This is a genomic window from Pseudomonas capeferrum (assembly GCF_000731675.1).
GTDB classification, from domain to species: Bacteria; Pseudomonadota; Gammaproteobacteria; order Pseudomonadales; family Pseudomonadaceae; genus Aquipseudomonas; species Aquipseudomonas capeferrum.
Genome location: NZ_JMIT01000001.1, coordinates 1 through 115343, shown reverse-complemented (window position 1 = coordinate 115343; position 115343 = coordinate 1). Strand labels below are relative to the sequence as shown.

Below are 115343 nucleotides of genomic sequence, written 5' to 3'. Positions count from 1 at the left end.
GGCCGTGGTTTTCCACTGGACGCCGAGCGACATGGACGTGCTCGGCGTGAAGGACCTGATGGACTGGCGCGAGCGGGCGCGGTTGAGGAGTAGCAACAATGGCCAATGACCTGCGCCTAGAAGTGGTGTTGAGCGCGATCAACAAAGCCACCGCACCGCTGCGCCAGATCAGTCAGGGCAGCCAAGAGACCGCCAAAGCCCTCAAGGCTGCCCGGGACAGCCTCAAGGAACTGAACGCCCAGCAGAAGGATGTGAGTGCTTGGCGTTCCCAGCTCACCGAAGCCCGCAAGACCGCCGATGCCCTGAACGCGACCCAGAGCCGCGTCCAGGAGCTGGCCGGCGCGCTGCGTGACCAGGAGCGTGCAGTCCAGCCGCTCCAGGCCAGCTATGACAAGCTCCAGGGCGAAACCTCTGCCCTGAACGATCACCACAAATCCCTCACCGCGCAGCTGAAGCAAACCCGCGAGCAGGCACGAGCGGCCAACCAAGTATGGCAAGAAAACCGCAAGCGCATCAGGGACCTGGGCGAGCAGATCGGCAGGACGAACCAGCCCACAGAGCAACTGCGCAACGAATATGCGGCCCTTGTTACACAGCAGCAGGCTCAACTGACACTGGTGCGTCAGCTCAGTGGTAGCCAGAAGGAACTACAGCAGCAACACCGTGCCAGCGCGGCCGAGGCCCGTGAGCATCGGGAGCGCCTGTCGGCGCTTGGCAACCAACTGCAGGAAGCACGTGCACCGATGCAGGGGCTCAACCAGGAGTTCCGCACCGCCCTGCGCGAGGCGCGGGCCCTGAAATCCCAGCATGCCTCACAAGAGCAGGCACTCCAGGCTCTGCGCGCCAAGCTGTCAGCCGCTGGGATCAGTACCCGCGACCTGGCAAGCCATGAGCGCAAGCTGCGCGACCAGATCAGCGCCACCAACGAAGCCATCAGCGCCCAGGCCAAGCGCATGGACCAGCTGGCGGCCAAGCAGGCGAAGTTGGCCAAGGCCCGCAGCGATTTGGAAAAAGCACAGCGCTTGGGGGCGAGCATGGCCGGTACCGGCGCGGCCGGCCTGGCCACCGGTTATGCCGCAGCACAGCCGGTGAAAGCCGCGATTCAAGCCTTTGCACCCAACGAGGATTCGGCCACACAGCTGAAGGTCTCGATGATGGGCAACAACGGCCAGGTCGCCGAAGACTTCCAGAAGATCACCGACCTGGCCACGCGTCTGGGCGATCGTCTGCCTGGCACCACCGCCGACTTCCAGAACATGATGACCATGTTGCGCCGGCAAGGCCTGAGCGCGCAGAGCATCCTGGGCGGCACCGGCGAAGCGGCCGCCTACCTGGGCGTGCAGTTGAAGATGCCGGTGGAAGAATCGGCTGAGTTCGCGGCGAAGATGCAGGACGCTACACGCACATCTGAAAAAGACATGATGGCGTTGATGGACACCATTCAGCGCGGCTTCTATGCCGGCGTTGACCCAGGCAACATGCTGCAGGGCTTCAGCAAAATCGCGCCGGTGATGGACGTCATCAAGAAAACCGGCATCGAAGCGGCGAAAGAGCTTGGGCCATTGCTGATCATGATGGACCAGGCCGGCATGGAGGGCGGCGCTGCCGGTAACGCCTACCGCAAGATCTTCCAGGCAGGCCTGGACAAGGGCGGTGTCGAGGATGTCAACGACTCCACAGCGTTGAAAAGCCGAGGAATCAAGCTCAACTTTACCAACGACGATGGTAACTTCGCGGGTCTGGAGAACCTCTACAAGCAGATCGAGAAGCTCAAGGTACTCAACGACGAAGATCGTACTGCAACGATCAAGTCGCTGTTCGGCGACGACGCCGAGACCATGGCCGTCCTCAACACCATGATGAACAAGGGCCTGGCCGGATATCAGGAGGTGCAGCAAAAGCTCCAGGACCAGGCCGATTTGCGGACTCGCGTCAACGAGCAACTGGGAACGCTGAGCAACGTCATGGAGGCGGCCGAGGGCAGCTTCACCAATGCCATGGCCGATTTTGGCGCGGCAGTCGCCCCGGAACTCAAGGGGCTGATCCCTACCCTGGGTGAAATGGCAGCCAGCGTCGGCGCCTGGGCCCGGGAGAACCCTGGGCTGGCTGGTGGTCTGGTGAAGATTGTTGCGGCCGTCGCGGTGCTCGCCGCCGGCTTCGGGGCCTTGGCAATCACCATGGCCAGTCTGCTCGGCCCCTTCGCCATGGTGCGCTATGGCATGACGCTGTTCAGCGTGAAGGGCGCCAGTGTGTTGCCGGTGGTCGGGAAGCTGGCCAGTGTGCTCAGCGGTGGACTGTTGACGGCAATTCGGGCTGTCAGCATCGCCTTGTGGGGCTTGGCCATGAACCCTGTAGCGCTGGCCATTGCGGCTGTCGTCGCGGTGCTGGCCGGCGGTGCGTACCTGCTCTATCAAAATTGGGACCAGGTCAAAGCGTATTTCGCCAACTCCTGGACCGAAATTCGCGCGGGCTTCAGTGCTGGCATCGGCGGCATTCTCACCGTTCTGGCCAACTTCAGCCCGATCGGACTGATCTACCAGGCCTTTGCGGGAGTGTTGAACTACCTGGGCATCGAACTGCCGGCCCGCTTCACAGAGTTTGGCAGCATGATCGTCAACGGCCTGGTTAATGGCCTGCTGGCAGGCCTGGGACAGATCAAGAGCGCCATTGGTAATCTCGGCGATTCTGCAATTGGCTGGTTCAAGGAAAAGCTCGGCATCCACAGCCCGTCACGGGTATTTGCCGAGCTGGGTGGCTTCACCACGGAGGGACTGGCTGTCGGCGTCAATGCCGGCGCGAAAGCTCCGCTCGATGCCGTCGCTCGCATGGGGCAAGACCTGACTAAAGCCGGTCAGTTCGACCTGCAGGCCAATGCGCCAGAAGTCGGGGCGAGTAAGGACCTGGTTACGAGCGCAAGCAGCTTAGGCGCGCAGTTGGCCCAGGCCGGGGCGCTGGACAAAAACTTTGCGACACCAGGCATTGATCAGGCGATTCCCGCGAACATTGCCGAGCTGAATAGCCAGTTGGCCAAGGTCGGGCGCCTGGACATCCAAGAAGCGGTGCCACCGGCCGGATCGGGCCAGCAGCGCCCTGCCGAAGTGCTCAGCCTGAGCAAAAAATTGGCCAAGGTTGCACCGCAGGAGGTCCTGGCAGCGGCTCCACAAGTCGACGCCGGCCGACCGGCTGCTGAGGTCATCAGCTTGAGCAAGCAGTTGGCCAACATCGCAGCGCCTGACGTCCAGCCATTGGTGCCACAAGTCGACGCCGGCCGGCCGGCTGCCGAGGTCATCAGCCTGAGCAAGCAGCTGGCCAACATCGCAGCGCCTGACGTCCAGGCATTGGTGCCAAAGGCCGACGCCAGCCGACCAGCTGCCGAAGTCGTCAGCCTGAGCAAGCAGTTGGCCAACATCGCATCGCCTGACATCCGGGCATTGGTGCCACAGATCGACGCCAACCGACCAACTGCCGAGGTCATCAGCCTGGGCAAGCATTTGGCTAACTTGCGCCAACGGGATCTGCAGGCAGTTGCTCCCCAGCTTGGTGCCGGCCAGTCCCTAGCGGCGAACGCAGCCCCAGGTATCACCCTGGACAGCCGGCCTCCTATTGCAGGCGCTGCGCCCAGCATCAGCGACAGCCACGACGTCATCACAATCAACATTCACCCGACACCGGGTATGGACCCACAAGCCATTGCCCGGGCCGTCAGCGCTGAGCTGGACCGCCGTAACCGCGAGAAATCCGCCCGCCAGCGCAGCCGCCTCTCTGACCAGGAGTAACCCGACATGATGCTCGCCCTGGGCATGTTCGTTTTCAGTCTGCACACCTTGGCCTATCAGGAAATGCAGCGACAAACCGATTGGCGTCACGCCGCGAACAACCGTGTCGGAGCGCAGCCAGCACTGCAGTTCCTCGGCCGCGGCGAAGACGCCATTACGCTTCCAGGACTGCTGCTTCCCGAACTGGCGGGTACAACCGTCAGCCTGGATGCCCTGCGCCAGATGGCCGATACGGGCAAGGCCTGGCCGCTGGTTGAAGGTACGGGCCGATTGCTCGGGCTGTGGGTTATCGAAAGTCTGAGCGATAACAGAACAGTTTTCTTCCAGGACGGCGCTGCCCGGCGCATCGATTTCACCATCAAGCTCAAGCGCATCGATGACGGTCGCAGCGACTTGCTCGGCTCCGGTGTAAGCAGCGGCCTGAACATCCTGCGGGGGTTGCTGTGATCGATGCGGCCCTCTCGAAAGTTACCGGCTACCTACGCGATGCCATCGACGGCTTGCAACGCGACGCTGCCTATCCGATACCGGCATTTCGCATCACCGTGGACGGCAACGATATCGCCATGCGGATCGCCTCCCGTCTTATGAGCCTGCATCTGACGGACAACCGGGGGCTTGAAGCGGATCAGCTGAGCATCACGCTGAGCGATCACGACGGGTTGCTCACGATACCGCCCCGGGGCGCAGTGATACGCCTGTGGCTCGGCTGGAGCGACACCGGCCTTATCGACAAGGGGAGCTACATTGTCGATGAAACAGAGCACAGTGGCGCGCCGGATATCCTGAGCATTCGCGCCCGATCGGCGGATCTGCGCAAGGGCCTCAAGACCAAGCGCGAGCGCAGCTGGAGCACCACAACGCTCGGCAAGGTCTTACGCGATGTTGCCTTAGGCAACGGACTTACCGCGAAAATAGCCGGCACATTGGACGGCCAAACGATCCACCAGCTGGACCAGGCCAACGAGTCCGACGCCAACCTGCTAACCCGCCTCGGCGAGGACTTCGATGCCGTGGCCACTGTGAAAGCTGGTTGCCTGGTGTGCATGCCGGCAGGCGGCGGCAAGACAGTCAGCGGCCTGGGCCTGCCACACATCACCCTCACCCGCCGTGACGGCGATCAGCACCGCTTCCTCCAGGCTGATCGCGACAGCTACGACGGTGTACGCGCCTACTTCTACGACGTCAACAGTACGAAAAAGCAGGAAGCCATTGCCGGGGGAGGCGAAAACCTCAAGGACCTTCGACACACTTATAGCGACCGTCAGTCTGCATTGCGGGCCGCCAGGGCCGAGCTGAACCGCCTGCAGCGGGGTAGCGCAACGCTCAGCTATACGCTGGCCAAAGGCCTGCCAAATCTGATCCCCGAACTGACGTACACGCTCCAGGGGGTAAAGGCCGAAATCGACGAAATCATCTGGTACGGCGGCAACGTGCAACACAGCCTGACGGACAGTTCCGGTTACACAGTCAGCCTGGAGCTGGAAAGCAAGTTGCCGGAGGACAGCGTTGATGGCCTTCTCGAGGACGGGGTGAGAGGCAAAATCGAATACACCGGCATCATCGCGTTCTACCGAGACACGGCCACCGGGCAAGAGAAGTCGGTCACGGCCGGCGACCAGACCAGACCGAGACGACTGCGGCATGTGTACGTGAGCGAGAAAAATGCTCGTCGGGCCGCTAATCGTGAATGGCAACGCCTCAGGGAGCCTTGATCAAGACTCTTGAGCGAGTTTATCAATTACTAAGCAACTCATTGAAAGAGACAGGTTAGTGTGAGTTTTCGCCCAGTACCTGCCCCACACCAAATCATCGTCATTATTCATTCCAATATAGGTCCTAACCACTCCATGAAGACTCACAAGTTCATTCACAAGAGTGATTATCGCCGTAGCAGCGTCCTCATGTTTCGGTACAATCAACACAACCCTCGCATTTGAACGCAGCCGAACCGCTTGGAATTCATGATAACCAACCCCATAAAACATTGAGACATGTTGAAGATGCTCAAAGAAAACATCTACATCAAAGCTATCTCCTTTTATTTGCCCCATGAGCACTGCCACAGAATGTTCAAGTGAAGCAAACGTTTCGTAGTCGGGTTCTCCATACCACGCCTCTGCCTTAAAGCCGCTTGCCGGAAACATCTTTACATATAAGCTGCTAGGAAAAATATATGGCTTGACATATCGCTCATCGGAAGCACTTCTCGTGACATGGGCAACCACAAGCTTTTCAAAACTCTCTCTATGCTTCAGATAATTACCAAATCTATTGTTTTTTACAGCCTCGTCATACTGTTTCGAAGCAACTTCAATCTGCATAGCAGCTTCGTTAGAGCGGTGGATTGCGGCCACTAAAGCTGCCAAGGGAAGCGAAGCACCCGCGATAGTTAGAGCAAACTTAAAGTGCTCAAAAAAATTCCGAATACACGTAGAACTTAAACACAGACCACCAAGCTCTGTATTAATTGCAATCAGAACCCCGAGACCCAAGCCCAACAACAACGGGAACGCTATTGAAAATTGGAAAAGCCTTGAGCGCGCCAACGTTTTATGCTTCTTCGAATCCATTTTATTACTTACTCCTCCAGTCCAAAACCCGACATCTAGCCGCGTCGTACAAAATTATCGAACTGCCAGTAAAGCATCGAGAAAACGAACTATGTCTTCTCGTCCTTGATCGTCTAGTTGCCTGAACATTCTAATAACCACTTGCTCAAGCTTGTTGAGCTCGGTCGCTTCATGCGCCTTCGACTGATTGCTTTGCACCTCGTTCTTCATCGACATGTTTCACTCCATTTCACACGTGCGGGCGCCCGGTACCAACCTCGATACCTACCAAAGCACCCGGTGACGGGAGATTTCGGCACGCTCCGGCGTGCCAGGAGCCGACCTATCGATTGAATGCGGCGAGCAGCCGCTCAACAGCAGCTCGATCTTCCGTATCGAGCGAACGGATTTGCCGCAGGATTTCCGCCTCACCAGCTGCGAGTGACGTCTCTGGGGAAGGGAGTCGCTGCCCAGTGATTACGTAAAGGATGTCGACTCCCTGGTGCGCAGCCGCTGCCAAATAGTTTGCATCCGGGCTCCGCTCGCCTTTCTCGTAGTTGTATTGAGTATTTTTTGATGCACCCGCCAGAGCAGCAAACTCGGTCTGATTTAGACCCAAGCGCTCCCGTTCTTCTTTAAGGCGTTCGCCAATTCCCACAAACGTCTCCATAGACGATTGACTTTCCCTCGTTTGAGGGAAATAATCATCACGCCATCACACGAAATCACACGAAACGAGACTATGCCGAACACCTACCCCACCGAGCAAGCATGCCGGGAAGCGCGCGCTCGCCTCGCGCAACAAGGAATTTCAGCGAAAGAGTGGGCTGAGAAGCATGACCTCAACCCCTCCACCGTGTACGCGGTCCTGAACGGCCAGAAAAAGTGCCTCCGGGGTGAAGCGCACCGTGCAGCAGTACTGCTCGGCATAAAACCCGGTCCTGAAAATTAAGCCCCCTGGCTCAAGGAGGAAACCAGAACATGAAGCGACCAGTTCTAGAAACCCTTCGCCAGGTAGTGAGCGCAGTGGTATGCGCCTACCCCGGCGGTCGTGAATGCGCGGCCCCCCGTCTCGGTTACGAACTCAAGCAGTTCGACAACCGCGTCTATGAGAACGCCGGTAGCCGCCCACTGACTTACGACCAGATCCACCTTCTGGAAACCGACGCCGGTACCACGCACCTGCCCGAGTTCATCGCCAAGATGTACGGGGGCATGTTCGTGCCGCTTATCCAGCCCGAAGACCTGGACAACGTCGAGCTCTACCAGCGCTCAGTGCGGGCTGCTGCCAAGCGTGGGGTAGTCGACCAGATCATAGCCAAGTCCCTGGAAGACGGCGTCATCGAGGAAGACGAAGCCAAATTCATCATGGATGCGCACCACCAGTACCTCTCCGCTCGCACGGCCGAGGTGACAGCGACCATCCAGCTGCATACGAAAGGGGATTCGAATTGAGCACCTATAAGCTCGTTTGCCCCCACTGCTCCAGCCGCATGCGCATCCGCACTAGCGAAGGCAAACACATCTTCCTGCGGATCGCTTACCTGCAATGCGCAAATGAGGGTTGCGGCTGGTCCGTACGGGCGCAGTTCGAAATGACCCACGAAATGAGCCCGAGCGGCATGCCAAACCCCACGGTTCGCCTTCCTGTCGCCCCGGTGGCCATGCGCCGCCAAGCAATGCAAACCGCTGCTGCTGACGATCAACCCGACCTGCTGGACCAGTTGGACATGGAGGAAGCCACCGCATGAACGCCATCGCCCTGACCACCAACCCTGAAACCGATTACCGCGCTGCCATGCAGCAGGCCGCCGTGGCCTTCCTGTTCCGCCGGGAGGGCCTACACCTTGCCGGCGACCACCAGGTGCTGGAGAACTGCAGCCGCTTCCTGGCGCAGTCGCTGGAAGTGCCTGCACACCTGGTACAACGCATCGCTGAGCTGGCCGTCGCTGAGTTCGAGAGCAAGACCACTGGGCGCTTGAAGCTCCTGGGCGTATGCCCGACCAGCGGGATTTTCAGGGCACAGCTGATCCTGCTGGACACAACGACCCAGCAGCGGCACCTGGTGCCGGCGCGCTACCTGCCCAGACGTATGCAGCAGACCTGCAACACCTCGAAGTAACCCGAACAACCCCCTTCCCGATGCCGCGTTCTGCGTGGGTAAGGGGAAACTGCATTCAACTGGTGGCCGACATGAGCAAAATCACCATCCAACTGGAGCTAGATGAGCAGCAGGCGCAACGCTACCTGCAATGGCTCAACTCTCAGTTTGACACCACCATGGCCGAAGTCTGGCACTCGGACCGCTACCGCAACGTTCCGGCCGGTAAGCGCGGCTCCAAGGTGCTGAACGACATCCCTTACCTGGTCGGCATTGGCCGGACCTGCCGTGAGCTTCGCAAGCAGCTGGCCGGCAACGGGGAGCGCGCGTAGTGAACCGCAAGCCCATGGAACACGGCCTGCGCGCCGAAGTACTTCGGCGTCTGCAGGATCAGTACGGCCTCAAGCCTATGGCCGGTACTCAGTACCTGCGCAAGGGGACCTGCCCCAACTGCGGCAAAAAAGAGCTGTACTCGCGCCAGGACGAGCCCTGGTTCATCAAGTGCGGTCGAGAGAGCAAATGTGGTGAGCAATGGCACATCAAAGAGTTGTTCGACGATCTGTTCGATGATTACAGCAAGCGCTACCCGGCCACCCAGGAATCTCCTCGAGCATCGGCAAACGCCTATTTGCAGAACGCCCGCGGCTTTGACCTGGACCTCGTCAAAGGCTGGTACACCCAGGAAAACTACTGGGATCGCAATCTCGGGATTGGCAGCGCCACAGTTCGTTTCAACCTGGAGCACGGCGGCTATTGGGAGCGCCTGATCGACCAGCCGCACCGGTTTGGCAAGAAAAAAGCACGTTTTGCGCCCGGCCAATCACCCAAAGGCTACTGGTGGTACCCGCCAACGGTTGATCTGCTGGAAGTGGACGAGTTGTGGATCGTCGAGGGTATTTTCGATGCCATCGGCCTGCTGCATCACGACATAGACGCCGTATCGGCCATGAGTTCGGGCGCATTCCCGTTCGAATCGCTCAAGGCGCTGGCCGAGCTGCGTCGCGGCCATGGCAAGAAACTCCCGCGCCTGGTATGGGCCTTGGACAATGAACCAGCCGCCCATCGCTTCACACGCAAGCATGCAGCACTGGCCCGCGAGCTGGGATTCACCTGCGAAGCAGCCCAGATCCCACAGAATGGCCGAAAGGTGGACTGGAACGACCTGCACCAGCGCTGGAACTTCATCGACGCTGACAAGCGCCAGGAGCGGATTGATCGAGACCTGCGCGAGGCGCGTTATCACGGCAGCTTGTTGCTGGCAGACAGCGCGGCCGAGAAAGGCGTGCTGATGTACGACTGGCGCGAGCGCCAGGAATTTCACTTCTCCTACGAGAACCGCCTCTACTGGTTCAAGATGGATGTGGAGAAGTTCAACAAGGCGCTCCAGCAGCTGGACGAGTCCGAGCGGCAGGAAGACTTGGTCCTGACTGATCGCCAGCGCCGCGACAAGGCGCTTCGCCAGTGCGGCGCGGTGATCGAGATCGCCAACTGCTACCCGCAAGCGTTGTACTTCCAGCGCAACGAGGTGACGGACGAGTCCTGGTACTACTTCCGCGTCGATTTCCCGCACGACGAGCCGAGCGTGCTGAACACCTTCACCGGTGGGCAGGTCACCACTCCCAGCGAATTCAAGAAGCGCCTGGTCGGGATGGCAGCCGGCGCCTACTTCACCGGCAGCGCCTCCCAGCTCGATCGGATCATGCAGCAGCAGCTGTTTGCCCTGAAAACCGTCAAGACCATCGACTATGTCGGCTACAGCAAAGAGTACGGCTGCTATGTGTTCGGCGACCTGGCCGTGCGCGGTGGTGTGCTCGAGCAGGCAAATGCCGAGGACTACTTCGAATTCAAAGGCCTACGCCTCAAGTCGCTGCAGAAGTCGATCAAGCTCGAAATCAACCGGGACATCTCAGCCTACCGCCCCGAGTGGTTCAAGTGGCTGTGGACCTGCTTCAACACCCAGGGCGTGATCGCCCTCGCTTTCTGGTTTGGGTCGTTGTTCGCCGAGCAGATCCGCGCCGAGTTCCAGTCGTTCCCGTTTCTGGAGGTGACCGGCGAGGCCGGCGCCGGTAAGTCCACCCTGCTGATGTTCCTGTGGAAGCTCATGGGGCGCCAAGATGAGGAAGGCGACGACCCTATCAAGATGACCAAGGCGGGCCTGCGTCGCTGGCTGAGCCAAACCTCGGGCATGCCCGTGGTAATGCTCGAGGCCGACCGCAGTGACGCCGAGACAGGCGCAGCCAAGTCCTTTGACTTTGACCAGTTCAAGCCGTTGTTCAACGGCCGCGGCCTGGGCCTGACCGGTGTGAAGAACGGTGGCAACGACACCAACGCCCCGCCCTTCCGCGCAACGCTGGTATTTAGCCAGAACGCCTCAGTCGTTGCGTCTGAGGCCATCCTCACTCGTATCGTCAAGCTGCACTTCGTGCGCCCGGAGGTCACCAGCGACAGCCGTGCGGCCGCTGACAACCTGAACCACCTGCAAGCCAGCGAAGTGAGCCACTTCCTGCTGATGGCAGCCAAGGCTGAGCAGAAGGTCATGGAAACTTTCCGTGCCCAGGTAAAGGTGCATGAGCAGGCACTGCGCGAAAAGCGCGAGATCCGCATCGAGCGGATCATCAAGAACCACGCCCAGATGATGGCCCTGGTAGACGCGCTGCGATCGGTCGTGCCGATGACTGACAGCCAGCACGAAGGCACCCTTCGCGAGCTGCGCGCCATGGCTGTTGGCCGCCAGCTGGCCGTTAACTCTGACCCGAAGGAAGTGGCCGAATTCTGGGAAGTGTTCGACTACCTGGAGTCGCTCAGCGACGAGCCAGTGGTAGACCACAGCAAGAACGCGGAACTGATCGCAGTTCACCTCAACGAGTTCTGCGAACGGGCCGCCGAGCACAAACAGAAGCTCGCCGACGCAACCACCCTGCGCAATTTACTGCGCAACAGCAAATCGCGCCCGTTTGTCGACGCCAACCGCGCAGTCGATAGCGCTGTGCGTGCGGCGTTCAACAGCCGCACCACCAGCGCGAACACACGACCAACCACCGTCAAGTGCTGGACCTTCAAGGCCGGCTGAACATGTCTGGCGCTGCAACGCCAGGCACAACCCCAAGGAGAAACGACATGCAAAAAGCCCAAACCCTCGACCGCAATGTCCTTTTCGATGCCCTGGTGCAGTACCAGGAAGAGCGTCCAGCCATCCGCGAGGCTGGTACCCATGCACTCGCCCGCTTGGTTCCAGTAGCTGTGCGGGATACAGGCCAAAGCCGGGTGATCGGCCGTTTCCTGCTCGGCCTGTACGACGCCACGACCTCCCCCTTCATCCTCACCGACCTACGCAGCATCGATGTCGGCTTGTTCGAAGATTGCCTCGCCGTCCTCCGACTGGACAACACCCCCGAGAAAGAGATCCACGAATACCTGCCGAAGGGCCAAATGATCTTCAACCAATTGCGCGAGTACTGGGGATGAAGTGGCAGGCGAAGCGCAACCAGGACGGCAAGGTCATCCCGCGTTGCTGGGTAAGCGACAGCGGGTACACCGTGGCCGAGTGCCGGCTGCCGCACTCGCGGTACCCGGTGACCCGTCCTGGAGCCTCACTGCCATTCGCCATGGCCGTGAAGAGGTTACCCAGATAATCACGACAGACATGCAGGCCAGCTGCAACTGGTCGGCAGACCTCAAGTAATCAGGAGGCGCCGAGGAGCTGCAACCCCCCGGCGCCGACCAACCCCAAGGAGAAACGACATGCAAGTAGAAACCCCCGAAGTCGGCGCGCAAAAGCCTAACACAGTACGTTACGACACCCTTGTAATCCGTGGAGCCTCTGGCCAGACAGTCCCGCGCGAAGTAGACGGCGGCGAGGTAGTTGCCTGGAGCTTGGGCCACGGCCTAGCGGCCATGGATGCATTGGAAGAGTTCGTGGATGATCTGGCAGACGGCAGCTATCACGGTCTGGCACAGGGAGCCGCCAATGCGCTCAATCTCATGCGCCGACGCCGGGCGACCGGCTGGGATGCCGACGTAATTGCAGAGGAACCGCCCGAGGACTGGAAAAAGGCCGTTTCCCGCGCCGAGGCTACAGCTCGGGAGGTGTTCGGCGAGAACGACGATAACGCCATGCAAGCCATCGATTACATGACTGGTTTGCTGCTGGCTTTCGAACCGCGTTGCAACTCTGGGCAAGGAGACGCTGAATGACCCTCTCTCGCCCACGCTTGGCCAGTCACTCTCTGGACCTTCCTAACCATTGTGACATCTGCAACAAAGCACGCTCGACCAGGACGCATCAGCGCTGCAGCAAGATCCGCCAAGAGCGCAAGTCGGTGGAGTGGGAAACCTACATGGCCAACGTTGAAGCCAAGCGCACCCAGAAGGCACGCCGGCATTGTTAGCAGTTTCGTGTCCAGATAACCGATCTGATGGATAGCTGGCCCAGAAACTACTGAACAATCTCCTAGGTCCAGAAGCGGGCCATCCCTGAAGGCGGCCCATAAACTGGGCCGTCTCTTCGTTTTCGAGTAATAAAATGGCAGCTGGAGTCGAAGTTCGCGGCAACCATGTCCGCGTGTATTTCCGTTACCAGGGCGAGCTGTGCCGGGAAACAATCCCCGGCGACGCCTCACCCGCAAACCTTGCCAACGCCGAGCGTCTTGTAGGATTAATCAATTATGAAATTGAGGCCGGCACGTTCAACTATGCCCGACACTTCCCCGACTCGCCTCGAGTCAAGACCAACACCCTCGGCCATTACATCGACCTGTGGCTAGAGATAAAGGGCAACCAGATGGCAGCGAGCGGCTTCGCCATGTACCGCAGCCGCACCGAGAAGCACATTCGCCCACGCTGGGGCGACCAGCAGGCAGATCGCATCGATCACCTGGACATTCAACACTGGGTGCAAAGCGTGCTGATGCCCAAGCTGCACAACAAGACCGTACGCGAGATCGTCAGCCACCTGCGGCAGATCTTCCAGCTGTACCGCACCCGAAACCGCTTCGCGTTCGACCCAACCGACGGCATCACTATCTCGCTGCCCGACGCTGACGACCCAGACCCGTTCACCCGGGAAGAAATCACTGCGATCCTTGGACAGCAGACTGAGCGGCATCAGGAAATCAACCTGACGGAGTTCATGATCTGGACTGGCCCGCGCGTCAGCGAAGCAATTGCCCTAGCCTGGGAAGACGTCGACCTGGTGGCGGGTACCGTGGAGATTCGTCGCGCGCGGGTGGCCGGTCAGTACAAGGTGACCAAGACCAGACGATCTACCCGCAAGGTCAAACTGCTCGCTCCCGCCCTCCGCGCCCTCAAGGCGCAGGCCAGGTACACGCAGGACCTGCCACCGGAATTGATCGAGGTTGTCGATCGCGACAACCGGACTATGCGAGAGCAGCGCGTGCGGTTCGTCTTCCACAACACTGCCACGGGTGAGCCATACCGCTCCTCTGATGTGCTGCGGCATGGCTGGTGGATCTTGCACCTGGAGAGGGCCGGCGTCCGTCAGCGTGGGCCGAACACCTGCAGACACACGTTCGCCAGCCAGCTGCTGAGCAGCGGCATAGCCACGCCAGAGTGGATTGCAGACCAGATGGGGCACACATCGACGGCGATGATTTTCAAGCACTACGCAAAGTGGATCAGCGAGGACGGGCCGGATGTGGTGGGGTTGTTAAACCAGGCACTCAGGTTGACCTGAACGCAAAAAAAAGGGGCCGCAAGGGCCCCTTTCTTTTGCTGTCATTCCCAAAGTGTTCCCAAAACGCTCCCATTTGCGGGTTAAGCGGTGGCGAACATCAATGAAATCAAGCACTTGTATGGCGGAAGCGTAGAGATTCGAACTCTAGGATAGTTGCCCATCGACGGTTTTCAAGACCGTTGCCTTAAACCACTCGGCCACGCTTCCAGCTCGTTTTGCGGCCGCCATAATACCGTAATGAAACACGCTGTCAAACTCTCTATGTCGCCGGTTGCAGGAGCTCTGATAGACTCCTAGCATCTGAACGTCTGAAACCACAGGTTTACCAAGGAGTGTCGCCATGCGCGAACAGGATTACGCCGTACACCACGGCCAGCAGGTCGAGCAGCAGGAGATCAGCAAGGTCCTGCGCAACACGTACAGCCTGCTGGCACTCACCCTCGCCTTCAGCGGTGTCATGGCCTTCGTTGCCCAGCAGATGCGCGTCGGCTACCCGAATATTTTCGTGGTGCTGATCGGCTTCTACGGGCTGTTCTTCCTCACCAACAAACTGCGTGATTCGGCCTGGGGCATCGTGTCCACCTTTGCCCTCACCGGCTTCATGGGCTTCATCCTCGGCCCTATCCTCAACCGCTACCTGGGTATGGCCGGTGGCGCTGAAGTGGTCAGCTCGGCCTTCGCCATGACCGCGCTGGTGTTCGGTGGTCTGTCGGCCTACGTGCTAATCACCCGCAAGGACATGAGTTTCCTCAGCGGCTTCATCACCGCAGGCTTCTTCGTGCTGCTGGGTGCAGTGGTTGCCAGCTTCTTCTTCCAGATCAGCGGCCTGCAACTGGCGATCAGCGCTGGCTTCGTGCTGTTCTCGTCGGTCTGCATCCTGTTCCAGACCAGCGCGATCATCCATGGCGGTGAGCGTAACTACATCATGGCGACCATCAGCCTGTATGTATCGATCTACAACCTGTTCGTCAGCCTGCTGCAGCTGTTCGGCATCATGGGCCGCGACGACTGATTGCGATTGGTCGAATGCAGTTAAAGGAAAGCCCGCTTCGGCGGGCTTTTTCATGAGCAGAGATTGACCTAAAAGTCAGCTTATTGGGTGAATAGCCACCGATCATGCTGCCATCGTGCTTGCCACTACCCCTGACGCGCCTCAGCCCGTAGAATGCGCTCCTTTTTTCTCCCAGGGCGCCTTTGTGCAATGAGCTCACACGAACACAGCCCAGGCGCATCGGCGCCTGCCAATGAACTGGTGCTTGGCCTTGAGGACAAGCCGCGGCTGCTGATCGGCCTGCTGGCGGCGTTGCAGCATCTGCTTGCGATCATCGTACCAATCGTCACGCCGGGCCTGCTGATCTGCCAGGCGCTTGGCGTTTCGGCACGTGACACCAACCTGATCGTGTCGATGTCGCTGGTGATCTCCGGTATCGCCACCTTCGTCCAGTGCAAGCGCTTCGGGCCGTTCGGTGCGGGGCTGCTGATTGTCCAAGGCACCAGCTTCAACTTCGTCGGGCCGCTGATTGCCGGTGGCGCGTTGATGGTCAAGCAAGGCACGCCGGTTGAAGGCGTGATGGCAGCCATCTTCGGCGTGGTGATTGCGGGCTCCTTCGTGGAAATGGGCGTGTCGCGCATCCTGCCGTTCGTCAAACGTCTGATCACCCCGCTGGTGACCGGCATCGTCGTGCTGATGATCGGCCTGACCCTGATCAAGGTCGGCCTGATCAGCATGGGCGGCGGCTTTGGCGCGATGGCCAATGGCACTTTCGCCAATGGCGAGAACCTGCTGCTGTCGGGTGTGGTGCTGGCGATCATCGTCATCCTCAACCGCATCCCGGTGGTCTGGATGCGCAGCTGCGCCATCGTCATCGCCCTGGCGGTCGGTTATGCACTGGCCGGCTATCTGGGCCGCCTGGACTTCACCGGCATGCACGAGGCCGCGCTATTCCAGGTGCCAACACCTTTGCACTTTGGCCTCAGCTTCTCGTGGGCGCTGTTCATTCCGATGCTGGTGATCTACCTGGTGACGTCGCTGGAAGCCATCGGTGACGTCACGGCTACCAGCAAGGTCTCGCGCCAGCCAGTCGAAGGCCCGGTGTGGATGCAACGGATCAAGGGCGGGGTGCTGGTCAACGGCGCCAACTCGCTGCTGGCTGGCCTGTTCAACACCTTCCCCAGCTCGATCTTTGCCCAGAACAATGGCGTTATCCAGCTGACCGGCATCGCCAGCCGCCACATCGGCATCTGGATCGCTGTCATGCTGGTGCTGCTGGGCTTGTTCCCATCGGTTGCCGGGGTGATCCAGGCGGTACCGGAGCCGGTGCTCGGTGGCGCAGCCATGGTCATGTTCGGCGCGGTAGCGGCCTCGGGCATCAACATTCTGGCCAGCACTCAGCTGGACCGTCGCGCCCTGCTGATCATCGCGGTATCGCTGGCGCTGGGCCTGGGTGTGGCTCAGGTGCCAGAGTTTCTGGCCCACATGCCAGCGGCGATCCGCAATGTGCTGGAGTCCGGCGTCGCTACCGGCGGTATCTGCGCCTTGGTACTGAACTGGTTCCTGCCAGAGAGTAAAGAGCGCGCCTGATCACTCGGCGCCTCAGTTGAAAAGCCCACCCCTTTGCGCAAGGCCACAAGGCCCTTGCATGAGCGGGGATGGGCTTTTTTGCTTTATCATGGCGGCATTCCCTTGCATGAGTTGTCCATGAAATTCGCTATCGCGGTATTTTCCCCGGCCCATGCGCCCTCCTCGCGCCGCGCGCTGCGCTTTGCCGAGGCGGTGCTGGCCGGCGGGCATGAGATTGCCCGGCTGTTCTTCTACCAGGACGGGGTACACAGTGCCTCGGCCAATGTGGTTACCCCTCAGGATGAGCTGGATGTCGCCGCCCAATGGCGCACCTTCATCGACAGCCACCAACTGGACGCTGTGGTGTGCATTGCCGCCGCCCTGCGCCGTGGCGTGCTCGACGAAGCCGAGGCCAGCCGCTATCAACGCCCGGCCGCGAACCTGCCCAAGCCCTGGGAGCTGTCGGGGCTCGGCCAACTGCACGAGGCGGCGCAGAGTGCCGATCGCCTGATCTGCTTCGGAGGCGATTGAAATGGCCAAGTCCTTGTTGATCATCAGCCGCCAGGCCCCCTGGAACGGCCCATCGGCCCGCGAAGCGCTGGACATCGCATTGGCCGGGGGCGCGTTCGACCTGCCGCTGGGCATGCTGTTCCTCGATGACGGTGTGTTCCAGCTTGCCCCAGGCCAGCAGCCCACCGCCCTGCAACAGAAAAACCTTGGCGCCAACCTGCAGGCCTTGCCGATGTTCGGCGTAGAAGCACTGTTCGCCTGCAGCCACAGCTTGCGCCAGCGCGGCCTGGCAGCCGACACCCTGGAACTGCCCGTACAAGTGCTGGACGACGCGGCCCTGGCTGCATTGATCGCCCGTTTCGACCAGGTGGTAACGCTCTGATGACGACCCTGCATGTAATTGCCCATTCGCCCTTTGGCGACAACCGGCTGGCCAGCTGCCTGCGCCTGCTAGGTGCCGACGATGCACTGCTGCTGTGTGGCGATGCGGTCTATGCACTGCACGCCGGCAGCGAACCACAGCGCCTGTTGCAGGGCGCAAACCTCAGCCAGCGCCTGTTCGCCCTCGACGAAGACCTACAAGCCCGCGCAGTTGCCAACCACCTGGCCACGCCCGTGGACTACGCCGCATTCGTCCAGCTGTCACTGCATTACGACAAGGTCAACAGCTGGTTATGAGTACCCTCAATGTTGGTGATCAGCCGATTGCCTTGGACAAAGACGGTTTTCTGGTCGACCTGCAAGACTGGTCACCGGCCGTTGCCAATGCCCTCGCCGCACGCGAAGGCATCCCGTTGACCGAGGACCACTGGGCAATCCTCGAACTGCTGCGCCAGTTCTACCAGGAATTCCAGCTCTCCCCGGCCACACGCCCACTGATCAAGTACACCGCCCTCAAGCTGGGGCCCGAAAAGGGCAACAGCGCGCACCTGAACCGCCTGTTCAACGGCACTCCCGCCAAACTTGCCGCCAAGCTGGCGGGCCTGCCCAAGCCGACCAACTGCATATGATCGAACCACGCCCGCTCACCCTGCAAACCCCCGCCGAACACCCGTTCGCCGAATTCGTGCGCATACTTGGCAAAGGCAAGCGCGGCGCGCGCGGCCTGACCCGCGAGGAAGCCCATGCAGCAATGACCTTGCTGTTGGAGGACAAGGTCGAAGACGCTCAACTGGGTGCCTTCCTGATGCTGCTACGCCACAAGGAAGAAAGCGCCGAGGAACTGGCCGGCTTCACCGAGGCCCTGCGCGCGCACCTGCAGGCCCCGCACATCGCCGTGGACCTGGACTGGCCCACCTATGCCGGCAAGAAACGTCACCTGCCCTGGTACCTGCTGGCCGCCAAGTGCCTGGCCAACAACGGCGTGCGTATCCTGATGCATGGTGGCGGTGCCCATACCGCCGGGCGCATGTACACCGAACAACTGCTTGCACTGCTGCATATCCCACTGTGCCGTGACTGGTCGGCAGTCGGTACCGCGCTCGACCAGCAGCGCCTGGCGTTCTTCCCGCTGCAGGACTGGGCGCCGCAGTTGCAACGCATGATTGATCTGCGCAACACCCTGGGCCTGCGGTCGCCGATTCATTCGCTGGCACGGGTACTCAACCCGCTGGGCGCACGCTGCGGCCTGCAGAGCATCTTCCACCCGGGCTACCAGGCGGTGCACCGCGAAGCCAGCCGCCTGCTCGGCGACCACGCCGTGGTGATCAAGGGCGACGGCGGCGAAATCGAAGTCAACCCCGACGTCATCAGCCACCTCTACGGCACCACCGCTGGCGAGGCCTGGGATGAAGAGTGGCCAGCCCTGAGCGAACGGCGTCACGTCAAACCGCCTAGCCTGCAACCGCAGCAGCTGCTTGCCGTGTGGCAAGGTGATGCCGAGGACAGTTACGGCGAAATGGCGGTGGTCGCCACCATGGCTTTGGCCCTGCGCGGCCTTGGCCAGCATCGTGAAGACGCCTTCGCCACCGCGCGCCGTTACTGGAGCGAACGCAACACATCGATTTAATCGATCAAAGACCCCGAGTCTTTGCGCTATTTGTTCGAACGATATTCCCTAGACTGGGCTCCAACGACAAACAACTTTGTTCCAAGGAGCTCAGCATGGGCCTTTTGATCGACGGCCGCTGGCACGACCAGTGGTATGAAACAGGCAAAGACGGTGCCTTTAAACGCGAAAACGCCCAGCGCCGCAACTCCCTGCCCGCGCCTGAAGCCGGCCGCTATCACCTGTACGTCTCGCTGGCTTGCCCATGGGCCCACCGCACCCTGATCGTGCGTGCGCTCAAGGGCCTGGAGCCGCTTATCGATGTGTCGGTGGTGAGCTGGCTGATGCAAGAAAACGGCTGGACCTTCGACCAGCAGCAGGGCTCCAGCGGCGATCACCTCGACGGCCTCGAGTTCCTGCACCAACGCTATACCCAGGATGACCCGCATTACACTGGGCGTGTCACCGTGCCGGTGCTCTGGGACAAGAAAGAGAAGCGCATCGTCAACAACGAATCGTCCGAGATCATCCGCATCTTCAACAGTGCTTTCGACGAGTTGACCGGCAATCGCCTGGACCTGTACCCAGAGCCGTTGCGCCCAACGATCGACGCACTGAACGAGCGGATCTACCCAGCGGTGAACAATGGCGTATACCGCGCAGGTTTCGCCACGACGCAGGACGCGTACGAAGCGGCATTCGACGAGGTGTTCAATGAGCTGGCTCATCTGGAAGCGCTGCTGAGCCGCCAGCGGTACCTGGCTGGTGAGTACCTGACCGAGGCCGATGTGCGCCTGTTCACCACACTGGTGCGCTTCGACGCGGTGTATCACGGGCACTTCAAGTGCAACCTGCGGCGCCTGGCCGATTACCCGAACCTGTCAAACTGGTTGCGCGAGCTGTACCAGTGGCCAGGGGTGGCGCAGACGGTGGATATGGAGCACATCCAGAAGCACTATTACATGAGCCACAAGACCATCAACCCGAATGGGATCGTGCCCAAGGGGCCGCTGCAGGAGTTTGGCCTGGCGCATGATCGGGAGCGTTTGGCGGGGCATGGGATATGGCTTAATAGCTGATAACGCCGGGGCCGCAAAGCGGCCCCGTTCGATTTCAGCTTTGTTGCGACCCTTCAAACCAAGCCAGCTTCTCACGCAACTGCACCACTTCCCCGACAATCACCAGGGTCGGCGCATGCACTTCATGCCGGGCGACCAGGCCCGGCAAATCCGCCAGGGTACCGGTGAACACCCGCTGATTACGCGTCGTCCCCTGCTGCACCAGCGCCGCAGGTGTGCTGGCCGCACGCCCATGACGAATCAGCTCGGCGCAAATGGTCGGCAAGCCCACCAGCCCCATGTAGAACACCAGGGTCTGGTTCGGCGCCACCAGGTCATTCCAAGGCAGGTTACTGGTCCCGTCCTTCAGGTGCCCGGTCACGAAGCGCACCGACTGCGCATAATCGCGATGGGTCAGCGGGATGCCGCCGTAGGCAGAGCAACCACTGGCCGCAGTAATACCCGGTACCACCTGGAACGGGATGCCCTGCTCGGCCAGTTCCTCGATCTCCTCGCCACCCCGCCCAAAGATGAACGGATCGCCACCCTTGAGCCGCAGCACACGCTTGCCCTGCTTGGCCAGGTCGACCAGTAGACGGTTGATCTGGTCCTGCGGCACGGCATGCTCGGCGCGGCGCTTGCCCACGTAGATACGCTCGGCATCACGCCGGCACATCTCGATGATGGCCGGGGCCACCAGGCGGTCGTACAGCACTACATCGGCCTGCTGCATCAGGCGCAAGGCACGGAAGGTCAGCAAGTCCGGATCGCCCGGCCCCGCGCCTACCAGATACACCTCACCGCCCTGCTGCACCGGCGCACCCTCGACCATCGCCTGCAACAAGCGCTCGGCCTCGGCGCCCTGCCCGGCCAGCTGGCGCTCGGCAACCGGGCCCTGGAATACGTTTTCCCAGAAACCGCGACGCTGGTTGACGTCCGGGTACAGGCGTTTGACCTGGTGCCGGAAACGCGCGGCCAACCCGGCCAGTTCGCCGTACGCCGAAGGGATCCACGCCTCCAGCTTGGCGCGGATCAAGCGCGCCAAGACCGGCGCATCACCGCCACTGGAGACAGCCACCACCAACGGCGAGCGGTCGACGATGGCCGGGAAGATCACCGTGCACAGGGCCGGCGCATCCACCACATTGACCGGCAGGTTGAGCGACTGGGCATCGGCCGACACCTGGGCGTTGAGCCCAGGGTCGTCGGTGGCCGCGATCACCAGCCGGCAACCGACCAGGTCGGACGCCTGATAACCGCGCACCAGCACCTCACCGCCACCTTCCCGGGCCAATGCAGCCAATTGGCCATCAACCTCGGGCGCCACCACGCGCAGCGCGGCGCCGGCATCAGCCAGCAGGCGCGCCTTGCGCAAGGCAATTTCACCGCCACCGACAACCAGTACCCGGCCGCCCTGCAGCTTGTGGAACAGTGGCAGGTAATCCATTTAGCGGATGACCTCGACGCCACCCATATACGGCTTGAGCACCTCAGGCACACGGATCGAACCGTCGGCCTGCTGATAGTTCTCAAGGACCGCCACCAGGGTGCGGCCTACCGCCAGGCCAGAGCCGTTGAGGGTGTGCACCAGCTCTGGCTTGCCGGTTTCCGGGTTGCGCCAGCGGGCTTGCATGCGACGGGCCTGGAAGTCACCGCAGTTGGAGCAGGAGCTGATCTCGCGGTACTTGTCCTGGCTTGGCACCCACACTTCCAGGTCGTAGGTCTTCACCGCACCAAAGCCCATGTCGCCGGTGCACAGCGCCAGTACGCGGTACGGCAGCTCCAGCAGTTGCAGCACACGCTCGGCGTTGCCTGTCAGGCCTTCCAGGGCTTCCATCGACTTGGACGGCTCGACCACTTGCACCATCTCGACCTTGTCGAACTGATGCTGGCGGATCATGCCGCGAGTATCACGGCCCGAAGCGCCGGCTTCACTGCGGAAGCACGGGGTGTGGGCGACCAGCTTGAGCGGCAGCTGCTTGGCATCGAGGATTTCACCCGCGACCAGGTTGGTCAGCGAAACCTCGGCCGTCGGGATCAGGTAGAAGTCGGCTTCGCCTTCACGGGTGATCTTGAACAGGTCTTCCTCGAACTTGGGCAGCTGGCCGGTACCCTGCAGGGCCGGTGCCTGTACCAGGTACGGGGTGTAGTGTTCTTCGTAGCCGTGCTCGCCGGTGTGCAGGTTGATCATGAACTGCGCCAGGGCGCGGTGCAGGCGGGCGATCGGGCCACGCAGCACGGCAAAGCGTGCGCCAGACAGCTTGGCAGCGGCTTCGAAGTCCAGGCCACCGCTGACCTCGCCCAGGGCGACGTGGTCCTTGATCTCGAAGTCGAACGCTGTCGGCGTACCCCAACGGCGCACTTCGACGTTGTCGTCTTCGCTGGCGCCGACCGGCACGCTGGCGTCCGGCAGGTTGGGGATGGTCAGCAGGATGGCGTCCAGTTCAGCCTGGATGCCGTCCAGTTCGACCTTGCCGGCTGCCAGCTCATTGGCCATGCGCTCGACATCGGCCATCAGCGGCGCGATGTCCTCGCCTTTGGCCTTGGCCTGGCCGATGGACTTGGAGCGGGCGTTACGCTCGGCCTGCAGCTGCTCGGTGCGGGTCTGCACCGCCTTGCGGCGTTCTTCCAGTGATTCGATGCGCGCGACATCCAGGCTGAAGCCACGGGAGGCCAGGCGATCCGCCACTTCCTGAAGTTGGCCGCGTAACAGTTTGGAATCGAGCATATCGTTCTCTCGTTATATGTAAGTGTTGGTTCAGAATCGGGTCAGGGACAGGCCGGCCCAGGTCGCGAGCAGCCCGCCCACCACGCTGATACCGGTATAGCCCAAAGCCAGGGGCATCTGCCCGCTTTCCATGAGGCGTACGGTATCGAGCGAAAAAGAGGAAAACGTCGTCAAGCCGCCAAGAAAGCCGACCATCAGGCCGGCGCGCAGCTCGGCCGGCACCATCGGCTTGTGCAAGAACAGGCCGTAGAGCAGGCCGATCAGCAGGCAGCCGATCAGGTTGACCGCCAGCGTACCGAGATAGAAGTGCCGTGGCCAGTGGGCAACCACCCAGTTCGCGGTGGCAAAGCGCAGCAACGTGCCGGCGACACCGCCCGCACTGACGGCGGCGATCAGTGCAATCACGGTTTTCTCCGTTGCCGGGGGCTGCTGCGATCCAGCTCGGCCAGGTGCCGAAGTTTCTCGCCGATCTTCAGCTCCAGGCCACGGGGGACGGGCTGATAGTACTGGCGGGGTTCAAGCTGGTCGGGGAAGTAATCTTCACCCGCCGCGTAGGCATCGGGCTCGTCATGGGCGTAGCGGTACTCATCGCCATAGCCCAGTTGCTTCATCAATTTGGTCGGGGCGTTGCGCAGGTGCAGCGGCACCTCCAGCGAGCCGTGCTCGGCGGCCTCGCGCAGGGCGGTCTTGAAGCCCATGTACACCGCGTTGCTCTTCGGCGCGCAGGCGATATAGGTGATGGCCTGGGCGACTGCCAGCTCCCCCTCGGGACTGCCCAGGCGCTCTTGCACGTCCCAGGCCGACAGGCACAGGCTCAAGGCACGAGGGTCGGCGTTGCCGATGTCTTCGCTGGCCATGCGCACCACGCGGCGGGCGATGTACAGCGGGTCGCAGCCACCATCGAGCATGCGCGCGAACCAGTACAAGGCCGCATCGGGGTTGGAGCCGCGCACCGACTTGTGCAGCGCCGAGATCTGGTCATAGAACGCCTCGCCCCCTTTATCGAAACGGCGGCGGCTGTCGCCGAGCAGGCTTTGCAGCAGCTCGACAGCAATTTCGCTGCCATCTTCAGCCAGGTCCGAGGCATTTTCGAGAAAATTGAGCATGCGTCGGCCATCGCCGTCGGCGGCAGCCATGAGCATCTTGAAGGCCTCGTCGCCAACCCGCAGGTTGTGCTGGCCCAGGCCGCGCTCCTCGCTGAGGGCCCGGTCGACCAACTTGCGCAGGGCCGGCTCGTCTAGGCTCTTGAGCACATACACCCGCGCCCGCGAGAGCAAGGCATTGTTCAGCTCAAAGGAGGGGTTTTCAGTGGTGGCGCCGATGAAGATCAGCGTGCCATCTTCCACATAGGGCAGAAAAGCGTCCTGCTGGGACTTGTTGAAGCGGTGCACTTCGTCGACGAACAGGATGGTCCGACGGCCATACTGGGCCGCCTGCTGCTTGGCCACCTCGACCGCCTGGCGAATTTCCTTGACCCCCGCCAGCACCGCCGAGACGGTTTCGAAGTGGGCATCACAGAACTGCGCCAGCAACCGCGCCAGGGTGGTCTTGCCGACCCCGGGCGGGCCCCAGAAGATCATCGAGTGCAAAGCCCCCTGCTCCAGCGCCTCGCGCAGCGGCTTGCCGCGCGCCAGCAGGTGCTCCTGGCCGACGTACTCGTCCAGGTTGGACGGGCGCAGGCGAGCAGCCAGGGGCTGGGCGACGGGTTCGCTTCGAAACAGGTCCATCACGGGCTCCGCTTACTCCTGGATGATGTCCGCGCCTTTCGGGACATCGAACTTGAACTTGCTGTCCGGCACCGCCTGGTTGGCCTTCACCCCGGTGAACAGGATGTTGGTGCGCTGGCCGACGCTGTCGATCAGTTGCATGTCATTGATCAGGCCCTTGCGGAACGAAACACGCAGCGAGTCGAACAGGGTGTCCTTGGTTTTCGGCTTCAAGGTGAAGTCCATCACTTCGCCCTGCTCCTTGGAGTCGATATCGAAGCTCTGGCTGATCTTCGACACGTCACCGGACAGCAACAACGCCGGGGTCTGGTTCAGGCGCACATCAAGCTTCTTGATGGTGGCCTGTTCCAGGTCCGGGTCCCACAGGGTGACCATCTTGCCATCGGACACCACTACCTGCTCCTGCGGGGCATCGGTATGCCAGTAGAACAGGCCCGGGCGCTTCACGGTCATCTGCCCGGCAGTTTCCTGCAGGCTGGTGCCATCGGCACCCAACGTCAGTTGAGAGAACTTGGCATCGATGGTTTGCGACTTTTCCAGCAACTGGGTCAGGCGCTTTACGTCCAGCTCGCCGGCGTGGGCCGACACAGAGCCCATGGCCAGGGCAGAAACCAACAGCATGCGAATCGCGCGCATGGAAATCCTCGTAGGGCAGTCTATGAACCAGGCGCCCTCGAGGCGCCCGGCAATGTGTTCATCAATCGCGCGGGCCGCCTGGGGCAATCACTTCCCGCGAGCCGTTGCTGTTCATGGGGGTGACCACACCGGCCATCTCCATCGCCTCGATCATGCGTGCGGCGCGGTTGTAGCCGATCTTCAGCTTGCGCTGCACCGCCGAAATGGAGGCTCGACGGCTTTCTAGCACGAATTGCACCGCCTCATCATACAGCGCATCGCTTTCCGAATCGTCGCCGTCACCGCCACCACCACCGCCTTCGAAGCCGCTGCCAGCCTCTTCGACGCCGTTGAGGATGTCGTCGTTGTAGTCCGGCGCGCCACGTAGCTTCCAGGCCTCCACCGTGCGGTGCACTTCGTCGTCGGAAACGAACGCGCCATGCACGCGAATCGGCAGGCTGGTGCCCGGTGGCATGTACAGCATGTCACCGTGGCCAAGCAACTGCTCGGCACCGCCTTGGTCGATGATGGTGCGCGAGTCGATCTTGCTCGACACCTGGAACGCCATGCGGGTCGGGATGTTGGCCTTGATCAGGCCAGTGATCACGTCAACCGACGGACGCTGGGTGGCGAGGATCAGGTGAATACCGGCAGCCCGCGCCTTCTGGGCGATACGCGCGATCAGCTCTTCGACCTTCTTGCCGACGATCATCATCATGTCGGCAAACTCGTCCACCACTACCACGATGGTCGGCAGGGTCTTCAGTGCTGGCGGCTCGTCGTCCATGCTCTCGCGGCGGTACAGCGGGTCGTGAATGACCTCGCCGGCTTCCTGGGCATCCTTGATCTTGCGGTTGAAGCCGGCCAGGTTACGCACACCCATGGCGGCCATCAGTTTGTAACGCCGCTCCATCTCGGCAACGCTCCAGCGCAGCGCGTTGGCGGCATCCTTCATGTCGGTGACCACCGGGCACAGCAGGTGCGGGATGCCTTCGTAGATCGACAGTTCGAGCATCTTCGGGTCGATCATGATCAGCCGCGCATCTTCGGGCCCGGACTTGAACAGGATCGACAGGATCATCGCGTTCACACCCACCGACTTACCGGAGCCAGTGGTACCGGCGACCAGCAGGTGCGGCATCTTGGCCAGGTCGGTGATGACCGGCTTGCCGCCGATGTCGTGGCCCAGGGCCAGCGCGACCGGTGATTTGGATTCGTCGAACAGCGGCGACGACAGCACTTCGGAGAAGCGCACCATCTGCCGGTTTTCGTTGGGGATCTCGATACCCACAGTGGTTTTGCCCGGGATCACCTCGACCACCCGTACGCTGGTCACTGCCAGTGAGCGCGCCAGGTCTTTGGCCAGGTTGGCGATACGGCTGACCTTTACCCCGGCCGCTGGCTGGATCTCGTAACGGGTAATGACCGGGCCTGGGTGGATGGAGTCCACCGAGACTTCCACGCCGAATTCCTTGAGCTTGATTTCCAGCAGCTGGCCGACGCCGGCCAGGGATTCTGGCGAATACTCGATCTTCTTCTGCTCGGCCGGGTCGAGGATGGAAATGGACGGCAACGTGCCTTCCACGGCGCTGTCGACGAACAGCGGCGCCTGCTTCTCCTTCATCACCCGCTTGCTCGGTTCCGGCGCCTTGGCCGGCGCGGGCGGGACGATTACCGGGGCCGCAGGTTGCTCGCGGGGCACAACGGCCTCACGCGCCACCACGGGTTCACGCGGCGCAGCAGGCGGCGCGGCTACAGGCCGGGCGGGCACATCGTCACGCTCGACGCTGCGCTCGCGCAGCTGTGGCTTGGCCGGGTCGCGCTTCTGGGCCACCATGGGCGCCACGCCGAAGTCAGGTTCATCGACCTCGCGCAACTGCGCCTCCAGGCGCTTGCGCTCGTTGCGGGCTTCCCACCAGCGGTTGGCGGCGCCTTGCACCAGTTCGAACAGGTCAAGGGTGATCTTGCCGGTAAGGTCCATCACCTTGAACCAGGACAGGTCGGTGAACACCGTCAGGCCAAACAGGAACAAGGCAATGAACATCAGCGTGCTGCCCTGCACGTTCAGCAGGTTGCGCGCCAGCTCGCCCAGGCTTTCGCCCAGGGCGCCCCCGGCAGAGAACGGTATGCTCGCCGGCGGGTGGAAATGGATATGCGCCAGGGCCGCGCCCGACAGCACCAGGAACACCAGCCCGATGAGCCGCCAGGAGAACAGCCAGCCGCTCCATTCCCAGGCCTGGTGGCGTTCGCGGAAGATCTGCAAGGTCTTGATCGCCAGCAGCAGCGGGAAGATGTAGGCGAAATAGCCCAGCACCATGAACAGGATGTCGGCGAAGTAGGCCCCTGCTCGCCCGGCGGCGTTCTGCACCTGGTCGACGTTGCTGGTGTGGCTGAAGCCAGGGTCGGACGTGTCGTAGGTCAGCAGCGCCATCCACAGGTACAGGCACATGGCGCCGACGGCGATCAACGCACCTTCCTTCAGGCGATAGTGCAGCTGCTGCCGCCACAGGGGCACTGGCAAGGGAGCTGGAGTTGCGGTGGATTTCTTCAAAACGCGTCTATTCCTGCGCGTGCTGCGCGTCCAATAGTGATCGGCCAATGCATGGCCAATGAACCACTACTTTTAACATTACTGCCCGTCAGCCGCCATGACGGCGCGCCGCACATGGGCTTGAGGGGGCTACTTTCACTTAGCTGCAATTTGAGCATGCATTTTCTTTTGTGACAAAGGCTTATGCTGTGTTTTTGCACAGGTATGACAGCAAATGTCCCGGATGGTGCCTGTGGCCTCATGAATGTGCAGGAAATTACCTAAACGGTTGCCCGTACCTTGGCGAATGAACGACAGCGATTGACCCTGCTTTTCAGCCGCGCCATGCTGGCCGCTCCCCTCCCCCACCGCACAATAGACCATGCTCACCTGGCTGACCCGCGACTCGCTGACCTTCCCGCCCCTGGAAAAGGCCCTGCATGAACCCAACGGCCTGCTCGCCGCCGGCGGCGACCTGAGCCCCGAACGCCTGGTGCAGGCCTACCGCCATGGCTGCTTCCCTTGGTACCAGGAGGGCCAGCCGATCCTCTGGTGGTCACCCAACCCCCGCACGGTGCTGTTGCCAGATGAGCTGCACGTCTCGCGCTCGCTGGCCAAGTTCATCCGCCAGGGCCACTACCAGGTCACCTTCGACACCGACTTCGCCGCCGTGATCGCCGCCTGCGCCGCACCCCGCGACTATGCCGACGGCACCTGGATCACCGACACCATGCGCGCCGCCTACTGCGAGCTGCACCGTCGCGGCCATGCCCATTCAGTGGAAGTGCGCCAGGACGGTGAGCTGGTCGGCGGCCTGTACGGCCTGGCCATGGGCCGCCTGTTCTTCGGCGAGTCGATGTTCAGCCGTACCGACAATGCCTCCAAGGTCGGCTTCGTCACGCTGGTCACGCACCTGCGCCAGGCCGGTTTTGTCCTGATCGACTGCCAGATGCCGACCAACCACCTGCACAGCCTTGGCGCCCGCGCCATCAGCCGCGCCGAGTTCGCCGGGTACCTCGCGCGCTACCTCGACCAGCCCAACAGCGCCACCTGGGTTCCCTAGGCGAGTTCCCAGAGCTGGCTTACACTTAAAGGCAAAGTCTCACCGAAGGGGTTGATCATGACAGAGTTGGCGCGGTTGAAGTTCTATGCCACTCAGCCCCACTCCTGCAGCTACCTGCCCGAGGAGCAGGCCACCACGCTGTTTCTCGACCCCAGCCAGCCGATGGACGTGAACGTCTATGCCGACCTGTCTGAAATGGGTTTTCGGCGCAGCGGCGACCACCTTTACCGCCCCCACTGCCAAAACTGCAATGCCTGCGTGCCGGCGCGCATTCCGACGGCGCGCTTCATCCCCAACCGCCAGCAGCGCCGCATCCTCAAGCGCAACGCCGACCTGACCGTGACCGCGGCACGCCCGGCATTCAAGGAAGAGTACTTCGACCTGTACCGGCGCTACATCGAGACCCGTCACGCCGACGGCGACATGTACCCGCCCAGCCGCGACCAGTTCTCCACCTTCCTGGTGCGCGACCTGCCGTTCTGCTGGTTCTACGAGTTCCGCCTGGCAGGGCGCCTGCTGGCGGTGGCGGTGTGCGACCTGCTGCCTAACGGCCTGTCGGCGGTGTACACCTTCTACGAGCCCGATGAAGAGCGCCGCAGCCTGGGCCGTTTCGCCATCCTCTGGCAGATCACCGAAGCCCTGCGCCAGAATCTTGAGGCGGTTTACCTCGGTTACTGGATCAAGAACTGCAAGAAGATGAACTACAAGACGCAGTATCGCCCCATCGAGCTGCTGATCAACCAGCGCTGGGTCACCCTCAACTGAAAGCATTGGCTTGAAACACTATTTTCCGGCATAATCCACGCCACTTTTTTGCCCGGTGCGGTTATGCGTCGGGCCAACACTGGACACCGAGGGCTCAACTGCATGTCGAAAGAAGACAGCTTCGAAATGGAAGGTACTGTCGTCGACACCCTGCCCAACACCATGTTCCGCGTGGAGTTGGAAAACGGGCACGTCGTAACCGCGCACATCTCCGGAAAGATGCGCAAGAACTACATTCGTATTCTCACTGGCGACAAGGTCCGCGTCGAACTGACACCTTACGACCTGAGCAAAGGCCGCATCACTTACCGTGCGCGCTAAGCCCAAGCCATGAAAAAGCCCGGCCATGTGCCGGGCTTTTTTTTGGGTTGAAGAACTGGGAGGGCTTTGCCCTCCTTTCGCGACGCAAGGCCGCTCCTACAGGATCGCGGAAACCTGTAGGTACGGCGAGAAAGGGCCGCATAGCGGCCCCACTGTCACGCCACCTCAGCCGTGGTCTCGAAGTCGAACACCAGTTCGCCATCGCGCAGGTCGACGTGCACCACGCCACCATGCTCGGCCAGCTCGCCAAACAGGATCTCCTCGGCCAGTGGCCGTTTGATCTTGTCCTGGATCAGCCGCGCCATTGGCCGCGCGCCCATCTGCACATCGTAGCCCGAGGCCGCCAGCCAGCCGCGGGCGTCATCACTGACTTCCAGCAGCACACGCTTGTCTTCCAGCTGGGCCTGCAGCTCGATGAGGAACTTGTCGACGATGCTCTTGATCGTCTCGTGGCTCAGGCGGCCAAACTGGATGATGGTGTCCAGACGGTTGCGGAACTCCGGCGTGAAGCTCTTGCGGATGACCTCCATGGCATCGGACGCATGGTCCTGATGGGTAAACCCGATCGATGCCCGCGCCGCGGTTTCAGCCCCGGCGTTGGTGGTCATGATCAGGATCACGTTACGGAAGTCCGCCTTGCGCCCGTTGTTGTCGGTCAGCGTACCGTGGTCCATCACTTGCAGCAGCAGGTTGAAGACTTCCGGGTGCGCCTTCTCGATTTCGTCCAGCAGCAGGACGCAATGCGGCTGCTTGGTGATTGCCTCGGTCAACAGGCCACCCTGGTCGAACCCGACATAACCGGGCGGAGCACCGATCAGGCGCGAAACGGTATGCCGCTCCATGTACTCGGACATGTCGAAGCGCACCAGCTCCACGCCCAGCGCCTTGGCCAGCTGCCGCGCCGCTTCGGTCTTGCCGACACCGGTAGGCCCGGCGAACAGGAACGAGCCGACCGGCTTGTCGGGCGCCTTGAGCCCGGCACGGGACAGCTTGATCGCGGTCGACAGCGAGTCGATGGCAGGGTCCTGCCCGAACACGGTCAGCTTCAGGTCACGCTCCAGGTTACGCAACAGTTCCTTGTCGGAGCTGCTGACATGCTTCGGCGGAATCCGTGCAATCTTGGCGACGATGTCTTCAACTTGCGGCACGTCGATGCGTTTGACCCGGTTCGCCTCTGGCTGCAGGCGCTGGTAGGCACCCGCCTCGTCGATCACGTCGATGGCCTTGTCCGGCATGTGCCGGTCATTGATGTAGCGCGAGGCCAGCTCGGCGGCGGCGCGCAGGGCTTCGTCGCTGTACTCGATGTTGTGATGGCTCTCGAACCGGCCCTTGAGCCCGCGCAGGATGCCAACGGTGTCTTCCACCGAAGGCTCGCTGACATCGACCTTCTGGAAGCGTCGCGCCAGGGCACGGTCCTTCTCGAAGATGCCGCGAAACTCTTGGAAGGTAGTCGAGCCAATGCAGCGAATGTCGCCAGACGACAGCAGCGGCTTGAGCAGGTTGGATGCATCCATGACCCCACCAGACGCCGCACCGGCACCGATGATGGTGTGGATCTCATCGATGAACAGGATCGCCTGCGGGCGTTTGCGCAGTTCGCCGAGCAGCGCCTTGAAACGCTTCTCGAAGTCGCCACGGTACTTGGTGCCGGCCAGCAGCGCACCCAGGTCGAGGGAGTACACCACGCTCTGGGCCAGCAGGTCAGGCACCTGACCGTCGACGATACGCTTGGCCAGGCCTTCGGCAATGGCAGTTTTGCCCACCCCGGCCTCACCCACCAGCAGCGGGTTGTTCTTGCGCCGACGCGCCAGAATCTGCGCGACGCGCTCGACCTCCTGCTCGCGCCCGACCAGCGGGTCGATGCGCCCGGCGCGGGCCAGCTCGTTCAGGTTGCTGGCGTAAGCATCCAGCGGGTTGCTCGACGATGACGTTTCGCCACCGTCCTCGTCCTGCATTTCCTGGTCGCCTTCAGTGTTCGGGCCATGGCCCGGCACCTTGGAAATGCCATGGGCGATGTAGTTGACCACATCGATCCGGGCCACGCTCTGCTGCTTGAGCAGGAACACGGCCTGGCTTTCCTGTTCGCTGAAGATCGCCACCAGCACGTTGGCGCCGGTCACTTCGCGCTTGCCGGAGCTTTGCACATGGAACACGGCACGCTGCAGCACACGCTGGAAGCCCAGGGTTGGCTGGGTCTCGCGGTCTTCATCGTTGACCGGAATCAGGGGCGTGGTGGAATCGATGAACTCTTGCAGGTCGTGCTTGAGTTTGTCGAGATTGGCGCCACAGGCGCGCAGAACGGTCGCGGCAGCCTCGTTGTCAAGGAGTGCCAGCAGCAGATGTTCGACGGTCATGAATTCATGACGTTTCGAACGAGCCTCCTTGAAGGCCAGATTGAGGGTGACTTCGAGCTCGCGGTTTAACATAGCTTCACCTCATACCCAAGTGGTCGGCGATTAACCGTCCTTCTCGATTTCACAGAGTAGCGGATGCTGGCTTTCCCTGGCGTATTGGTTGACCTGCATGGCCTTTGTTTCGGCGATGTCACGGGTAAACAATCCGCACACTGCCCGCCCCTCGGTATGGACGGTCAGCATGATCTTGGTCGCCAGCTCGCGGTTCAGACTGAAGAACGTCTCGAGCACTTCGACGACGAAATCCATCGGTGTGTAGTCATCGTTGAACAAAACCACCTTGTACATCGGTGGCGCCTGCAGGATCGGCTTGGCTTCCTGGACAGCAAGACCTGAGCCGTCGTCCTCATTCGATTGCGGGCGATCCTGATTGAATGTTAGTCGAATCTCACTAGGTGCATGCATGGAAAGAATTTCATCATGATCGACAGGTTAAAGTTGTCGGTTGAGCGCAAAGTTCGCCTACGGCGCACGCGCCGCCTGACCTTGACTATCGGCAAAACGGTGTTACAACCAATAAGAACCCACCGTGGTCGATAAAGATCCGCGCAGTCAACCAGATTTTTCGCATGGTTCGTATGCGGATGAAGTGGATGATACTCCAGTGATGGAGTCCTTTGCAGAGGGACATAGGGATGGCAAGCGGTAAAGTCAAGTGGTTCAACAATGCCAAGGGCTACGGATTCATCAACGAGGATGGTAAATCCGATGACCTGTTCGCTCATTACTCGGCCATCCAGATGGACGGATACAAGACGCTCAAGGCTGGCCAGGCCGTGGAATTCGAAATCATCCAGGGCCCCAAAGGCCTGCACGCGGTCAAGATAATGGACGCCGTTACCGCTGCGGCTGCCAAGGCCCAAAGCCAGACCGCGAGCGAAACCGCCAGAGCCTGAACCCTGCTCCGTGTCGGTATACGAAAAAACCGGTCGCCTCTTTAGCCAGGCGACCGGTTTTCTCTTGCCTCACATATGCTTGATCATCTCATCGCCAAAGCCTGAACTGCCCACCAGCTTCGCCCCTTCCATCAGGCGCTCGAAGTCGTAGGTCACGGTCTTGGCGGCAATCGCGCCGTTGGTGCCCTTGATGATCAGGTCAGCCGCCTCGGTCCAGCCCATGTGGCGCAGCATCATCTCTGCCGACAGAATCACCGAGCCCGGGTTGACCTTGTCCTGCCCGGCATACTTGGGCGCGGTGCCGTGGGTAGCTTCGAACATGGCCACGGTGTCGGACAGGTTGGCGCCCGGCGCGATGCCGATACCGCCCACTTCCGCCGCCAAGGCGTCAGACAGGTAGTCACCGTTGAGGTTGAGGGTGGCGATCACATCGTACTCGGCCGGGCGCAGCAGGATCTGCTGGAGCATGGCGTCGGCGATGGCATCCTTGACGATGACCTCGCGACCGGTCTTGGGGTTGTTGAACTTCATCCAGGGGCCGCCGTCGAGCAGCTCGGCGCCAAACTCATCACGGGCCACCTCGTAACCCCAGTCCTTGAAGGCGCCTTCGGTGAACTTCATGATGTTGCCCTTGTGCACCAGCGTGAGCGATTCGCGGTCGTTGTCCACCACGTATTGCAACGCCTTGCGCACCAGGCGTTTGGTGCCCTCCCTGGAGACGGGCTTGACGCCGATGCCGCAGTCCTGGTCGAAGCGGATCTTGGTGACGCCCATTTCCTCCTTGAGGAACTTGATCACCTTGTTCGCCTCGGGCGAGCCGGCCTTCCATTCGATGCCCGCATAAATGTCTTCGGAGTTCTCACGGAAGATCACCATATCGACATCGCCAGGCTTCTTCACCGGGCTCGGCACGCCCTGGAACCACACCACCGGGCGCAGGCACACGTACAGGTCAAGCTGCTGGCGCAAGGCAACGTTGAGTGAGCGGATGCCACCGCCGACCGGTGTGGTCAGCGGGCCCTTGATCGACACCACGTACTCACGCACCGCATCGAGGGTTTCCTGCGGCAGCCAGGTGTCCTGGTCATAGACCTGCGTGGCCTTCTCGCCCGCGTACACCTCCATCCAGGCAATCTTGCGCTTGCCGCCGTAGGCTTTCTGTACGGCAGCATCCACCACTTTGATCATCACCGGGGAGACATCGACGCCGATCCCGTCGCCTTCGATATAGGGAATGATGGGGTTGTCGGGCACATTGAGCGAATGGTCTGCATTGACGGTGATCTTGGTGCCGTCGGTCGGAACCTTGATTTTCTGGTATCCCATGCTTGCACTACTCCGCTTTCGGGTGTGATTGGACATCGTGCGATCCACTGAGCCTAAACCACATCTGCTGACCTGCAAGCGCTGCGACAACGCGCCACATTGCCCCTACGTCTTTGGTCTTATAAATGGCGCCGATGTCACTTCGCCTTGCTGAATAGCCCGATTGGTTTGATATACTGCGCCGCGACCGTAGGGTCATCGGGGCGAACCCTTGGAAAATGCGGCTCGCCCTTGGCCAAGAACGGCCACGAAGCCTGGGCTGTTACCGCAGTTCAGCACTTGACGCTCGACTGATGCATCCACCATCACCGCTCGCAGCCTCTCGACTTTCCGCTCATGGCGTCGCCAGGGCGAAGCGCCTACCCTGCGCACCTCGAGACTCGAGTACGCTCAGCACATAGAGAGTTAAACCGCATGCCCACCCGTTCCAAGATCATCTATACCTTCACCGACGAAGCCCCTGCCCTCGCCACCTACTCGCTGCTGCCGATTGTCGAAGCGTTCACCGCCTCGGCCGACATCGCCGTCGAAACTCGCGACATTTCCCTGGCTGGCCGTATCCTCGCGGCTTTCCCGGAGCAACTGGGCGCCGAGAAGCAAGTAGGCGATCACTTGGCGGAACTGGGCCAACTGGCTACCACGCCTGAAGCCAACATCATCAAGCTGCCAAACATCAGCGCCTCGGTACCGCAGCTCAAGGCCGCGATCAAGGAACTGCAAGGCAAAGGCTTCAACATCCCCGACTACGCCGACGAGCCGTCCACCGAGGCCGAGAAAGAATCCCGCGCCCGCTACGACCGCATCAAGGGCAGCGCCGTCAACCCAGTGCTGCGCGAAGGCAACTCCGACCGCCGCGCCCCGCTGTCGGTCAAGAATTACGCACGCAAGCACCCGCACAAGATGGGCGCCTGGGCTGCCGACTCGCAGTCGCACGTTGCCCACATGACCCAAGGCGACTTCTACGGCAGCGAAAAGGCCGCGCTGATCGAGGCTGACGACAGCCTGCGCATCGAGCTGGTCGGCAAAGACGGCACCACCACCGTTCTGAAAGCCAAGACTGCGGTCAAAGCTGCCGAGATCGTCGACTGCGCCACCATGAGCCGCAAGGCCCTGCAAGCCTTCATCGCCGAGCAGATCGCCGATGCCAAGGCCTCTGGCGTGCTGCTGTCGGTGCACCTGAAAGCCACCATGATGAAGGTCTCCGACCCGATCATGTTCGGCGTCATCGTCGAAGCGTTCTACAACGACGTGCTGGCCAAGCACGCCGCCGCACTGGCTGAAGTGGGCTTCAACGCCAACAACGGCATCGGCGACCTGTACGCCCGCATCAAGGACCTGCCAGCTGACAAGCAGGCCGAGATCGAAGCCGACATCCAGGCCCTGTACGCCGTTCGCCCGGCCCTGGCCATGGTCAACTCCGACAAAGGCATCACCAACCTGCACGTGCCGAGCGACGTCATCGTCGACGCCTCGATGCCGGCCATGATCCGTGACTCGGGCAAGATGTGGAACACCGCTGGTGAGCTGCAGGACGCCAAGGCGATCATCCCGGACCGCTGCTACGCCGGCATCTATCAGGCCACCATCGAAGACTGCAAGGCCAACGGCGCCTTCGACCCGACCACCATGGGCAGCGTACCGAACGTCGGCCTGATGGCGCAGAAAGCCGAAGAGTACGGCTCCCACGACAAGACCTTCCAGATCCAGGCCGATGGCGTGGTGCGTGTGGTCGATGGCAAAGGCCAGGTCGTGCTGCAGCAGAACGTCGAAGCGGGTGACATCTTCCGCATGTGCCAGACCAAGGACGCGCCGATCCAGGACTGGGTCAAGCTGGCCGTCAACCGTGCCCGCCTGAGCAACACCCCGGCGGTGTTCTGGCTGGACCCGGCGCGCGCCCACGACGGCGTGATGATCGAGAAGGTGCAGCAGTACCTGAAGGATCACGACACCACCGGCCTGGACATCCGTATCCTGGCACCGGTCGACGCCATCAAGTTCTCCCTGGCCCGCATCCGCGAAGGCAAGGACACCATCTCGGTGACCGGCAACGTGCTGCGCGACTACCTGACCGACCTGTTCCCGATCATGGAGCTGGGCACCAGCGCCAAGATGCTGTCGATCGTGCCGCTGATGAACGGCGGCGGTCTGTTCGAAACCGGCGCTGGCGGTTCGGCACCCAAGCACGTGCAGCAGTTGGTCGAAGAGAACTTCCTGCGTTGGGACTCGCTGGGTGAGTTCCTGGCCCTGGCCGCTTCCCTGGAGCACCTGGGCAACACCTACGACAACCCGCGTGCCAAGGTCCTGGCCAACACCCTGGACCAAGCCACCGGCAAGTTCCTCGACACCAACAAGTCGCCTTCGCGCAAAGTCGGTGGTATCGACAACCGCGGCAGCCACTTCTACCTGACCCTGTACTGGGCCGAAGCCCTGGCCGCCCAGACTGACGACGCCGCCCTGCAGGCGCGCTTCGCCCCGCTGGCTAAAACCCTGGCCGAGAACGAAGCGACCATCGTCGCCGAGCTCAACGCCGTTCAGGGCAAGCCGGCCGACATCGGTGGCTACTACGCCACGGATGCCGAGCTGACCGCCAAGGTAATGCGCCCAAGCCAGACCTTCAACAGCGCCATTGCCGCTCTGTAAGGTTCGCTTGATGTAACACCGCAAACCCCGGCCACGCACCGGGGTTTGTGCTTTTTAGCCGCAAGCTGCAAGCCACAAGTCAAAGCAGCCCGCGTACTGCTTCGACTTGTGGCTTGCAGCTTGAAACTTGCTACTTAGGGAGAGAATCGACCGTGTCTTGGCAACCCCATATCACCGTCGCCACCGTCGTCGAGCATGAGGGCAAATTCCTCTTCGTCGAAGAGTTCAAAGCTGGCCAGCATGTCTTCAACCAGCCCGCTGGCCACCTGGAACCCAACGAAACCCTGCCCCAGGCCGCCCTGCGCGAAACCCTCGAAGAAACCGCCTGGGAAGTCGAACTGACCGGCGTGGTCGGCATCTACCTGTACACCGCACCCAGCAATGGCGTGACCTACCAGCGCATCTGCTTCGCCGCACGCCCGGTGCGCCATCACGCCGACCTGGGGCTGGACAGCGACATCGTCCGCGCCGTCTGGCTGACCCGCGACGAGCTGCTCGCCGACCCTAGCCGCTGGCGCAGCGAGCTGGTGGCGCGCTGCCTCGACGATTACCTGGCCGGCCCGCTGCACAGCCTCGCCCTGCTGCGCGACTGACGCGCGGCCTCGGGTTTGATAGAATCGGCGTTTTTCCCCTCTGATACACATCGGTAGCCATGACCAGCCCAGCACTCAAAGACCCCGCCAAGACCCGCGTCATCGTCGGCATGTCCGGCGGCGTGGACTCTTCCGTCTCCGCCCTTCTGCTCATGGAGCAGGGCTACCAGGTGGAAGGGCTGTTCATGAAAAACTGGGAAGAGGACGACGGCACCGAATACTGCACCGCCCGCGAAGACCTGGCCGACGCCCAGGCCGTGTGCGACCGCATCGGCATCAAGCTGCACACCGCCAACTTCGCCGCCGAGTACTGGGACCACGTGTTCGAGCACTTCCTCGAAGAATACAAGGCCGGCCGCACGCCCAACCCCGACATCCTCTGCAACCGCGAAATCAAGTTCAAGGCGTTTCTCGACTACGCCCTGTCGCTGGGTGCCGACCTGATCGCCACCGGCCACTACGTGCGCCGCCGCGACACCGGTGAGCTCACCGAGCTGCTCAAGGGCCTGGACCCGAACAAGGACCAGAGCTACTTCCTGCATGCCGTCGGCGGCAAGGAAATCGCCCGCACCCTGTTCCCGGTCGGCGAACTGGAAAAACCCGAAGTCCGCGCCATTGCCGAAAAGCACGGCCTGGCCACGGCCAAGAAAAAGGACTCCACCGGTATCTGCTTCATTGGCGAGCGCCGCTTCAGCGACTTCCTCAAGCAGTACCTGCCGGCCCAGCCAGGTGAAATCCAGACCACCGACGGCGAAGTCATCGGCCGCCATCATGGCCTGATGTACCACACCATCGGCCAGCGCCAGGGCCTGGGTATCGGCGGCCTCAAGGATGCCGGTGACGAGCCGTGGTACGTGCTCGACAAAGACCTCTCGCGCAACGTGCTGGTGGTCGGCCAGGGCAATGAGCACCCGTGGCTGTTCTCCCGCGCCTTGCTGGCCTCGGACATCTACTGGGTCAACCCAATCGACCTGTCCAGCCCACGCCGCCTGACTGCCAAGGTGCGTTACCGCCAGGGCGACCAGGGTTGTACCCTTGAGCGCAGCGAAAACGGCTACCGCGCGGTGTTCGACGAGCCGCAGCGGGCCGTGACGCCCGGCCAGTCGGTGGTGTTCTACGACGGCGAGGTATGCCTGGGTGGCGGCGTGATCGAGACCGCCGAGCCCTGGAGCCCGCGCGCATGAGCAACCTGCAGGAGCAATTGATTGCCCTGGGCGGTGTGTTCCAGGCCGCCGTGCTGGTCGACCGCATCGCCCGCACCGGCCAGGCCAGCGAGGCCAACATCGGCTGCATGCTGGGTAGCCTGCTGGTACGCGACCCCAAGGACACCCTGGAGGTGTTCGGCGGTGACGACCTCAACCTGCGCGACGGTTACCGCGCCCTGGTCGGCGCGCTCGAGCGCGACCCCAGCAGCCTGCAGCGCGAGCCACTGCGCTATGCCCTGTCGATGCTGGGCCTGGAACGCCAGCTGGCCAAGCGCGGCGACCTGCTCGACACCATCGGCAACCGCCTGCCGCAGATCCAGTCGCAGGCCGACCATTTCGGCCTGGTTCATGAAAACGTCATCGCTTCCAGTGGAGCCTTGTACCAGGACACCCTGAGCACTTTGCGCCAGCGTATTCAGGTACACGGCGACATGCGCTTCCTGCAGCAGCCCAGCAACGCCTCGAAGATCCGCGCCCTGCTGCTGGCCGGCATCCGCGCCGCGCGCCTGTGGCGCCAACTGGGCGGCCATCGCTGGCAGTTGGTGTTCAGCCGCCGCAAGCTGCTCAACGAACTGTACGACATGATGCGCACGTCGTCCTGAAGAAAAACGCCGGACCTGTAGGAGCGGCCTTGCGTCGCGAAAGGGCTGCCCAGCAGCCCCAGAATCGCCGCCCCAGCATAGATTGCCGGGGCCGCTGCGCAGCCCTTTCGCGACGCAAGGCCGCTCCTACAGGCATTTTTCATGTATGATATGCGCCCTTCCAAAAGCCTGACTGTCCGAGAACACCCCATGCAGCTTTCCTCGCTCACTGCGGTTTCCCCTGTAGACGGCCGTTATGCCGGCAAAACCCAGGCCTTGCGCCCCATTTTCAGCGAATACGGCCTGATCCGTTTCCGCGCCCTGGTCGAAGTACGCTGGTTGCAGCGCCTGGCCGCCCACCCGCAAATCGGCGAAGTGCCGGCGTTCTCCGCCGAAGCCAACGCCGTGCTGGACACCCTGGCCACCGATTTCAAACTTGAGCACGCCGAACGCGTCAAGGAAATCGAGCGCACCACCAACCACGACGTCAAGGCCATCGAGTACCTGCTCAAGGAGCAGGCTGCCCAGCTGCCTGAGCTGGCCAAGGTCAGCGAGTTCATCCACTTCGCCTGCACCAGCGAGGACATCAACAACCTGTCCCACGCCCTGATGCTGCGCGCCGGCCGTGACGAAGTGCTGCTGCCGCTGATGCGCCAGATCGCCGACGCCATCCGCGCCCAGGCCCACGCCCTGGCCGACGTGCCGATGCTGTCGCGCACCCACGGCCAACCGGCTTCGCCGACCACCCTGGGTAAAGAGCTGGCCAACGTCGTGTACCGCCTGGAGCGCCAGATCGCCCAGGTGGCCGCCGTGCCGCTGCTGGGCAAGATCAACGGCGCCGTAGGCAACTACAACGCCCACCTGTCGGCCTATTCGCAGATCGACTGGGAAGCCAACGCCCGCGCCTTCATCGAAGACGAGCTGGGCCTGCAGTTCAACCCGTACACCACCCAGATCGAGCCACACGACTACATTGCCGAGCTGTTCGATGCGATCGCCCGCTTCAACACCATCCTCATCGACTTCGACCGCGATGTGTGGGGCTACATCTCCCTGGGCTACTTCAAGCAGAAGACCGTCGCGGGCGAAATCGGCTCGTCGACCATGCCGCACAAGGTCAACCCGATCGACTTCGAAAACTCCGAAGGCAACCTGGGTATCGCCAACGCGCTGTTCCAGCACCTGGCCAGCAAGCTGCCGATCTCGCGCTGGCAGCGTGACCTGACCGACTCCACCGTGCTGCGCAACCTGGGCGTGGGCTTCGCACACAGCGTCATCGCCTACGAAGCCAGCCTCAAGGGCATCGGCAAGCTGGAAGTCAACACTGCACGCATCGCCGCCGACCTGGACGCCTGCTGGGAAGTGCTGGCCGAGCCGATCCAGACGGTCATGCGCCGCTTCAACATCGAGAACCCCTACGAGAAGCTCAAAGAGCTGACCCGTGGCAAGGGCATCACCCCTGAAGCGCTGCTGACCTTCATCGACGGCCTGGACATGCCAGCCGACGCCAAGGCCGAGCTCAAGCTGCTGACCCCTGCTACCTACATCGGTAACGCGGCAGCACAGGCCAAACGCATCTAAGCTGACCGTCGCGTTCAACGCCCGGCTTAGCCGGGCGTTTTTATTCCCGGACGAAAATTACCTTTTTTCAATAGGTTGAACATGAATCCTGATACTCCACTGCAGCTGCTGGGCGGCATCTCTGCCCGCGAATTCATGCGCGACTACTGGCAGAAGAAGCCCCTGCTGGTACGCCAGGCCTTCCCCGACTTCATCAGCCCGATCGAACCCGACGAACTGGCCGGCCTGGCGCTGGAAGAAGAAGTCGAATCGCGCCTGGTGCTCGAACACGGCGAACGCCCTTGGGAACTGCGTCGCGGCCCGTTCGAGGAAGATGTCTTCGCCACCCTGCCCGAGCGTGACTGGACCTTGCTGGTACAGGCCGTGGACCAGTTCGTCCCGGAAGTAGCCGAACTGCTGCAAGAGTTCCGCTTCCTGCCCAGCTGGCGCATCGACGATGTGATGGTCAGCTTCGCTGCCCCCGGTGGCAGCGTCGGCCCGCACTTCGACAACTACGACGTGTTCCTGCTGCAAGGCCACGGCAAGCGCAACTGGAAGATCGGCCAGATGTGCAACAGCGACAGCCCGCTGATCGAGCACGCCGACCTGCGCATCCTGGCCGACTTCGAACAGAGCGGTGAGTGGACCCTGGAGCCCGGCGACATGCTCTACCTGCCGCCGCGCCTGGCCCACTACGGCGTAGCCGAGGACGACTGCCTGACCTACTCGGTCGGTTTCCGTGCCCCGAGCGCCGCCGAAGTGCTGACCCACTTCACCGACTTCCTCGGCCAGTTCCTGCCGGACGAAGAGCGCTACAGCGACGCCGACGCGCAGCCGGTCAGCGACCCGCACCAGATCCAGCACGATGCCCTCGACCGCCTCAAGGGCCTGCTCGACAAGCACATGGGTGACAAGGACCTGCTGCTGACCTGGTTCGGCCAGTTCATGACCGAGCCGCGCTACCCGGAGCAGGTGGTGGGTGAAGAGCTGAACGAGAAAGAGCTGATCGAAGCCCTTGAGGATGGCGCCATCCTGATCCGTAACCCAAGTGCGCGCATGGCCTGGTCAGAGCTCAATGACGACCTGATGCTGTTCGCCAGCGGCCGTAGCTGCCCACTGCCCGCCAAGCTGCGTGAGCTGCTGAAGCTGGTCTGTGCGGCGGACGCGTTACACATCGAAAACCTTGCAGAGTGGTTGGAGGATGAAGATGGCCTTATGCTGGTACAGCAGCTGATCAAACAAGGAAGCCTGGGATTCGCCAATGAATAAGATTCGTGTGCGCCTCGCCGACTGGCATAAGGACAACGCCGACATACGGCGTATCCGTGAAGCGGTGTTCATTGCCGAACAGCACGTACCGCCAGAGCTCGAGTGGGACTCGGACGATCCGACTGCGGTGCACTTCCTGGCCCTGGAGGGTGACTACCCGATCGGTACCGCCCGCCTGCTGCCCGACGGCACTATCGGCCGAGTATCGGTACTCAAGGACTGGCGCGGGCTGAAGGTGGGCGATGCACTGATGAATGCGGTCATCATCGAAGCCCAGCAGCGCGACCTGAAGCAGCAGACACTCAGTGCCCAGGTGCACGCCACGCCGTTCTACGAGCGCCTGGGCTTTCGCGTCGTCAGCGAAGAGTTCCTTGAAGCCGGCATCCCGCATGTGGACATGGTGCGCGACTCTCGCGAAATCGCCTGATCCCTAAGCGTTTGCCTGCACTGCCCCGCGAAAGGGGCAGCGCAGGCAAAACATGTCGACCGACAAAACCTGTACATCCATCCAGATAAAACTTGCCTCTGCGCCCCTGCTTGCGCATCCTAGTGCCCATCACCCCCGATGAAGCGTTTGCGGCCATGCGCCTGTTCCTCTGCGAAAAACCCTCCCAGGCAAAAGACATCGCCAAAGTACTCGGCGCCACTCGCAAGGCCGACGACTGCTGGCAAGGCACCGATGTCTGCGTGACCTGGTGCATTGGCCACCTGCTCGAAACCGCCCCGCCCGACAGTTACGACGAACGCTACAAGCGCTGGAACCTCGCCGACCTGCCGATCATTCCCGAAAAATGGAAGATGCTGGTCAAACCCAAGACCGCCAGCCAGTTCAAGGCCGTCAAGCGCCTGCTCGGCGAAGCGCGCGAACTGGTGATCGCCACCGACGCCGACCGCGAAGGCGAGATGATCGCCCGCGAACTGGTCGAGCACTGCCGTTACCGCGGGCCGATCCAGCGTTTGTGGCTGTCGGCACTCGACGATGCCTCCATCCGCAAGGCCCTGGCGCGCCTGCTGCCCGGCCAGGAGACGTTCAGCCTTTACCACTCGGCGCTGGGCCGCTCCCGTGCCGACTGGCTGATCGGCATGAACATGAGCCGGCTGTTTACCTTGCTCGGCCGCCAGTCCGGCTACCAAGGGGTGTTGCCGGTAGGCCGGGTGCAGACGCCGACCCTGCGCCTGGTGGTGGACCGCGATCGCAGCATCGCCGACTTCGTGCCAGTGCCGTTCTGGGCCATCGACGTGCAACTCGAACATGCCGGCCAAGGCTTCAATGCCCAATGGCGGGCCCCGGAGGACGCCTGTGACGACCAGGGCCGGTGCCTCAACCCGGCCTTGGCGCAACAGGCTGCCGCCGATATGAGTAACGCGGGCACGGCCCGAGCGGTCAAGGTGGCGACAGAACGCGTGCGCGAAGCTGCCCCCCTGCCCTTCGACCTGGGCACCCTGCAGGAGCTGTGCTCGAAAAAGTTTGGCCTCGGCGCCCAGGAAACCCTCGACATCGCCCAGGCCCTGTACGAAACCCACAAGCTGATCACCTACCCGCGCAGCGACTGCGGCTACCTGCCACTGAGCCAGCACGCCGAGGCGCCCGCCATTCTCGCAGCGTTGCAGCGCGCCGATAGCAGCCTTGCGCCGCTGCAGCCTTACCTTGAGCCACAGCGCCGCTCCCGTGCCTGGAACGATGCCAAGGTCAGTGCCCACCACGGCATCATTCCCACAGCAGCGGCCAGCGACCCCGCGCGCCTGCCCGCCAAGTACAAAGCGGTCTACACCTTGATACGTGCCCGTTACCTGGCGCAGTTTCTGCCCAACCACGAGTACGACCGCACCCAGGCCGATTTCGACTGTGCGGGCCATGCCCTGCGCGCCGTGGGCAAGCAGATCGTCGAGCCTGGCTGGCGGCGTGCCTTGCCCGAGGCATTGACCCCGGCCAAAGGCCGCGAGGCAGCGCCAGCCCAGGTCCTGCCAGCCTTGCGCGAAGGCCAGGACTGCAACGTGCAAGGCCTGCAGCTGAAGGACATGTGGACCCAGCCACCCAAGCCCTTCACCGAAGGCGACCTGATCAAGGCGATGAAGAACGTCGCCAAACTGGTAGATGACCCTCGGCTGAAACAGAAGCTCAAGGAAACCACCGGCATCGGCACTGAAGCGACCCGGGCCAGCATCATCCAGGGCCTGCTCGACCGCGGCTACCTGGTCAAGCACGGCAAGGCCTTGGCCGCGACGCCTGCGGCCTTCAGCCTGATCGACGCCGTGCCACGCGCTATCGCCGACCCCGGCACCACGGCAATCTGGGAGCAGGCCCTGGACATGGTGCAGAGCGGTGAAATGAGCCTGGAAGAGTTCGTCGCCCGGCAGTCGGCCTGGATGGGCAAGCTGGTCGAGCGCTGCAGCGGCATGCGCATGACCATCACAGGGCCGGCAGCCGGCGCCGCGCCGCCCTGGAAAAAGAAGCGCCGGGGCGGCGGGAAAGGCAAAACCACCGCAAGCAAGGCGGCCGCAGGCAAGCCAAGGCAACCGAGGAAAAAGGCGGCAACCTGACCCCTGGCAATGCCAAAACCACAAAACCCGACAAACAAACTGGCGCCGTGAAATTTACCTGCTAAATTTTCATGAAAATAATGATAAAAATTTTCATGAGGCCCCGGCATGTTCAAGCAATCCGCGCAACACATTGCCACCTACTACGCCCAGACCTACCCCACCCCTATTCCTCTACGCCCTACTCTGCAAGGCCCACACGACACTGAGGTGCTGATTGTCGGCGCCGGGTTCAGCGGCCTGCACACCGCCCTGCGCCTGGCCATGGCCGGCAAGCGAGTGACGCTGCTGGAAGCCAGCCGTGTGGCCTGGGCTGCGTCCGGGCGCAACGGTGGCCAGGCGTTGCTGGGCTGGTCATGCGACATGCCGCCGTTGGAAAAAGCCCTCGGCATCGAACGCACTAGGCGCTTGTGGGACAGCATGTGCTGGGCCGCCGATGAAATGCGTGAACTGCCGCAACGCCATGGTTTCGATGTCGACTATCGGCTTGGCAGCTTGTGGACCGCCGTGTTGCCACGGCGGGTGAAGATGCTTGAGGATGCCCTGCATGACGCCCAGGCCAAGTGGGGCTATGACGCCCTGCGCCTGATTGGGCGCGATGAGCTGCCCCAGTGGATCGACAGCCCGCGCTACCAGGCTGCGCTGTATGACGCCAAAGGTGCACACCTCAACCCGCTCAAGCTGGCCCAGGGCCTGGCCAGCACTATCGAGGCAGCCGGCGGGCACATCTTCGAGCAAAGCCAGGTGCTCGACTACCAGAAGACCGGCAACGGGTATGTCACCCGCACCGGCCATGGCGAGGTGCACAGCCAGGTCCTGGTGCTGGCCTGCAACGCCTACATCGACCGCCTCGACCCGGCACTGTCGCGCCGTTTGCTGCCCGTTGGCTCCTACCAGGTAACGACCGCGCCACTGGAAGCCGACTTCGCCAAATCATTACTGCCGCGCAACAGCTGCGTGATCGACAACCAGTTCGTGCCCGACTATTTCCGCCTTACCCCCGACAACCGCCTGCTGTTCGGCGGCGGCTGCACCTACCTGGGCGGCATCCCCAAGGACGTGGCCGGCGCCACCCGCCCCTACCTTGAACGGGTGTTCCCGCAATTGGCTGGGGTGGCCATCGACTTTGCCTGGGGCGGCCACATCGACTGCAGCATCCAGCGCACGCCCGACATCGGCCGTGACGGCCAGCGCTATTGGTTGCAGGGTTTCTCCGGTCATGGCGTGCTGCCTACCCTGGCTGGGGCGCGGGCGGTCAGCGATGCGATCCTCGGCAACGACGACCTGCTGACGCTGTACCAAGGCATCGACAACGGTCGCTTCCCTGGCGGCGACTTGATAGCCGCACCGCTGGAGGCCGCGGCCAAAGCCTGGTACAGGTTGCGCGACCATGTCTGATGAAGTTCAAACACTGGCGGTGCTGATCCGCGACCTGCGCAAGCACCGCGGGCTGACGCTTGACGAGCTGGCCGGCAAGGTCAAGCGCTCACTGGGCTTTCTCTCGCAGGTCGAGCGCGGCCTGTCGCGCCCGACCGTGGCCGACCTGACGGCCATCAGCGAAGCCCTGCACGTGCCGACCACCTATTTCTACCAGGCCGGCCAGCCGCGCCCGCTGGACTGGGTCACCCGGCCCGGTGAACGGCGCACGATCTACTACGCCGAGGGCATCAGCGACGTGCTGGTATCGCCCACCCTCAATGGCGGCTTCTCCATGCTCGAAAGCCACCTGGCGCCTGGCGCCAGCAGTGGCGAGGGGCACCTGAACGACAGTTCCGAGCAAGGCGGCTTCGTCCTCGAAGGCGAGCTGACGCTTTGGCGCGAAGGCCACGCCGAGGCGGTGACGCTGCGGCGCAACGACAGCTTTCAGCTCCCCCCGCACAACCAGTTCCGCTACGCCAACCTGACCGACCAGACGACCCGGGTCCTCTGGGTCTTCCGATGAGAGCACAGCATGACCATCACCACAGGTTTTCCCGATCTGCTCAGTGAAGTACGCGCGTTCCGTGCCCGCTACCCCGACGTACGCCACGTCGACCTGCTGAGCCTGGATATCCCCGGGCATTTCTACGGCAAGCGCTACCCCATCGACATGCTGGAAAAGGTCGCCGCCGGCAGCCCGCTGAAACTGCCACAGAACTGCGTGCTGCTGGGGGTACAGGGCGGGTTGTTCCCGATTGGCGACTATTGCTTCAACGATGGAGACCCGGATGCGCTGCGGCGCCTGATCCCCGGCACCCTCAAGCCGGTCACCTGGGAGCGCGAGCCGCTGGGCCAGATGCTGATCAGCTCCGATGGCACCGCAGCGCCCATCGAGTTCGAGCCACGAGAAGTGCTCGCCCGCGTGTTGCAGCGCCTGGCCCGGCGCGGCATTCGCCCGGTCGTGGCGTTCGAACTGGAGTTCTACCTGTTTGAGCGGGCACTCAAGGAAGGCCTGCCACAGTTTCCGCGCGACCCGTTCAGCGATGACCCGGACGATCAGCCCAACATGCACATCGAGCGGCTATCGCGCTTCAGCGATGTGCTGCGCGACATGGTCGAAACGGCCAACGCGCAGGGCGTCGACGCCAACGTCATCACGGCGGAATTGGGGCCGGGCCAGTTCGAGATCAACTTCGGCCACTGCGACGACGGCCTGCGCGCCGCCGACTGGGCAGCCCTGTTCTGCCGCAGCACCCGTGGCGTGGCGCTCAAGCATGGCCTGCGCGCCTCGTTCATGAGCAAACCCTACCTGCAAGCCCCGGGCAGCGGCATGCATGTGCATGTAAGCCTGTATGACAACGACGGCAACAACCTGCTGGCCGCCGACGGGCAGCGCCCGCTGCGCCAGGCGGTGGCAGGTTGCCTGGCGACCCTGCCGCACTGCATGCCGATCTTTGCCGCCAACCACAATGCATTTCGCCGCTATGGCGCCATGGTCAACGCTGCCAGCCGTGCGAGCTGGGGCTTCGAGGACCGCGATGCGTGCATCCGCATTCCCGAGTCCGATGCGCGCAATTTACGCATCGAGCATCGTCTGGCGGGTGCCGACGCCAACCCGTACCTGGTGCTGGCGGCGATCCTGTGTGGCATGGAGCATGGGCTGGATGCGGCGCGGGAGCCGATTGCGCCGCTGAACGAAGACCGTGGCAGCGGTATCGACTTTCCGAAGGACATGCTCAGCGCCGTAGCCGCGATGCGCAATCACCCGGCGGTGAATGAGGGGCTGGGCGAAGAGTTCGTGATGGTGTATTGCGAGAACAAGCGTCAGGACCATTTGGCGTTCATGCAGGAGGTCAGTGCCAGAGAATATCGATGGTTCCTGTAATGACTTGATTGTCAGTGCTGGCCCTTTCGCGGGGCCAGCCCGCTCCCACAGGTCTCCCACAAGGTTGGAGATTGTAGTGGGAGCGGGCTTGCCCCGCGAAAGGGCCGGTACTGACAAGACCAGAATCTCTCCTATTCTCAATAGCTCACTTGGCAATCCCCCTGCACAGAGGAGCCGCGACCATGAGCTACGTAACCACGAAGGATGGCGTTCAGATCTTCTACAAGGACTGGGGCCCGCGCGATGCGCCGGTCATCCACTTCCACCACGGCTGGCCGCTGAGTGCCGACGACTGGGACGCCCAGCTGCTGTTTTTCCTGGCCGAGGGCTTTCGCGTGGTCGCCCACGACCGCCGCGGCCATGGGCGCTCCAGCCAGGTGTGGGACGGCCATGACATGGACCACTACGCCGACGACGTGGCGGCCGTTGTCGAACACCTGGGCATCCAGGGCGCGGTGCATGTAGGCCACTCGACCGGCGGCGGCGAAGTGGTGCGCTACATGGCGCGCTACCCCGGCGACAAGGTCGCCAAGGCGGTACTGATTGCCGCCGTGCCACCGCTGATGGTGCAAACACCTGCCAACCCGGGCGGCCTGCCCAAGTCGGTGTTCGACGGCTTCCAGGCCCAGGTGGCAGATAACCGGGCGCAGTTCTACCGCGACGTGCCGACAGGGCCCTTTTATGGCTACAACCGGCCTGGCGTCGAACCTGCTGAAGGCATCATCGGCAACTGGTGGCGCCAGGGCATGATCGGCAGCGCCAAGGCGCACTACGACGGCATCGTTGCGTTCTCGCAGACTGACTTCACCGAAGACCTGAAGGGCATCAACCAACCGGTTCTGGTGATGCATGGCGACGATGACCAGATCGTGCCCTACGAGAATTCCGGCCCGTTGTCAGTTAAGTTGCTGCCTAACGGCACGCTGAAGACTTACAAAGGCTTCCCGCACGGCATGCCCACCACCCATGCCGATGTGATCAATGCCGATTTGCTGGCATTCATCCGCAACTGAAGCGGTGCCAGTGCGGGCCCCTATGGCAGCGGGTTTACCCGCGAAACGGCCCGCACTGGCAACACCCACTCGTCAGGATTACCATGTCCCACTTCTAGCGCGGCCGTTTGCCGCACCCTTGCCTCCCTGCCTGCCAGATACCAATGCCCTTCGAACTCACCGTAGAACCCCTCACACTGCTGATCCTGGCCCTGGTCGCCTTCGTCGCCGGTTTCATCGACGCCATCGCCGGCGGTGGTGGCCTGCTCACCACCCCGGCATTGCTGACGGCCGGCATGCCACCGCACCTGGTGCTGGGCACCAACAAGCTCAGCTCCACGTTTGGCTCGGCCACCGCCGGTTTCACCTACTACAAGCGCAAACTGTTCCACCCTGCGCAGTGGCGCCCGGCACTGTTCGCCACCTTGGTCGGCGCCTCGCTGGGCGCAGTGATCGCCCACTACCTGCCCGCCGAATGGCTGAACAAGATGCTGCCGGTGGTGGTCTTCGCCTGCGGGGTCTACCTGCTGTTCGGCGGCACGCCAAAGGCACCGCTGGATGCCAATGCGCCGATCAAGAAGAAATGGCAAGTGCCGCAAGGCTTCACCCTGGGCTTCTACGATGGCGTGGCCGGCCCCGGCACCGGCGCGTTCTGGACCGTGAGCACCCTGCTGCTGTACCCCATCGACCTGGTGCGCGCCAGCGGCGTGGCACGCAGCATGAACTTCGTCAGCAACATCGCGGCGCTGACGGTGTTCATCATTTCCGGGCAGGTGGACTACATCGTCGGCCTGGCCATGGGCCTGTCGGTGATGGTCGGCGCCTTCTTCGGCGCACGCACGGCGATCAGCGGCGGCAGCAAGTTCATCCGCCCGGTGTTCATCACCGTGGTGCTGGCCTTGACCGTGCGCCTAGCGTGGCAGCACTGGTTCGGGCAGGCCTAGACGCCGAGCCACATACAGGTCGATCAGGTAGCGGGCGATGGAACGCCCGGCCGGCAGCGGCGGCAGGTCGTGCACGCTGAACCACTGGGCGTCCTCGATCTCGTCCGGTTGCATCACAATCTCCCCGCCCGCGTACTCGGCATGGAAGCCCAGCATCATCGAATGGGGGAACGGCCAGCACTGGCTGCCAACGTACTGGATGTTCTGCACCTCGACCGCCACCTCTTCACGCACCTCGCGTACCAGGCAGTCCTCGGCCGACTCGCCTGGCTCGGCAAAGCCCGCCAGGGTGCTGTAGACACCGGTGACAAAACGCGGCGAGCGCGCCAGCAGAATCTCGTCACCGCGGGTGACCAGCACGATCATGCTCGGCGAAATGCGTGGGTAGCTGCGCAGGTCGCACGGCTGGCAATACATTGCCCGCTCCCAACGGATTTGCGTCATCGCCTGGCCGCAACTGCCGCAGAACCGGTGTTCGCGGGCCCAGGTGCCGATCTGCGCGGCGTAGCCCAGCACCTTGTACAGGGCGAAGTCGCCTTCGAGCATGAACGCACGCAACCCACGCCAGGCACACCCCGGCACGTCGGTGGCGGTGCGCAGTTCGAGCAGGAACACCGGCTGGCCATCGAAGTGACCGATACCATGCTCGCACAGTACGTCCAGGTCCTGGCGCTTGAGCCACTCGCGGGGGAACAGCGCGCCGTTGTCGTCCACCAGGAACCCTTCCGGGCTGCGGGCGACGGCCCAGCCCCCGGTGATCTGCGGGTCGAGTACTGCGGTAGTCCAGCGTGCTGACATGTTGGGGGTTCCTTGCTGAGCGCCCCCCGAGCTGTCAGTCGGCGAACGTCGGTTTCTGTTTGCTCATGTGCGCCGCCACTGCCACGCGCAGGTCTTCGGACTGCAGCATCGCGGCGTTCCAGGTGGCGATGTACTCCAGGCCATCGTCAATGCGATGGTCACGCATGTAGCTGAGCATTTCCTTGGTGCCGGCCACGGCGATCGGCGATTTTGCGGCAATCTCGCGGGCAATGGCAAAGACCCCGTCGAGCAGCGCGGCCTGATCATCATAGACGCGGTTGACCAGGCCGATGCGCAGCGCCTCATCGGCCTCGACGTTGCGCCCGGTGAATGCCAGCTCACGCATCATGCCGTCGCCGATGATACGTGGCAAACGTTGCAGCGTGCCGACATCGGCGGCCATGCCCATGTCGATTTCCTTGATCGAGAACTGCGCATCCTGGCTGCAGTAGCGCATGTCGCACGCCGAGATGAGGTCGATGGCGCCCCCAATGCAGTAGCCCTGCACCGCCGCCAGCACCGGCTTGCGGCATTTGTCCACGGCGTTGAACGAGCCCTGCAGGCGCAGGATGGTACTGCGCAGGAAGCGCGCATTACGGCCGACGTCCTTGCCCATCTGGCCAGCGAGCGAGGCCAGCATCATCAAGTCGATGCCGGCGGAAAAATGCTTGCCCGCACCGCTGATGACCACGGCACGCACGGCATAGGTGTCGTCGACCCACTGGAAGATGTCGATGATCTCTTCCCAGAAGGCCGCGTTCATGGCGTTGACCTTTTCCGGGCGGTTGATCTGAACGTGGGCAATGTTGTCGGTCAGTTCGACCTTGAACGCGCTGTACTCGGTCACGTGCGGCACTCCTGCGGTTGAAGGGTTCATAGCGCAGGATGGTAACCCAGCCGCGAGGCCGCACTTGTGCCAAAAACGGGACTGCACACCTTGCCTAAGGCGGCCCGATCCGGCACCGTGCGGCATTGCCGAATTATAAGGATACATATTCATGTCACGCTCCGTGGCCGGCGCGCTCGCGCACAATTTCCTGGGCCAGTCACCGCTCTGGTACAAGGCCGTCATCGGCCTGTTCCTGGTGCTCAACCCATTGCTGTTGCTGACTGCAGGCCCGGTCACGGCGGGCTGGGTGCTGGTGATCGAATTCATCTTCACCCTGGGCATGGCGCTCAAGTGCTACCCGCTGATGCCTGGCGGATTGTTGCTGGTTGAAGCACTGCTGCTGGAGATGACCACGCCTCAGGCGCTGTACGAAGAACTGCAGCACAACTTTCCGGTGATCCTGCTGCTGATGTTCATGGTTGCCGGTATTCACTTCATGAAGGAACTGCTGCTGTTCCTGTTCTCGCGGATCCTGCTTGGCGTGCGCTCGAAAGCGCTGCTGTCGGTCCTGTTCTGCGTGCTGTCGGCGTTTCTCTCGGCCTTTCTCGATGCCCTGACGGTTACGGCGGTGATCATCAGCGCTGCGGTAGGCTTCTACGCGGTCTTTCACCGTGTCGCCTCCGGCGCCAACCCGCGCGAAGACAGCGCGCTCGACAGCGACCAGCAGATCCCCCAACTGCACCGTGAAGACCTCGACCAGTTCCGCGCCTTCCTGCGCAGCCTGCTGATGCACGGTGCGGTCGGTACCGCGTTGGGCGGCGTGTGCACGCTGGTGGGCGAACCGCAGAACCTGTTGATCGGCCATGAGATGGGTTGGCACTTCGCCGACTTCTTTTTCAAGGTCGCGCCCGTGTCGTTGCCGGTGCTCGGCGCCGGGCTGCTGACCTGTGTGCTGCTGGAAAAACTGCGCCTGTTCGGCTACGGCACGCTGATGCCCGAGCGTGTGCGCCAGGTACTGGCCGCCTACGCCGCCGAAGACGATGCCGCGCGCACCGCGGCACAGCGAGCCGCGCTGTGGGTGCAAGGCAGCGCCGCGCTGATCCTGATCATCTGCCTGGGCCTGCACATTGCCGAGGTTGGCCTGGTGGGCCTGCTGGTGATCGTGCTGATCACCGCGTTTACCGGCATTACCGATGAGCACCGCCTAGGCCGTGCCTTCCAGGACGCCATGCCGTTCACCGCGCTGCTGGTGGTGTTTTTCGCCGTGGTCGCGGTGATCCATCAACAGCAGCTGTTCAGCCCGCTGATCGCCTGGGTACTGGCGCTACCCGCCGAACAACAACCCGGCATGCTGTACCTGGCCAACGGTTTGCTGTCGGCGATCAGCGACAACGTGTTTGTCGCTACCATCTACATTACCGAGGTCAAGCAGGCGTTTCTCAATGGTGGCATGAGCCGCGAGCATTTCGAGACGCTGGCGGTGGCGATCAACACCGGTACCAACCTGCCGAGCGTGGCGACCCCTAATGGGCAGGCGGCGTTCCTGTTTCTGCTGACCTCGGCGGTTGCGCCGCTGATCCGGCTGTCGTATGGCCGAATGGTGTGGATGGCCTTGCCTTATACCGTGGTCATGGGTGGGCTGGGGTGGTGGGCGGTGACCTACTGGTTGTGAGGGCCTGGCTTGGGTTTTGCTGCGTCTGTGAGATCGAGCGCTGCCCGCGCGGCGCTCGATCTCAGACGCTGCAATCCTAAAGACAAACATCCCACACCCAACCCGATACAACTTTTCCCCCTACCCAGCATCGAATCACAGTAAGTCCCCATCCGCTTCAAGGAGGTTCGCCATGGCGATGCGCTCGGCACTGTTGCTTTCCTGCATGACCCTTGCCCTGATCGGTTGCGCCGGGTCCAACGACGAACACAAGACGCCCCCCACCACGCAGCAGGTCGACCTGCAACGCTACCAAGGCACCTGGTACGAGCTGGCACGCCTGCCGATGTTCTTCCAGCGCAACTGCGTGCAATCCGAAGCGCACTACGGCCTGCGCGAGGACGGCCGCATCGACGTCAACAACCGCTGCAAGGAAAAGGACGGCCAATGGAATGAAGCCAAGGGCATCGCCGAAGCCCAGCAGCCAGGCAAGACCGACAAGCTCTGGGTGCAGTTCGACAACTGGTTCAGCCGCCTGGCACCGGGCCTGACCAAGGGTGACTACTGGGTGCTTTACCACGACAAGGACTACCGCGTAGCCCTGGTCGGGCACCCTAACCGCGAGTACCTGTGGCTGCTTTCGCGCACACCGGCGGTCACCGACCAGGAGCGCGAACAGCTGCTGTCGATAGCCCGCAAGCAAGGCTATGACACCAGCAAGCTGATCTGGCGCCAGGAGGGCTAGACCGCCGCACGGCTGCTCGTCGACGACGCGGGGCAATCAAGCTAAGGTGTGCGCCCCGCATCCCCTCGAAGGAACGAGCCGTTGATCACCTGCCACGTCAAATACACCGTCGACCCTTACCAGCTGCCAGCGTTCGAGGCCTATTCGCGCCTGTGGATGGGCCTGGTTACGCGCATGGGCGGCAAGCACCACGGCTACTTCCTGCCTGCCGAAGGCGCCAACAATGTTGCCTACTGCCTGTTCAGTTTTCCCAGCCTGGCGGCCTACGAGCAATACCGCAAACAGGCGGAGACCGACCCCGAATGCATCGCCGCGGTGGCCCTGGCCACTGAGCAACGGTTTATCCTCAGCTATGAGCGCAGCTTCCTCAAGCCACTGCTCGAGCCGCGCATTCGCTCACTTGCCCTGTGCGTGTTCCATCACCAGGGCAAGATCCTGGTCAACGTCTTCGATGACCCTGTGACGCAACGGACACTGTGCCGACCGCTCGGTGGCGGTATCGAGTTTGGTGAACGGGGCAGTGCAGCCATCGCCCGGGAAATCGAAGAAGAACTGGGGCAGTCGATCAGCGATGTACGCTTGCTTGGTACGCTGGAGAGCCTGTTCACCTATGCCGGTGCACCGGGGCATGAGATTGTGCAGGTTTTCGATGCCCGCTTCGATGACGCCAGCTTGTACCAGCAGCCGTGGCTGGAAGGCCGCGAATCCAACGGCAACCCTTTTCGCGCCAAGTGGTGCGACAGCGCCGACTTCGACAGTATCGGCCCGCTTGTCCCCGAAGGGTTGCAAGCCATGCTGCGCGACCTGTCGCTGCTCGGTTGAACTGAAGGAGGCAGATCATGGACCTGCTGTTTCTAGGCACCAGTGCCGGTGTGCCGACCAAGGCCCGCAACGTCAGTGCCACCGCCGTGATCGAAGCCAGCGGCAGCCAGTGGTACCTGGTCGATTGCGGCGAAGGCACGCAACACCGGCTACTGCACACGCCGTTATCGATACGCGACCTACGCGGCATTTTCATCACCCACGTTCATGGCGACCATTGCTTCGGCCTGCCGGGCTTGCTGGCCAGTGCCGGAATGAGCGGGCGTACCCAGCCGCTGGACCTGATCCTGCCCGCTGCGCTGCATGATTGGGTGAGGCTGAGCCTGGCTGCCAGCGACAGCTACCTGCCTTTCGAAGTGCGCCTGCTGGCAGTAGAGAGCCTGGCTGACTGGCGTAGCGAGACGCTGCAGGTCAGTACCGTGCAGTTGTCGCATCGGGTGCCGAGCGTTGGCTTCGTGTTTACCGAGCTCAACCCTGGGCCGCGCCTGGACGTGCAACGCCTGGATGCCGAGGGCATCCCTCGCGGGCCGTTGTGGGGTGACCTGGCCAAGGGGCTGCTGGTGGAACATGAGGGGCGAACCCTGCACGGGCATGATTACCTGCGCGCGTCGCGAGCGGCACGGCGAGTGATTGTGTGCGGTGACAACGACAGGCCCGAACTGCTGGCGGAGGTCGCCAAGGGCGTGGATGTCCTGGTGCATGAGGCGACCTTCACCCAGGCGATCGTCGAACGCACGGGGGCTACATTCGGCCATAGCACGGCGGCGCAAGTGGCACGGTTTGCCGAGGCCGCGGGTGTACGTAACCTGGTGCTGACGCATTTCAGTGCGCGGTATCAGAGTGATTCGCGGCGTAGTCCATCCATTGATGATGTTCGGGTCGAGGCGCTGGCCCATTACCACGGGCATTTGACCTTGGCGCGGGACCTGCAGCGGTATCACATTGGGCGCGATGGGTGTCTGGTGGCGGTTGGGTAGATTTGGGGTTGGGCTGACAGGTGCATGCCGTTGGGGGTGTGGCGCCCATGAGATCGGGCGCCGCCCGCGCGGCGCTCGATCTCATGGGCGCTGAAACCTCAAACCAAGGGCCTAGCGGCTTTAAGCCGCCAACCGCCCACTGGCAATCGCCTCCGAAGCCGCCAGCATCGCCCGCAACAACACCGCACACCCCGCCGCCAGATCCTCCGGCGTGGCATTCTCGATTTCGTTATGGCTGATGCCATTCTCGCACGGTACAAAAATCATCCCCGCCGGCCCCAGCTCAGCCAAAAAGATCGCGTCATGCCCGGCGCCGCTGACAATATCCATGTGCGCCAGCCCCAGTGTATCTGCCGAATCCCGCACCGCATCGACACACGCCTTGTCGAAGTACAACGCCGGGAAATCCGCCGTGGGGGTCAGCTCATGCGCCAGGCCATGCTTGGCGCAAGTGCTTTCGATCACCCCACGCACCTCGGCGATCATCGCATCCAGCTGCTCACCTTCAAGGTGGCGAAAATCCAGGGTCATGCGCACCTCACCCGGAATCACGTTGCGCGATCCAGGGTAGGCCTGCAAGCAACCCACCGTGCCACAGGCATGCGGCTGATGGCCAAGGGCGGTGCGGTTGACCGCCTCGACCACCGCCGCCGCCCCCACCAGGGCATCCTTGCGCAGGTGCATGGGCGTCGGGCCTGCGTGGGCCTCTACACCGCGCAAGGTCAGGTCGAACCACTTCTGGCCCAAGGCCCCAAGCACGACGCCGATGGTCTTGGCCTGGTCTTCAAGAATCGGCCCCTGCTCGATATGCGCTTCGAAATAAGCCCCCACCGGGTGGCCTAGCACGGCGCGCTGGCCCGCGTAGCCGATGGCGTTGAGCGCCTCGCCAACACTGACGCCCTGGGCATCGCGCTTGGCCAAGGTGTCTTCCAGGGTGAACTTCCCGGCAAACACCCCCGAGCCCATCATGCAAGGCGCAAAGCGCGAACCTTCCTCGTTGGTCCACACCACCACTTCCAGCGGTGCTTCGGTTTCCACGCCCAGGTCGTTGAGGGTACGGATCACCTCCAACCCAGCCATCACCCCGAAGCAGCCATCGAACTTGCCGCCGGTGGGCTGGGTATCGATGTGGCTGCCCGTCATCACCGGGGGCAGCTTGGGGTTGCGCCCCGGGCGGCGGGCAAAGATGTTGCCGACCGCGTCCACACTGACGCTGCAACCGGCCGCCTCGCACCACTGGACGAACAGGTCACGGGCCTGGCGGTCGAGGTCGGTCAGCGCCAGGCGGCAGACGCCGCCCTTGGCCGTGGCGCCGAGGCGGGCCAGGTCCATCAACGATTGCCACAGGCGCGCGCTGTCGACGTGGCGTTGGGTGGAATGCAGCACTTGCTTGGCTGGGGTCATGATCGTTCTCCTCAGGCATTTCTAGTTGTCGGTACTGGCAAGCGGTCACGGCAAAGGCTTGGCCAGCCGCGTTGGGCTGCGCGCCGCCACGCCGCCGAGGACGTAGTAAAGCGCCCCACCCAGCAGCGAACCGGTGAACCAGCCGTAGTCGTAGAACCAGCTGAAACTGCTGTTGCCGATGGCCATGACAGTCAGCGCCACCGGCAGTGCGAAGGCCGCAAACCCCGCCCAGTTCCAGGCCGGATACACGTCGTCACGGTACAGCCCGGCCAGGTCCAGACGCTGGCGACGGATCAGGAAGTAGTCCACCACCATGATCCCGGCAATGGGCCCAAGCAGGCTCGAATAGCCCAGCAACCAGTTGGAATAGACGCTCTCAAGGCTCAGGTCAGAAACGATCAAGCCCAGTTTCTTGAGCAGTTCGTGACTCATCAGCGCCAAGCCGATAAGGCCGGTCAGCCACACCGCACGGCTACGCCCGATCAGGCGTGGGGCGATGTTCTGGAAGTCATTGGTTGGCGACACAATGTTCGCCGCAGTATTGGTCGACAGTGTGGCGATCACGATCAGCGCCATGGCCAGGGCCACCCAGCCTGGGCTCTGGATCTTGCCGATCAGGCTCACCGGGTCCGACACCGTTTCGCCCACCAGCGACGCCGAAGCGGCGGTCAGCACCACACCCAGGGCGGCGAACAGAAACATGGTCAGCGGCAGGCCGAAGATCTGCCCCAGAATCTGGTCCTTCTGGCTTTTCGCGTAGCGGCTGAAGTCGGGAATGTTCAGCGACAACGTGGCCCAGAAACCGACCATGGCGGTGAGCCCGGCACAGAAGTAACTGACCACGCTGGCGCCCTCGGGCCGCTTGGGCGGTTGCGCCAGCAACTCGGTCATCGACATGTGCGGCAGCGCCCACACCAGCAGGCCGATGCCGACCGCCACCAGCAATGGCGCTGAAAGGGTTTCAAGCCATTTGATCGACTCCGCCCCGCGCAGCACCACCCACAGGTTGAGGGCCCAGAAGATCATGAAGCCAATGACCTCACCGGTGCCCTCCAGGGCCTTCCAGCCATCGAACATCGAACCGAGGAACAGGTGAATGGCCAGACCGCCAAACATCGTCTGGATGCCGAACCAGCCACAGGCGACGACGGCGCGGATCAAGCACGGCACGTTAGAGCCAAGGATGCCGAACGAGGAACGCAGCAGCACCGGAAAGGGGATGCCGTACTTGGTGCCGGGGAACGCGTTGAGGGTCAGCGGGATCAGCACAATCAGGTTGGCCAGCAGGATCGCCAGCAACGCTTCACCCACACTCAGGCCAAAGTAGGCCGTGAGCACACCGCCCAGGGTGTAGGTGGGTACGCAGATGGACATGCCCACCCACAAGGCGGTGATGTGCCACTTGTTCCAGGTGCGCTGGTGCACCTTGGTAGGCGCGATGTCGTGGTTGTAGCGCGGGCTGTCGAGCACGTCACTGCCCGCCTCCAGCTCGAACAGGCCTTCCTGCTCGATCACTTGCGATCTGCTCTGTTGCATGGGGCCTTCTCCAGGTTTTTCTAATTGTTTGCTCATCGGGCTAACGCGATGGCCGGAGTACACACACCACCAGTACTGCTCCTCCGGTCCGGCCTGGCGGTTGTGGCCGTACTCAAATTGCGTGCCGGGTTGGCCTGCGCCGTCCCGGGTGGCCGCCGCCTACCGGAGGTAATCAACTGAACTGCAAAGCATTTATCTGCGCCTGGCGAAAGTACGGTGTTCCCCTCGCCTGCTGCGCATACCACCTTCGGCCGCCCCTGCACCCTGCCTTTGGTTTCAATCTGGTGCAGCCTGGTTTTTTGAGCAGGATAGCCGGCCCTTCGAACCGGTTATCAAGCAGCTGATTTTGCATGGAAAATCTTGACCAATTTGGCTTCTTGTCAAGTGCGTCAAAATGGTGAAGGGCCTCACCATTTTGGTGATTTGTATATTTTTCCCTTTAATATCAATAATTTATGAATGTTATAAGCTAATAAATTATTTTCTTGAACAATCTTAAATCACCATCTAAATTTCATTCTTGTCAGGTCTGACAGGATTGCAAGTTACCCTTCAGCCACTGGCCGATAACAATTCAAGAACCGGCCCAGACCGGTCAGCCTGCGAGGAAGACGGCATGTCCCTGTTGATCCGTGGTGCCACCGTGATAACCCACGAAGAGCGTTACCCCGCCGATGTTTTGTGTGTCGAGGGTGTGATCCGCGCCATTGGCGAAAACCTCGACCCCCCCACCGACTGCGAAATCCTCGACGGCACTGGCCAATACCTGATGCCCGGCGGCATCGACCCGCACACCCACATGCAACTGCCCTTCATGGGCACCGTGGCCAGCGAGGACTTCTTCAGCGGCACTGCTGCAGGCCTGGCCGGCGGTACCACCTCGATCATCGACTTCGTCATCCCCAACCCGCAGCAGTCGTTGCTGGAGGCCTTTCACACCTGGCGTGGCTGGGCACAGAAGAGCGCCAGCGACTACGGCTTCCACGTCGCCATCACCTGGTGGAGCGAGCAGGTCGCCGAAGAAATGGGCGAGTTGGTGGCCAAGCACGGGGTTAACAGCTTCAAGCACTTCATGGCCTACAAGAACGCCATCATGGCCGCCGACGACACGCTGGTGGCCAGCTTCGAGCGCTGCCTGCAACTGGGCGCGGTGCCCACCGTGCATGCCGAGAACGGCGAACTGGTCTACCACCTGCAGAAAAAACTGCTGGCCCAGGGCATGACGGGCCCCGAGGCACACCCCCTGTCGCGCCCTTCGCAGGTCGAAGGCGAAGCCGCCAGCCGCGCCATCCGCATTGCCGAAACCATCGGTACACCGCTGTATGTGGTGCACATCTCAAGCCGCGAAGCGCTGGACGAGATCACCTATGCCCGGGCCAAAGGCCAGCCGGTGTACGGTGAAGTACTGCCCGGCCACCTGCTGCTCGATGACAGCGTCTACCGCAGCCCGGACTGGGCCACCGCCGCCGGCTACGTGATGAGCCCGCCCTTCCGCCCACGGGAACACCAGGAAGCCCTGTGGCGCGGCCTGCAATCGGGCAACCTGCACACCACCGCCACCGACCACTGCTGTTTCTGCGCCGAGCAGAAGGCTATGGGCCGCGACGACTTCAGCCGCATCCCCAATGGCACCGCCGGTATCGAGGACCGCATGGCCGTGCTGTGGGATGCCGGGGTCAACAGTGGGCGCCTGTCGATGCAGGAGTTCGTCGCACTGACTTCCACCAACACCGCGAAGATCTTCAACCTGTTCCCGCGCAAGGGCGCCATCCGCGTCGGTGCCGATGCCGACCTGGTGCTGTGGGACCCAGAGGGCACGCGATTGATCTCGGCGCAGACCCACCACCAGCGCGTGGACTTCAACATTTTCGAAGGCCGCACCGTGCGCGGCATCCCCAGCCACACCATCAGCCAGGGCCGTGTGGTCTGGGCCGATGGCGACCTGCGCGCCGAACCTGGCGCCGGCCGTTACGTGGAGCGCCCGGCCTACCCCTCGGTGTACGAGGTGTTGGGCCGACGCGCCGAGCAGCAGCGCCCGACACCCGTCCAGCGCTGAGCCTTACCCACAGCACCCGCACTGCCGTACCGGCCCTGAAGAGGCCGGGCGGCGCCGTATTGCCGTTGACTGCCACATCCAAAAAAGAAAAGAGAGGCTAACAACCGTGATCGATGCCCTGAACCACTTGCCGCGCCCCCGGGCCGGCGCCGACCAGTTGGCCGAGCGCTTCGGCGACCTCGCCCCGCCCCTCACCGCCCGCCAGGCCGCCGTGGAAAGCGCCCGCTGCCTGTATTGCTACGACGCCCCCTGCGTCAATGCCTGCCCAAGCGAAATCGACATCCCCTCGTTCATCCACCGCATCAGTGACGAGAACCTGCAAGGCGCTGCCGAACGCATTCTGTCGGCGAATATCCTCGGCGGCAGCTGTGCCCGTGTGTGCCCGACCGAAATCCTCTGCCAGCAAGCCTGCGTGCGCAACAACGCCCAGGAATGCGCACCGGTGCTGATCGGCCAACTGCAGCGCTATGCCTTGGACAACGCCCACTTCACCGAGCACCCCTTCACCCGCTCGCCGGCCACCGGCAAGCGCATCGCCGTGGTCGGCGCAGGCCCGGCCGGGTTGTCCTGCGCGCACCGCCTGGCCATGCATGGGCACGACGTAGTGGTCTTCGAAGCCTGCGACAAGGCCGGTGGCCTCAACGAGTACGGCATCGCCCGCTACAAGCTGGTGGACGACTACGCCCAGCGCGAGGTGGAATTCCTGTTGGGTATTGGCGGCATCGAAATCCGCCACGGTCAACGCCTGGGTAGCAACCTCAGCCTGGGCGAGCTGCGCGATCAGTACGATGCAGTATTCCTGGGCCTTGGCCTGAATGCGGTGCGTCAGCTCGGCCTGGCCGATGAAGAGGCGCCCGGCGTGCTCGCCGCCACTGCATACATCCGCGAACTGCGCCAGGCCGACGACCTGAGCCAACTGCCGCTGGCCGACCGCTGCCTGGTGATCGGCGCCGGTAACACCGCCATCGACATGGCCGTGCAGATGAGCCGCCTGGGCGCCCGTGACGTCAACCTGGTGTACCGCCGCGGCCACGCCGACATGGGCGCCACCGACCACGAGCAGGACATCGCCAAGGCCAACCAGGTGCGCCTGCACACCTGGGCGCGCCCCGATGCCGTGTTGCTGGATGACGCCGGCAAGGTGCGCGGCATGCGCTTCGCCCGCACGGCACTGGCGGATGGGCGCCTGCGCGACACCGGCGAAACCTTCGAACTGGCCGCCGATGCGATCTTCAAGGCCATCGGCCAGCGCTTCGACGACGCCAGCCTCATCGACCCCGTGGCCGCGCAACTGGCCCGCGACGGTGAACGCATCCACGTCGATGCGCACATGCGCACCAGCCTTGCGGGTGTCTACGCGGGGGGCGACTGCACCGCCCTGGGCCAGGACCTCACCGTCCAGGCCGTGCAACACGGCAAGCTGGCCGCTGAAGCCATCCATGCCCAACTCATGCTCAATGTGGAGGCTGCGTAAATGGCCGACTTGTCTATCGAATTCGCCGGTATCAAGGCGCCCAATCCTTTCTGGCTGGCATCGGCGCCACCCACCGACAAGGCCTACAACGTGGTCCGCGCGTTCGAGGCCGGCTGGGGCGGCGTGGTCTGGAAGACCCTGGGCGAGGACCCGGCGGCGGTCAACGTGTCGTCGCGCTACTCAGCGCACTACGGCGCCAACCGCCAGGTGCAGGGTATCAACAACATCGAGCTGATCACCGACCGCTCGCTGGAGATCAACCTGCGTGAGATCACCCAGGTGAAGAAGGACTGGCCCGACCGCGCGTTGATCGTGTCGCTGATGGTGCCGTGCGAGGAACAATCGTGGAAGTTCATCCTGCCCCTGGTGGAGGCCACGGGCGCCGATGGCATCGAACTGAACTTCGGCTGCCCCCACGGCATGCCTGAACGTGGCATGGGCGCGGCGGTCGGCCAGGTGCCGGAGTATGTGGAGATGGTCACCCGCTGGTGCAAGACTTATTGCGCCCTGCCGGTGATCGTCAAGCTCACGCCGAACATCACCGACATTCGCCAGTCGGCCCGCGCCGCGCACCGCGGCGGGGCGGATGCGGTGTCGTTGATCAACACCATCAACTCGATCACCAGCGTTGACCTGGACCGCATGGTGGCCCACCCCATCGTCGGCGACCAGAGCACCCATGGCGGTTACTGCGGTTCGGCGGTCAAACCGATCGCCCTGAACATGGTCGCGGAGATTGCCCGCGACCCCGAGACACGTGGCTTGCCGATTTGCGGCATCGGCGGTATCGGCAACTGGCGTGACGCTGCCGAGTTCATCGCCCTGGGCAGCGGCGCCGTGCAGGTGTGCACGGCCGCGATGCTGCATGGGTTCCGTATCGTCGAAGACATGAAAGACGGCCTGGCCCGCTGGATGGACCAGCATGGGCACCGCAACCTGGAGGCGTTCAGAGGCCAGGCCGTGGGGCATACCACCGACTGGAAGTACCTGGACATCAACTACAAGTCAGTGGCACACATCGACCAGGACGCCTGCATCGGTTGCGGGCGCTGCCACATCGCCTGCGAAGATACGTCGCACCAGGCCATTGCCAGCACGGCCAAGGCTGATGGCACCCACATCTACAGCGTGATCGAGGAGGAATGCGTGGGCTGTAACCTGTGCCAGATCACCTGCCCGGTGGAAAACTGCATCGACATGGTGGCGCAGGATACCGGCAAGCCTTACCTGAACTGGACACAAGACCCGCGTAACCCCTATCGCGAGGCGAGCTGAGGCTGAAGCTCCCACAGGCGTTGTGTGCTTTTTCAGGCAGGCAGAAATCCTGTGGGAGCGGGCTTGCCCCGCGAAAGGCTGTGAAGCGGCCCCATCTCTGGTCAAGCCACCGCTGTCTCATGCAGGTACACCCACACCACCCGCTGCTCGTCACACTCCACAATGGCCAACGAATACCGCGCAGTCTCCTGCCCCTGCAACCGGTGCGTCTCCTTGTAGCGCACCGCCACACTCGCCCCCGCCTGCCACACTACCTGCACGTCACTGACCTCGATTTCCAGCCCTGGCCGAGCCCCGGCCCCCCGCTCGAACAACTGCCCCACCTGCTGCCGATCAACGATCGCGCCCGCCGTGGTGACCATACTGAAGTTGTCGGCAAACACCGCCATCAACTCGCTGCGAAGCGCCTCGGTTCGCGCAGCGGGTCGGGTGAATACTGCATGGATCAGATCATGTACATCGTGGATGCTGCGTACCGCACGTTCACTCAACGTCATGTTCAAGGCTCCAGGCCAATGCCACGCAGGATGACACTGGTCACCGTCTGCACCGCGTTTTCGAATGCCATATCCGACAAGGGCTCGCCGCCATTGAGCAACGCCACTTGATAGCCAAAGTCGGCATAGTGCTGGGTCGATGCCCAGATCATGTACAACAGCGCAGACGGCTCTACCGGCAGGATGCGCCCGTCTTCCACCCAACGGCGAATCTTGGTCTCCTTCAGCTTCGCCCAGGGCACCAGGCTTTCGTCCAGGCTCACGCCCAGCACGGGCGCGCCGTGCAGCATTTCTTCAGCCCAGATTTTCGAGCCCAACGAGCGTGAACGCGAATGGCCCATCTTGGCGCGGATGTAGCTGGTGAGCACCACACGTGGGTCATCGAAGTTCTCGAAACACAGCGCATCCTGCTTCCACACATCCAGCAGGTCCTGCAGCACGGCGCGGAACAGGTCGTCCTTGGTGCTGAAGTAGTAATGAAGGTTGGAGCGCGGCAACTCGGCCTGCTCGGCGATATCGCCCATCGAGGTGGCACCATAGCCTTTCTCGGCGAACACCTTTTCTGCAGCCTGGAGAATCTTCTCGATGTTGCGCCGGCGGATCTCGATCTTGTGGTTGGCCATCAAGCTTGGGCCGTCCACACCGCCAGTTCATAGCCGTCCGGGTCGACGAAGTGGAACCTTCGCCCGCCGGGGAACGAGAACGTGGCACGGCTGATCTGCGCACCGGCGGCCTCGACCCGCTGCTGCGTGGCGTCGAGGTCGTCGGCGTACAGGATGACCAGCGGGCCACCCGGGCGTACCGGCTCGCCTGTAGTAAAGCCACCCGTCAGCCGACCATCGCTGAATTCAGTGTAGGCAGGGCCGTAATCGGTGAAGCGCCAGCCGAAGATGCTGCCATAAAAGGCCTTGCTCCGTGCGATATCGCTGACATTGAATTCGATGTTGTCGATCTGCCGATCGTGGCCACGAACGCTCATGCGTGCTCCTTGCCGAGAGGTAATTGCCCTAGTCTACTCCGGTCGTTTCGCTCAATCGAATCAGGCAGCCTGGAACAACCGCGTGATCACAGGCTGCTGGCGGTGCCGCGCCTGCCAGATGTCGTAATCGGCCTGGATGGCCAACCACAGCCTGGCCGTACTGATACCCGCCATCTCCAGGCGTAATGCCAGGTCTGGCGACATTGCCGCACGGCCATGCAACACCCGCGAAAGCGCTTCACGCGAGAACCCAAGGTGCGACGCAAAGGCTTTCACCGTCAGGCCTAGCGCCGGCAGAACATCCTCACGCAAGCTTTCGCCGGGGTGTGGCGGATTGTGCAAAGGCATGGTCAGCCCTCCTGTTCAGTGATAATCAAGGTAATCAACCAGCTCGACATCCGAACCTGTAAAACGAAAAGTCAGTCGCCAGTTACCAGAGACGCTGATTGACCAGAAGCCTGACAAGTCACCCTTGAGCGAGTGCAAGTGCCATCCTGGAAGGCTCACGTCTTGTGCCGTCATGGCGCGATCGAGAAATTGCAACTGACGCTTCAAACGCTGTATGTGAGCGGCCTGGACCCCTCGGGTATTGCCCGTTTCATGAAGGATTCGTAATCCCTTGTGCCGAAAACTGATGATCATGGGTAGCTCGCCGTGTCCATTTGGGAGACGGGCTAAGTGTGACCCCACGCTTCACACACAGCAAAGTAACATATGTGACTCGATGCGTCACACATTTATTAAGACCTGAAATCCTCCACAATGGGCACGCTAACCACAACGCGCCCGATCGCGCACCGGGCACTGCGCGCGGTGCAGGTTCAGCGCCGTGTTGATGATGCCGATATGGCTGAACGCTTGGGGGAAGTTGCCCAGCATTCGCTTGCCTGCCGGGTCGTACTGCTCCGCCAGCAACCCCAAGTCGTTGCACAGGCCGCTCAAGCGTTCGTACAGGGCCTGTGCCTGGGCTTGCCGGCCTAACAGGACATAGACATCGGCCAGCCAGAACGAACACACCAGGAAGGTGCCCTCCCCAGGGGTCAGGCCGTCGCTGCAGCTGTCGGTGTCGTAGCGCAACAACAGGCCATTTTTCAGCAGCCGCTTTTCGATTTCTGCCAGCGTACGCAAAAACCGTGGGTCTTCCGCCGGCAGAAAGCCGGTCAATGCGATCTGCAACAGGCTGGCGTCCATTTCGTTGGCGCCGTAGGCCTGGACAAAAAACGCCCCGCTCGGATCCAGCCCGCGCTCGCACACCTCACGGCGAATCTCGTCTGCCACCTGGCGGTAATGCCGCCCGCGCTCGCGATCCTCTTCGGTGGTTTCGGCCAACCCCGCCGCGCGGTCGAACGCCACCCAGGCCATGACCTTGGAATGCACGAAATGCTGCCTGCCACCGCGAACTTCCCAGATACCTTCGTCCGGGTCTCGCCAGATGCGCTCCACATACGGCAGGATCAAGCGGGCAATCGCGGCGCTGCGTGGGTGGCGGGGCAAACCGCCTTTGATCGCCTGGGTCATGGCATCGGCCAGCTCGCCGTAGATATCCAATTGCACCTGCCCGGCCGCCGCGTTGCCCACCCGCACCGGCTGCGAGTGCTCGTAACCGGCCAACCATGGCAGGGTGTACTCCTGCAGGTCACGCTCGCCAGCCAGGCCGTACATGATCTGCATCTGTTCGGGGTTGCCGGCCACCGAACGCAACAGCCATTCGCGCCAGGCCTGGGCTTCGTCGAAGTAGCCCAGGTTCATGAACGCCAGCAGGGTCATGGTGGCGTCGCGCAGCCAGCAGAAGCGGTAGTCCCAGTTGCGTTCGCCACCTATGCGCTCGGGCAGCGAGGTGGTGACAGCGGCGACGATGCCGCCGGTGGGCGCGTAGGTCATGGCCTTAAGCGTGAGCAGCGAGCGCCGCACCAGGGCGGTGTAGGGACCGACCTCCGGGCAGCGGGCGGCAAAGGCCTGCCATTGGTTGATGGTTTGCGCCAGCGCCGCCTCGACATCGCAATCGGGCTGCACAGGCAGGTGCGAGGGTTGGTGGCGCATGCTGAACACCTGACGTTGGCCGGCACCGACACGAAAGCGTGCGACAGTGTGGTGGTCACGTGCGTGCGAGGGGACCGTGCTGCACAGGATCAGGCGGTCAGGGCCGGCTACGGCGCTGAGGGTCAGGGGGTCGAGCTTTTCTACCCAAGGCACGCTGCGCCCGTAGTCGAAACGCAGCACCAGGTCCATCTCGAAGCTGGTTTCGCCGGCCAGGCCTTCGACGATGCGCACGACCGAGTTGACCTCGCCCAGGGGCATCAGGTCGAGCACGCGCGCCCGACCAGAGGCGGTGACCCAGGTGGTTTCAAGCACCAGGGTGTCCTCCAGGTATTGCCGGCTGGTGTGCTCGACCGGGTCGCAAGGGGCCAGGCGCCAGCGGCCGTTTTCTTCATTGCCCAGCAGGGCTGCAAACACGGCGGGGGCATCGAAGCCGGGCAGGCACAGCCAGTCAATGGAGCCATCGCGGCTGACCAGGGCGGCGCTGCGGCAATTGCCGAGCAAGGCGTAGTCTTCGATGTGGGCGGGCATTGAGTCTCCTTTCGGTTGAGCCGGTTGGTCGCCTGGGTCGGCCTCTTCGCGGGGCAAGCCCGCTCCCACAGGTACAACACCGCACCAGTGGGAGCGGGCTTGCCCCGCGAAGAGGCCGGCACTGGCAACCCAACTTGATCAGGTCACCCCAAACGGTGCCATTCCCGCCTGTCACGGGTCAGCAGTTCATTGCCAGCCTCTGGCCCATCTTCACCTGCCGGGTATTCGTGCACTTCGCCATCCTTGGCCCAGGCATCGAGAAAGGGCTGCACCGCGCGCCAGCCGTTCTCGATGTTGTCGGCCCGCTGGAACAGCGTCTGGTCACCGGTCAGGCAGTCGTAGATCAAGGTTTCGTAGCCCGTCGCCGGGGTCATCTTGAAGAAGTCCTTGTAGGCAAAGCCCAGCTCGACGTTCTCCATCACCAGCTCAGGCCCCGGGCGCTTGGCCTGCAGGTCGAACCACATGCCCTCATTGGGCTGGATCTGGATCTTCAGGTAGTTGGGCTTGGGCCGCTCCAGCTCCGACTCGCGGAACTGCGCATAGGGCGCGGGCTTGAAGCAGATGGCGATCTCGGTGTCGCGCACGCTCATGCGCTTGCCGGTACGCAGGTAGAACGGCACGCCGGCCCAGCGCCAGTTGTCGATCATCACCTTGAGTGCCACGTAGGTCTCGGTCTGGCTGTCTTCGCCGACATTGGCTTCCTGGCGATAGCCGGGCAAGCGCTTGCGCCCCAGCTTGCCCGCCGTGTACTGGCCTCGCACCGAGTTTTTCAGCGCCATCTTCGCCGACCACGGGCGAATGGCGCCGACCACCTTGGCCTTTTCGCCGCGCACGGCATCGGCGCCAAAGGCGGCCGGAGGCTCCATGGCGACCATCGCCAGCAACTGGAACAGGTGATTGGGGACCATGTCGCGCAGGGCCCCGGTGTTGTCATAGAACGCACCGCGGGTTTCGACGCCGACGGTCTCGGCGGCGGTGATCTGCACATGGTCGATGTAGTGGTTGTTCCAGAACGACTCGAACAGCCCGTTGGAGAAGCGGCTGACCAGAATGTTCTGCACCGTCTCTTTACCCAGGTAATGGTCGATGCGGTAGATCTGCCGCTCGCCCATCACCTTCAGCAAACAGGCGTTGAGTGCCTCGGCGCTGGCAAGGTCAGTGCCAAAGGGTTTCTCCACCACGACGCGACGAAAGCCACCGGCCGACTCGTCGAGCAGGCCGGCCTGGCCCAGGCGCAGGGCCACTTCGGGGAAGAAACGTGGCGAGGTGGCCAGGTAGAAGATCGCGTTGCCATGACGGGTCGCTTCGATGCGCTTGGCAATCGCCTGGTACGTGGCCGGATCAAGAAAGTCGCCGGTCTGGTAGTCCAGCCGTTTGGCCAGCCGCGCCCACCGTTTTTCGTCCAGGCACTTGGCGCTGCCCTCGCCGCCCTTGTCACGCTCCAGCATGAAGGCGTGCAGGCGCTCGGCGAACGCCTCGGCGGTGGCGGCATTGTGATCGACGCCAACGATGCGCAGGTTGCGGTCCAGCAACCCGTCACGGCTGAGGTTGTACAGCGCCGGCATCAGCAGGCGCTTGACCAGGTCGCCATTGGCGCCGAACAGAAACAGGGTGCAGGGAGGCGCTGCAGGGATCGTCTGTTTAGTCATTCGCCTTTCTTCTCGACATGCCCACCAAAGCCCAGGCGCATGGCCGAGAGCATCTTGTCGCCATACGTGCCCTGCTGCTGACGCGAACGGAAGCGGGCGAACAGCGCGCTGGACAGCACCGGCACTGGCACGGCCTGCTCCACGGCGGCATCGATGGTCCAGCGGCCCTCGCCACTGTCGGACACCGAACCACTGAACTGCGCCAACTGCGGGTCGGCCACCAGCGCGTCGGCGGTAAGGTCCAGCAACCAGGACGTGACCACACTGCCGCGGCGCCAGACTTCAGCGATCTCGGCCACATCGAGGTCAAAGCGCTGGTCTTCGGGCAGCTCGTTGCCGCCCTTGCTGCGCAGCAAGTCGAAGCCTTCGGCGTAGGCTTGCATCAGGCCGTACTCGATGCCGTTGTGCACCATTTTCACGTAGTGCCCGGCACCGGGTGGGCCTGCGTGGATGTAGCCATGCTCGGCGCGCTGGTACTCGCCCTCGCGGCCATGGGTACGCGGGATGTCGCCGACGCCGGGCGCCAAGGCCTTGAACAGCGGCTCGAGGCGCTCGAACACGTCCTTTTCGCCCCCGATCATCATGCAGTAGCCACGCTCCAGCCCCCACACGCCGCCAGAGGTGCCCACGTCCAGATAGTGCAGGCCACGTTTGGCCAGATCGGCGGCACGGCGCATGTCGTCTTTATAGAAGGTGTTGCCACCGTCGATGATCGCATCGCCCGGTTCCAGCAGGTCGGCCAGTTGGGCAATGGTCTGCTCGGTAGGGTCACCGGCCGGCAACATCACCCACACCGCACGCGGGGCCTTGAGTTTTTGCACCAGGGCGCCGAGGTCGTGGGCACCTTGTGCGCCCTCGCCCTCCAGCCCGACGACGGCGTCGCGGTTGCGGTCGTGCACCACGGTGCGATGGCCGGCGCCCATCAGGCGCCTTGCGATATTGCCGCCCATGCGGCCCAGCCCGACGATTCCCAGTTGCATGAGCCGATGCTCCCGTTTCGAAAATGGATGATGATGCAGTTAAGCGTTTCAGATTAGTCCAGCGTACCGCCCAAGGGTTCAGCGACGAACGGCGAGACCACGATAAACAAAAAAGTTCCCATGGGCGGCGAAAGAATTCAGAATGCGCCCCGCGTGAAGCGACTACGCTTTAACTGTCACCAGCCAAAACCGCGAGGTGTGCTCATGGGTACCTTGATGCCTGCTACTCCAACCCAGACCCTCTATGTCTCCGTACGCCGTGATGAGCTGCGTAAGTTGAAAGACGAACGTGACCAGTTGCGTCAGCAGGTCGCTCAGTTGCACATGATGCTTGAGCAAGCTCGCTCCGGCGACAAAGCTATCAATCTCTGATCGTGACCTTCCCCGGTGGGGGCTGACCGGCTCCCACGCTGCTGTACCTCCCCCTCTCCGCTTGCCTCTGCGGGCGCACCAAAACAGGGCATCCCCGTTCTCTGCGCGACGAAATGATGCGCGTCTGAAACCCTGTGCCCTACCCTCGAGCACCCCGTTCACATCGGGTCGCAGACGCCAACGTTTGCGTCTAAACCGGCCATAACGAAAGTGACCAGTGGGTCACCTTTTTTACTTCTTCTCTCCTACACTCAGCTTTCGGCCCGCCATTTGCTCATAGGAAGAGTGACGTAAAAAAGTCGAACTTTCACAAACGGCGGTGGGTCAGGAACTAAGTAGGCCAAATGCAAAGGGACCTCCCCCGCTTCGGCCCACCAACCCCATTCAGTCCAATCGCCTTCGGCCGGAATGCTGATCGCGCTGTGCCTGCGCGCACGACTCAGGGGCATGGATAGCACTACACGGATTTGAACCAGAGAGAACCAACACGAGATAACGCCGCGGGTGCCAGCACCCGGCCAAGCATAGGGACGGAGAGAAGTATGATCAGTGCCGCTGTCGAGCCTCACGTAGAGTCATTCAAACCGGACAACCGCGAGCCGCTTACCCCGGAATTCGCCACGACAGGCAAGGCACCCGGCGCACAGCGCCAGCACAACCCGAACAAACGCAAGATCCTGTTCGTCACCTCTGAAATCGCCGACTTGGTCAAGACCGGCGGCCTGGGCGACGTCTCTGCCGCCCTGCCCCGCGCCTTGGCGCACCTGCACGATGTGCGCGTATTGATCCCCGGCTATCGCCAGGTGATGGAGAGCGACAACCCGATTCACATCGTCGGCGAATTGGGCGGCCACGCCGCACTGCCGCCGTGCAAGATCGGCCGTATGGACCTGGCCGATGGCCTGGTCATCTATGTGTTGATCTGCCCTGAGCTGTACCAGCGTGACGGCACTCCCTATGGTGCCAACAATGGCCGCGACTGGCCCGACAACCATATCCGCTTCGCCCGCCTGGGCCTGGCTGCAGCCGAGATTGCTGCCGGCGAAGGCATGATCCACTGGAAGCCCGAAGTGGTGCACGCCCACGACTGGCCTGCAGGCCTGGCCCCGGCCTACATGCACTGGCGCGGGCTGAACACGCCGACCCTGTTCACCATCCACAACCTGGCCTACCAGGGCGTCTACAGCCGTGGCTGCAGCCCGGAGCTGGCAATCCCCGAGCACGCCATGCAGCAGGAAGGCATGGAGTTCTACGGCAAGCTGTCGTTCCTCAAGGCCGGCCTGGCCTACTCCAGCCACATCACCACGGTCAGCGCCACCTATGCCCGGGAAATCACCACCCCCGAGTTTGGCTGCGGCCTGGACGGTTTCCTTGCGGCCAAGGCCCAGCAAGGCCTGCTGGGCGGGATCCCCAACGGCATCGACGAAAGCTGGGACTCGGCCACCGACAAGCACCTGCAACACAACTTCAGCATCAATGACTGGGACGGTAAGGCGCGCAACGCAGAAGCCGTGCGCCAGCTGTTCGAGCTCGAACCCTCCGAGGGGCCGCTGTTTGCCGTGGTCTCGCGCCTGGTCTACCAGAAAGGCCTCGACCTGACCCTGGGTGTGGCCGACTACATCGTCGAGCAAGGCGGGCAGATCGCGATCATCGGCCGTGGTGAGCCGGAAGAAGAACAGGCCATGCGCGAACTGGCGCTGCGCCACCCGGGCCGTATCGGCGTGCGCATCGGTTTCAACGAGACCGACGCGCGGCGCATGTTCGCCGGCAGCGACTTCCTGCTGATGCCGTCGCGCTATGAACCATGCGGCCTGAGCCAGATGTACGCGCAGCGCTTCGGTTCACTGCCGGTGGCGCGCAACACCGGCGGCCTGGCCGATACCATCGAGTGTGGGGTCACGGGTTTTCTGTTCAACGAATCGACCGTCGAGAGCTACCGCGAAGCGCTGAGCCGCGCCTTCTATGTGTACGGCAAGAAAGACTTGCTCAACGCCATGCGCTGCCTGTCGATGACCCAGCCGTTCAACTGGTGCCAGGCGGTGGAACCCTACGCTCGCCTCTATGAGGACTTGGTCAAGCAGGCACAGTTCAGCCACAACTGAGCGGAGAATCGAAGATGCACAGGCATGGCGCACAGTTGTTGGACGCCACGTCGGCGCGCTTCGCCCTCTGGGCGCCTGATGCGCGCAGCGTGAGCGTGGAAATCGAGCAGCAGCCGCCGGTCGAGCTGCTGCCCGACAATGATGGCTGGTACACCGGCACCGCCCCGTGCCAGGCCGGCGATCGCTATCACTATCGGATCGACGGCAAACTGCAGGTAGCGGACCCCGCGTCGCGCTACCAGCCCGAGGGCGTGCAGGGGCCGAGCGAACTGGTGGATGTGGCCAGCTACGACTGGCAACACCCCTGGCAGGGCCGCCCGTGGCACGAAGCGGTCATTCAGGAATTGCACGTCGGCGTGCTGGGCGGCTATGCCGGGGTTGCCCGGCAACTGCCACGCCTGGCCGCCATCGGCATCAGTGCTGTCGAATTGATGCCGCTGGGGCAGTTTCCGGGTGAACGCAACTGGGGGTACGACGGCGTGCTGCCGTTCGCGCCGCAGAATACCTACGGCAGTCCGCAGCAGCTGTGCGCGCTGGTCGACAAGGCCCATGGCGAAGGGTTGATGGTGCTGGTGGACGTGGTCTACAACCACTTCGGCCCGGACGGTAATTACCTGCACCAGTACGCCAGCCCGTTTTTCCGCGAAGACCAGCAGACGCCGTGGGGCGCGGCCATCGACTTCCGCCGCGCCGAGGTGCGCGAGTTCTTCATCCAGAACGCCCTGATGTGGCTGTGCGACTACCGCTGCGACGGCCTGCGCCTGGATGCGGTGCACGCCATCGACCAGCCAGACTTTCTCGTCGAGCTGGCGCAACGGGTACGCGCTGCGGTGGAGCCTGGCCGGCATGTGTGGCTGGTGCTGGAGAACGAGCACAACCAGGCCTTTTTGCTGGAGCAAGGTTTCGACGCGCAGTGGAATGACGACGGCCACAACGCCCTGCACGTGCTGCTGACCGGCGAAACCGAAGGCTATTACGCCGACTACAAACAGCGCCCCATCGACCAGCTCGCCCGCTGCCTGTCGGAAGGCTTCGTGTTCCAGGGCCAGGCCAACCGCCATGGCGAGCCGCGCGGTGAACCCAGTGGGCACCTGGCGCCGAGCGCGTTCGTGCTGTTCTTGCAGAACCACGACCAGATCGGCAACCGCGCCCTGGGTGAACGCCTGACCCGCCTGTGCCCGCCGCCAGCCCTGCGTGCGGCCACGGGCCTGCTGCTGCTGGCGCCGATGATCCCGCTGCTGTTCATGGGCGACGATGACGGCAGTTGCCGCCCGTTCCTGTTCTTTACCGACTTTCACGATGAACTGGCCGATGCCGTGCGCGAAGGCCGACGCGGCGAATTCGCCCACTTCACCGCATTTGCCGACCCCGCGCAGCGTGAGCGCATTCCCGACCCCAACGCCGAGCAGACATTCGAGTCATCACGCCCGCAGCACAACGAGGTCATTGCCGGCTGGCACGGCCTCTATCAGCAGTTGCTCGACCTGCGCCGTCGCCATGTCATCCCGCACCTGCCTGGCAGCCGTGCGCTGGGCGCCGACGTGCACGGCGACAAAGCGCTCAGCGCACGCTGGCGGCTGGGCGATGGCAACACCTTGCGCATCGACTTGAACCTGGCCGCAAGCCCCCAAGCCGTGGAACTACCCCCTGCCGCAACACGGCTGTTCGACAGCAGTGACAACCGCCACCCCGATACCCATCTGGCCGCGTACAGCTGCGTGGTCAGCCTGATTCCCCCTGGCCAGGAGCGCCCATGAGCGAAACCGCCCTGCACCGTCTGGCGGCCCGCGTCGGGCTCAGCCGTGACTGGATCGATGCCAACGCCCGGCCCCAGCAAGTCAGTGACGCCGTACTGCGCAACGTCCTCGAAGGTTTGGGCCACCCCGCCGCCGACGAGACCGCCATCCAGGCCAGCCTGCGCGCTGTGGAGGCCGCCGAGGACAGCGAGCACCTGCCGCCCTTGCTGACCGTCGAGCTGGGCCAACCGCTGGCCCTGCACCGCTATTTCAGCGCAGGCAGCGCGGTGCGTTGCACCTTGGAAGACCACAGCCAGCACAGCCTGGCACTGGACAGCCAGGCTCGCCTGCCCGGCGAACTGCCCTTGGGCTACCACAGCCTGGAAATCGACGGCCGCACCTTCACCGTGGCGGTGGCGCCGTCGCGCTGCTACAGCCTCGAAGACAGCGTGCCGCAACCGCCGCCGCGCTGCTGGGGCCTGGCCGTGCAGCTGTACAGCCTGCGCCGCAGCGGCGATGGCGGCTACGGCGATTGCCTGGCGCTGGAGCAACTGGCGCGTACGGCCGCCGAGCGCGGTGCGGACGCCTTGGCCATCAGCCCGATCCACGCCCTGTCGTCCATCGACCAGCAGCACTACAGCCCCTACTCGCCCTCCAGCCGCCTGCTGCTCAACAGCCTTTATGCCAGCCCGGCCGCGCTGTTTGGCGAGCGCGCCGTGCGCATGGCCATCGAAGCCTGCGGGCTGCAGCAGCAGCTCGAAGACCTGGAGCAACGCCCGCTGGTCGACTGGCCCCGCGCTGCCAGTGCCCGCCTGCGCCTGCTCGAAGCGCTGTACCAGGACTTCAGCCAGGGCGATCACCCGCTGCGCAAGGACTTCGACAGCTACCGCGAAGCCGCCGGCCAGGCCCTGGAGCACCACTGCCGCTTCGAGGTGCTGCAGGCACAAGCGGTGGAGCATGGCCTGGGCGCCGACTGGCGCAAGTGGCACAGTGCCTGGCACGACCCCTACCACGCCGAGGTCGAAGCCTTCGCCAATGCCTACCCGGCCAAGGTCGAGTTCCACGCCTTCTGCCAATGGCTGACCGAACGCAGCCTGCAACGAGCCCAGGAGGCCGCCCGTGGCAATGGCATGGCCGTCGGCCTGATCGCCGACCTGGCGGTAGGCGCCGACGGTGCCGGCAGCCAGGCCTGGAGCCGCCAAGACGAGTTGCTGGCCAACCTCAAGGTCGGCGCGCCGCCCGACATTCTCAACCGCTCGGGGCAGGACTGGGGCATTTGCGCGTTCTCCCCAGAAGGCCTCAAGCGCAATGGCTACCGCGCCTTCATCGAGATGCTGAGGGCCAACATGGCCCATGCCGGTGGACTGCGCATCGACCACGTCATGGGCCTGCGTCGGCTGTGGCTGATCCCCCGGGGCGCCAAGCCCAGCGAGGGCGCATACCTGAACTACCCCCTCGAAGACCTGCTGCGCCTGCTGGCGCTGGAGTCGGTGCGCCACCAGGCGATCATCCTCGGCGAAGACCTCGGCACCGTGCCCGAAGGCCTGCGCGAACACTTGGCCGACAAGGCCGTGCTGGGCATGCGTGTGCTGCCCTTCGAGCAGACCCAACCCGGCCACTTCAGGCCCATTCTCGACTGGCCGGACAGCGCCCTGGCCACCACCGGCACCCACGACCTGGCCCCGCTGGCCGGCTGGCTGCAGAACCGCGACATCGACTGGAGCCATCGCCTGCAGTTGATCGACGCCGCCACCGAACTCCATTGGCGCCAGGAGCGCCAGCAAGAACACGACGGCCTGCGCCGCACCCTGGAGGCCAACTACGGCCCCTTGCCCGACAACGACGCGGTTATCGATGCCGCCCTGCGCTACGTCGGCCATACCCGCGCCCCGCTGGTGCTGGTGCCACTTGAAGACCTGCTGGGCTGCGACGAACAACCCAACCTGCCCGGCACCACCGAAGGGCACCCCAATTGGCGCCGGCGCTTCGCCCTGCCGGTGCGCGAACTGCTCGACGACGAAGACGCCGCACGGCGCCTGGAGCTGCTGGCCCAGGCCCGTGAACAAGCCTGGGAGCGTGACCGATGAAGCCCTTGACCGCGACCCTGCGCCTGCAATTTCACAGCGACTTCACCCTTGATCACGCCGTGCCGCTGGTGCCGTATTTTGCCCAGTTAGGCATCAGCCACCTGTATGCCTCGCCGATTCTCAAGGCCCGCGCCGGCTCCCGCCACGGTTACGACGTGGTCGACCCGACCCAGGTCAACCCGGAGCTTGGCGGTGAGGCTGCACTGGAGCGCCTGGTGGCCGCACTGCGCCAGCACGGCATGGGGCTGATCCTCGACACGGTGTCCAACCACATGGCCGTGGGCGGCGCCGACAACCCGTGGTGGCAAAGCCTGCTGGCCTGGGGCCGGCGTAGCCCGTATGCGGCGTTCTTCGATATCCAGTGGCACTCCAGCGACCCGCTGCTGGCCGGCCAGTTGCTGCTGCCCTTCCTGGGCAGCGATTACGGGGCGGCCTTGAAGCAAGGCGATATGCCGCTGACCTTCGACAAGCACCACGGTGTGCTGCAGATTGCCCACTACGAACACCGGTTCCCCATCTGCCCGATCGACTACGGCTGGATCCTCGCGCAAAGCCCCGAACCCGCCTTGCAGGCGTTGGCCGCGCATTTCACTGCCCTGCACGACAGCGCCCAACCGCTGGCCGACGCCCTGCCCTTGCAGGCTGAACTGGCGCGCCTGGTAAAAGACGGCGCCGACCTCGACGCGGCCCTGCTCGCTTTCGATAGCCGCAGCGAGGCCGGTTTCAAGCGCCTGCACCTGCTGCTCGAACGCCAGACCTACCGCCTGGCCAGCTGGCGCACCGCCGCCGACGACATCAACTGGCGGCGCTTCTTCGATATCAACGAGCTGGGCGGCCTGCGGGTCGAGCGCGCCGTGGTATTCGAAGCCACCCACGCCAAGCTGTTCGAACTGATCGAACGCGGCCTGGTGGACGGCCTGCGCATCGACCATATCGACGGCCTGGCCGACCCACGCGGCTATTGCCGCAAACTGCGCCGAAGGGTCGATGGCCTGCTGGCCCGGCGGCCCTTGCATGCGGCGCTGGAGCACTTCCCGATCTACGTGGAGAAGATTCTCGGGGCCAACGAACACCTGCACCGCGACTGGCTCACCGACGGCACCACCGGCTACGAGTTCATGAACCAGGTCTCGCTGCTGCAACACGACCCGGCGGGCGAAGCGCCGTTGACCGAGCTCTGGGCCAACGTCAGCGAACGCCCGGACTTCACCGAGGAGGTGCGCCTGGCCCGCCACCTGGTGCTCAACGCCAGCCTGGCCGGTGACTGCGAATCGGTGGCCCAGGCGTTGCTGCAAGTGGCTCGCGACGACCTGATGACGCGTGACCTGACCCTTGGCGCCATCCGCCGGGCCTTGCAGGCGCTGGTCGCGCATTACCCGGTGTACCGCACCTACTTCAACGCCTGCGGCCGCCCAGCCGAGGACGAAGCGTTCTTCCAGCAGGCCTTGGCCGCTGCCCGCCAGGACCTTGGCGAGGCAGACTGGCCACTGCTCGAACAGCTCGAACGATGGCTGGGTGGCCAGCCTTGGCGTGGCCTACCACCGGGCCGGCCGCGCAAGCACCTGCGCCATGCCTGCGTGCGGTTCCAGCAACTGACCGCACCCAGCGCCGCCAAGGCAGTGGAAGACACCGCCTTCTACCGCAGTGCGCGGCTGCTGTCGCGTAACGACGTGGGCTTCGAGGCCGAGCGCTTCAGCGCGGGCCCAGCGTATTTCCATAACGAGGCACAGCGGCGCCTGCGCGACTTCCCCGACAGCCTGCTGGCCACCGCTACCCACGACCATAAACGCGGCGAAGACACCCGCGCCCGCTTGGCGGTGCTCAGCGAACGCGGGCCGTGGCTGGCCAGCCGCGTGGAGCATTGGCGCGAGCTGGCGGCGCCCCTGCGGGCGCAACTGGACGATGGCCTGGCACCCAGCCCCGGTGATGAGCTGATGCTGCTGCAGACGCTGCTGGGCAGTTGGCCGCTGAGCCTTGAGCCACACGATGACGGCGCACTGCGCCAGTACGCCGAGCGCCTGCGGCAATGGCAGCAGAAGGCCCTGCGCGAAGCCAAGTTGCGCAGCAGCTGGAGCGCCCCGAACGACGCCTACGAGGCCGCCTGCGCACGCTACATCGATGGCCTGCTGCTCGATGGCGAAAACCAGCAGTTGCGCAAGTCGCTGGCCGATGCCGCCCAGCTCATCGCCTGCCCAGGCGCGCTCAACGGCCTGGTCCAGGCGCTGTTGCGCATGACCGTGCCCGGCGTGCCCGACCTGTACCAGGGCAATGAATACTGGGACTTCAGCCTGGTCGACCCCGACAACCGCCGCCCAGTCGACTACGCCAGCAGGCGCCGCACCCTGGACGACGCCACGCCGGTCGCCGAGCTGCTGGCGCACTGGCGCGATGGCCGAATCAAGCAAGCGCTGGTGGCGCGGGTGCTGGACTGTCGCCAGGCGCATGCCGAACTGTTCCGCCGTGGCGCCTACCTGCCGCTGACCGTGCAGGGCCGGCATGCCGACAAGGTGCTGGCCTTCGCCCGCCTGGGTGACGACGAGCGCGCCATCGTGATTGCGCCGCGCCTGGCCAGCGGCCTGCTCGGTAGCGCCCCTACACCGTTGATCCCGGCCCATAACTGGGACGACACCCGGCTGATACTGCCGTTTGCCTTGTCGCCTGCCAACTCGACGGGACTTTTCCCCTGTGCTGCGGTCAGCCTTTCAAAGGAGCTGCCGTTGAGCGCCGTACTGTCGGAATTTCCAGTCAATGTGTTGATACAACAATCTTGAGCATCAGGAGCGTCATGATGAGTGTCGATGAAAAACGTATTCGTGAATTTGCCTACCAGATCTGGGAATCGGAAGGTAAGCCGGTCGGTGAGGAGGAGCGCCACTGGGACATGGCGCGCAAGCTCGCCGAGGCTGAAGCGCTCGCACCCAAGGCAGCGCCACGCAAGAAAGCGCCGGCCAAGCCTAAGGTAGCGGCAGAGCCGGTTCAGAAACCTGCAGCGGTGAAGAAGCCTCGCGCGGTGAAGAAGCCAGCTGCTGGTTAAACCTGTACCGGCCTCTTCGCGGGGCAAGTCGGATCGCCGCACCGCCGCTCCCACACAGTCAGGCCTGCACCCTCCCTGTGGGAGCGGCGGTGCGGCGATCCGACTCGCCCCGCGAAGAAGACGGCACAGACGCTGCACTGTTTCCCCCTTCACCACGGCCACACGAGGACCGCCATGAGCCCCCGCATCCCGAAGAAAACCCGGTCAGTCGCCCCATCGCGCATTCGCGAAGGTATGCCCTTCCCCCTCGGCGCCACCTGGGACGGGCTTGGGGTCAACTTCGCCCTGTTCTCGGCCAATGCCACCAAGGTTGAGCTGTGCCTGTTCGACTCCAGCGGCGAACAGGAAATCGAACGCATCGAACTGCCCGAGTACACCGACGAGATCTACCACGGCTACCTGCCCGACGCGCACCCGGGCCTGGTCTACGGGTACCGCGTCTACGGCCCTTACGAGCCCGAGAACGGCCACCGCTTCAACCCCAACAAACTGCTGATCGACCCCTACGCCAAGCAACTGGTCGGCAGCCTGAAATGGTCCGAGGCCCTGTTCGGCTACACCATCGGCCACCCCGACGGCGACCTGTCGTTCGATGAGCGTGACAGCGCGCCCTTCGTGCCCAAATGCAAGGTTATCGACCCGGCCTTCACCTGGGGCCGCGATCAGCGCGTGCAGATACCGTGGGAGCGCACCATCCTCTACGAAGCCCATACCCGCGGCATCAGCATGCGCCACCCGGCGGTGCCCGAAGCGCTGCGCGGGACCTTCGCCGGCCTTGCCAATGACGAGTTGCTCAAGCACATCAAGGACCTGGGCGTTTCCAGCATCGAACTGCTGCCGATCCACGCCTTCGTCAACGACCAGCACCTGCTGGACAAGGGCCTCAACAATTACTGGGGCTACAACAGCATTGCCTTTTTCGCCCCCCACCCCCGCTACCTGGCCAGCGGCAAGATCGCCGAATTCAAGGAGATGGTTGCGCACCTGCATGACGCCGGCCTGGAGGTGATTCTGGATGTGGTCTACAACCACACTGCCGAAGGCAACGAGCGTGGCCCGACGCTGTCCATGCGCGGCATCGACAACGCCTCCTACTACCGCCTGATGCCCGATGACAAGCGTTACTACATCAACGATTCGGGCACCGGCAATACCCTGGACCTGAGCCACCCTTGCGTGCTGCAACTGGTCACCGACTCACTGCGTTACTGGGCCGGTGAGATGCACGTGGATGGCTTCCGCTTCGACCTGGCGACCATCCTTGGCCGTTACCATGACGGCTACAGCGAACGCCACGGGTTCCTCGTCGCCTGCCGCCAGGACCCGATGCTGAGCCAGGTCAAGCTGATTGCCGAACCTTGGGACTGCGGCCCCGGTGGCTACCAGGTGGGCAACTTCGCGCCCGGCTGGGCCGAGTGGAACGACCGCTTCCGCGATACCGTGCGGGCGTTCTGGAAAGGTGACGAAGGCCAGCTGGCCGACTTCGCTTCGCGCATGACCGCGTCGGGCGACATGTTCAACAACCGCGGCCGGCGCCCCTATGCCTCGGTCAATTTCGTCACCGCCCACGATGGTTTCACCTTGCGCGACCTGGTGTCCTACAACAACAAGCACAACGAGGACAACGACGAGAACAACCAGGACGGCACCGACAACAACCTGTCGTGGAACTGTGGCGCCGAAGGCCCCACCGACGACCCGGAAATCAATGCCCTGCGCATGCGCCAGATGCGTAACTACTTCGCCACCCTGTTGTTTGCCCAAGGCACGCCGATGATCGTCGCCGGCGACGAGTTCAGCCGCACTCAGCACGGCAACAACAACGCCTATTGCCAGGACAGCGAGATCGGTTGGGTCAACTGGGACCTGGACGACGAGGGCGCCGCGCTGCTGGCCTTCGTCAAGCGCCTGACCCGCCTGCGCCTGGCCTACCCGGTGCTGCGCCGCTCACGCTTTCTGGTGGGCGACTACAACGAGGCGATCGGGGTCAAGGATGTCACCTGGTTGGCGCCGGATGGCAGCGAGATGAGCGTCGAGCAATGGGAAGACCCCCATGGCCGGTGCCTGGGCATGTTGATCGACGGGCGTGCCCAGGTCAGCGGCATCGCCCGGCCAGGCGCCGAGGCGACGGTGCTGCTGATCGTCAATGCCCATCATGACGTGGTGCCGTTCCAGTTGCCGACCGTGCCTGACGGTGATTACTGGAGCTGCCTGGTGGATACCGACCGGCCAGAGTTGCGCAAGGGGCAGCACTTGGCGTTCGAGAGCACGTTCGAGGTGAAGGGGCGCTCGATGCTATTGATGGTGTTGCAACGCGAGGAAGAGTGAACCCGAAGGGCCCTGACCGGTCCCTTGTAGGAGCGGCCTTGCGTCGCGAAAGGGCTGCGCAGCGGCCCCTGGATTTCAGCTTCGCCGCAGAGCTGAATTTCAGCTTCGCCGCAGAGATTGCTGGGGCCGCTGCGCGACCCTTTCGCGACGCAAGGCCGCTCCTACAAAGGCCGTGCGTGACGTTTTAACAGAGGAGCCACTGTGAACCTCGAAGCCGGCAGTGCAGGTTTCGCCACCGTCAACCAGGCCCCGGCCGTGCATCGGCTGCGGGTACTCACGGTCAACACCCACAAGGGGTTTACCGCCTTCAACCGGCGCTTCATCCTGCCGGAACTGCGCGAGGCGGTGCGCAGTACCCAGGCCGACATCGTCTTCCTCCAGGAAGTGCTGGGCAGCCACGACCGCCACGCTGCGCGCTACCCCGGTTGGCCGCAAACCTCCCAGTACGAATTTCTCGCCGACAGCATGTGGAGCGACTTCGCCTACGGCCGCAACGCGGTCTACCCCGACGGCCACCATGGCAACGCCCTGCTGTCGAAGTACCCGATCATCGAGCACCGCAACCTCGACGTCTCGATCACCGGCCCCGAACGCCGTGGCCTGTTGCATTGCATCCTCGATGTGCCCGGCCCACACCAGGTGCATGCCATCTGCGTGCACTTGTCGCTATTGGAAAGCCACCGCCAGCAACAGTTGCAGCTGCTGCGCAGGTTGCTCGAATCACTGCCGGAAGGCGCCCCGGTGATCATCGCCGGCGACTTCAATGACTGGAAGCTGCGCGGCAATCGCACCTTGGGCCTGCGCAACGACTTGCACGAAGCGTTCGAGCGCCACCACGGGCACTTGGCGCGCACCTACCCCGCGCGCATGCCGCTGCTGCGCCTGGACCGTATCTACCTGCGCAACGCCGAAAGCCATGCACCTCGGATTCTGGGGCACAAACCTTGGACGCACCTCTCCGACCATCTGCCGCTGGCCGTCGAGGTCAAGCTGTAGCAATCATTCTTCATAGCCAAGCAGCGGTAAATAGCGAACTTCGATATCCCCGAGTATTTCACTCAACAAATCAGCTACTTGTACCGAATCACAGGCTATGAACAGATTCTTCACGCTTTCTTGACGCAAGCCCAGACCTCTCCTTAGCTGAACAGTATCTAGTCGTAAAGATCTCGCGCCGGGCCTCTAGCTCGCGCCTTCGTGCGCGTTTGCGAAAGCAGGCGTGCTGGTTTGGGTCGCCCCCTGTTTTTGCCGTACAGCTCGTGACAACAGGCCAGGTCCTTGGGCTGTACCACAAAAACTACGGAGATCCGCCATGAAAAGAACCTCGAATCCCTTGCGCTTCGACAGCATTTTCTGCGCGGTTTCCACGTCGCTGCTTCTGGCAACCCCGGTGGAAACTTTCGCATTCGACTTGCAGGACGACCCGACCTCCCCCCGTTTTCTGCAACAAGCGGCGGTCCCGCAGCTATCGCTCGACCCGGTCAGCGCTAGCGGGTTGAACATCGGTACCCTCAACGCATTCTCGGAAAAGATGTCCGAGCGCCACGACCAGGGAGTAGCCGACCTGGTCGCCAGCCAGTGGTCGCAATTCTTCCCTGGCGCCCCGCGCACCGGTGCACAGCCGCCCGACCAGTTAGAGGCCCCCAGCCAGCAACTGATGATCGGCCCGGACCTGTTCATGCGTGAAACCACGGCGGGCAATGTGCACCGCGCGGGCATCTTCGTTGGCCACAACAACCTGCAGAGCAGCTTCAATGGCATTCGCCCGCTGCTGGGCGACAAGCAGCGCAATGCCGTGAACCTGAGTGGCGAAAGCCTGGGCGTGTACTGGAGCATGACCCATGAACGGGGCTGGCACCTGGATGCCGTGGCCATGGGCTCGCGTATCGATATCAATGGCCGTGGCGAGAGCGGCCAGCGCCTGGACGACAGCGGCCATGCCATGACCTTCTCGCTGGAAGGTGGCTACCCGATCGGCCTGGGCGGGGGTTGGGTGATCGAGCCGCAGGCACAGTTGATCAACCAGCAGTTTTTCCCCGGCAGCCGCGTGCAGGAGGAGACGCTGCAGGCATTCGACAGCCAGCCCAGCTGGAGCGGCCGGGTCGGTGCCAAGTTGTCCGGGCGCTACGAGGTGCGTGGCATGCCGATCGAACCCTACGTGCGGACCAACGTCTGGTATGACTTCAGCAATGCCGACGAGGTGAAGCTGGACCAGGTCGACAAAATTTCCAGCTCGCGGTATTCGACCACAGTGGAATTGGGGTTGGGGCTGGTAGCCCGGGTGACGCCGAATGTGGCGTTGTTTGTGAGTGCCGACTACAGCAGCGATGTGGATGACAATGACCTGAATGGGTTGATCGGCAGCCTTGGGGTGCGGATGCGCTGGTAGCCGGTAACCCCGGTTTGTGTGTAGGAGCGGCCTTGCGTCGCGAACGGGGTGCGTAGCAGCCCCTGGATTTCAGCTTCGCCGCAGAGATTGCTGGGGCCGCTGCGCAGCCCTTTCGCGACGCAAGGCCGCTCCTACAACGCAACCGAGTTGGCCGATCGATCAGGCCGGTTTGAGGATCAATACGCCCAGCGGCGGCAGGTTCAGCGCCAGCGACAATGGCTGCCCATGGCTGGATACCTGGTCACTTTCCACGGCCCCCAGGTTGCCTACATTAGACCCTGCATACAGTTCGGCATCGCTGTTCAGCAGTTCTTCCCAGCGCTCGCCAAACGGCACGCCAATCCGGTACCCCTCGCGCGGCACCGGGGTGAAGTTGGCCACCACCAGCAACGGCTCGCCATTGCTGCTCCAGCGCAGCCAGGCATACACGCTGTTTTGCGCGTCGTCGCCGATCAGCCACTGGAAGCCCTGGGGCTGGCAATCCTGTTCGTGCAGCGCCGGCACCTCGCGGTACAGCCGGTTGAGGTCGCCGACCAAGCGCTGCACGCCCTTGTGCTCGGGGTACTGCAGCAGGTACCAGTCCAGCTCGCTGTCGTGGTTCCACTCGCGCCACTGGCCAAATTCGCAGCCCATGAACAACAGCTTCTTGCCCGGGTGCGCCCACATGAACGTCAGGTAGGCCCGCAGGTTGGCGAACTTCTGCCAGCGGTCGCCCGGCATCTTGTCGATCAGCGAATGCTTGCCATGCACCACTTCGTCGTGGGAAATCGGCAGGATGAAATGCTCGGAGTAGGCATAGATCAGCCCGAAGCTCATCTCGTTGTGGTGATAGGTGCGGTGCACCGGGTCGTTCTGGATGTAGTGCAAGGTGTCGTGCATCCAGCCCATGTTCCACTTGTAGGCAAAGCCCAGCCCGCCCTGCTGGATCGGCTGGCTGACGCCCGGCCAGGCGGTGGACTCTTCGGCGATGATCAACGCGCCAGGAGCCTCGTGCGCCGCCACGCCATTGAGGTGGCGGATGAAGTCGATGGCCTCCAGGTTCTCGCGCCCGCCATGGCGGTTGGGCACCCACTCGCCGGCCTTGCGCGAGTAGTCGCGGTAGAGCATCGATGCCACCGCGTCGACCCGCAGGCCGTCGATGTGGAACTGCTTGAGCCAGAGCAACGCCGAGGCCAGCATGAAGCCGCGCACTTCGTTACGCCCAAGGTTGTAGATCAGCGTGTTCCAGTCCTGGTGGTAACCCTCCAGCGGGTTCTCGTATTCGTACAAGGCGGTGCCGTCGAAACGCGCCAGGCCATGTTCGTCGGTGGGGAAATGCGCCGGCACCCAGTCGAGGATCACACCGATGCCGCCCTGGTGGCAGGCGTCGATGAAGGCGGCGAAATCTTCGGCACTGCCGTAGCGTGAGGTGGGCGCGAACATCGACAGGGGCTGGTAGCCCCACGAGCCGCCGAACGGGTGCTCCATGATCGGCATCAGTTCGATGTGGGTGAAGCCCAGCGCCTGCACATAGGGAACCAGACGCTCGGCCAGCTCGCGCCAGTTGTAGTAACGCGCGACTTCGCCCAGGTCATCCAGCTCGCATTGCCACGAGCCGACATGCAACTCATAGATCGACAGGGGCGCGCTGTAGGCGTGACGTTGCGCACGCTGCGCCATCCAGTCGTGGTCCTGCCAGGGGTGGCTGAGCGCGCTGGCCACCTTCGACGCCGTGCTCGGCGGCAGTTCGGTGGCACGGGCCAGCGGGTCGGCTTTCAAGGGCAACACACCGTCTTTGCCCAGCACCTCGAACTTGTAGGTTTCGCCAACGCCAAGGCGTGGCACAAACAGCTCCCAGACCCCTGCACTGTGACGCAGGCGCATGGGGTGACGGCGGCCGTCCCAGTTGTTGAAGTCACCCACCACCGACACCCGTCGGGCATTCGGTGCCCACACCGAGAAGCACACGCCGTCGACGCCGTCGGCCTGCATCGGCTGCGCACCGAAGCGCCCCGACAGGTCACGGTGGTTGCCCTCGGCGAACAGGTACAGGTCCATATCGCCCAATTGCGGGCCAAAGCTGTACGGGTCTTCGGTCACCTGCTCGCCGCCGGCCCAAGCAATGTGCAGCTGGTACGGCTGTGCCTCATCAAGGTGCGCGGTAAACAGCCCCGGCAGGCTGCCCTGGCGCATTTCGGCGAGTACGCGCCCATCGTCGCGCGCCAGTACGCGCACGTTCAGGGCAGTGGGCAAGAAGGCGCGCACGAACTGCCCACCCGCGCCATCGCCATGGGGGCCAAGTACCGCAAATGGATCGGCGTGCTCGGCGCGGGCCAGGGCGTCGAGGTCCCGTTGCCGAAGACCGCCGTTTTCACGCGTGGTTGCATTCATCTATGACTCTCCCCAGGTACTGATCAGTCCATGCAAGCCATGCAAAGGCACGGCCAGCCAATTCGGTCGATTTTCAGCTTCGTATGTGATTTCGTACGCGGCTTTTTCCAGGCAGAACAATTCCAGCGCGGCACGCTCGCCTTCCGCCTGTTGCCAGGCGTGGGGCATGGCAGCGGTGGCCAGGCCATAGGCTTCGACAAAGGCATGCCGCGACTGGTGCAGGTACTGCCTGGCCACCCGTTGCCGCGCCTTGCGCGCAGGGTCGGAAAGGTCCACGGCAGAGGCGCTGCGCAGAATCATCGCAGCAGCATAGTCGAAGGATCGCAGCACGCCGCTGACATCTTTGTAGGGGCTGTGCCGGGCCCGGCGCTCTTCCACGGGGCGGGACGGCTCACCCTCGAAATCGATCAGGTAGGCATCGCCCTGCACCACCAGCACCTGGCCCAGGTGCAGATCGCCGTGCACCCGCATCAGCAAGCCGCCCTGGGCTTGGTGCGCGAGGTTATCGATGTGCTGGGCAAGGCCGTCGCGCTGTTGCTGCAGGTCATCTACCAGCGCCTGGCTGTCACTGTCGAGGCTGTCGCGGTGCTGGGCCAGCAGGTCGAGGGCGTGGGTCAGTTCGGCACTGATCTGGCTGCTCCAGCGTTCGCTGTCCCGGGCATCGCTTGGGCGCGGCTGGAAGGCGGTGTCTTCGGTCGGTGCCGCCAGCAACAGGTGCATTTCGCCCAGGCGCTGGCCGAGCAAGGCGGCGAAGCCGTCGAGTTCGGCCAGCGCATCGGTGTGGGCTTCGCTGGCCGCGCTGGACGGCTCCATTTCGTCGCGGATGGCCCGTTCCAGGGTGTTCTGGGTCCAGGCCCAGGCATCGCCCTGGTTGCTCAGGTAGCCCTGGGCAATCATCAGCAGGTGCGGGGTGGCGTGCTCGTCCACGCGGCTGACCCACGCCAGCAGCGGCGAAATATTGGTAAAGCCCGCCGCGGTCAGGTAGGCGCTCATCTCAAGCTCGGGGTGAATGCCCGGGTTGACCCGGCGGATCAACTTGAGCACCACCCGGTCAGCGACCACCACCGAGCTGTTGGACTGCTCGGCACTCAAGTAGCGCACCGGGCTGTCTTCGCCAAGCCCCAGCCCGGCCAGTTGATCGGTGCACTCGAAGCGCAGCTCGCCCAGGCCATTGCCGCACGGCAGCCGGTGGCGCTCCTGGCAGGCACGTAGCACGGCGCGGATAAACGGCTCGAGGACGAACGCGTCGGTGATCAGGCCGACCTGGCGGCCACGGCGCACCCGCGACAGCGCCAGCTGCTGGGGCAAGGCGCTGTTGATCTGCTCTTCGGGCAACAGGCCGAAGGGCAGTTGGTAGTGGTTGGCCACACCGTCGCTGAGCACCTCCAGCTCGCTGAGCAGCACCGGTGTGGTCGCGGTGCCGAAGCGCACGCCATAGCGCAGGCGAACCTGGTCGAGCGGCCCTTCCTTGCCGGCGAACCAGCGCCGTTTAGGCAGGTACTGCGGCAGTATCGAGCCTTCGAGTATTTCGCTGGAAGGCGCTTCGAGCAACTCTTCCAGGCGCTTGCGCAGCACCAGTGTGGTCAATTCGGGTAACCCCTCGGTAGCCTGGATGTGCCAGCTGGGCATGCGGTCGTGCGAGGCCAGCAGGAACCAGTAGAACGCATACGGCGGTAACGTGAGCAGAAAAGGCAACTGGCCGATCGGTGGGAAGGCGCTGCCACCGAGCATTTCCACCGGCACTTTATCGGCGTATTGCGACAGCTCCAGTTCAGCGGCCTGTGCGGCACGGGACACGTTGGCCACACACAGGATCACCTCGCTGTTGCCGTCCTGGTCGACGTACTCGCGCAGGTAAGCGAGGATGCGCCGGTTGCTCGGTGTGAGCATGCGAATGCTGCCCCGGCCAAAGGCCTTCTGCTGGTTGCGCACCGCCAGCAGGCGGCGGTTCCAGTTGAGCAGCGAATGCGGGTCGTGGGCCTGGGCTTCGACGTTGACCGTCTGGTAGCCGTACAGCGGGTCCATGATCGGCGGCAGCACCAGGCGCTGCGGGTCGGCGCGGGAGAACCCGCCGTTGCGGTCCGGCGACCATTGCATGGGGGTGCGCACGCCATCGCGGTCGCCCAGGTAGATGTTATCGCCCATGCCCAGCTCATCGCCGTAGTACAGGGTCGGTGTGCCGGGCATCGACAGCAGCAGGCTGGTCAGCAGTTCGATGCGCCGGCGGTCGCGTTGCAGCAAAGGCGCCAACCTGCGGCGGATGCCGAGGTTGATACGCGCGCGGCGGTCTTCGGCGTAGTAGTTCCACAGGTAGTCGCGCTCGCGGTCGGTGACCATCTCCAGGGTCAGCTCATCGTGGTTGCGCAGGAAGATCGCCCACTGGCAGTGGGCGGGGATCTCTGGGGTCTGGCGCAGGATGTCGGTGATCGGGAAGCGGTCCTCCATCGCCAGGGCCATGTACATGCGCGGCATCAGCGGGAAGTGGAAGGCCATGTGGCACTCGTCGCCGTCGCCCTCGCCAAAGTACGGGCGGGTGTCTTCGGGCCACTGGTTGGCTTCGGCCAGGAGCATGCGGTCCGGGTAGTTGGCGTCGATCTCGGCGCGGATGGCTTTGAGCACCCGGTGGGTCTCGGGGAGGTTTTCGTTGTTGGTGCCGTCGCGCTCGATCAGGTAGGGGATGGCGTCCAGGCGCAGGCCGTCGACGCCCAGGTCGAGCCAGAAGCGCATCACCCCGATCACGGCCTTGAGCACCTGCGGGTTGTCGAAGTTGAGGTCGGGCTGGTGCGAGTAGAAGCGGTGCCAGAAGTATTGGCCGGCGACCGGGTCCCAGGTCCAATTGGACTTTTCGGTGTCGAGGAAGATGATGCGTGTGCCGTCATACTTCTGGTCGTCATCCGACCACACGTAGAAGTCGCGCGCCTTGCTGCCGCGCTTGGCCAGGCGGGCGCGCTGGAACCACGGGTGCTGGTCGGAGGTATGGTTGATGACCAGTTCGGTGATCACCCGCAGGCCGCGCTTGTGCGCCTCGGCAATGAAGCGCCGGGCGTCGGCCATGCTGCCGTAGTCGGGGTGCACGGCCTTGTACTCGGCGATGTCGTAGCCGTCGTCGCGCCGTGGCGAGGGGTAGAACGGCAGCAGCCAGAGGGTGTTGACGCCCAGTTCGGCGATGTAGTCGAGCTTGCTGATCAGCCCGGCGAAATCGCCAATGCCGTCGTTGTTGGCGTCGAAGAACGACTTGATGTGCAGCTGGTAGATCACCGCGTCCTTGTACCACAGCGGGTCGTCGATGAAGGCTGCCGGGCGGGAACGCTTGGCCATGGGTGACTCCTTTCAATTGCGGGTTCAGCACCGCCCCTGAGGGACTAACGGGCCTTTTCTATGCGCCAGATACCAAACGGCTGATGCCAGGGTTCGATACGCATCCACTGGGTCTTGCCGTGCCAGGTCCAGCGGTGGCCGTTCATCAAGTCTTCACCCAACGTGTCGGCATTGTCGTCCAGCCCCAACTCCCACAGCGGCAACTCGAAGCTGGCTTCCTGGGCGTTGTGCGGGTCCAGGCTGATGGCCACCAGGATGAAGTTGTCGCGCTCGGGCGTGCGCTTGGCGAAGTACAGGATGTTGTCGTTCCAGCAATTGAAGAACGCCACCCCCAGGTGCGTCTGCAGGGCGCGGTTCTGCCGGCGAATTCGGTTGAGCTGGGCGATCTCGGCAATGATGTTGCCGGGTTGGGTGAAATCACGCGGGCGGATTTCGTACTTCTCCGAATCGAGGTATTCCTCCTTGCCGGGCAGCGGTGTGGCTTCGCACAGCTCGAAGCCCGAATACATGCCCCACAACCCCGACCCCATGGTGGCGAGGGCCGCGCGAATGAGAAAACCGGCACGCCCTGAGGTGTGCAGGAAAAACGGGTTGATGTCGGGTGTGTTGACGAAGAAGTTGGGCCGGTAGCACAGGCTCCACGGTGGCTGGTTGAGCTGTTCGTAGAACTCGCGCAATTCCTGCTTGGTGTTGCGCCAGGTGAAATAGGTGTAGCTCTGCGCGTAGCCGACCTTACCCAGGCGCGCCATCATTGCAGGCTTGGTGAAGGCTTCGGCGAGAAAGATCACGTCCGGGTGCTGGCTGCGCACATTGGCGATCAGCCATTGCCAGAATGGCAACGGCTTGGTGTGCGGGTTGTCGACGCGGAAGGTCTTGACGCCCTCCTCGACCCAGCCGACCACCACATCGCGCAGCGCCAGCCACAGCGAAGGCACGGCGTCGGGGGCGTAGAAGTCGACGTTGACGATGTCCTGGTACTTCTTCGGCGGGTTTTCCGCATAGCGGATGGAGCCGTCGGGGCGCCAGCTGAACCAACCAGGGTGCTGTTTGAGCCACGGGTGGTCCTGGGAGCACTGGATGGCGAAATCCAGGGCGATTTCCAGGCCATGCTCGGCAGCGGCGGCTACCAGGCGGCGGAAGTCTTCACGGGTGCCCAATTCAGGATGAATGGCATCGTGCCCGCCTTCGTCGCTGCCGATGGCGTATGGGCTGCCCGGGTCGCTGGGCGCTGCCTGCAAGGCATTGTTGCGACCCTTGCGGTGCTGCTTGCCAATCGGATGAATGGGTGGGAAATACAGCACGTCAAAGCCCATGTCGCGGATCATCGGCAGGCGTTCGTGCACGTCATTGAAGGTGCCGTGGCGCTCGGGGCTGTCGGTGATCGAACGCGGAAACAGCTCGTACCAACTGGCGAATTGCGCGGCGGGGCGGTCGACGTCGAGGGGGAAGTCACTGCTGCGGGTCAAGTAGCTGCGGTGCTCGGCCTCGCTCATCAGCCGCGCGGTGCTCTCGCACAGAAACACCGCCACTTGGTCATCGGCGCTCAACCCAGGCAAGCGCTGCTGCACGGTTTGCAGTTCGTCACGCAACGCGCCTTGGCTCAGCTCGATGCCTTTGCCCAGCATCAACCTGCCTTCTTCCAGCTCCAGCTTCACCTCCACCCCGGCGTGGTACTTTTTCTCCAGGTCGTGGCAGTAGGTGGCGAACGGGTCGATCCAGGCTTCGATGCTGAACAGGTGCGGGCCGAGCTCGGTCGGGGTGAACTCGGCCAGCCACAGGTCATTGCCCGGCGACTGCATCGGCACGCAGTGCCAGCGCCGGCTGTTCGCCTGGCGCCAATTGAGCATCACGGCCAGGCGGTCGTGGCCGTCGCTGTAGACCTTGCTGCTGACTGCGACCGCCTGGCCGCTGATGGCCTTGACGGCGAACGTACCACCGTCGAGCGCGGGTTGCGTGCCTTCGATCACGATGCGCGGCGCCAGCAGCGCCTGGGACAGGCTGATGGCCTGCTCCGGGTGATCATTCGCCGCAGGCACGCTCTGGAAGGGCTCGTTTCGTGACATCGGACCTTGCTCCCTTAGGCTGGTGGCGGTAAGGGTTCAGAGCCGAGCGCGGGCGTGGGGGTTCAAAAAAATTGAGCGAATGGCAGCCCCTGACAGTCAGAGCCTGCAGCACCTCTTCATTCACCCACGCGAGGTCAGGCCATGAACATTCCCATTCCACCGGAGACACCCGATCCCAACATCGACGACCCCAGCTTGCCGCCGCCCGTACCGGAAGAAGACCCGGACGAGCTGCCGATCAAGCCGACGGTACCGCCGACAGTGGGCGACCCGCCGAGCCAGGAGCCACCAGTGAAGGCTTAAGGATAGAGGCTTTTACAGTGGCTGCACTGGCCTCTTCGCGGGCTTACCCGCGAAGAGGCCGGCAGCGCAAACCTGTCAACCCGCAGAGACCGCCGAAATTTCCGCCGAGCTGATTTCGCGCATCCGAAACTTCTGCACCTTGCCCGTCACCGTCATCGGGAACTCGTCGACAAAGCGGAAATGCCGCGGCACCTTGTAATGCGCGATACGTGCCTTGCACCAGCCGTGCAGCTCATCAACCGTAGCGCTATGCCCCGGATGCAGCTTGATCCAGGCCACCACCTCTTCGCCATATTTGCTGCACGGAATGCCGATCACCTGCGCATCGGCCACCGCCGGGTGGGTATAGAAGAACTCCTCCAGCTCGCGTGGATAGATGTTCTCGCCACCGCGGATGATCATGTCCTTGTTGCGCCCGACGATGCGCACATGGCCCTCTTCGTCCATCACCGCCAGGTCGCCCGAGTGCATCCACCCCGCGGGGTCGATGGCATCTGCCGTGGCCTGCGGATTGTCCCAGTATCCCAGCATCACGCTGTAGCCACGGGTGCACAATTCGCCGATTTCGCCCCTGGGTACGATGCAGCCGTCGGCATCCACCAGCTTGTTCTCCAGCTGCGGCTGGGTGCGGCCGACCGTGGTCACGCGCAGTTCAAGCGCGTCATCCGGGCCGGTCTGCAGTGATACCGGGCTGGTCTCGGTCATGCCGTAGGCGATCTGCACCTGGGCCATGTGCATCTGGTCGATGACCCGGCGCATCACCTCGATCGGGCAGGTGGCGCCGGCCATGATGCCGCTGCGCAGGGTCGAGAGGTCCATGCCCTGGCGGGCCGGGTGGTCGAGCATGGCGATGAACATGGTGGGCACGCCGTAGAGGATGCTGGCGCGCTCTTCGGCAACCGCTCGCAGGGTCAGCTCGGCATCGAAGGCGTCATTGGGGTAGACCATCGTGCTGCCATGGGTAATGCAACCGAGGTTGGCCATGACCATGCCGAAGCAGTGGTACAACGGCACCGGGATCACCATGCGGTCGTCGCTGGTCAGGCCCAGGCTCTCGCCGACCATGAAACCGTTGTTGAGGATGTTGTAGTGGCTGAGCGTCGCCCCCTTGGGTGCGCCAGTGGTACCGGAGGTGTACTGGATGTTCACCGGCTGGTCGAACTGCAGGCTCTGCTGGCGGGCCTGATAGGCTTCGGCAGGCGTCTGCCCTGCCCGCTCTGCCAGCGCAGGCCAGGGCAGAAAGCCCTGCGGCGGGTTGCAGGCCAGGCTGATCACCCCGTGCAGATCGGGCAAGCGTTCGCTGGCCAGCTCACCGGGGGCCGCTGCAGCCAGTTCCGGTACCAGCTCCTGGACCATGGCGTGGTAATCGGAGGTCTTGAAGGTATCGGCGCACACGAGCCAGCGGCAGCCGGACTGTCGCAGCACGTATTCCAGCTCACCCACGCGGTAGGCCGGGTTGATGTTGACCAGAATCGCGCCGACCTTGGCGCTGGCCAGTTGCAGGATGCACCACTGGGCGCAGTTGGGCGCCCAGATGCCGACCCGGTCGGCGGTGCCTACGCCCAGGGCCATCAAGGCGCGGGCGTGTACATCGACCTGTTCGGCCAGCTGCCCCCAGGTGTACCGTAGGCCCTGGTGGCGCACCACCAACGCTTCGCGGTCGGGGTAACGGGCCACGGTGGCGTCGAAGGCCTGGCCGATGGTCAGGGTCAGCAAGGGCCGGTCCTGGCGACCGCAGGTATAGCTCGGTTGACTCATGGGTGTCCCTTCTTGTGGTTGTTCTGGGCACGATTGAAGCAAGCGGGAGATACTCTGGCGCAGATTTACGTTTACGTAAAGGTGACGCTGAGATTGACAGTAATAGAAGGCAGGTTTACGTTAACGTAAAGGTGAAAAAGACACTGTGCTTTCCCTATTTCAAGAACAAGAAGGTGCCCCCATGCATTACCCCTCCCTGAACTTCGCCCTGGGCGAGACCATCGACATGCTCCGCGACCAGGTGCGCAGCTTCGTCGCCGCCGAACTGGCGCCGCGTGCCGCGCAAATCGACCACGACAACCTGTTCCCTGCCGACATGTGGCGCAAATTCGGTGACATGGGCCTGCTGGGCATCACCGTATCGGAAGAATACGGCGGCGCTGGCCTGGGCTACCTGGCCCATGTGGTGTCGATGGAAGAAATCAGCCGGGGCTCGGCCTCGGTGGCACTGTCCTACGGCGCGCACTCCAACCTCTGCGTCAACCAGATCAACCGCAACGGCACCCATGAGCAAAAGCTCAAGTACCTGCCCAAGCTGATCAGCGGCGAACACATCGGCGCGTTGGCCATGAGCGAGCCCAACGCCGGCTCCGACGTGGTCTCGATGAAGCTGCGCGCCGAAAAACGCGGCGACCGCTACGTGCTCAACGGCAGCAAGACCTGGATCACCAATGGCCCCGACGCCAACACCTACGTGATCTACGCCAAGACCGACCTGGACAAGGGCGCACACGGCATCACTGCGTTCATCGTCGAACGTGACTGGAACGGCTTCAGCCGCAGCAACAAGTTCGACAAGCTGGGCATGCGCGGCTCCAACACCTGCGAGCTGTTCTTCGATGACGTCGAGGTGCCCGAAGAGAACATCCTCGGCCAGCTCAACGGCGGCGTACGCGTACTGATGAGCGGCCTGGACTACGAGCGCGTGGTGCTCTCCGGCGGCCCGACTGGCATCATGCAAAGCTGCATGGACCTGGTAGTGCCCTACATCCACGACCGCAAGCAATTTGGCCAGAGCATCGGCGAGTTCCAGCTGATCCAGGGCAAGATCGCCGACATGTACACCCAGCTCAACGCCAGCCGCGCCTACCTGTACGCCGTGGCCCAGGCCTGCGACCGTGGCGAGACCACTCGCAAGGACGCTGCCGGGGTCATCCTCTATACCGCCGAACGCGCCACGCAAATGGCCCTGGAGGCTATCCAGATTCTCGGCGGCAACGGCTACATCAACGAGTTCCCGGCCGGGCGCCTGCTGCGCGACGCGAAACTCTACGAGATCGGCGCCGGCACCAGCGAAATCCGCCGGATGCTGATCGGCCGCGAACTGTTCAACGAAACCCGCTGAGCACAAGGGACGGGCGCACATGGCTACCTTGCACACCCAGATCAACCCGCGTTCGGCGGAGTTCGCCGGCAACAGCGCGGCCATGCTCGAACAGGTCCAGGCCCTGCGTGGCCTGCTTGCCCACATCGCCCAGGGCGGCGGCCCCAAGGCCCAGGAGCGGCATACCTCGCGCGGCAAACTGCTACCGCGCGAGCGTATCGACCGCCTGCTGGACGCAGGCTCACCCTTCCTCGAAATCGGCCAGTTGGCCGCCCATGAGGTGTATGGCGAAGACGTGCCCGCTGCGGGCGTGATTGCCGGCATCGGCCGAGTCGAAGGCGTGGAGTGCATGATCGTGGCCAACGACGCCACGGTCAAAGGCGGCTCCTACTACCCGCTGACGGTCAAGAAACACCTGCGCGCGCAAACCATCGCCCTGCAGAACCGCCTGCCGTGCATCTACCTGGTCGATTCCGGTGGCGCCAACCTGCCGCGTCAGGACGAAGTGTTCCCTGACCGCGAGCACTTCGGGCGGATCTTCTTCAACCAGGCCAACATGAGCGCGCTGGGCATCCCGCAGATCGCCGTGGTGATGGGCTCGTGTACCGCCGGCGGGGCCTATGTGCCGGCCATGGCCGACGAAGCGATCATGGTCCGCCAGCAGGCCACCATCTTCCTGGCCGGCCCGCCGCTGGTGAAGGCCGCCACCGGTGAGGTGGTGAGCGCCGAAGACCTCGGCGGCGCCGATGTGCACTGCCGCATCAGCGGCGTGGCCGACCATTACGCCGACAATGACGAACACGCCTTGGCCCTGGCCCGGCGCAGCGTGGCCAACCTCAACTGGCACAAGCTGGGCACCTTGCAGCGCCAGGCGCCGATCGCCCCGCTGTATCCTGCCGATGAGCTGTACGGCGTGGTACCGGCAGACGCCAAGCAGCCGTTCGACGTGCGCGAGGTCATTGCCCGCCTGGTCGATGGCTCGGTGTTCGATGAGTTCAAGGCACTGTTCGGCACCACCCTGGTGTGTGGCTTCGCCCACCTGCACGGCTACCCGATAGCGATCCTGGCCAACAACGGCATTCTGTTCGCCGAGGCCGCGCAAAAGGGCGCGCACTTCATCGAACTGGCCTGCCAGCGCGGCATCCCGCTGCTGTTCCTGCAGAACATCACCGGCTTCATGGTCGGCAAGAAGTACGAGGAAGGCGGCATCGCCAAGCATGGCGCCAAGCTGGTGACCGCGGTGGCCTGCGCCCAGGTACCGAAGTTCACGGTAATCATCGGCGGCAGCTTCGGCGCCGGCAACTATGGCATGTGCGGCCGCGCCTACGACCCACGCATGCTGTGGATGTGGCCTAACGCACGCATCGGCGTGATGGGCGCCGAGCAGGCCGCAGGCGTGCTAGCCCAGGTCAAACGCGAACAAAGCGAGCGCAGCGGCCAGCCCTTCAGCGCCGAGGACGAGGCCAGGCTCAAGCAGCCGATCCTCGACCAGTACGAGCACCAGGGCCACCCCTACTACTCCAGCGCCCGGCTGTGGGACGACGGCGTGATCGACCCGGCACAGACCCGCGACGTGCTCGGCCTGGCGTTGTCCGCCGCGCTGAACGCCCCGATCGAACAGAGCCGCTTCGGCATTTTCCGGATGTGATCCATGAGCGATTTCAGCACCCTTGAAGTGGTCAACGACCCTCGCGGCTTCGCCACCCTGTGGCTCAGCCGCGAAGACAAGAACAACGCTTTCAACGCCCAGATGATCCGCGAGCTGATCGTCGCCCTCGGCCAGCTAGCCGAAGACAGCAGCCTGCGTTTTCTGCTGCTGCGTGGCCGTGGCCGGCACTTCAGCGCCGGCGCCGACCTGGCCTGGATGCAACAGTCGGCACAACTGGACTTCAACACCAACCTCGATGACGCCCACGAGCTGGGCGAGCTGATGTACACCCTGCACCGGTTCAAGGCGCCGACCCTGGCCGTGGTGCAAGGCGCGGCCTTTGGTGGCGCGTTGGGCCTGATCAGTTGCTGCGACATGGCCATCGGCGCCGAAGACGCCCAGCTGTGCCTTTCGGAAGTGCGCATCGGCCTGGCCCCGGCGGTCATCAGCCCGTTCGTGGTCAAGGCCATCGGCGAGCGCGCCACGCGCCGCTATGCCCTGACCGCCGAACGCTTCAGCGGCGTGCGCGCCCGTGAACTGGGGCTGCTGGCCGAGGTGTACCCGGCCCATGAATTGGATGCCCAGGTCGAAGCCTGGGTGGCCAACCTGCTGCTCAACAGCCCGCAAGCCCTGCGCGCCAGCAAAGACCTGCTGCGCGAGGTCGATGACGGCGAGCTGAGCCCTGCCCTGCGCCGCTACTGCGAGAACACCATCGCTCGCATCCGCGTCAGCGCCGAAGGTCAGGAGGGCCTGCGCGCCTTCCTCGAAAAGCGCCGCCCAGCCTGGCAAACCGACGATAACAAGGAGCCGCGCCCATGAGCCGCACCCCGTTGACCACCCTGCTGGTCGCCAACCGCGGCGAGATTGCCTGCCGGGTGATGCGCACCGCCAAGGCCATGGGCCTGACCACCGTTGCCGTGCACAGCGCCACCGACCGTGACGCACGGCACAGCCGCGAAGCCGATATCCGCGTCGACCTCGGCGGCACCAAGGCCGCCGAAAGCTACTTGCTGGTGGACAAACTGCTTGCCGCGGCCAAGGCCAGCGGCGCCCAAGCCATCCACCCGGGCTATGGCTTTCTTTCCGAAAACGCAGGCTTTGCCCGCGCCATCGAAGACGCCGGGCTGATCTTCCTCGGCCCACCGGCCAGCGCCATCGACGCGATGGGCAGCAAGTCGGCGGCCAAGGCCCTGATGGACGCGGCCGGCGTGCCGCTGGTGCCGGGCTACCACGGTGAAGCCCAGGACCTGGACACCTTCCGTGCCGCCGCCGAACGCATCGGCTACCCGGTGCTGCTCAAGGCCAGCGCCGGTGGTGGCGGCAAAGGCATGAAAGTGGTCGAGGACGAAAGCCAACTGGCCGACGCCTTGGCCTCGGCGCAGCGTGAGGCGCAATCGTCGTTTGGCGATGCTCGCATGCTGGTGGAAAAGTACGTACTCAAGCCACGCCACGTAGAAATCCAGGTGTTCGCCGACCAGCACGGCAACTGCCTGTACCTCAACGAACGTGACTGCTCGATCCAGCGCCGCCACCAGAAAGTGGTCGAAGAAGCCCCTGCCCCTGGCCTGTCCCCCGCGCAGCGCCAGGCCATGGGCGAGGCCGCGGTGCGCGCTGCTCAGGCCATCGGCTATGTGGGTGCGGGCACGGTGGAGTTCCTGCTCGATGCCCGCGGCGAGTTCTTCTTCATGGAGATGAACACCCGCCTGCAGGTCGAACACCCGGTTACCGAAGCCATCACCGGCCTTGATCTAGTGGCCTGGCAAATCCGCGTGGCGCGCGGCGAGGCATTGCCGATCACGCAGGCACAGGTGCCGCTGATCGGCCATGCCATCGAGGTGCGCCTGTATGCCGAAGACCCGGCCAACGGCTTCCTGCCAGCCACTGGCAAGCTGGCCCTGTACCGCGAGTCGACCCCGGGCGAAGGCCGTCGGGTGGACAGCGGAGTCAGCGAGGGTGACGAGGTGTCGCCGTTCTACGACCCCATGTTGGGCAAGCTGATTGCCTGGGGCGAGGACCGTGAACAGGCTCGCCTGCGCTTGCTGGCGATGCTGGACGAGTTCGCCATCGGCGGGTTGAAGACCAACATCGCCTTCCTGCGGCGCATTCTCGCCCACCCGGCGTTTGCCGAGGCCGAGCTCGACACCGGGTTCATCCCGCGTCACCAGGATGTTTTGCTGCCCGCCCCGCAAGCGCTGCCAGCACCTTTCTGGGAGGCGGCCGCCGAAGCCTGGCTACAGGGCCAGGCCGGTCAGCAACGGGACGACGACAACCGTTCGCCGTGGGCTGAGCGCAACGGCCTGCGCCTGGGGCTGCCAGCGCGTAGCTGTCTGCATCTGGCCAGTGCCGGGCAGGACCAGGCAGTGGCGCTGGAACACAGCGCGGCCTCTACCTGGCAGCTCGATGGCGAGCAACTGGTGCACGACCAGGAAGGCGTGCGCCGTCAGCACCTGGCGATACGCCGCGGTGGCACCTTGTACCTGCGCTGGGAGGGCGAGATGCACGCCATCGAAGCCTTCGACCCGATTGCCGAGGCTGAGGCCAGCCATAGCCACCAAGGTGGCCTGGGCGCGCCCATGAACGGCAGCATCGTGCGGGTGCTGGTCGAGCCGGGGCAGGTGGTGGAGGCCGGTACCGCGCTGGTGGTACTGGAGGCGATGAAGATGGAGCACAGCATTCGCGCACCGCATGCTGGGGCGGTGAAGGCGCTGTTCTGTCAGGAAGGGGATATGGTCAGCGAAGGGACGGTGCTGGTCGAATTGGTGGAATGATTCAAGGCGGGCCGGCTTGAGGCCTGGGGTGTCTATGCGATCGAGTGCCGCGCGGGCGGCGCTCGATCACATGGGCGCTACAAAAACCAGCAGTCAAAACGCCCCATGCACCCGCACGACCACGCCCAGAAACACGCAGCCCTCCTCGCACAACAGTGCCGGGTAGCTGCTGTTCAGCGCCTTCAGGTACAGCTGGCCACCCTCTTCGGCCAGCTCACGGAAAATCGCCTGCTTGCCCGGTTGGCGGGCGATGACCAAGCGCCCCGGCTCAGCCTCCACCCCTGGGTCCACCAGCATGCGCATGCCCTGCGGCACACTGCGGCCACTGGCGGCACTCATCGCATCGTTTTCAACGGTCAGCCAGAACGCCTTGCCCTGGGCCATGTAGTCCGTCTGCTCGTATGCAACAGGCTCCGCCAGCGCCTCTGCACCGAGTTCATCCCAACTCAGTACCGGGTAGCGGAAACACACGATGTATTGCATGAGATCCAGGTCGTCGTCGGCATCATCCACATCATAGATGCCTCGCGCCTCGCCAACCTGCCCCACGATGCGCAGCCGTAAGCTGACATTGTAATGAGGCATGCCAAGCTCGATGAACGTTCGGTTCATCGACTCGATCTTCGGTTGTCGCCGCTTGTTCACCCAATGCCCTACGCTGCCTTGCGACACGCCAACGCGCTCGGCAAGCTGCTCTTGAGTAAGCCCTAGCTCCTCCATCCGGTCACGGACGAGGGCAATCCATTTATCCATATTCATCGCTGGCACGATACGGACTGCCTTCCGGCGCTCAATAAACATTCAGTATTATTTATCAGAAAGCGTGAAAATACTTTAGGTATTAGTATCGACCTGAACCCTTTCCCTATTGGCATTCGCAGGTATCAGGATGAAACCACCGCAAAACGACGAAACAGATCTCGACAGCGAAGCGGCCCGCCGCGCCCTCGACTACTACCTCAACCCCAACCCGACGCGCCCCAGTACCGAGAACAAGATCTGGACGCTCCACGAAGGCGTAAGCGGTGAGCAAGCCCAGGAGCACGCCATCGCCCTGCTCCGCTGCGCCGCCGCCACGGCGCAGGAAACCGCTGTCCATCAGCAAGGCACCCAGCGCGAGTTGACCTTCGCCTTGATGCACATGATGGACATGGCGCGCGCACTGCTGGAGCACAAACGCACCGCGCAGACGGGTTTGTAGGTAACAAGGAAGGGAGATACGTGATGGCCGGGTAACGGCAAAGGCCCCGATTGCCGGGACAAGGAAGCGCATCGGTAAAACTATTTTACCGAATTAGCGAAAAATCATTTGACTGGCAAATGATAACGATTATTATTGCACTCAGCTGATCGCGAGATCTGCTGGATAACCTGGAGCTTAGGTCGCTCTCAGATTATCTCCTCATCAGGCTAATCACGGTTTTTGACCCGGCTTTTTGCCGGGTCTTTTTTTTGCTCTTCAGGCTAATGAAGATCGTGAATGGCCGGCATGATAGCAAAAGTGTGTCAGACCGTGAACGCTCATTACAAAACTTTGCCGAATCAGCACTTGAGAATCAATCTCGTTTCACCTACGCTGATGAGGCATCAAGGAAGATGCCCCCACACCTCCCCTTTTGAGCAAGGAGCTGTCCATGACACGTCTGCTGCTGCCCCTTGAACACCCCACCGCCACTGCCGAGCACGCTGCCGAAGACGCCCTGCTGCATGCCCTGAAACGCCTGCCCCGACGCGTCCAGCAAGTGTTCCTGCTCAACCGTCTTGACCAACTGGATTTCGCCACCCTCTCTGCCCGGCTTGATTTGCCGTTGAGCAGCATCGAGCGCCATATGAACCAGGCGCTGCAGGCAGGCCGTTCGCGCCTCGATGTGCTGGCGAGCGTTGCCGGGCAATGGTACGTGCGCCTGCAGAGCCCCCACGTGACCGCGTGCGAGCGCATCGACTTTCGCCGCTGGCTGGATGCCGACCCGGCGAACTTGCAGGCGTTTCACGACACCGAGTTGCGCTGGCGCAGCCTGCTGGCCCCGGCCCGGCAACTTGGCCAGGACGGTTGGTACCGCCAAGGGCGCGCGGCGCTGTCGTTGGGGGGGTGTTCGATTGCAATGGGCCTAGGCGTTGCAGCGTTGCTGCTGTTTGGCTTTTGGGCCTGACCCCTGCTCAGTAACGGGCATCACCCAAACAGCTGCACCATCCCCCACACAGGCACAACCGCCGCCAAGCCAACGGCCAGCCGTGGCCAGTACGGCAGCAGCATCACCAGCAGCATCCCCGACAACGACATCGCGCCCAGCCAGGCCACCGGCCCTATGGCCCACCCCCAGGCTTGAGCGCACAACAGCAGGCTGACCAGCAACGCGAGCCACCCCGCGCCGCGCAACCCCACACGCAGCGCACGTGGGCAGGGCCGCTGCCATACCTGCTTGTAATGCCGTTCCAGGCCTTGGCACAGCCCGAGCATGCCGACGTAGGCGAACAACACGCCACCTGTGACCCACATCATCATGCGCCAGCCTCCACATTGCGCCCAGCTTTGGCCCGGATCGGCGCCGGTACCGCTTTGCCCACCCGCCACGCCACCAGCCCCAGCAAAACGCCCATCACCAAGGCACTGAGTACCACCCCCACGCGCATCGCATCCCCCACGCCGCCCAGTGCGCCCAAGCCGATGCACAGCACGGCCACCAGCAGCAGTTGCTCGACCCAAGCCCGCCGGGCCGGCCTGACGCCTGCATGCAACAGCGCCAACACCCACACACCGAAGAACGTACGCACTTCCCAGCTTTCCCGTTGCGCCAGCTCGACCGGCAGTACGCGGCTGGCCCACAGCAGGGCCACGCAGGCCAGCAGCAAGCCGCTGATGAAACCGACATTGCACACTTCGGCCACCCGGTACCAGCGCCGCGCCGAAGCCTGGGCCGTGCCGTTGCCATACTTGCGCCCACGCTTGACGCAGAACAGCACCAACCCACTGGCGATCATCACGCAACTGACCAGCCCACAGATGAAGTACAACCAGCGCATCGGGTAACCGCCAAACTGCGCGAAGTGCAGGCCGACCATCACCCGCTGGGTCAGGGGGGCCGCGCGCCATTGCGGTACATCGCTGAGCAGCTCGCCACTGACGCCATCGAAGACCATGGCCTGGCCTTTGGCGAGGGCGATGCGGTTGCCCAGCTCGGGGCGGATTTCGATGCGCGCACCGGCCGTGTTGGGGTTGCGGATGTTGAGGCCGCCCAGCGGCCCCAGCCGAGCCTCGGCCTGGGCCAGCAAGGGTGCTACATCGACCAGTTGGCCCGGCTGCCTGGCCAGCTGCCGAGGCTGCTCCAGGCGGGCATTGCCCTGGGCATTGAAGTAGGCGCGGCTGTCGCCTTCGAACAGCGCATCGACCCCTGCCGGGATGTAGATGAGCATGAAGATCACCAGCCCGGTATAGGTGATCATCAGGTGGAACGGTAGCAACAGCACAGCGCTGGCATTGTGAAAGTCCAGCCACGAACGTTGGCCCTTGTTGGGCCGGAAGGTGAAGAACTCTTTGAAGATTTTCTTGTGGATCACGATGCCGGTGACCAATGCGGCCAGCATCACCAGCGCCAACGCACCAACCACGAAAATGCCCCAGTTGCGCGGCAGGTCGAGGGTGAAATGGAAGCGGAAAAAGAAGTTGCCGCCAACGCTGTCACGCACCTCGATGGCCTCGCCGGTTCGCGGGTCGAGCTGCACGCCACCGCCATGGCGACGGTCGCCGGTGGATACGCGCAACCCCGGCGAGCGTTCGGTCGGCAGGCTGATGCCCCAGTTGCCGGCCTGCGGTTCATGGGCCTGCAGGTAGGCAACGGCCCGTCGCGCGGCATCGGCCTGGGAAACCTCGGTAGCCGGGACCTCTGGCTGCATCCAGTGGTCGAGTTCCTTGTCGAACACCGCCAGGGTGCCGGTGACGAAGATGGCGAACAACAGCCAGCCGAAGATCAGCCCGGCCCAGGTATGCAGCCAGGCCATCGATTGTGTGAAGGTATTCTTCATGCCAGCCACCCCAATGCCTGCGGCCAGAAGCCGAGCAATGCCAGCGGTGCGGCGAGGGCCAAGGGTGCCCAGGCGCGCACGGCATCACGGCTGGCAAAGGCCCAGAGGATTGCGCCGGTGTAGAAGACGAACGCTGGCAGGGTCGCGACAATGACTGCATCGGCGGCTGAAAGCGGCAACAACCGGGCCAGGCAGGCACTGGCGGCGTAGCTGAGCGCGTAGCCGCCAAACAGTGCGGCCGCGCTGCGGGAGAGGATCTGCAGCCAGGCGGGGGCTTGGATCATCGGGTGTCCCTCAAAGGTCATGATGGGGCGCGAAGCAAGGCCGCGCCTGCGTACAGGAGCGGCCTTGCTTCGCGCCGACCGATCGCAAAGGGCCGCACAGCGGCCCCAGGGGTCAGAAGGTGATGTTCAACGAGGCAAACACCGCCCGACCCGGTTGGTTATAGGTATTGGCCCCCGAGCTGCTGGCATTGCCACCGCGCAGGATCTGTTTGTCGAACACGTTGTTCACCCCCACCCGCACGTCATAGTTGGCGTTGAATTTGTAGCCCGTGCTCACGTCCACCAGGCCGTAGGCTTCCACATCCTGCTGCGCATCCTGGTCGTAGCTTTCCTGGGTGCGGTAGTTGTAGGTCGGCGATTTCTGCTTGCCGAAGTACGTACCCGCGACCTGGAACGACAGCTTGTCGGTGGCGCGCCAGTCGAGGGTGGTATTGACCGTGTATTCCGGGATCACCGACAGCGGTTCGCCAGTCTCGCGGCTGTCGTTGTCGAGCATCCAGGTCAGGTTGGTGTTCCAGTCCAGGGTCGGGGTCAGCTCGATGAAGAAGTTGCCCTCGATACCTTCCACGCGCGCCTCGCCGGCGTTCTCCCACTGGGTCACGCGACGGCCGCTGTTGATGGTGTAGAGCACATCGGTGTCACCGATGATCTTGTTCTTGTAGTCGTTGCGGAAGTAGGTCGCGCTGGTACGCCAGGTGCCACGGTCGTACAGCAGGCCGATCTCCTTGTTGACGCTGATCTCGGGCTTGAGGTCGGCGTTGCCCTGCAGGTAGCAGCCACCGGAGTTGGTTTGCTGCACGCTGCAACCGTTACCCCGGCTGTAGAGCAGGTAATTGGGGTTGGACTGGTACAGGTTCGGCACCTTGTAGGCCCGGGCGATACCGCCCTTGAGCGACAGCGCCTCGGTCAGCTTGTGCGACAGGTTCAGGCTAGGGCTGAAGTTGTCGCCGAAGGTTTCGTGGTGGTCGAAGCGCAGGCCCGGGGTGACGGTGGTGTCGCCAACAATGATGTTGTCTTCGACGAACAGCGCGTAGCTCTTGGCGGTCATCTTCGAGTTGCTGCGATCGAAGCCGCTGATCGCGTCGTTGCCACCGCCGCTCGGGTCGAAACTCTGCGGGCGGAACGAGCCCTGATCGTTCAGCGACTCGTACAGGTACTCCCCCCCCAGGGTCAGCACATGTTCGGTGCTGCCCATCGCGAACGGCAGGTTCACTTCACTGCTCAGGCGTGTATTGCGCAGCCGCGACATGGCCGCGCCGCTGTCGTTGATCGCGCCTTCCGGGCCACCGGCCAGGCCTTCGTTGAGGCGCCAGTTGCGCACGTATTCATAGGCCAGGGTGGTCTTGCTGGTGCCCCAGGTGAAGTCGCCCAGGTGGGTCAGGTCGTAGGTGTTGCGTTGCATCACGTTGGTCTCGTGGCCATACAGGCTGGAGATCAGCTCGACATTGCTGCCACCGTTGCTGTTCATGGTGTCGCCGGCGTAGAGGTTGCCTTGGCGGCTGTAGCCGGCGCTGGCTTCGAGGCGGTGCTCATCGTTGAGCTTCCAGCTCAACAGGCCGTTGATGTCCTTGTTGCGCACGCCTTCGCGGCCAGCCGACAACGCACTGTTGGCATGGCTGGCGTTGATGTCCAGGTCGTCGGCATCGGTCTTGGCCAGGCCACCGTACAGGCGGAACCCAAGGTTTTCGGTGAGCCCGCCGCCCAGGTTGAAGTTGGCGCGGCGGCTGGCACCCTCAGCGCTGTCTTCGGGCATCTGCGTGTACAGGCTGACGCTGCCCTTGAGCTCATCGGTCGGGCGCTTGGTGATGATGTTGACCACCCCACCCATGGCGCCGGAGCCGTAACGCGCCGCCGCCGGCCCGCGCAGGATCTCGATGCGCTCGACCGCTTCAGCCGGCACCCAGTTGGTTTCGCCACGGGTGTCACGGTCGCCGTTCCAGCCGTAGCGCACGGCGTTACGGGCGCTGGAAGGCTTGCCGTCGATGAGGATCAAGGTGTTTTCCGGCCCCATGCCGCGCAGGTCGATCTGCCGGTTGTTGCCGCGCGCACCGCTGGCGCTGTTGCCGGTCAGGTTGACCCCGGGCTCGCGACGGATCAGCTCGGACAGGTCATTGCTCGGAGGGTGACGCTTGATGTCTTCTTCGGTGATGATCGACGAACCCAGTGCCTGCCGCGCCTCGCGCTCGGCGGTGACGAGGGTGTCCTGGATGACCAGGGTATTTTCAGCAGCCGGTACTTCCAGCACTTCACCCGTGCGTTGCTCTTCGGCGTGGGCTGCGGTCGCGACCATGGCCGGCGAGGCCAGCGCGACGAACGCCAGGGCCAGGCTGTTGGGTGAGGTTCTGGATTGCATCGGTACATCTCCTGCGGTTCATGAGCGAAAGGCACATCCTTGCCAGGCCGGAGAGCCCTCGCCCACCGCCCTCGCAAACACAATGTGGAGGTCAATAGGGGTGGTAAATATAGTGATTCTCAAATGAGTTTAAATCTTATTTACGAAACTTACATGTTTGTAACGGAACTTTGCTGAAACGCCCGAGCTTGCCCTACTCTGTGGCGGCCTCTTTGGCCCATCGAGACCTCGTCATGTCGATGCTGCTGGCGCTGCGCTTCTCGCCTGCCGCGACTCTGGCCTTCGTGATGGGCGCAGGTTTCATCGCCGACACCGCCAGCCTGCCGCTGGTGGTGTCGAACCTGGGGCTGCATGTGCTGGCGCGCAAAGGGGTCAGCATTGGCTGGGGGGATTACTTCAAGGTCGGGGTACTGCTGACGGTCCGGTGTTGCTGGTGACATTGGCGGCGTTGGCGGTGCGCTTGAGTATTTAGGTGCACCGGCGCTCTGTGGGCGCGCGGTTTACCCGCCACAACCCATCCACCTGCGTGGTAAAGCCTGCGCTCATCAACTCACGCCGCATCGCCCATTGCGCCGCCGCCGGCACCGCCGCACTGCGCAGCGTGCCCCTGCCCCAGCGCGCATTCACACCGTCGATCACGCTCATCACCCGCTCCGTCTGCAGCGTCTGCGACGGCGTAAACAAGTCGCCGGTGAACTCCCCGCGCCGGCACAACTGCAACAGCAACACCTCTGCCTTGCTGTAGCGAAAGCCCTGCCGATACACCCGGCCCACCGCCTCCAGGGCCATGCGCGTGAGCAGCCGCACGTCATCGGTAGGGTATGGCAACTGCACCACCACGCCATTGGCATACTTGGCTTCGTCCGGGTTGAACATGCCGGTACGGATGCTGACACGCATCTTGCTCGCCAGTGAACCCTGGCCACGCAGCTTCTCCGAGGCGCGCATCACGTAGGTGGCCACTGCTTCCTTGATGGGCGCCAGTTCGGTCAGGCGCTGGCCGAACATACGGCTGCAACAGATTTCCTGGCGTGGCGGATCGATGTCCTGCAGTTGCAGGCACGGCGTGCCGGCCAGTTCGCGCGCGGTCTTTTCCACCACCACGCTGAAGGTCTTGCGCAACAAGCCCGGCTCGGCGCGGGACAGGTCCCAGGCCGTGCGGATGCCCAAGCCCTGCAGGTGCGCGGTGAGGCGCTTGCCGATGCCCCAGACCTCGGACACGTCGCACTTTTTCAGCACCCACTCACGATGCGACGCAACCCGCAGGTCGACCACCCCGCCGCTGTGCACCGCCCAGCGCTTGGCCGCATGGTTGGCCAGCTTGGCCAGGGTCTTGGTGCCGGCGATGCCAACGCCCACAGGAATGCCGGTGTGCTTGAGCACCCGCTCGCGAATGCAACGGCCAAGGTAGTCGAGGTCGCCAGGCACGCCGGCCAGGTCCGCGAAGGCTTCGTCGATGGAATACACCTCCAGTGCCGGGACCATGCCTTCGATTACCGTCATTACGCGCTGGCTCATGTCGCCGTACAGCGCGTAGTTGGATGAAAAAGCCACGACGCCATGGCGGTGCAGCAGCTCCTTCACCTGATAATACGGCTGGCCCATCTTCACCCACTGCTTGGCCTCGGCGCTGCGGGCGATGATGCAGCCGTCGTTGTTGCTCAACACGACGATGGGTGTGCGCAACAGATCGGGGCGGAACACACGCTCGCAACTGGCGTAGAAGCTGTTGCAATCGATCAGGGCGAAAACGGGAGCAGGATTCATCGGGCGGCAACACGAATACTGTATTTATATACAGTTAAACACACCGCTGCGCGGATGCTGCTACCCGCTCATCCGATTTGCATCTTGGGCCAGGGCTCCTACAGTTTCGAACGTAACCACAAGGCCGAGGCCAGCGATGCGCAGCGTCGAGAAACCCCAGCACATGGCCACCCGCCAAGGCCTTGCCGAAGATCCCACGCAGTGTGCGCCGGGGCTACCTTTGCAGGGCTTCGCCTGCTGCGCTGAACGGGCTGCGCCGCTATTTCAGGTCATGGCTGCGGACGCTGAACGTCACCACGCCCCAGATCGTCAACTCGTCGCCTTCGAGGATGTACCTCGGCGGGTAACGCGGATTCTCCGAGCGCAACGCCACCTGCCCGCCAATGCGGTGCAGCCGCTTGCACAGCGGCTCGCCATTGACCGCAGCGATCACGATCTGGCCATGCCGCGCTTCGAGGGAGCGGTCGACCAGCACCAGGTCGCCGTCGAAGATCCCGGCGCCCTGCATGCTGTCGCCGTCTATCCTGACCAGATACATGTGCGGGGCGCGCAGGTTGAACAGTTCGTCCAGCGAGATGGGCTGCTCCATGTGATCCGCCGCCGGTGACGGAAAGCCTGCCGGGATACGGAACAGATAACGTGGAACAACACCGCTACCGCAGGTGATGGGGCCCAGGATGGATGTCATGGTACGACCTTGAAATTAACTGTATATAGATACAGTATCGACCTGCTGAGTATCAGGTCAATTTCGGCGTAGGAAATTTCGACAAGTGGGGGTACATGCCATGTGCGGACGCTTCGCTCAATATCAGGGCCTGGCCGATTACCTGCGTGAACTGGACGCCGAACAGGACGTAATCAGCGGCTACGACAACCTGCCAATCGGACGCTACAACGTTGCCCCCGGCAGCCGGGTGCTGATCCTGCACAATGCCGAGCACGGCCTGCGCATCGACCCTTGCCACTGGGGCTGGGCACCTTTCTGGGCCACTCGCAAACACCCGGCCCCCATCAATGCGCGGGTCGAGACAGTGACCACCGGCAAGTTCTTCAAGGCCCTGTGGCCTCAGGGGCGGGCCTTGGTAATGGCGGATGGTTGGTACGAATGGGTGGCCGACCCGCACGATGCCAAGCGCAAGCAGCCCTATTACATCCGCCTGAAAAGCCGCGCGCCGATGTTCATGGCCGCGTTGGCCGAAGTGCACACGGGGCTGGCGCCCAACGAGGGCGATGGCTTCGTGATCATCACCGCCGCCAGTGATGAGGGAATGGTCGACATCCATGACCGCCGGCCTCTGGTGCTGGGGCCGGCGGACGCGCGCGCGTGGATTGACGCTGATGTGCCAGCCGCACAAGCCGAACGCCTGGCGCGGGAGCGATGCCTGCCGGTGGAGGCGTTCGAGTGGTTTGCGGTGGGCAAGGACGTAGGGAATGTGCGCAACGACGGTGCCGAGTTGATCGTGATGCAGCATACCGAGCACCAGCCCTGACGTCGTCTTGCCGTTATCCGCGTGTGCAATGTCGCTAAACCGGAACCTGCGCCGGGTGCTGCTCCTGTACTGACCACCCCCCATGCCCATCCACTTCCAGGCGGTGGGTGTGGAACGCCGCCAAGGTACTGCGGTGGCCGACACTGACCAGCAAGGTGTCTGGCATTTCGCTGCGCAACAGCGCATACAGCGCATGCTCCAGCCCTTCATCCATTGCCGAGGTGGACTCGTCGAGAAACACCACCTGGGGCTGGTTGAACAGCACGCGGGCAAACGCCAGGCGTTGCTGTTCACCGACCGAGAGTATGTGCGACCAGTCACAACTGACATCTAGGCGCTCGGCAAGGTGGGCCAGGTTGACTTGGCGCAAAGCCTGCTGCATGCGCGCTTCGTCCTCGGGCACGCTGGCCGAGGGGTAGGCGATGATGGTGCGCAGGTCACCCAACGGCAGGTAGGGCCGCTGCGACAGGAACAACGCCTGATGCCCCGTAGGCCGTTTCACCTCACCTTCGGCGTATGGCCAGAGGCCCGCCAGGGCGCGCAACAAGGTGGTTTTGCCGCTACCCGACGGCCCTTTGATCAACAGCGCCTGACCGGCACGCAGGCTCAGGGCGAGGTCGGCGATCAGGTGATGGCCATCGGGGCGAAGCACCTGCAAACGGGTGATATCCAGGGCGTGCGCCTGTTCCTCGGTGTTGACGCGCGGCAGTGAACTGGCCTGCTCGTTGGCATCCAGGAAGCCGGTCAAACGATCGAGGGTGGCACGGTATTGGGCAAACGCATCGTAGGACTCACGGAAGAAAGACAACGAATCCTGCACTTGGCCAAATGCCTGGGAGGTCTGCATGACGTCACCCAGCTTGATCGCGCCACTGAAGAAGCGCGGCGCCTGGAGGATGAACGGGAACACCACCGCGACCTGGCTGATGCCCAGGTTGAAGCCGCTGAACTTGAGGTTTCGGAAGACCAATGCCCACGCGTTGACGATCAATGCGCCAAAGCGGCCCAACAACGTACCCCGCTCGACATCCGCGCCCTGGTAGAAGGCAATGTTCTCGGCATTTTCGCGCAGACGCATCAGGGCGTAACGGAAGTTGGCGGTGAGTTTTTCGTTGAGGAAGTTCAGGCGAATCAGCGGGCGCCCGAGACGAAAGGCGATCCAGGTGGCGACGATCACATACAGGTACACGGCAAAGACCATCGCCCGTGGTACCTCGTACCCCGCCACTTCAAGCGGCGCCGACAACCCCCAGAGGATGCCAGTGAAGGCTACCAGCGAGACCAGCGCGCTGACCGCGCCGAGCGCAAGCGACACCGAGTTGGTGACGAACGCGTTTACGTCCAGCTCGATACGTTGGTCAGGGTTATCTACCGGCTCAGCGAGGAACTGACTACGGTAATAGGCATCGCCATGCATCCAGTCGCGGGTCAAGCGCTCGGTGAGCCAGACTCGCCATTGAATGCTGAAAGCCTGTGTCACGTAGAACGTGAACAGCGAGCGCAATACGTGAATGGTCGCCAGCACCGCAAATACCCCAAGCAGGTACCAGAAGGCATTCTGGTCGAGGCCTTGCAGGGCACTGTAGAACCCGTTGTACCAGAATGAGAACAGCACGTTCAGGCGCACCGAGAACAGTGTCAGCACCAGTAGCAAGGCAAACACCAACAAAGGCCGCCAGCTGCGCCTGAAGCTGAAATATGCCCCGGCAAGCTGCCAGAACTGGCTGCCCCAGCGGGTATAACGTACTGCCAGTGTGGCGGCTGCGGTGAAGCAGACCAAGGTGATGAACGAGGCAATTGCAAGCCAGCTCAGACTCTCTTGCAGGGCCTGGTGCCAGTTCATTTCCATGATGGGTATCCATGCTGAGTATTTCCGCGAGGGTAGCACTACCCCGCGATTAATCAGGCATAGATGACGCAGATTTCATTGTCGGGGGCCCGGCAGCGCGATAGAGAGTGCAAGCCGGAAAAGACAAAACCCCTACCTGCTCGCGCAGATAGGGGTTTTGCGAAATGAATCTTGACGATGACCTACTCTCACATGGGGAGACCCCACACTACCATCGGCGATGCATCGTTTCACTACTGAGTTCGGGATGGGATCAGGTGGTTCCAATGCTCTATGGTCGTCAAGAAATTCTGTTGCCAGAACGTCCAGATGGACAGCCTAGCGAATTCGGATATGTGATGTTGTGATGTACATTCGAACTTTCGGTTCGTGCGTCTTCACCACCGCAATCTGCAGGAGCAAATTGCTTGGGTGTTATATGGTCAAGCCTCACGGGCAATTAGTATTGGTTAGCTCAACGCCTCACAGCGCTTACACACCCAACCTATCAACGTCGTAGTCTTCGACGGCCCTTTAGGGGATTCTAGATCCCAGTGAGATCTCATCTTGAGGCAAGTTTCCCGCTTAGATGCTTTCAGCGGTTATCTCTTCCGAACATAGCTACCCGGCAATGCCACTGGCGTGACAACCGGAACACCAGAGGTTCGTCCACTCCGGTCCTCTCGTACTAGGAGCAGCCCCTCTCAAATCTCAAACGTCCACGGCAGATAGGGACCGAACTGTCTCACGACGTTCTAAACCCAGCTCGCGTACCACTTTAAATGGCGAACAGCCATNCCCTTGGGACCGGCTTCAGCCCCAGGATGTGATGAGCCGACATCGAGGTGCCAAACACCGCCGTCGATATGAACTCTTGGGCGGTATCAGCCTGTTATCCCCGGAGTACCTTTTATCCGTTGAGCGATGGCCCTTCCATACAGAACCACCGGATCACTAAGACCTACTTTCGTACCTGCTCGACGTGTTTGTCTCGCAGTCAAGCGCGCTTTTGCCTTTATACTCTACGACCGATTTCCGACCGGTCTGAGCGCACCTTCGTACTCCTCCGTTACTCTTTGGGAGGAGACCGCCCCAGTCAAACTACCCACCATACACTGTCCTCGATCCGGATAACGGACCTGAGTTAGAACCTCAAAGTTGCCAGGGTGGTATTTCAAGGATGGCTCCATGAGAACTGGCGTCCCCACTTCAAAGCCTCCCACCTATCCTACACAAGCAAATTCAAAGTCCAGTGCAAAGCTATAGTAAAGGTTCACGGGGTCTTTCCGTCTAGCCGCGGATACACTGCATCTTCACAGCGATTTCAATTTCACTGAGTCTCGGGTGGAGACAGCGCCGCCATCGTTACGCCATTCGTGCAGGTCGGAACTTACCCGACAAGGAATTTCGCTACCTTAGGACCGTTATAGTTACGGCCGCCGTTTACCGGGGCTTCGATCAAGAGCTTCGCTTGCGCTAACCCCATCAATTAACCTTCCGGCACCGGGCAGGCGTCACACCCTATACGTCCACTTTCGTGTTTGCAGAGTGCTGTGTTTTTAATAAACAGTCGCAGCGGCCTGGTATCTTCGACCGGCATGGGCTTACGGAGCAAGTCCTTAACCCTCGCCGGCGCACCTTCTCCCGAAGTTACGGTGCCATTTTGCCTAGTTCCTTCACCCGAGTTCTCTCAAGCGCCTTGGTATTCTCTACCTAACCACCTGTGTCGGTTTGGGGTACGGTTCCCAGTTATCTGAAGCTTAGGAGCTTTTCTTGGAAGCATGGCATCAACCACTTCGTCGCCTAAAGGCAACTCGTCATCAGCTCTCGGCCTTGAAATCCCGGATTTGCCTAAGATTTCAGCCTACCACCTTAAACTTGGACAACCAACGCCAAGCTGGCCTAGCCTTCTCCGTCCCTCCATCGCAATAACTGCAAGTACAGGAATATTAACCTGTTTTCCATCGACTACGCTTTTCAGCCTCGCCTTAGGGACCGACTAACCCTGCGTCGATTAACGTTGCGCAGGAAACCTTGGTCTTTCGGCGTGGGAGTTTTTCACTCCCATTGTCGTTACTCATGTCAGCATTCGCACTTCTGATACCTCCAGCAAGCTTCTCAACTCACCTTCACAGGCTTACAGAACGCTCCTCTACCGCATCACCAAAAGGTGATACCCGTAGCTTCGGTGCATGGTTTGAGCCCCGTTACATCTTCCGCGCAGGCCGACTCGACTAGTGAGCTATTACGCTTTCTTTAAAGGGTGGCTGCTTCTAAGCCAACCTCCTAGCTGTCTAAGCCTTCCCACATCGTTTCCCACTTAACCATGACTTTGGGACCTTAGCTGACGGTCTGGGTTGTTTCCCTTTTCACGACGGACGTTAGCACCCGCCGTGTGTCTCCCATGCTCGGCACTTGTAGGTATTCGGAGTTTGCATCGGTTTGGTAAGTCGGGATGACCCCCTAGCCGAAACAGTGCTCTACCCCCTACAGTGATACATGAGGCGCTACCTAAATAGCTTTCGAGGAGAACCAGCTATCTCCGAGCTTGATTAGCCTTTCACTCCGATCCACAGGTCATCCGCTAACTTTTCAACGGTAGTCGGTTCGGTCCTCCAGTCAGTGTTACCTAACCTTCAACCTGCCCATGGATAGATCGCCCGGTTTCGGGTCTATACCCAGCGACTAAACGCCCTATTAAGACTCGCTTTCGCTACGCCTCCCCTATTCGGTTAAGCTCGCCACTGAATATAAGTCGCTGACCCATTATACAAAAGGTACGCAGTCACCTAACAAAGTAGGCTCCCACTGCTTGTACGCATACGGTTTCAGGATCTATTTCACTCCCCTCTCCGGGGTTCTTTTCGCCTTTCCCTCACGGTACTAGTTCACTATCGGTCAGTCAGTAGTATTTAGCCTTGGAGGATGGTCCCCCCATATTCAGACAAAGTTTCTCGTGCTCCGTCCTACTCGATTTCATTGATAAGAGATTTTCGTGTACGGGGCTATCACCCACTATGGCCGCACTTTCCAGAGCGTTCCACTAATCTCAAACCAACTTAAGGGCTGGTCCCCGTTCGCTCGCCACTACTAAGGGAATCTCGGTTGATTTCTTTTCCTCAGGGTACTTAGATGTTTCAGTTCCCCTGGTTCGCCTCTTGCACCTATGTATTCAGTACAAGATACTCAGCTTATGCTGAGTGGGTTCCCCCATTCAGAGATCTCTGGATCACAGTCTGTTTGCCGACTCCCCAAAGCTTATCGCAGGCTACCACGTCTTTCATCGCCTCTGACTGCCAAGGCATCCACCGTATGCGCTTCTTCACTTGACCATATAACCCCAAGCAATCTGGTTATACTGTGAAGACGACATTCGCCGAAAATTCGCATGCTGCTCAGTTAAGAGCACATCACAAATTTTACCTTAGCCTGATCCACTACCAGTGAAAGTAGTGTTCAGTCTATTTCTATCACATATCCGAATTTTTAAAGAACGATCTGACAAAAG

100 protein-coding genes, 1 tRNA gene, 2 rRNA genes and 2 pseudogenes (1 of these 105 running past the window's edge) are annotated in these 115343 nt (G+C 62.8%); 65 read left to right on the top strand and 40 right to left on the bottom strand.

Annotated features, from left to right (window positions below; translation table 11 throughout):
• The 4 genes in view from PC358_RS26735 to PC358_RS00480 are tightly spaced (at most 6 nt apart) and all read left to right on the top strand, a layout consistent with a single transcriptional unit that may run on beyond the window.
• A protein-coding gene (locus PC358_RS26735) for a GpE family phage tail protein (RefSeq protein WP_033696769.1) crosses the window boundary here: on the top strand, positions 1–109 show its 3' portion. 11 nt of this gene lie to the left of the window's left edge; 109 of the gene's 120 nt are visible here — the last part of the coding sequence; the start codon falls outside the window, past its left edge; it ends in the stop codon at positions 107–109.
• Entirely contained in the window at positions 99–3776 is a 3678-nt protein-coding gene (locus PC358_RS00490; RefSeq protein ID WP_244884615.1) for a phage tail tape measure protein, read from the top strand. The genes PC358_RS26735 and PC358_RS00490 overlap by 11 nt, the downstream gene beginning before the upstream one ends.
• Positions 3777–3782: 6 nt before the next feature.
• Positions 3783–4223, top strand: coding sequence for a phage tail protein (locus tag PC358_RS00485; RefSeq protein WP_033696768.1), 441 nt, complete (start codon positions 3783–3785; stop codon positions 4221–4223).
• Positions 4220–5491 carry a phage late control D family protein gene (locus tag PC358_RS00480; protein ID WP_033696767.1) on the top strand — a complete coding sequence of 424 codons (1272 nt, stop codon included), beginning with the start codon at positions 4220–4222 and terminating at the stop codon, positions 5489–5491. The genes PC358_RS00485 and PC358_RS00480 overlap by 4 nt, the downstream gene beginning before the upstream one ends.
• Here PC358_RS00480 and PC358_RS00475 read toward each other — a convergent pair whose 3' ends face one another.
• The 3 genes from PC358_RS00475 to PC358_RS00470 all read right to left on the bottom strand — a co-directional run bounded on the left by PC358_RS00475 (position 5492) and on the right by PC358_RS00470 (position 6986).
• Positions 5492–6349, bottom strand: a complete 858-nt coding sequence (locus tag PC358_RS00475; protein WP_033696765.1) for a hypothetical protein — start codon at positions 6347–6349, stop codon at positions 5492–5494.
• Positions 6350–6403: 54 nt separating this feature from the next.
• Positions 6404–6565, bottom strand: a complete 162-nt coding sequence (locus PC358_RS27640) for a hypothetical protein (RefSeq protein ID WP_156056725.1) — start codon at positions 6563–6565, stop codon at positions 6404–6406.
• Between the two features lie 106 nt (positions 6566–6671).
• Positions 6672–6986 carry a helix-turn-helix domain-containing protein gene (locus tag PC358_RS00470; RefSeq protein WP_033699926.1) on the bottom strand — a complete coding sequence of 105 codons (315 nt, stop codon included), beginning with the start codon at positions 6984–6986 and terminating at the stop codon, positions 6672–6674.
• A gap of 84 nt (positions 6987–7070) precedes the next feature.
• Between PC358_RS00470 and PC358_RS26730 the strand changes: the two genes are divergently transcribed.
• The 10 genes from PC358_RS26730 to PC358_RS00425 all read left to right on the top strand — a co-directional run bounded on the left by PC358_RS26730 (position 7071) and on the right by PC358_RS00425 (position 14121).
• Positions 7071–7280, top strand: a complete 210-nt coding sequence (locus PC358_RS26730; protein WP_061551190.1) for a DNA-binding protein — start codon at positions 7071–7073, stop codon at positions 7278–7280.
• 29 nt (positions 7281–7309) lie between these two features.
• A complete protein-coding gene (locus PC358_RS00465) occupies positions 7310–7783 on the top strand; it encodes a YmfL family putative regulatory protein (RefSeq protein ID WP_025339750.1) in 474 nt (157 codons plus the stop codon).
• Positions 7780–8079 (top strand): Ogr/Delta-like zinc finger protein, encoded by a 300-nt coding sequence (locus PC358_RS00460; protein ID WP_015270950.1) that lies wholly within the window; start codon positions 7780–7782, stop codon positions 8077–8079. The genes PC358_RS00465 and PC358_RS00460 overlap by 4 nt, the downstream gene beginning before the upstream one ends.
• Complete coding sequence (locus PC358_RS00455; protein WP_033696763.1) at positions 8076–8450, top strand: hypothetical protein; 375 nt, start codon at positions 8076–8078, stop codon at positions 8448–8450. The genes PC358_RS00460 and PC358_RS00455 overlap by 4 nt, the downstream gene beginning before the upstream one ends.
• A gap of 71 nt (positions 8451–8521) precedes the next feature.
• The gene (locus tag PC358_RS00450) at positions 8522–8761 is read left to right on the top strand and encodes a hypothetical protein (RefSeq protein ID WP_033696762.1); all 240 of its coding nucleotides are present in this window, start codon (positions 8522–8524) and stop codon (positions 8759–8761) included.
• Between the two features lie 14 nt (positions 8762–8775).
• Positions 8776–11499, top strand: coding sequence for a toprim domain-containing protein (locus PC358_RS00445; RefSeq protein ID WP_033699925.1), 2724 nt, complete (start codon positions 8776–8778; stop codon positions 11497–11499).
• Positions 11500–11546: 47 nt separating this feature from the next.
• Positions 11547–11894 carry a DUF7673 family protein gene (locus tag PC358_RS00440; RefSeq protein ID WP_050506015.1) on the top strand — a complete coding sequence of 116 codons (348 nt, stop codon included), beginning with the start codon at positions 11547–11549 and terminating at the stop codon, positions 11892–11894.
• A 276-nt stretch (positions 11895–12170) separates the two neighbouring features.
• Positions 12171–12623, top strand: a complete 453-nt coding sequence (locus PC358_RS00435) for a hypothetical protein (protein ID WP_033696761.1) — start codon at positions 12171–12173, stop codon at positions 12621–12623.
• The gene (locus PC358_RS00430; RefSeq protein ID WP_033696759.1) at positions 12620–12817 is read left to right on the top strand and encodes a hypothetical protein; all 198 of its coding nucleotides are present in this window, start codon (positions 12620–12622) and stop codon (positions 12815–12817) included. Before PC358_RS00435 ends, PC358_RS00430 begins: the two co-directional genes overlap by 4 nt.
• A gap of 134 nt (positions 12818–12951) precedes the next feature.
• Positions 12952–14121 carry a site-specific integrase gene (locus PC358_RS00425; protein ID WP_033696757.1) on the top strand — a complete coding sequence of 390 codons (1170 nt, stop codon included), beginning with the start codon at positions 12952–12954 and terminating at the stop codon, positions 14119–14121.
• Between the two features lie 119 nt (positions 14122–14240).
• Here PC358_RS00425 and PC358_RS00420 read toward each other — a convergent pair.
• Positions 14241–14328: transfer RNA gene (locus tag PC358_RS00420), tRNA-Ser, on the bottom strand.
• Positions 14329–14461: 133 nt separating this feature from the next.
• On the opposite strand from PC358_RS00420, the gene PC358_RS00415 reads away from it, so the two are divergent.
• The 8 genes from PC358_RS00415 (at position 14462) to PC358_RS00380 (ending at position 20257) form a co-directional block, all read left to right on the top strand.
• Positions 14462–15133 carry a Bax inhibitor-1/YccA family protein gene (locus PC358_RS00415; protein WP_033696755.1) on the top strand — a complete coding sequence of 224 codons (672 nt, stop codon included), beginning with the start codon at positions 14462–14464 and terminating at the stop codon, positions 15131–15133.
• A 189-nt stretch (positions 15134–15322) separates the two neighbouring features.
• On the top strand, positions 15323–16702 hold the full coding sequence (locus tag PC358_RS00410; protein ID WP_033696754.1) for a nucleobase:cation symporter-2 family protein: 1380 nt from the start codon (positions 15323–15325) through the stop codon (positions 16700–16702).
• A 117-nt stretch (positions 16703–16819) separates the two neighbouring features.
• The gene (gene tusD, locus PC358_RS00405; protein ID WP_033696753.1) at positions 16820–17212 is read left to right on the top strand and encodes a sulfurtransferase complex subunit TusD; all 393 of its coding nucleotides are present in this window, start codon (positions 16820–16822) and stop codon (positions 17210–17212) included.
• A gap of 1 nt (position 17213) precedes the next feature.
• Complete coding sequence (gene tusC, locus PC358_RS00400) at positions 17214–17573, top strand: sulfurtransferase complex subunit TusC (protein ID WP_033696752.1); 360 nt, start codon at positions 17214–17216, stop codon at positions 17571–17573.
• Complete coding sequence (gene tusB / locus PC358_RS00395; RefSeq protein WP_033696751.1) at positions 17573–17869, top strand: sulfurtransferase complex subunit TusB; 297 nt, start codon at positions 17573–17575, stop codon at positions 17867–17869. The genes tusC and tusB overlap by 1 nt, the downstream gene beginning before the upstream one ends.
• Positions 17866–18201 carry a TusE/DsrC/DsvC family sulfur relay protein gene (locus tag PC358_RS00390; RefSeq protein WP_033696748.1) on the top strand — a complete coding sequence of 112 codons (336 nt, stop codon included), beginning with the start codon at positions 17866–17868 and terminating at the stop codon, positions 18199–18201. Before tusB ends, PC358_RS00390 begins: the two co-directional genes overlap by 4 nt.
• A complete protein-coding gene (locus PC358_RS00385) occupies positions 18198–19199 on the top strand; it encodes a glycosyl transferase family protein (RefSeq protein ID WP_033696747.1) in 1002 nt (333 codons plus the stop codon). The genes PC358_RS00390 and PC358_RS00385 overlap by 4 nt, the downstream gene beginning before the upstream one ends.
• A gap of 95 nt (positions 19200–19294) precedes the next feature.
• Positions 19295–20257 (top strand): glutathione S-transferase family protein, encoded by a 963-nt coding sequence (locus tag PC358_RS00380; RefSeq protein WP_033696746.1) that lies wholly within the window; start codon positions 19295–19297, stop codon positions 20255–20257.
• 34 nt (positions 20258–20291) lie between these two features.
• Here the strand turns inward: PC358_RS00380 and cysG are convergent, their stop codons facing one another.
• The 7 genes from cysG to PC358_RS27635 form a co-directional block, all read right to left on the bottom strand.
• Entirely contained in the window at positions 20292–21683 is a 1392-nt protein-coding gene (cysG, locus tag PC358_RS00375; RefSeq protein WP_033696745.1) for a siroheme synthase CysG, read from the bottom strand.
• A complete protein-coding gene (gene serS / locus PC358_RS00370; RefSeq protein WP_033696744.1) occupies positions 21684–22964 on the bottom strand; it encodes a serine--tRNA ligase in 1281 nt (426 codons plus the stop codon).
• A 30-nt stretch (positions 22965–22994) separates the two neighbouring features.
• On the bottom strand, positions 22995–23369 hold the full coding sequence (crcB, locus tag PC358_RS00365) for a fluoride efflux transporter CrcB (protein ID WP_033696741.1): 375 nt from the start codon (positions 23367–23369) through the stop codon (positions 22995–22997).
• Positions 23366–24691 carry a replication-associated recombination protein A gene (locus tag PC358_RS00360; RefSeq protein ID WP_033696740.1) on the bottom strand — a complete coding sequence of 442 codons (1326 nt, stop codon included), beginning with the start codon at positions 24689–24691 and terminating at the stop codon, positions 23366–23368. The genes crcB and PC358_RS00360 overlap by 4 nt, the downstream gene beginning before the upstream one ends.
• 12 nt (positions 24692–24703) lie before the next feature.
• Complete coding sequence (gene lolA / locus PC358_RS00355; protein ID WP_033696739.1) at positions 24704–25327, bottom strand: outer membrane lipoprotein periplasmic chaperone LolA; 624 nt, start codon at positions 25325–25327, stop codon at positions 24704–24706.
• A gap of 61 nt (positions 25328–25388) precedes the next feature.
• Positions 25389–27905 carry a DNA translocase FtsK gene (locus PC358_RS00350; protein WP_371856424.1) on the bottom strand — a complete coding sequence of 839 codons (2517 nt, stop codon included), beginning with the start codon at positions 27903–27905 and terminating at the stop codon, positions 25389–25391.
• Between the two features lie 87 nt (positions 27906–27992).
• On the bottom strand, positions 27993–28226 hold the full coding sequence (locus PC358_RS27635; RefSeq protein ID WP_143500745.1) for a hypothetical protein: 234 nt from the start codon (positions 28224–28226) through the stop codon (positions 27993–27995).
• Here PC358_RS27635 and aat point away from each other — a divergent pair.
• From aat to infA, 3 genes are all read left to right on the top strand, one after another.
• Positions 28219–28899, top strand: a complete 681-nt coding sequence (aat, locus tag PC358_RS00345; RefSeq protein ID WP_033696736.1) for a leucyl/phenylalanyl-tRNA--protein transferase — start codon at positions 28219–28221, stop codon at positions 28897–28899. The two genes, PC358_RS27635 and aat, sit on opposite strands and share 8 nt — an antisense overlap.
• Positions 28900–28956: 57 nt before the next feature.
• Positions 28957–29664 carry an arginyltransferase gene (locus PC358_RS00340; protein WP_033696734.1) on the top strand — a complete coding sequence of 236 codons (708 nt, stop codon included), beginning with the start codon at positions 28957–28959 and terminating at the stop codon, positions 29662–29664.
• Positions 29665–29766: 102 nt separating this feature from the next.
• Positions 29767–29985: a translation initiation factor IF-1 gene (gene infA, locus PC358_RS00335; RefSeq protein WP_002553999.1), complete on the top strand. Its 219-nt coding sequence runs from the start codon at positions 29767–29769 to the stop codon at positions 29983–29985.
• A gap of 155 nt (positions 29986–30140) precedes the next feature.
• Here the strand turns inward: infA and clpA are convergent, their stop codons facing one another.
• Positions 30141–32411: an ATP-dependent Clp protease ATP-binding subunit ClpA gene (gene clpA, locus PC358_RS00330; protein ID WP_033696733.1), complete on the bottom strand. Its 2271-nt coding sequence runs from the start codon at positions 32409–32411 to the stop codon at positions 30141–30143.
• Between the two features lie 30 nt (positions 32412–32441).
• Positions 32442–32804, bottom strand: a complete 363-nt coding sequence (gene clpS / locus PC358_RS00325; protein WP_003251220.1) for an ATP-dependent Clp protease adapter ClpS — start codon at positions 32802–32804, stop codon at positions 32442–32444.
• A gap of 230 nt (positions 32805–33034) precedes the next feature.
• Between clpS and cspD the strand changes: the two genes are divergently transcribed.
• Entirely contained in the window at positions 33035–33295 is a 261-nt protein-coding gene (gene cspD / locus PC358_RS00320; protein ID WP_033696731.1) for a cold shock domain-containing protein CspD, read from the top strand.
• 69 nt (positions 33296–33364) lie between these two features.
• Here the strand turns inward: cspD and icd are convergent, their stop codons facing one another.
• Positions 33365–34621 carry an NADP-dependent isocitrate dehydrogenase gene (gene icd, locus PC358_RS00315; protein WP_033696730.1) on the bottom strand — a complete coding sequence of 419 codons (1257 nt, stop codon included), beginning with the start codon at positions 34619–34621 and terminating at the stop codon, positions 33365–33367.
• A gap of 414 nt (positions 34622–35035) precedes the next feature.
• Between icd and PC358_RS00310 the strand changes: the two genes are divergently transcribed.
• The 13 genes from PC358_RS00310 to PC358_RS00250 all read left to right on the top strand — a co-directional run bounded on the left by PC358_RS00310 (position 35036) and on the right by PC358_RS00250 (position 50250).
• Positions 35036–37261, top strand: coding sequence for an NADP-dependent isocitrate dehydrogenase (locus PC358_RS00310; RefSeq protein ID WP_033696729.1), 2226 nt, complete (start codon positions 35036–35038; stop codon positions 37259–37261).
• A 152-nt stretch (positions 37262–37413) separates the two neighbouring features.
• Positions 37414–37854, top strand: coding sequence for an NUDIX hydrolase (locus tag PC358_RS00305; protein ID WP_033696728.1), 441 nt, complete (start codon positions 37414–37416; stop codon positions 37852–37854).
• A 59-nt stretch (positions 37855–37913) separates the two neighbouring features.
• A complete protein-coding gene (gene mnmA / locus PC358_RS00300; RefSeq protein ID WP_033696727.1) occupies positions 37914–39038 on the top strand; it encodes a tRNA 2-thiouridine(34) synthase MnmA in 1125 nt (374 codons plus the stop codon).
• Positions 39035–39661 (top strand): high frequency lysogenization protein HflD, encoded by a 627-nt coding sequence (gene hflD, locus PC358_RS00295; protein ID WP_033696726.1) that lies wholly within the window; start codon positions 39035–39037, stop codon positions 39659–39661. Before mnmA ends, hflD begins: the two co-directional genes overlap by 4 nt.
• 189 nt (positions 39662–39850) lie before the next feature.
• Positions 39851–41221 (top strand): adenylosuccinate lyase, encoded by a 1371-nt coding sequence (purB, locus tag PC358_RS00290; RefSeq protein WP_033699922.1) that lies wholly within the window; start codon positions 39851–39853, stop codon positions 41219–41221.
• Between the two features lie 81 nt (positions 41222–41302).
• Positions 41303–42469: a ribosomal protein uL16 3-hydroxylase gene (locus PC358_RS00285; protein ID WP_033696725.1), complete on the top strand. Its 1167-nt coding sequence runs from the start codon at positions 41303–41305 to the stop codon at positions 42467–42469.
• On the top strand, positions 42462–42896 hold the full coding sequence (locus PC358_RS00280) for a GNAT family N-acetyltransferase (protein WP_033696724.1): 435 nt from the start codon (positions 42462–42464) through the stop codon (positions 42894–42896). The genes PC358_RS00285 and PC358_RS00280 overlap by 8 nt, the downstream gene beginning before the upstream one ends.
• 155 nt (positions 42897–43051) lie before the next feature.
• Positions 43052–45010, top strand: a complete 1959-nt coding sequence (locus tag PC358_RS00275; RefSeq protein WP_033699921.1) for a DNA topoisomerase III — start codon at positions 43052–43054, stop codon at positions 45008–45010.
• A 108-nt stretch (positions 45011–45118) separates the two neighbouring features.
• The gene (locus PC358_RS00270; RefSeq protein WP_033696722.1) at positions 45119–46408 is read left to right on the top strand and encodes an NAD(P)/FAD-dependent oxidoreductase; all 1290 of its coding nucleotides are present in this window, start codon (positions 45119–45121) and stop codon (positions 46406–46408) included.
• Entirely contained in the window at positions 46401–46952 is a 552-nt protein-coding gene (locus tag PC358_RS00265; RefSeq protein WP_033696721.1) for a helix-turn-helix domain-containing protein, read from the top strand. The genes PC358_RS00270 and PC358_RS00265 overlap by 8 nt, the downstream gene beginning before the upstream one ends.
• A gap of 15 nt (positions 46953–46967) precedes the next feature.
• Positions 46968–48314 carry a glutamine synthetase family protein gene (locus PC358_RS00260; RefSeq protein WP_077068516.1) on the top strand — a complete coding sequence of 449 codons (1347 nt, stop codon included), beginning with the start codon at positions 46968–46970 and terminating at the stop codon, positions 48312–48314.
• A 182-nt stretch (positions 48315–48496) separates the two neighbouring features.
• Positions 48497–49327, top strand: coding sequence for an alpha/beta fold hydrolase (locus tag PC358_RS00255; RefSeq protein ID WP_033696719.1), 831 nt, complete (start codon positions 48497–48499; stop codon positions 49325–49327).
• Between the two features lie 143 nt (positions 49328–49470).
• Complete coding sequence (locus PC358_RS00250) at positions 49471–50250, top strand: TSUP family transporter (protein WP_033696718.1); 780 nt, start codon at positions 49471–49473, stop codon at positions 50248–50250.
• Here the strand turns inward: PC358_RS00250 and nudC are convergent.
• Complete coding sequence (gene nudC, locus PC358_RS00245; protein ID WP_033696716.1) at positions 50218–51048, bottom strand: NAD(+) diphosphatase; 831 nt, start codon at positions 51046–51048, stop codon at positions 50218–50220. The two genes, PC358_RS00250 and nudC, sit on opposite strands and share 33 nt — an antisense overlap.
• 34 nt (positions 51049–51082) lie before the next feature.
• Positions 51083–51895 (bottom strand): crotonase/enoyl-CoA hydratase family protein, encoded by an 813-nt coding sequence (locus tag PC358_RS00240; RefSeq protein WP_033696715.1) that lies wholly within the window; start codon positions 51893–51895, stop codon positions 51083–51085.
• 151 nt (positions 51896–52046) lie between these two features.
• On the opposite strand from PC358_RS00240, the gene nhaB reads away from it, so the two are divergent.
• From nhaB to PC358_RS00215, 5 genes and pseudogenes are all read left to right on the top strand, one after another.
• Entirely contained in the window at positions 52047–53549 is a 1503-nt protein-coding gene (gene nhaB / locus PC358_RS00235) for a sodium/proton antiporter NhaB (RefSeq protein WP_033696714.1), read from the top strand.
• 172 nt (positions 53550–53721) lie between these two features.
• Positions 53722–54273: a lipocalin family protein gene (locus tag PC358_RS00230; RefSeq protein WP_077068357.1), complete on the top strand. Its 552-nt coding sequence runs from the start codon at positions 53722–53724 to the stop codon at positions 54271–54273.
• 81 nt (positions 54274–54354) lie between these two features.
• Positions 54355–54654: pseudogene (locus tag PC358_RS28340) on the top strand (NIPSNAP family protein); the annotation flags it as partial.
• Positions 54649–55095: an NUDIX hydrolase gene (locus PC358_RS28335; protein ID WP_050506093.1), complete on the top strand. Its 447-nt coding sequence runs from the start codon at positions 54649–54651 to the stop codon at positions 55093–55095. The pseudogene PC358_RS28340 and the gene PC358_RS28335, both read left to right, overlap by 6 nt.
• Positions 55096–55112: 17 nt before the next feature.
• Entirely contained in the window at positions 55113–56072 is a 960-nt protein-coding gene (locus tag PC358_RS00215) for a ribonuclease Z (RefSeq protein ID WP_033696712.1), read from the top strand.
• 120 nt (positions 56073–56192) lie between these two features.
• Here PC358_RS00215 and PC358_RS00210 read toward each other — a convergent pair whose 3' ends face one another.
• Together PC358_RS00210 and PC358_RS00205 are read right to left on the bottom strand one after the other, a co-directional pair.
• On the bottom strand, positions 56193–57476 hold the full coding sequence (locus PC358_RS00210; RefSeq protein WP_033696711.1) for a Zn-dependent hydrolase: 1284 nt from the start codon (positions 57474–57476) through the stop codon (positions 56193–56195).
• A gap of 45 nt (positions 57477–57521) precedes the next feature.
• Complete coding sequence (locus PC358_RS00205; RefSeq protein ID WP_033696709.1) at positions 57522–59012, bottom strand: NCS1 family nucleobase:cation symporter-1; 1491 nt, start codon at positions 59010–59012, stop codon at positions 57522–57524.
• A 616-nt stretch (positions 59013–59628) separates the two neighbouring features.
• On the opposite strand from PC358_RS00205, the gene hydA reads away from it, so the two are divergent.
• From hydA to preA, 3 genes are all read left to right on the top strand, one after another.
• Positions 59629–61068, top strand: a complete 1440-nt coding sequence (hydA, locus tag PC358_RS00200; protein WP_033696708.1) for a dihydropyrimidinase — start codon at positions 59629–59631, stop codon at positions 61066–61068.
• 106 nt (positions 61069–61174) lie between these two features.
• Positions 61175–62542, top strand: coding sequence for an NAD(P)-dependent oxidoreductase (locus PC358_RS00195; RefSeq protein ID WP_033696707.1), 1368 nt, complete (start codon positions 61175–61177; stop codon positions 62540–62542).
• A complete protein-coding gene (gene preA / locus PC358_RS00190) occupies positions 62543–63817 on the top strand; it encodes an NAD-dependent dihydropyrimidine dehydrogenase subunit PreA (RefSeq protein WP_033696706.1) in 1275 nt (424 codons plus the stop codon).
• A 101-nt stretch (positions 63818–63918) separates the two neighbouring features.
• Here preA and PC358_RS00185 read toward each other — a convergent pair whose 3' ends face one another.
• The 8 genes from PC358_RS00185 to gnd all read right to left on the bottom strand — a co-directional run bounded on the left by PC358_RS00185 (position 63919) and on the right by gnd (position 70529).
• Positions 63919–64314 carry a DUF4440 domain-containing protein gene (locus PC358_RS00185; RefSeq protein WP_033696705.1) on the bottom strand — a complete coding sequence of 132 codons (396 nt, stop codon included), beginning with the start codon at positions 64312–64314 and terminating at the stop codon, positions 63919–63921.
• A 2-nt stretch (positions 64315–64316) separates the two neighbouring features.
• A complete protein-coding gene (locus PC358_RS00180) occupies positions 64317–64937 on the bottom strand; it encodes a TetR/AcrR family transcriptional regulator (protein WP_033696704.1) in 621 nt (206 codons plus the stop codon).
• On the bottom strand, positions 64937–65293 hold the full coding sequence (locus PC358_RS00175; protein ID WP_033696703.1) for a VOC family protein: 357 nt from the start codon (positions 65291–65293) through the stop codon (positions 64937–64939). Before PC358_RS00175 ends, PC358_RS00180 begins: the two co-directional genes overlap by 1 nt.
• 60 nt (positions 65294–65353) lie before the next feature.
• Positions 65354–65641 carry a HigA family addiction module antitoxin gene (locus tag PC358_RS00170; protein ID WP_033696702.1) on the bottom strand — a complete coding sequence of 96 codons (288 nt, stop codon included), beginning with the start codon at positions 65639–65641 and terminating at the stop codon, positions 65354–65356.
• Between the two features lie 15 nt (positions 65642–65656).
• On the bottom strand, positions 65657–65935 hold the full coding sequence (locus tag PC358_RS26715; protein ID WP_077068355.1) for a type II toxin-antitoxin system RelE/ParE family toxin: 279 nt from the start codon (positions 65933–65935) through the stop codon (positions 65657–65659).
• A gap of 129 nt (positions 65936–66064) precedes the next feature.
• On the bottom strand, positions 66065–67861 hold the full coding sequence (locus PC358_RS00165) for a glycoside hydrolase family 15 protein (protein ID WP_033696700.1): 1797 nt from the start codon (positions 67859–67861) through the stop codon (positions 66065–66067).
• Positions 67862–68004: 143 nt separating this feature from the next.
• A complete protein-coding gene (gene zwf, locus PC358_RS00160; RefSeq protein WP_033696698.1) occupies positions 68005–69510 on the bottom strand; it encodes a glucose-6-phosphate dehydrogenase in 1506 nt (501 codons plus the stop codon).
• A complete protein-coding gene (gene gnd, locus PC358_RS00155) occupies positions 69507–70529 on the bottom strand; it encodes a phosphogluconate dehydrogenase (NAD(+)-dependent, decarboxylating) (RefSeq protein WP_276325163.1) in 1023 nt (340 codons plus the stop codon). Before gnd ends, zwf begins: the two co-directional genes overlap by 4 nt.
• Positions 70530–70694: 165 nt before the next feature.
• Between gnd and PC358_RS27825 the strand changes: the two genes are divergently transcribed.
• The 9 genes from PC358_RS27825 (at position 70695) to PC358_RS00115 (ending at position 84538) form a co-directional block, all read left to right on the top strand.
• Positions 70695–70862, top strand: a complete 168-nt coding sequence (locus tag PC358_RS27825) for a DUF6026 family protein (protein ID WP_077068354.1) — start codon at positions 70695–70697, stop codon at positions 70860–70862.
• Between the two features lie 542 nt (positions 70863–71404).
• Entirely contained in the window at positions 71405–72964 is a 1560-nt protein-coding gene (gene glgA / locus PC358_RS00150) for a glycogen synthase GlgA (protein WP_033696695.1), read from the top strand.
• A gap of 14 nt (positions 72965–72978) precedes the next feature.
• Positions 72979–74721, top strand: a complete 1743-nt coding sequence (treZ, locus tag PC358_RS00145) for a malto-oligosyltrehalose trehalohydrolase (protein ID WP_033696694.1) — start codon at positions 72979–72981, stop codon at positions 74719–74721.
• Complete coding sequence (gene malQ / locus PC358_RS00140; protein WP_033696693.1) at positions 74718–76787, top strand: 4-alpha-glucanotransferase; 2070 nt, start codon at positions 74718–74720, stop codon at positions 76785–76787. Before treZ ends, malQ begins: the two co-directional genes overlap by 4 nt.
• Positions 76784–79558, top strand: coding sequence for a malto-oligosyltrehalose synthase (locus tag PC358_RS00135; RefSeq protein WP_033696692.1), 2775 nt, complete (start codon positions 76784–76786; stop codon positions 79556–79558). Before malQ ends, PC358_RS00135 begins: the two co-directional genes overlap by 4 nt.
• Positions 79559–79572: 14 nt before the next feature.
• Complete coding sequence (locus PC358_RS00130) at positions 79573–79821, top strand: DUF2934 domain-containing protein (protein ID WP_033696691.1); 249 nt, start codon at positions 79573–79575, stop codon at positions 79819–79821.
• A 174-nt stretch (positions 79822–79995) separates the two neighbouring features.
• Entirely contained in the window at positions 79996–82149 is a 2154-nt protein-coding gene (gene glgX, locus PC358_RS00125) for a glycogen debranching protein GlgX (RefSeq protein ID WP_033696687.1), read from the top strand.
• 201 nt (positions 82150–82350) lie between these two features.
• A complete protein-coding gene (locus tag PC358_RS00120; RefSeq protein ID WP_033696686.1) occupies positions 82351–83145 on the top strand; it encodes an endonuclease/exonuclease/phosphatase family protein in 795 nt (264 codons plus the stop codon).
• A 316-nt stretch (positions 83146–83461) separates the two neighbouring features.
• Positions 83462–84538 (top strand): autotransporter domain-containing protein, encoded by a 1077-nt coding sequence (locus PC358_RS00115; RefSeq protein WP_033696685.1) that lies wholly within the window; start codon positions 83462–83464, stop codon positions 84536–84538.
• A gap of 159 nt (positions 84539–84697) precedes the next feature.
• On the opposite strand, the gene glgB is transcribed toward PC358_RS00115, so the two are convergent.
• Genes glgB through PC358_RS00100 form a run of 3 tightly spaced genes read right to left on the bottom strand, consistent with a single transcriptional unit; the run spans position 84698 to position 92289 of the window.
• Positions 84698–86908, bottom strand: coding sequence for a 1,4-alpha-glucan branching protein GlgB (glgB, locus tag PC358_RS00110; protein WP_033696684.1), 2211 nt, complete (start codon positions 86906–86908; stop codon positions 84698–84700).
• Positions 86909–90226, bottom strand: coding sequence for a maltose alpha-D-glucosyltransferase (gene treS, locus PC358_RS00105; protein WP_033696683.1), 3318 nt, complete (start codon positions 90224–90226; stop codon positions 86909–86911). It lies immediately after the preceding gene.
• 44 nt (positions 90227–90270) lie between these two features.
• Positions 90271–92289: an alpha-1,4-glucan--maltose-1-phosphate maltosyltransferase gene (locus PC358_RS00100; RefSeq protein WP_033696682.1), complete on the bottom strand. Its 2019-nt coding sequence runs from the start codon at positions 92287–92289 to the stop codon at positions 90271–90273.
• Between the two features lie 141 nt (positions 92290–92430).
• Between PC358_RS00100 and PC358_RS27865 the strand changes: the two genes are divergently transcribed.
• Entirely contained in the window at positions 92431–92592 is a 162-nt protein-coding gene (locus PC358_RS27865) for a hypothetical protein (protein WP_003251307.1), read from the top strand.
• A gap of 75 nt (positions 92593–92667) precedes the next feature.
• On the opposite strand, the gene PC358_RS00095 is transcribed toward PC358_RS27865, so the two are convergent.
• Positions 92668–94350, bottom strand: coding sequence for an AMP-binding protein (locus tag PC358_RS00095; protein WP_033696681.1), 1683 nt, complete (start codon positions 94348–94350; stop codon positions 92668–92670).
• 181 nt (positions 94351–94531) lie between these two features.
• Between PC358_RS00095 and PC358_RS00090 the strand changes: the two genes are divergently transcribed.
• The 4 genes from PC358_RS00090 to PC358_RS00075 are packed head-to-tail and all read left to right on the top strand — an operon-like array spanning position 94532 to position 100090.
• Positions 94532–95695, top strand: a complete 1164-nt coding sequence (locus PC358_RS00090; protein WP_033696680.1) for an isovaleryl-CoA dehydrogenase — start codon at positions 94532–94534, stop codon at positions 95693–95695.
• 19 nt (positions 95696–95714) lie between these two features.
• A complete protein-coding gene (locus tag PC358_RS00085) occupies positions 95715–97322 on the top strand; it encodes a carboxyl transferase domain-containing protein (RefSeq protein ID WP_033696679.1) in 1608 nt (535 codons plus the stop codon).
• A gap of 3 nt (positions 97323–97325) precedes the next feature.
• Positions 97326–98141, top strand: a complete 816-nt coding sequence (locus tag PC358_RS00080) for a gamma-carboxygeranoyl-CoA hydratase (protein WP_033696678.1) — start codon at positions 97326–97328, stop codon at positions 98139–98141.
• Positions 98138–100090, top strand: a complete 1953-nt coding sequence (locus PC358_RS00075; RefSeq protein ID WP_033696677.1) for an acetyl/propionyl/methylcrotonyl-CoA carboxylase subunit alpha — start codon at positions 98138–98140, stop codon at positions 100088–100090. The genes PC358_RS00080 and PC358_RS00075 overlap by 4 nt, the downstream gene beginning before the upstream one ends.
• A gap of 93 nt (positions 100091–100183) precedes the next feature.
• Here the strand turns inward: PC358_RS00075 and PC358_RS00070 are convergent, their stop codons facing one another.
• Complete coding sequence (locus tag PC358_RS00070) at positions 100184–100891, bottom strand: LexA family transcriptional regulator (protein WP_033696676.1); 708 nt, start codon at positions 100889–100891, stop codon at positions 100184–100186.
• Between the two features lie 88 nt (positions 100892–100979).
• On the opposite strand from PC358_RS00070, the gene PC358_RS00065 reads away from it, so the two are divergent.
• Together PC358_RS00065 and PC358_RS00060 are read left to right on the top strand one after the other, a co-directional pair.
• Entirely contained in the window at positions 100980–101291 is a 312-nt protein-coding gene (locus PC358_RS00065; protein WP_033696675.1) for a DUF6124 family protein, read from the top strand.
• Between the two features lie 433 nt (positions 101292–101724).
• On the top strand, positions 101725–102240 hold the full coding sequence (locus PC358_RS00060) for a DUF4880 domain-containing protein (protein ID WP_033696674.1): 516 nt from the start codon (positions 101725–101727) through the stop codon (positions 102238–102240).
• 20 nt (positions 102241–102260) lie between these two features.
• Here the strand turns inward: PC358_RS00060 and PC358_RS00055 are convergent, their stop codons facing one another.
• The 4 genes from PC358_RS00055 to PC358_RS00040 form a co-directional block, all read right to left on the bottom strand.
• On the bottom strand, positions 102261–102593 hold the full coding sequence (locus tag PC358_RS00055; protein WP_033696673.1) for a DUF3325 domain-containing protein: 333 nt from the start codon (positions 102591–102593) through the stop codon (positions 102261–102263).
• Positions 102590–104110 (bottom strand): PepSY-associated TM helix domain-containing protein, encoded by a 1521-nt coding sequence (locus PC358_RS00050; RefSeq protein ID WP_033696672.1) that lies wholly within the window; start codon positions 104108–104110, stop codon positions 102590–102592. The genes PC358_RS00055 and PC358_RS00050 overlap by 4 nt, the downstream gene beginning before the upstream one ends.
• Positions 104107–104394, bottom strand: coding sequence for a hypothetical protein (locus PC358_RS00045; RefSeq protein WP_033696671.1), 288 nt, complete (start codon positions 104392–104394; stop codon positions 104107–104109). The genes PC358_RS00050 and PC358_RS00045 overlap by 4 nt, the downstream gene beginning before the upstream one ends.
• A 112-nt stretch (positions 104395–104506) precedes the next feature.
• Positions 104507–106747, bottom strand: coding sequence for a TonB-dependent siderophore receptor (locus tag PC358_RS00040; protein WP_033696670.1), 2241 nt, complete (start codon positions 106745–106747; stop codon positions 104507–104509).
• 206 nt (positions 106748–106953) lie between these two features.
• Between PC358_RS00040 and PC358_RS28330 the strand changes: the two are divergent.
• Positions 106954–107154 (top strand): annotated as a pseudogene (locus PC358_RS28330) (ArsB/NhaD family transporter); the annotation flags it as partial.
• Positions 107155–107215: 61 nt separating this feature from the next.
• On the opposite strand, the gene PC358_RS00030 reads toward PC358_RS28330, so the two are convergent.
• A complete protein-coding gene (locus PC358_RS00030; RefSeq protein WP_033696668.1) occupies positions 107216–108514 on the bottom strand; it encodes a Y-family DNA polymerase in 1299 nt (432 codons plus the stop codon).
• Positions 108515–108773: 259 nt separating this feature from the next.
• Complete coding sequence (locus PC358_RS00025) at positions 108774–109202, bottom strand: LexA family protein (RefSeq protein ID WP_033696667.1); 429 nt, start codon at positions 109200–109202, stop codon at positions 108774–108776.
• Between the two features lie 100 nt (positions 109203–109302).
• Between PC358_RS00025 and PC358_RS00020 the strand changes: the two genes are divergently transcribed.
• Complete coding sequence (locus PC358_RS00020) at positions 109303–110007, top strand: SOS response-associated peptidase family protein (protein WP_033696666.1); 705 nt, start codon at positions 109303–109305, stop codon at positions 110005–110007.
• 34 nt (positions 110008–110041) lie between these two features.
• Here the strand turns inward: PC358_RS00020 and PC358_RS00015 are convergent, their stop codons facing one another.
• The 3 genes from PC358_RS00015 to PC358_RS00005 form a co-directional block, all read right to left on the bottom strand.
• Complete coding sequence (locus PC358_RS00015; RefSeq protein ID WP_033696665.1) at positions 110042–111856, bottom strand: ABC transporter ATP-binding protein/permease; 1815 nt, start codon at positions 111854–111856, stop codon at positions 110042–110044.
• Positions 111857–112025: 169 nt separating this feature from the next.
• Positions 112026–112141 (bottom strand): 5S ribosomal RNA (rrf, locus tag PC358_RS00010).
• A 133-nt stretch (positions 112142–112274) separates the two neighbouring features.
• A 23S ribosomal RNA gene (locus tag PC358_RS00005) occupies positions 112275–115167 on the bottom strand.
• Positions 115168–115343 lie beyond the last annotated feature (176 nt).

Bases quoted from the DNA above. Each gene is read 5' to 3' on its own strand.
- PC358_RS00490 (WP_244884615.1), top strand. From the start codon at position 99: ATGGCCAATGACCTGCGCCTAGAAGTGGTGTTGAGCGCGATCAACAAA.
- PC358_RS00485 (WP_033696768.1), top strand. From the start codon at position 3,783: ATGATGCTCGCCCTGGGCATGTTCGTTTTCAGTCTGCACACCTTGGCC.
- PC358_RS00475 (WP_033696765.1), bottom strand. From the start codon at position 6,349: ATGGATTCGAAGAAGCATAAAACGTTGGCGCGCTCAAGGCTTTTCCAA.
- PC358_RS27640 (WP_156056725.1), bottom strand. From the start codon at position 6,565: ATGTCGATGAAGAACGAGGTGCAAAGCAATCAGTCGAAGGCGCATGAA.
- PC358_RS26730 (WP_061551190.1), top strand. From the start codon at position 7,071: ATGCCGAACACCTACCCCACCGAGCAAGCATGCCGGGAAGCGCGCGCT.
- PC358_RS00465 (WP_025339750.1), top strand. From the start codon at position 7,310: ATGAAGCGACCAGTTCTAGAAACCCTTCGCCAGGTAGTGAGCGCAGTG.
- PC358_RS00455 (WP_033696763.1), top strand. From the start codon at position 8,076: ATGAACGCCATCGCCCTGACCACCAACCCTGAAACCGATTACCGCGCT.
- PC358_RS00450 (WP_033696762.1), top strand. From the start codon at position 8,522: ATGAGCAAAATCACCATCCAACTGGAGCTAGATGAGCAGCAGGCGCAA.
- PC358_RS00445 (WP_033699925.1), top strand. From the start codon at position 8,776: ATGGAACACGGCCTGCGCGCCGAAGTACTTCGGCGTCTGCAGGATCAG.
- PC358_RS00440 (WP_050506015.1), top strand. From the start codon at position 11,547: ATGCAAAAAGCCCAAACCCTCGACCGCAATGTCCTTTTCGATGCCCTG.
- PC358_RS00435 (WP_033696761.1), top strand. From the start codon at position 12,171: ATGCAAGTAGAAACCCCCGAAGTCGGCGCGCAAAAGCCTAACACAGTA.
- PC358_RS00430 (WP_033696759.1), top strand. From the start codon at position 12,620: ATGACCCTCTCTCGCCCACGCTTGGCCAGTCACTCTCTGGACCTTCCT.
- PC358_RS00425 (WP_033696757.1), top strand. From the start codon at position 12,952: ATGGCAGCTGGAGTCGAAGTTCGCGGCAACCATGTCCGCGTGTATTTC.
- PC358_RS00415 (WP_033696755.1), top strand. From the start codon at position 14,462: ATGCGCGAACAGGATTACGCCGTACACCACGGCCAGCAGGTCGAGCAG.
- PC358_RS00410 (WP_033696754.1), top strand. From the start codon at position 15,323: ATGAGCTCACACGAACACAGCCCAGGCGCATCGGCGCCTGCCAATGAA.
- tusD (WP_033696753.1), top strand. From the start codon at position 16,820: ATGAAATTCGCTATCGCGGTATTTTCCCCGGCCCATGCGCCCTCCTCG.
- tusC (WP_033696752.1), top strand. From the start codon at position 17,214: ATGGCCAAGTCCTTGTTGATCATCAGCCGCCAGGCCCCCTGGAACGGC.
- tusB (WP_033696751.1), top strand. From the start codon at position 17,573: ATGACGACCCTGCATGTAATTGCCCATTCGCCCTTTGGCGACAACCGG.
- PC358_RS00390 (WP_033696748.1), top strand. From the start codon at position 17,866: ATGAGTACCCTCAATGTTGGTGATCAGCCGATTGCCTTGGACAAAGAC.
- PC358_RS00385 (WP_033696747.1), top strand. From the start codon at position 18,198: ATGATCGAACCACGCCCGCTCACCCTGCAAACCCCCGCCGAACACCCG.
- PC358_RS00380 (WP_033696746.1), top strand. From the start codon at position 19,295: ATGGGCCTTTTGATCGACGGCCGCTGGCACGACCAGTGGTATGAAACA.
- cysG (WP_033696745.1), bottom strand. From the start codon at position 21,683: ATGGATTACCTGCCACTGTTCCACAAGCTGCAGGGCGGCCGGGTACTG.
- serS (WP_033696744.1), bottom strand. From the start codon at position 22,964: ATGCTCGATTCCAAACTGTTACGCGGCCAACTTCAGGAAGTGGCGGAT.
- PC358_RS00360 (WP_033696740.1), bottom strand. From the start codon at position 24,691: ATGGACCTGTTTCGAAGCGAACCCGTCGCCCAGCCCCTGGCTGCTCGC.
- lolA (WP_033696739.1), bottom strand. From the start codon at position 25,327: ATGCGCGCGATTCGCATGCTGTTGGTTTCTGCCCTGGCCATGGGCTCT.
- aat (WP_033696736.1), top strand. From the start codon at position 28,219: ATGCTCACCTGGCTGACCCGCGACTCGCTGACCTTCCCGCCCCTGGAA.
- PC358_RS00340 (WP_033696734.1), top strand. From the start codon at position 28,957: ATGACAGAGTTGGCGCGGTTGAAGTTCTATGCCACTCAGCCCCACTCC.
- infA (WP_002553999.1), top strand. From the start codon at position 29,767: ATGTCGAAAGAAGACAGCTTCGAAATGGAAGGTACTGTCGTCGACACC.
- clpA (WP_033696733.1), bottom strand. From the start codon at position 32,411: ATGTTAAACCGCGAGCTCGAAGTCACCCTCAATCTGGCCTTCAAGGAG.
- clpS (WP_003251220.1), bottom strand. From the start codon at position 32,804: ATGCATGCACCTAGTGAGATTCGACTAACATTCAATCAGGATCGCCCG.
- cspD (WP_033696731.1), top strand. From the start codon at position 33,035: ATGGCAAGCGGTAAAGTCAAGTGGTTCAACAATGCCAAGGGCTACGGA.
- icd (WP_033696730.1), bottom strand. From the start codon at position 34,621: ATGGGATACCAGAAAATCAAGGTTCCGACCGACGGCACCAAGATCACC.
- PC358_RS00310 (WP_033696729.1), top strand. From the start codon at position 35,036: ATGCCCACCCGTTCCAAGATCATCTATACCTTCACCGACGAAGCCCCT.
- mnmA (WP_033696727.1), top strand. From the start codon at position 37,914: ATGACCAGCCCAGCACTCAAAGACCCCGCCAAGACCCGCGTCATCGTC.
- hflD (WP_033696726.1), top strand. From the start codon at position 39,035: ATGAGCAACCTGCAGGAGCAATTGATTGCCCTGGGCGGTGTGTTCCAG.
- purB (WP_033699922.1), top strand. From the start codon at position 39,851: ATGCAGCTTTCCTCGCTCACTGCGGTTTCCCCTGTAGACGGCCGTTAT.
- PC358_RS00285 (WP_033696725.1), top strand. From the start codon at position 41,303: ATGAATCCTGATACTCCACTGCAGCTGCTGGGCGGCATCTCTGCCCGC.
- PC358_RS00280 (WP_033696724.1), top strand. From the start codon at position 42,462: ATGAATAAGATTCGTGTGCGCCTCGCCGACTGGCATAAGGACAACGCC.
- PC358_RS00275 (WP_033699921.1), top strand. From the start codon at position 43,052: ATGCGCCTGTTCCTCTGCGAAAAACCCTCCCAGGCAAAAGACATCGCC.
- PC358_RS00270 (WP_033696722.1), top strand. From the start codon at position 45,119: ATGTTCAAGCAATCCGCGCAACACATTGCCACCTACTACGCCCAGACC.
- PC358_RS00265 (WP_033696721.1), top strand. From the start codon at position 46,401: ATGTCTGATGAAGTTCAAACACTGGCGGTGCTGATCCGCGACCTGCGC.
- PC358_RS00255 (WP_033696719.1), top strand. From the start codon at position 48,497: ATGAGCTACGTAACCACGAAGGATGGCGTTCAGATCTTCTACAAGGAC.
- PC358_RS00250 (WP_033696718.1), top strand. From the start codon at position 49,471: ATGCCCTTCGAACTCACCGTAGAACCCCTCACACTGCTGATCCTGGCC.
- nudC (WP_033696716.1), bottom strand. From the start codon at position 51,048: ATGTCAGCACGCTGGACTACCGCAGTACTCGACCCGCAGATCACCGGG.
- nhaB (WP_033696714.1), top strand. From the start codon at position 52,047: ATGTCACGCTCCGTGGCCGGCGCGCTCGCGCACAATTTCCTGGGCCAG.
- PC358_RS00230 (WP_077068357.1), top strand. From the start codon at position 53,722: ATGGCGATGCGCTCGGCACTGTTGCTTTCCTGCATGACCCTTGCCCTG.
- PC358_RS00215 (WP_033696712.1), top strand. From the start codon at position 55,113: ATGGACCTGCTGTTTCTAGGCACCAGTGCCGGTGTGCCGACCAAGGCC.
- PC358_RS00210 (WP_033696711.1), bottom strand. From the start codon at position 57,476: ATGACCCCAGCCAAGCAAGTGCTGCATTCCACCCAACGCCACGTCGAC.
- PC358_RS00205 (WP_033696709.1), bottom strand. From the start codon at position 59,012: ATGCAACAGAGCAGATCGCAAGTGATCGAGCAGGAAGGCCTGTTCGAG.
- hydA (WP_033696708.1), top strand. From the start codon at position 59,629: ATGTCCCTGTTGATCCGTGGTGCCACCGTGATAACCCACGAAGAGCGT.
- preA (WP_033696706.1), top strand. From the start codon at position 62,543: ATGGCCGACTTGTCTATCGAATTCGCCGGTATCAAGGCGCCCAATCCT.
- PC358_RS00185 (WP_033696705.1), bottom strand. From the start codon at position 64,314: ATGACGTTGAGTGAACGTGCGGTACGCAGCATCCACGATGTACATGAT.
- PC358_RS00180 (WP_033696704.1), bottom strand. From the start codon at position 64,937: ATGGCCAACCACAAGATCGAGATCCGCCGGCGCAACATCGAGAAGATT.
- PC358_RS00175 (WP_033696703.1), bottom strand. From the start codon at position 65,293: ATGAGCGTTCGTGGCCACGATCGGCAGATCGACAACATCGAATTCAAT.
- PC358_RS00170 (WP_033696702.1), bottom strand. From the start codon at position 65,641: ATGCCTTTGCACAATCCGCCACACCCCGGCGAAAGCTTGCGTGAGGAT.
- PC358_RS26715 (WP_077068355.1), bottom strand. From the start codon at position 65,935: ATGATCATCAGTTTTCGGCACAAGGGATTACGAATCCTTCATGAAACG.
- PC358_RS00165 (WP_033696700.1), bottom strand. From the start codon at position 67,861: ATGCCCGCCCACATCGAAGACTACGCCTTGCTCGGCAATTGCCGCAGC.
- zwf (WP_033696698.1), bottom strand. From the start codon at position 69,510: ATGACTAAACAGACGATCCCTGCAGCGCCTCCCTGCACCCTGTTTCTG.
- PC358_RS27825 (WP_077068354.1), top strand. From the start codon at position 70,695: ATGGGTACCTTGATGCCTGCTACTCCAACCCAGACCCTCTATGTCTCC.
- glgA (WP_033696695.1), top strand. From the start codon at position 71,405: ATGATCAGTGCCGCTGTCGAGCCTCACGTAGAGTCATTCAAACCGGAC.
- treZ (WP_033696694.1), top strand. From the start codon at position 72,979: ATGCACAGGCATGGCGCACAGTTGTTGGACGCCACGTCGGCGCGCTTC.
- malQ (WP_033696693.1), top strand. From the start codon at position 74,718: ATGAGCGAAACCGCCCTGCACCGTCTGGCGGCCCGCGTCGGGCTCAGC.
- PC358_RS00135 (WP_033696692.1), top strand. From the start codon at position 76,784: ATGAAGCCCTTGACCGCGACCCTGCGCCTGCAATTTCACAGCGACTTC.
- PC358_RS00130 (WP_033696691.1), top strand. From the start codon at position 79,573: ATGATGAGTGTCGATGAAAAACGTATTCGTGAATTTGCCTACCAGATC.
- glgX (WP_033696687.1), top strand. From the start codon at position 79,996: ATGAGCCCCCGCATCCCGAAGAAAACCCGGTCAGTCGCCCCATCGCGC.
- PC358_RS00115 (WP_033696685.1), top strand. From the start codon at position 83,462: ATGAAAAGAACCTCGAATCCCTTGCGCTTCGACAGCATTTTCTGCGCG.
- glgB (WP_033696684.1), bottom strand. From the start codon at position 86,908: ATGAATGCAACCACGCGTGAAAACGGCGGTCTTCGGCAACGGGACCTC.
- treS (WP_033696683.1), bottom strand. From the start codon at position 90,226: ATGGCCAAGCGTTCCCGCCCGGCAGCCTTCATCGACGACCCGCTGTGG.
- PC358_RS00100 (WP_033696682.1), bottom strand. From the start codon at position 92,289: ATGTCACGAAACGAGCCCTTCCAGAGCGTGCCTGCGGCGAATGATCAC.
- PC358_RS27865 (WP_003251307.1), top strand. From the start codon at position 92,431: ATGAACATTCCCATTCCACCGGAGACACCCGATCCCAACATCGACGAC.
- PC358_RS00095 (WP_033696681.1), bottom strand. From the start codon at position 94,350: ATGAGTCAACCGAGCTATACCTGCGGTCGCCAGGACCGGCCCTTGCTG.
- PC358_RS00090 (WP_033696680.1), top strand. From the start codon at position 94,532: ATGCATTACCCCTCCCTGAACTTCGCCCTGGGCGAGACCATCGACATG.
- PC358_RS00085 (WP_033696679.1), top strand. From the start codon at position 95,715: ATGGCTACCTTGCACACCCAGATCAACCCGCGTTCGGCGGAGTTCGCC.
- PC358_RS00080 (WP_033696678.1), top strand. From the start codon at position 97,326: ATGAGCGATTTCAGCACCCTTGAAGTGGTCAACGACCCTCGCGGCTTC.
- PC358_RS00075 (WP_033696677.1), top strand. From the start codon at position 98,138: ATGAGCCGCACCCCGTTGACCACCCTGCTGGTCGCCAACCGCGGCGAG.
- PC358_RS00070 (WP_033696676.1), bottom strand. From the start codon at position 100,891: ATGTTTATTGAGCGCCGGAAGGCAGTCCGTATCGTGCCAGCGATGAAT.
- PC358_RS00065 (WP_033696675.1), top strand. From the start codon at position 100,980: ATGAAACCACCGCAAAACGACGAAACAGATCTCGACAGCGAAGCGGCC.
- PC358_RS00060 (WP_033696674.1), top strand. From the start codon at position 101,725: ATGACACGTCTGCTGCTGCCCCTTGAACACCCCACCGCCACTGCCGAG.
- PC358_RS00055 (WP_033696673.1), bottom strand. From the start codon at position 102,593: ATGATGATGTGGGTCACAGGTGGCGTGTTGTTCGCCTACGTCGGCATG.
- PC358_RS00050 (WP_033696672.1), bottom strand. From the start codon at position 104,110: ATGAAGAATACCTTCACACAATCGATGGCCTGGCTGCATACCTGGGCC.
- PC358_RS00045 (WP_033696671.1), bottom strand. From the start codon at position 104,394: ATGATCCAAGCCCCCGCCTGGCTGCAGATCCTCTCCCGCAGCGCGGCC.
- PC358_RS00040 (WP_033696670.1), bottom strand. From the start codon at position 106,747: ATGCAATCCAGAACCTCACCCAACAGCCTGGCCCTGGCGTTCGTCGCG.
- PC358_RS00030 (WP_033696668.1), bottom strand. From the start codon at position 108,514: ATGAATCCTGCTCCCGTTTTCGCCCTGATCGATTGCAACAGCTTCTAC.
- PC358_RS00025 (WP_033696667.1), bottom strand. From the start codon at position 109,202: ATGACATCCATCCTGGGCCCCATCACCTGCGGTAGCGGTGTTGTTCCA.
- PC358_RS00020 (WP_033696666.1), top strand. From the start codon at position 109,303: ATGTGCGGACGCTTCGCTCAATATCAGGGCCTGGCCGATTACCTGCGT.
- PC358_RS00015 (WP_033696665.1), bottom strand. From the start codon at position 111,856: ATGGAAATGAACTGGCACCAGGCCCTGCAAGAGAGTCTGAGCTGGCTT.